Below are 103,256 nucleotides of genomic sequence, written 5' to 3'. Positions count from 1 at the left end.
GGTGTGAAGCGGGGGAAAAGCTGGAGATAACTTCAAAGGCTTACCTATCGCTATTTCCGTCCGACCTTGCCACCTACGGCGGCGAAGCGAAAAACCTTTTGCGGGATTTGCAGAGCCGGAACGAGCGAATGTTTTTGCTTACGCTGTTAGTTTTGAATGTGGCAGACACAAAGCAGAAATTGGACAACGACGTATTTCAGGCCGCAAGTATCGCACAGAAATACAACTGTATGCTCACCCGCCTTGACTACCGGCAGGAACAGGGGCTTATGTCCTCTATCCCATTGGGCGAAAACCTAATCCAAATCCAGCGGGGCTTGACGACTTCCAGCACCGCCATTTTCGTCCCCTTTACGGTACAAGAGCTGTTCCAAAGCGGCGAAGCGTTGTATTACGGCTTAAACGCATTATCGAATAACATGATTTTGTGCGACAGGAAAAGGCTGAAGAACCCTAACGGCTTGATACTCGGCACACCCGGCAGCGGCAAGAGTTTTTCGGCAAAGCGCGAGATCACCAACGCTTTTCTCATTACCGCAGACGATATTATCATTTGCGACCCGGAAGCGGAATATTACCCCCTTGTGGAACGGCTGAAAGGGCAGGTTATCAAGGTTTCGCAGAACAGCACGCAGTACATTAACCCGATGGATATAAACCTCAATTACAGCGAGGGCGACACGCCCATAGCCTTAAAGAGCGATTTTATCCTTTCCTTTTGCGAGTTGATTATGGGCGGCAAAAACGGGCTGGAAGCGGTTGAAAAGACTTTGATTGACCGCGCCGTTATCAGCGTGTACCGCAGCTACCTTGCAGACCCGAAGCCGGAGAATATGCCGATTTTGGGCGACCTCTACAATGAAATCAAGAAGCAGCCGGAAAAGGAAGCGCAGCGTATCGCGTCGGCATTGGAACTCTATGTAAATGGCAGTTTGAACGTGTTTAACCACCAAACAAACGTTGACATTCACAACCGCCTTGTCTGCTTTGATATTAAAGAACTCGGCACCCAGCTACGAAAACTCGGTATGCTCATTGTCCAAGATCAAGTTTGGAACAGAGTTACCATAAACCGCAGCGAAGGCAAGGCGACGCGGTACTATATCGACGAGTTTCATTTGCTGCTCAAAGAGGAACAGACCGCAGCGTACAGCGTTGAGATTTGGAAGCGTTTTAGAAAATGGGGCGGTATTCCGACAGGTATCACCCAAAACGTGAAAGATTTGTTATCGTCCCGCGAGGTGGAGAACATTTTTGAAAACAGCGATTTTGTGTATATGCTCAACCAAGCCCAGGGCGACAGGGAAATCCTTGCAAAGCAGCTTAACATTTCGCAGCAGCAAATGACCTATGTAACCCATTCCGACGCGGGCGAGGGGCTTATCTTCTATGGCAACGTGATTTTGCCCTTTATTGACCGTTTCCCGCAAGATACGGAACTCTATCGTGTAATGACGACCAAACCCGGCGAGGTGTCGGCATGAGGATAGAAATGGACAAAATCTATTGCGGCGACAGCTTGCAGGTGCTTCAAACCTTGCCGGAAAATGCAGTTGATTGTTGCGTAACGTCCCCACCCTACTATGCCTTGCGGGACTACGGCGCAGACGGGCAGATCGGACGGGAAGCAACGCCGGAGGAATATGTTTCCCGTATTACGGCGGTATTCCATGAGGTAAAGCGGGTGCTTACGCCGGAGGGTACTTGTTGGCTGAATATCGCGGACACTTATTGCGGCACAGGCAGCAAAGCCGACCACCAAGACCCCAAATACCCCAAAGGCAGGAACGGGCAGCAAGTGGCGTTTAACCACCGCGCCCCCGGCTGCAAGCCCAAAGATTTAATTGGTATTCCGTGGCTTGTAGCCCTCGCCTTGCGGGGCGACGGTTGGTATTTGCGCAGTTCTATCATTTGGCACAAAACAAACCCCATGCCGGAAAGCACGCGGGACAGGCCGACCCGCTGCTATGAATATGTGTTTCTGCTTACCAAGTCAAAGAAGTATTATTACGATTGGCAAGCAGTAGCCGAGCCGATAGCCCCCACAACGGCGGGGCGGCTGAAAAGCGGAGTTAGCAAAGGAAATAAGTATAACGTTACTGTTCCGGGGCAAAACCAACCGCAGAAAATCAACCGCCCCCGCGAAAAGGGCGCATACGCCGACGAGTTGATTTCTCCCGTCCGCAGCCGCCGCAACGTTTGGCAGATTAACAATGTCGGCTATCATGGCGGGCATTTCGCAGCGTTCCCGCCGAAACTTGCGGAAACGTGCATTTTGGCGGGCTGTCCCATCGGCGGGATTGTCCTTGACCCCTTTTTCGGCAGCGGCACGACGGGCATGGTAGCAAAACGGCTTAACCGCCGCTATATCGGCATTGAGTTAAACCCCGACTATTGCGAACTTGCAAAACAGCGGATTGGAGGTGATGAAGATTGAGCAAGGAACTGAAAGCCCCCGACAAGGTAACGCAAAAAATGACCCGCGACGGTGCGGTTGCGGAAAACCTCACGACGGGCGAAACGTCCAGTATCAGCGAAAGGCCGCAGGAAGAAAACTATTCAGCCCCCGCAGGGGTGGCAGCGGAAAAGGTTGTGCAGCATATCGGCGCAGAGATTGAGCGACACGCAGCAAAAGGCGCGGAGAAAAAAGCCCTTGACGCGACGCAGCCTAAAACCCATTCTTCCCGCTTGCAGTTTTCCGAAGCGGAACGGGCAACGCCGGAACTTCAAAAAGCGATCAAGAAATCGGATAAGGCGGCAGACTGTTTAGACGCAGCGCGGGCGGCTATCCCCAAGCAGACCAAAATCAAGAAAGAGCGCGTTTTTGACGAAGCGAAAGGCAAGGCAAAGACGCGCCTTTCCTTTGAAAAGACGGATAAGCCCCCAAACGGCAAGTTGCGGCATAACCCCTTATCCCGTCCGGCACAGGAGTTAAACAGTACCGTACATGGGAAAATCTACGAGGTAGAGAAAGAAAACGTCGGTGTGGAAAGCGGGCACCGGGTAGAACTTGCCGGAGAGAAAGCGGGCGGCATGGCGGCGCGGGCAGTTAAGGGCGGCATACGCCGCCATAAGCTGAAACCCTACCGGGCAGCGGCGGCAGCGGAAAAACAAGCGGTAAAGGCAAACGCAGATTTTCTCTATCAAAAGGCGTTGCACGATAACCCCGCGCTTGCGCACTCCAACCCCATTTCCCGTTTTTGGCAGAAGCAGCGCATTAAAAAGCAGTATGCAAAAACGCTGAAAGCGGGCGGCAAAGCGAAAAAAACCGCTGAAGCCACCGCAAAGGCGGCGAAGAAAACCGCGCAGGAAACCAAACGGGCGACGTTCTTTGTTGTCCGGCATTGGAAAGGCTGCTTGATTGTGGGCGGGATTGCCTTTATCGTGCTGCTGCTTTTCGGCGGGCTGTCCTCTTGCTCCCTCTTTGGCGGCAACAGCGGCAGCGGCTTGATTGCGTCGTCCTATCTCTCCGAGGACGCGGATATAACGGGCGCGGAAAGCGCGTATGCCGCTATGGAAGCCGAGTTACAAGATATGCTGGACAATATCGAAAGCGAATACCCCGGCTATGACGAATACCGGGTAAACGCGGACGAGATCGAGCATGACCCCTATGTGCTAATTTCTATCCTTTCCGCGTGGCATGAGGGCGTGTTTACACTCGATGAAGTGCAAAGCACCCTTGAAATGCTCTTTGAGAAACAGTATATCTTGACGGTCGAGGAAGAAGTACAGGTACGCTACCGCACCGAAACAAGGACGGACAGCGAGGGCAACCCCTATACGGTTGAAGTCCCCTATAACTATTACATTCTTCATGTGGATTTGGAAAACTTCAACCTCTCCCATGTCCCCGTTTACATCATGGGCGAAGAACAGCTATCCATGTACGCTATGTATATGTCGTCGCTGGGAAACAGACCCGACCTTTTCCCGCAATCCGGCTATGTGTCTAAATACTATGAAAACCCGCCCGCCGATTATGAAGTACCCGCCGCGCTGCTGGGTTCCGATGAAAAGTTTGCGCGGCTCATGGAGGAAGCAGATAAATACGTCGGTTTTCCCTATGTGTGGGGCGGCAGCACCCCGGAAACCTCTTTTGATTGCAGCGGCTTTGTGAGTTATGTGTTGACGAACAGCGGCCTATACAATACGGGCAGACTTGGGGCGCAAGGGCTTTACAACATCTCAACCCCTGTTTCTAACCCGCAGCCGGGGGATTTGGTGTTCTTTACGGGTACATACGACACCCCCGGCGTTTCCCATGTGGGGATTTATGTGGGCGAGGACGGGGACGGAAGCCCCGTCATGCTGCATTGTGGCGACCCTATCCAGTATTCAAAGCTGGACACCAGCTATTGGCAATCCCACTTTTACGCCTACGGGCGGTTAAATTACAATTAAAAGGAGTTGAAAAATGAATATTGTATCTTTTGGCGGCGGCACGAATAGTGCCGCCTTACTTATTGGCCTATACAAGCACAAAATCCCGATTGACCTTATCACCTTTGCCGATACGGGCGCGGAACACCCGCATACCTATCAATTTATCGAGATAATCAATCAATGGCTTGCGGAACACGGTATGCCGCAGATTACCGTTGTGCAGTATGTTGACCGCTACGGCAACCGCCTATCTCTTGAAACCGAGTGCTTGCGCTCTCATACGCTCCCGTCGATTGCCTACGGGCATAAGCGTTGTTCGCAGAAACACAAAATCGCACCGCAGGAAAAGTTTTGCAACCACTATGCGCCTTGCCGCGAAGTATGGCAGCGCGGCGAGAAAGTCAACCGCTATATCGGCTATGACGCGGGAGAAGTGAAACGGTATGAACATTCCCGCAAGTACAACGAAGCCGACAAAAAATATCATAACCGCTACCCCCTCATTGAAGAATGGGGCTGGAACAGGGACGATTGTATCCGGGAAATCAAAGCGGCAGGATTGCCGCAGCCGGGTAAATCGTCCTGTTTCTTTTGTCCGAGCATGAAGAAACAAGAGATTTTATATCTCAAAGAACACTATCCCGATCTATTTAACCGGGCGGCGACTTTGGAAGAAAACGCTATGCCCTATCTTAAAACCGTTAAGGGATTGGGGCGCAGCTATTCATGGAAAGAACAGTTTGGAAAGGAGTAAATGACTATGGCGAACACGAAACTTGACCGTATCGAAAGGGATATTGAGAAAACGAGGGCAAAAATCCTTGAACAGCAAAAGAAGCTGAAAGACCTTGAAGCGCAGAAAGTCGAGGAAGAAAACGCGCAGATCGTGCAAATGGTAAAGGCGGTACACCTTGACGGGACGCAGCTTGCCGCGTTCCTCTCCGCTTACGCCAGCGGCGAAATCACCTTGCCGCAGCCGGAAGCCACTTACCCCGCCGAACAGGAGGACAACGACAATGAAGAATAAAAAGATAATCCGAAAGTTTACCGTATTGCTTGCCGCACTGGTTATCATGTGCGGCTTTTCTGTTACCGCTTATGCGGGCGGTGGCGATGAAAGCGACGACACGCCTACCCCCGTAACCGAGGAAACCCCCGCGCCGGAAACCGAGCCGGAAGAAACGACGGGCGGCTATGAGCCGCAGCCCCTTACCCCGGACGGGAATATGTCCCTTGTGGACGATATAACGGGTGAAGCGTCCGGCGACAAGCAGTTTATCACCGTCGTTACCAAAAGTGGCAACTATTTTTACATCATCATTGACCGCGCCGAGGACGGGGAAAATACCGTCCATTTCCTTAACCAAGTGGACGAAGCGGATTTAACCGCCCTTATGGAGGACGGGCAGACCGAAGCCCCCGTTTGTAGCTGCACCGATAAATGCGTTGCCGGAAGCGTCAACACCGCTTGCCCGGTTTGCAGCGTCAACATGAGCGAGTGCGCGGGTGTGGAAGCCGAGCCGGAGCCGGAAGAAACCGAGCAGCCGCCGGAAGAAGAAAAAGGCGGCGGCATGGGTATTCTGCTTGTCGTGCTGCTTGTTGCCGCAGCGGGCGGCGGCGCGTTCTACTACTTTAAGATTTTGAAGCCCAAAAAGGACGCGGCGAAAGGCAGCAGCAGCCTTGACGACCTTGATTTTGACGAGGACGACGAGGAAACGGAAGTAGTCGAAACCGAACAGACCGAGCAGGAGGACGATAATCTATGAAACTTGTAATTGCAGAAAAACCGAGCGTCGGGGCGGCGATTGCCGCCGTTATGGGCGCGAATGAAAAGCGCAGCGGATATTTTGAGGGCGGCGGCTACCTTGTGTCGTGGTGTATCGGGCATTTGATTAGCCTTGCAGACGCGGCGACCTACAATGAACAATTCCGTAAATGGAAGTACGACGATCTTCCCATTGTCCCGCAGGAGTGGCAGTTTATTGTTGCCAGCGGCAAGGAGCAGCAGTTTTCCATTCTCAAAGACCTTATGCACCGCAGCGACGTTACCGAGATTATCAATGCTTGCGACAGCGGGCGCGAGGGGGAACTCATTTTCCGCTTTGTCTATGAACAGGCGAATTGCAAAAAGCCCTTTTCCCGCCTTTGGATTAGCAGCATGGAAGCAAGTGCAATCCGCGAGGGCTTTTCAAATCTCAAAGACGGGCGCGGCTATGACAACCTCTATCAATCCGCGCTTTGCAGAGCAAAGGCCGATTGGCTCATTGGCATTAACGCGACCCGCCTTTTCTCTATCCTCTACCATAAAACATTGAATGTCGGCAGAGTGCAAACGCCCACCCTTGCTATGCTGGTAAACCGCGACTATGCAATCAGCAGCTTTAAGAAAGAGAAATATCATGTCGTCCGGCTGGACGTTGGCGGCGTTGCCGCCCTTTCCGAAAGGCAGGACGACGAAGCGGCGGCGCGGCAGATGAAAGCGGCTTGCGAGAAATCGCAGGCCGTTTGTACTTCCCTTAAAAAAGAGAAAAAGACCGCAGCCCCGCCGAAACTGTTTGACCTCACCGCCTTGCAGCGGGAAGCAAACCGTTTGTATGGGTTTACGGCGAAACAGACCCTTGACTATGCGCAAGCCCTTTATGAAAAACGGCTTTTGACCTATCCCCGCACCGACAGCAAATATATCACTTCCGATATGGAGGGCAGCACAAAGGAACTTATCACCGGCCTTTGCGCTGCTCTCCCCTTTATGCAGGGCGTGAAGCTGCAAGCCGACCTTGCGAGGATTTGCGACAACAGCAAAGTAACCGACCATCACGCCATTTTGCCGACAGCGGAGTTTGTGAAAACGGGCTTTTCTTCCCTTGCCGAAAGTGAGAAAAAGCTAATGACCCTTGTGTGCGCAAAACTGCTTTGCGCCGTTGCCGCGCCCTATGAGTATGAAGCGGTTACGGCGGTTTTCACTTGCGGCGGCTATACCTTTACCGCAAAGGGCAGGACGACGCTTTGCGAGGGTTGGCGCGAGATTGAAAGACTATCCCGCGCCGCGTCCGGGGAACAGGACGAGGACGCAGAGCCGGAAGCGGTTTTACCCCCGCTTGCCGAGGGGCAGACCTTTGACAATCCGGCAGCGGAGATCTCCGAACGTTACACGCAGCCCCCAAAGGCATTTACCGAAGATACGTTACTTTCGGCTATGGAGAGTGCGGGAAAGGAGGACACGCCGGAGGACGCGGAGCGCAAAGGGTTAGGCACCACCGCGACGCGGGCGGGTATCATTGAAAAACTCATTAGCGCGGGCTTTGCCGAGCGCAAGGGCAAAAAGCTAATCCCCACAAAGGACGGGTATAACCTTGTCGCTATTCTGCCCGACAGCCTTACGTCCCCGCAGCTTACGGCAGAATGGGAAACGCGCCTTACCGGGATTGCAAAGGGCAGCGACAGCCCCGCCGACTTCATGCGCGGGATTGAGGAAATGACAGCGGGGCTTGTCAAGACCTATTCCGCGATTTCCGAGGATAAAGCGAAGCTGTTTACCCCGCAGCGGGAAGCAATCGGCACTTGCCCCCGTTGCGGCGCGGCGGTTTACGAGGGCAAGAAAAACTTTTACTGCTCCGACAGGGCTTGCAGCTTTGTGATGTGGAAGAATGACCGCTTTTTTGAGCAGCGCAAAAAGGCTTTCACAAAGGCGATTGCCGCCGCCCTTTTGAAAGACGGAAAGGTAAAAATCAAAGGTATGTACTCGACCAAGACGGGAAAGACCTTTGACGGAGTTGTGCTGCTTGCCGACACAGGCGGCAAGTATGTAAACTTCCGCGTCGAGCAGAACCGAAAATGATAAGGCTTGATGAAAAGCAATACCGCGCCGTAAAGAAAATGACCCGCGCCGCTTGTGCAAACAACGATTGCGGGAATTGTCTGCTGCTGGACGACGGGGAAACTTGCGTTTGTGTGCAGAGTATCAGCTATTCGCTGCTATGCCGCTATTTCCGCGAAGCGGTATTACCCGCCGACAGGCAGCTTTGCGAACAGATCACCCGCAGCGGGGAAACCGATTTGAAGCGTTGCGCGGTATGCGGCAGCACGTTTGCGGCGGGCAGCAACCGGGCGAAATACTGCCCCGATTGCGCGGCAAAGATACGCCGCAGACAGAAAGCCCAAAGCGAGAGAAACAGGCGTTTACGGATAAAAACAACTACATAGCAAGCACAGCAAACGAGTACCCGTTTGCGAGAAATGCCCGCGCTTCCCATAGAGAGCGCGGGCATTTTGCTTGTTGGGATAGTCCCAAACCCTTATATGACCGAGAAAGGACGTGATGAAAGAATATGCCGTATTCCTCATACGACCATGACAAATTAGAAGCCGCCGAAACCATGCGGATAGAACGCCGGATATATTTTGAAGCAAAGGACAGGGAGATTGCCCCTTATGCTTCCTTGCCGATTGCGCAGCTACTTTCCATGCGCAGCGAAAGCGCGGCGGCAGAACAGGCGATTTTTGACGACCTTAAAGAACGCGCCGCCGCATGGGAAGAACAGGCGGGAAGAACGCTTTTGCTGGATAAAACACTTGAATATGTGAGAACGCCGCACGTCCAGCACACCGCTAACGAGTGGCAGACCACCGAGCATAACCGCCATATTCGCAGCAACCGGGTATATCAGATGAATTACTACATTTACGAGAATACCCGCTACGACAAAGAAGCGCAGAAATCTATCCCGTATTCATGGACGCTTACATGGAGCGTGCGCACCAACAGCCCAAGCAGAACCCAAGCGAAGATTGCCGGACAAGATAGAAAGGTTTTCACCGACAAGGCAGCTATGGAAAAGTATCTGAATGGGCGTATCAAAGCGTATGACCGCTTGTTTACGGAAATCTCCCCGCCTATCCCGCAGGAGTACGCCGACTATTTCAAAGTAAACGGTATGCTCATGCCGGACTACACCATAGAGGGCGAAGAACCCCCGCAGCAGCAACAGGCGGCAGCTATCCCCGAAAATACCGGGCAGGAAAAGGAGCGTGAACACATGAGCGAACAGTTTTCTATTATGATAGGCAACCGCAGCCGCTTTGACGCGGGCGACCCCGGCGGCTATTGGTTGGATATGCCCGCCACAAAGGAGCAGTTGCACGAAGCTATGCGGAACGTCGGCATTACCGCCGACAACCCGCAGGATTTTTCCATTCGCGGCTATTCCGACGACCCGGAGAAACATATTGCCTTGCCTTATGAAATGGTATGCGCCGCCGACGTGGACGAACTCAATTTTCTTGCGGCGCGGCTCGAACAGCTTGACCCCGCCGAGGTTGGCAAGCTGAACGCAGCTTTGCAGCAGAAAAACGGGCTTGCAAATATTGGACAGGTAATTGACTTCACCTACAACGTGGATTTTTACGTCCATATCCCCGAAGTACATAACTACCACGATTTGGGCGACTATTACTTAAATCAATCCGGCATGGTACAAATGCCCGAAGAATGGAAAGGCGGCATTGACCTTTCTACTTTTGGCAGGAACGCTGCCGCGCAGGAAAAAGGCGCGTTTACCGAGTACGGCTATATCGTGGAAAGCGGCGACGAGTGGGAACGGCAGTTTGAGGGGCGCGAAGTGCCGGAAGAATACCGCATTATGAGTTACCCGCAGCCGGAGCGCGGCGAACAGGACAAAGCCTATATGGACGCAGCCGAAACGCAGCAAGCAGACGCACAGGCCGCAGAGCCGCAGCAGCCCCGCCCCGTCGTCCCCATTATCCTTACTTCCGAAAAGCCCGCCGAAAAGGTAAAGGAGATCACCGCGCGTTTGGAACAGGGCGTACAGGCGATTTTTGACAGCGACCGCTACAAAGAGTTTCTAACCGCTATGTCAAAGTTCCATGATTATAGTTTGAATAACACTATCCTAATTGCTATGCAGGGCGGCAATTTGGTAATGGGCTTCCGTCAATGGGAAAAGGAGTTTGACCGCCATGTAAAGAAAGGCGAGAAAGGCATTAAAATCTTTGCCCCCGCGCCCTACAAGGTGAAAAAGCTGGTTGATAAAATCGACCCCGAAACGAGAAAGCCCATGCTTGACCGCGAGGGAAAAGTGGTAAAGGAAGAAAAGGAAATCACCGTCCCCGCCTTTAAGGTTATAACCGTCTTTGATATTTCGCAGACCGAGGGCAAGGAGTTTCCCGACCTTTCCGTTAAACCGCTGCTTGCCGATGTGGAGCAGTACGAGGATTTTTTCGCCGCCCTTGAAAAAGCGTCCCCCGTCCCGATTGCATTTGAGCAGATCACAAACGGCGCAAATGGGTATTTCAGTTTGACCGACAAGCGTATTGCAATCAAAGAGGGCGTGAGTGAATTACAGGCGGTAAAGACCGCCATTCACGAAATCGCCCATGCGAAGCTGCACGACGTAGACTTAAACGCCCCGCCGGAGCAGCAAAACCGCGTTGACCGCCATACCTGCGAGGTAGAAGCGGAAAGCGTCGCTTATACGGTTTGCCAGCATTTCGGCCTTGATACTTCCGATTACTCTTTCGGCTATGTGGCTGGTTGGAGCAGCGGCAAGGAAATGACCGAGTTAAAAGCGTCCCTTGAAACAATACAGACCACCGCAAAGGAACTCATTACCGAGATTGAGGGGCATTTTACCGAGTTGCAGCAGCGGCAAGCCGAGCAGGAGCAGGGCGATACCTTTTCCATTTATCAGTTAAAGCGCGGGGACGAAACAAGGGACTTGCGCTTTGAGCCTTATGACCGTCTGCAAGCGGCTGGACTTACCATTGACCGGGTAAATTATGAACTCGTCTATACTGCACCGCTTACAAAGGATATGACGCTGGGCGACATTTGGGAAAGGTTTAATATCGACCACCCCGCCGACTTTAAGGGGCATAGCCTTTCCGTTTCCGACATTGTTGTGCTTCATCAGAACGACGAGGACACCGCCCACTATGTAGACAGTATCGGTTTTCAGCAAGTGCCGGAGTTTTTGCAGGAGCAGCAGACCCCCGTATTTGACAAGCTGCCGCCCGAACAGCAGCAAGCCTTGTCCGACACCGTACAAGACACTTTGCAAATGCTGGTTGACGCAGACAAGCGGATTTATGGCGACGTTACGGGCAAGACCCTTGAAGCAATCGCGGCGCAAGGATATTCCTACAAGGACGGGCAGCTTGAAAAGCAGCAGCTGGAAGCGACCCCCGACAGCCTTTTGACGGGTGAAACCGTTAGAACGCCGAGGGGCAATTTTCATATTACCGATATGAGCCGTGAACAGATCGAAGCGGCGGGATTTGGTTTTCACCATGCGTCGGAGGACGGGAAGTATCTCATTATGGGGAATGGCACACAGGCTTATGCCATAGCCGCCGAGCAGCCGCAGCGGGATAATCCCTTAAAGCACGTCGAGGACACCATAGAGCAGAACGACAACAATTTTGACGGGCTTATCAACAATACGCCGCAAACGCCCACCGTTGCAGATTTTGAGCAGCGGGCAAAGGCGGGGGAAGCGATTTCCGTTACCGACCTTGCAAAAGCGGTAAAAGCCGAGAAACGGGAACAGCCGCAGAAAAAACCGTCCATTTTGAAGAAGCTGGACGAATACAAGAAACAGGCGGCGCAGCAGCCGAAAGATAAACAGAAAGAGCATAAAAAGGATTTGGAGGTTTGATAGCATGAATACCCGCTTTACCATTGAGGAAGAAAACATTGTTGCGATCTACGCCGAGGACAGCCGGGAAACAACGCTTGAAAATATCCTTGCCGCCATGCCCTACATGGACGAGGATATGCGCCAGCTTGCCGCCGCAGCGGTGAACAAGCTGCAAGCCATGACGGACAGCGAGTTTTCCGAAAGGGAGTTTATCTTGACCGACGAGGAATAGCCCATAGAGAACAGGGGCGCGGTTGCCGATTTCCGGCACCGCGCCCCTGTTCTTTTTTTGTCCTTGCGTGGACAATTAGAAAGCCGTTTTTGCGGGTTTGAATATACTTTATCGTCTATGTCGTTTTCATGCGCTGGAAGCCGCAGAAACACAGGCGTTTTCAGCCCTTAACATTCCACTTGCCACCCCATGTTTTGCGCCTTATCGCTCCTGCTCCCGCGCCCTGCTTTGGGACGGGTAAAGAATACTATCGACGTTCTTTTTGACAACGCCGTATTCCTGCATTTGCTTCTTGGCTTGCCGATAATCTTCATACAATTTGGTTTTCCTGTCGTTTAAGCTTCTATACTCCTTGCGCAGCGCGGCGAGATCGGGCAGCTTCTTTATCTGCATTTCCTTTAATGCCCTTGCCGCAGCTTCAAACAGGATAATTTCGCTTTCATGCCCCCGCAGATACTTTTCCTTGTCCGGCGATTTTCGGTATTCATCGTAAATCGGTTTTAACTGTCGGTATGTGGTGGTGTGCTTGATAAGCAGCGACAAATCAGACATACGCTGTTCCACTTCCTTAACCGCCTTTGCCGCCGCGTCATGAGCGGTCATAATATCGGCTATCTTGCTTTCAAGTTCGCTATAATACTCAATCTTGTTTTCGGTTAGGAAGTTCATGCTTTTAGCAGCCTGTTTCAGATTATGGATTTTTGCCCACCGTTCATAGCCCGCCGACTGTTGGGCTTTGATACTGTTTTCAAGATCGACGACAAGCCGGATTTTCTTATCTTCCCGCAGCGTTTTTGTTTTGGCAACATACACGCCCTTGATACGCTCCTTTATCGCTTCTTCCGTATAGGCCGCGCCGAGCGTCTTTGTGCGGGTAAACCGTTCCTGTCCGGCAGCGCGAAAGGAAATGTATTTGCCCTGTTTGATTTCATACCCCATTTCCTGCAAGCGGCGCAGCAGTTCGTCAAAATCTTTCACTTGGGGAATGAGAGTATCTATCGCCGTTTTCAGCTTTGCTTTGTAGCTTGTCCCTTGCTTTTCGGCGGTGTATTCTGCATAGCTTTTTCCCTTGTCCTGTCCCGGTACGACGACGGATAGCCCATGCTCTTTACATATCCTGTCGCTGGTGCGCCGGATAAAGTGATAGCTTTGCTTGTTGGAATGGTACTTTTTGTAGTCAACGAAGCTAACCGCGTTGAAAATCAAGTGATTATGCAGATGGTCTTTATCGACGTGAGTTGTCAAAACAAACTCATACTTGCCGCCTAATACCGCCCCGGCAAGTTCCATGCCGATTTTGTGCGCTTCTTCCGGTGTGGTTTCTCCCACCGCAAAGGATTGTATCAAGTGCCGCCCTAAATGTGTGCCGCGATCTCCGGCAGCTTCCCGCGTCCATGCAAACTCAATATCGGCGGTTTCCAGCCCGCAGCCGAAAGAGGACGCAAGCAGCTTCCCGTCTGTCTTTTCGGGATTTAAGATATAGTCTATCGCAGCCTTTAAGGTTGATTTAATAGGGTGCGTCTTTGTAACCGCCATATCTCGTCCACCGCCTTTTTAATGTCCTCTATATCCTGCCTGTAAACCGTCCCCGTCGCATTGGCGCGTTTTGCAATTTGGTTGATGTTCCGGCTCACCGCTTGCAGTTCCCGGATATATGCTTTTGTGTCGCTTCGGTCAACGACAAGAATATACCCGTCTATCGCCATTTTACGGAAGTATGCCCCATACTGCTTTATGGGAAGCTGCTTCATCTTCTCGTCGATCAGCCGCTTTTCTTCTTCCGTAACGTAAAACTTCATCTGTATATTTCTCTTTCGGTTTTCCATTTCCGCACCGCCTTTCGGTATAAGGGTTTGGGATTATCCCAACAAGCATTTTCCGCAAACGGGTACTCGTTTGCTGTGCTTGCTATCTACTCCATACCCCCACCGAAAGGCGGTATTTGTTGCGCGTTCCTTTGATTTTGGACGCAAAAAAAGATTGCAGCCGCCATGCGCTGCAATCTCCCGATTTCTCATATTGTGAGGTTAATCCTCTGCTTTTTCGACTTCCGTTATCTCCCTTGCTGTTGCGGTTACAATCCGTATGCCTTTATCGCTCATACCGTCCAGCAGCGCGTCAAGCTGCCGCCGCCCGGTGGATTTCTCCGCATTGCTGTTCGGGAAGAAAAATTGATCTACCGAAATATGATACCGGGTTACAAGGTCATAGAATACCTGTAAACTCGGCTGTTGTCCCTTGTTCTCGATATTCGCAAGGTAGCGCGGGGAAATATATAACTCGTCGCTTACCTTTTTGCGGCTCTCGCCGTATTCATTTCTCGCGGCTTTTATAGCTGCCCCGAAAGCCTTAAAGTCGTACAATGGTACGGGTCTTTTTGCCATTTTCATTCACCCTGTTACATTTTACAGTTCACCTTTCTTTTTGGATATGTCCACACAATTCATATCATTAGGTTAAATACTTCCTGTTGTGTATTGACAGTAGACTGATTTTCTGATAAAATAAAATTTATGTAAAAGGAGGCGGCGTTTATGTTGCATAGCATGCGTATTAGATAAGCATTGAAAAAAAGGATTTTCCCATTTTCAACATGGGCTTTTTTGTCATGCTTATTTTGCGGATGCTATACAAAAAACTAACGACGTATAGATATAGTATAGACATAGTGCAAGCTATGCCTTAGTTTTGTTGTACTGCTCTGTGCATTTTTTTGTGTAAAAAGGACGAGTGAAATATAATGCTTAAAAAATATTGGATAAAATGTCCGATTTGTAACGGAAAGACGAGAGTTCAAGTATTTCATAATACTGTATTAAAAGATTTTCCTCTTTTCTGCCCTAAATGCAAATTGACGCATATCATTGATGTAGAAAAATTAGAGATTGTAATCAAAAATACAGAAAAACAAACTTTTATTATTTAGAAGAAAGGATATAAAAATGAAACGTTTACCTAAATATACGCCTGCGGAAGTACGGAATGATCCATACGGATTTACTTACAAAGAAATGTCGGAAGTTATTGGCGAGAATGAAGCAAAAGCCTTATATGAAGAATTATATAAGCAATTACCACGCAAAAAAAATCTATCAATGTTGGTAAAAAATATTTGCAAAAGCAGTGATACTGAAAAGTATGTTTACGAACTGAAAGACAACAAATACATTGAAACGGTTTTTATCAAGCGGCGAGATGGTGGAACTGTTTGCGTGAGCACACAAGTCGGTTGTCCTGTTGGTTGTATTTTTTGTGAGTCCGGGTGAAATGGCTTTGTTCGTAATCTAACATCGTCAGAAATCGTACAACAGATTATATTGTTGCGTCGAAAAGTAAACCGTATCGTTTTTATGGGTATGGGAGAGCCTTTATTCAATTATGACAACTTGATAAAAGCAATCCATATTCTCCGAGATAGATATGGGCTCAACTTTCCAACCGACGGCATTACCATATCAACAGTTGGTCCGGTCGATCAATTAAAAAAATTGCGCGAGGAACATCTTAAAATTCAGTTGACAATATCTTTACACGCAGCAACACAATCTGCAAGAAATCGTATTATTCCTCACATGCGCATATATGCTATTGAAGATGTTGTTAAGCAAGCCTTATCCTATTCTGAAAGGCATAATCGCAAAATTGTCTTTGCGTATTTGCTTTTACCGGGTATAAATGACCGGCCCTCAGATGTAAGACAACTTGCAAAATGGTTTCGGGGCAAAAAAGTTATGATTAACGTGTTACAATACAACCCAACAAGCAATTCAAGAATTAAAGCACCACAGAAACGGGAAATAGTTGCATTCAAACATCAATTAGAGCAAGCAGGACTTGAAGTTACTATGAGAGTTTCTCATGGCAGAGAGATTAACGCGGCTTGTGGACAGTTAGCTAACACATATAATAAATTCAAAAAAAAATGATTAAAAGTGCCAGACGCATAGACGCAGAGCCGATAACGCATTAGGTCAAAAAACCTATGTGTTATCGGCTTTTTTATTTAATATTGCGCAAAAGCCGCTGTTCCCTATTATAGAATGGATTGCGGGTAGTGTATTAAAGTCGCCCTTTTTTAAGGATACGGCGGTATCGGGGAGGTATCGCCGTGTCCATTTTTATTTACTGTAACCCGCCTAATGCTTTGCGGTCAAAAAAAGCTATGCTCCGCAAGCGGGATATTCCGGCTATGAATGTGAACTGTCAATACATTTAGCTACTGCTTACATTTCCTTTGCGCCCGTCCGCGTCTTGCGGACGGGCGCATTTTGCTTTTTTCAACTTTTTTCTGAAAAGCGCACTCAAGAGCCATCTCCCGAACGGGTACGGAGCGAAAGGGGCAGAGAGGACAAGCCCTTAACTCCCGTCCTCTACTCCACGCGGGAAGGAGGTGAACTCTATGGAGCTATCTTCTTCCGACAAGGAAAGAATACAACATCAGTACGACGCATTAGCAAAGAAAACTTTGGTCGGCGAAGCGAAAAGCCACCGCCGCACTCTTGCGAAACGCGCAGCACGCGAAGTTACTTTTTCGGATTTGAGCGAAAGCGAACTCGCGCAGCTTTTCACAACGGACGAATACGAAAGCGATTATTTCCGTTTTCAAGTGTCCGGCTTTGATGTACTCGTCAAAAATGAACTGCTTGCCGAAGCCCTTAACGCTTTGCCCGAAAGGAAACGCGACATTATCCTTTTGTCCTACTTCTTGGATATGAGCGACGCGGAAATTGGCGAACTGCTGAATGTTGTACGCACGACGGTTTTCCGGCACAGGAAATCCGCGCTTGCGAAAATCAAACAGTATTTGGAGGGAAAAGCAGATGATGAATACCGTTAGGAAGTCTGAAAATCTGTTGCCGTTCCCTGTCATTTCCGCAGCGGCAAACGGCGACACAACCGCCATGTGCGCGATCTTGAAGCACTACGAGGGTTACATAGCGAAACTTTGTACCCGCACGCTGAAAGACGACGCGGGCAATACCTATTCCTATGTGGACGAGGAAATGCGTAACAGGCTGCAAGTGCGCCTTATTACCCGCACCCTTGCTTTTCATGTAGGATAATCTTTTAGCCCATGCGGGGAGCGTGTCCCCTTTCCACGCTTCCCGTTATGGGCTATTTGTCGTTCCGCAAAAGCATATCCGCTGTTGATGTGCTTTTGCAGGCCGACAAAGCCTATTGTTCTTTGACAAAGAAAGCGGCCTTTGGTGCGCAGCATAACAGGCAAACGGGTACATTCCGTCTGTACCGAGCCAGTCGGCGGGTACGCCATGACAGCTTTTCCCCATAGGGGAAAAGCCGAGCGAGAACTACCGCGCCGTAAAACAGGTTTAGCAGCTTGTGGGCGACGACATACAAGGCGGCACAATGATACTCCCGCGTTGAACACCCTCAAAGTATTGCGCGGCGCACCCATAAGCATGGGCCGGGGTGAAACTCCCGTGAGGTTGCAGCTAACAACCGCCCGTTTTTGCCTTTTGACGAATATAGTTTATCCATACAGGAAAAGGAGGTTTTTCTAATGGATAAAAAACAGACAATTACAACCGAACGCAAAATAGGGAAAATCACCTATCTTGTTCAAGCGTTGCCGAGTGAAAAGGCAACCGATACAATCCATAAAAAGATTGAGAAACTCATTGTAAAGGATTTGCAGAAAAAGCCCGGAAATCCGGGATTTTTAGCGTCCGAGTAGTGCATTAGGCGGCGGGATATGGTATAATGATAGCAACACATTATACCTGTTTATTCGGCTGTCGGAAAGGAGGACTAATGTTACAGTCGAATAAAATCACCGCCCTTTACTGCCGTTTAAGTCAAGAGGATATGCAAGCCGGAGAAAGCGGAAGCATACAGCACCAAAAAATGATACTTCAACGCTATGCGGACGAACACCATTTTTTGAACACAAAGTTTTTTGTGGACGACGGATTTTCCGGCGTGAGTTTTGAGCGCGAGGGGCTGCAAGCGATGTTGCAGGAAGTGGAAGCCGGACGAGTGACGACGGTCATTACCAAAGACCTTTCCCGTCTTGGCAGAAACTATCTGAAAACGGGCGAACTCATAGAGATTGTATTTCCCGAAAACGGAGTACGCTATATCGCGATCAACGACGGAGTTGACACAGCGCGGGAGGATAACGAGTTTACCCCCTTGCGGAACTGGTTTAACGAGTTTTACGCCCGCGACACAAGCAAGAAAATCCGCGCAGTTAAACAGGCACAGGCGCAAAAAGGCGAGCGCGTCAACGGGGAATATCCATACGGCTATATCCCAGACCCGAACAACCGCCACCACCTTATACCCGACCCGGAAACCGCGCCGATTGTCAAACAGGTTTTCGCTATGTTTGTTAGCGGCGTGCGTATGTGCGAAATCCAAAAATGGCTTGCGGAAAACAAAGTCTTGACGATTGGAGCGTTGCGCTATCAGCGTACAGGACAGGCGCGGTATCAGCGGGCAATGATCGCCCCCTATACTTGGCCGGACAAAACGCTCTATGACATATTAGCAAGGCAGGAATATTTAGGGCATACCATAACCGCGAAAACTCACAAGGTATCCTACAAGTCGAAAAAGACCCGGAAGAACGAAGAAGAACAACGCTATTTCTTCCCAAACACCCATGAGCCGCTTGTTGACGAGGAAACCTTTGAACTTGCGCAAAAGCGGATTGCTACCCGCCACCGCCCGACAAAAGCAGCGGAGATTGATATTTTTTCCGGCTTGCTGTTTTGCGCTGGTTGCAGACATAAGATGTATTACCAACAGGGCGTAAATATCGAGCCGCGCAAGTTTTCCTATTCTTGCGGCGCATGGCGCAACAGGGCAAGGACAGGCAGCGAGTGTACCTCTCATTATATCCGCAAAAACGTACTTCTTGATTTAGTGCTGGAAGATATGCGGCGGGTTTTGCGGTATGTTAAGGAACACGAACAGGACTTTATCTGTAAAGCTACCGAGTACGGCGACATGGAAGCGAGAAAGGCATTAGCGCAGCAGCAAAAGGAACTTTTCAAAGCACAGGCGCGTATGACCGAACTTGACACGCTTTTCCGCAAGCTGTATGAGGACAACGCATTAGGCAGACTGACAGATGAACGGTTTGTGTTTCTAACTTCCGGCTATGAGGACGAAAAGAAATCCCTTGCCGCAAGGATAGACGAGTTACAACAGCAGATCGCAACCGTTACCGAGCGAAAAAGGGATATATCAAGGTTTATTCAGATTGTCGGGAAATACAGCGACATACAGGAATTGACCTATGAAAACGTCCATGAGTTTATCGACCGTATTTTGATACATGAATTAGACCGGGAAACCAACACCCGGAAAATCGAAATCCATTATAGCTTTGTCGGACAGGTTGATACCGAGCAGGAGCCGACGCAAGTTGTCAACCATGACCGCCGCAACATGGTAGATGTAAAAAGTATCGCTATCTAACCCCAGCAAAATCCAATCCTGAATTTAAGCATCTGGCAGCAATTAACACTTCGGGAATAAACGCTTTGCCCTGTGACCATTTATCAGCAACATTTTGCATAGCTACTAAAAAGGCGTCATTTAATAATACGGTGGCTGGGATTTGTTCACGCAATGCCTCTTGAACATGCTCATTAAAATCCTTGATCTTTCCTTTTTGCAATTCTGTAATAATTGCCTTTAACAATTCTTCTCTTGTCATCGTTATCTCTCCTATTCATCTGATGTGGTAGTTGCTTCTATCCCATACCATTTTTCTTTATCTGCATAAGCGGGAGATGCATGCTGTCCATTTCCCTTTTGTTCAATCTGTGATCCATAGCGATATGCTTCTTCCACAAATGCCAAATAGTTTTCCAAAGGTACATTATCCCCAATACGGTTACTGATGGTATAAATCATCTTACCTTTATGCGGCTGCCAAAAGGTATCTGCTAAGAATCGTGTTTCTGCACGAATATCTTCGACATTGCCAAATGGAAATAAACGCTGCAAATCAAATCCACACCAAAAGGCCAAATCATCTCCATATGTTTCCACGATTTCTTTTTCATCCATGCAATATTTTTGAACAGGATGCAATACATCAATTCCGGCTTCTACTAATGATGGTAATAATTCACGGATGTCTCCACAGCTATGGAACCAAACATCAATACCTAATTCATGGGCACGCTCACAAACTTTTTTATAGTAAGGTAAGTAAAATTCATCAAATAATTCTTTGGACATAAACGGCCCTGTCTGCATTCCGATATCATCTAACACCGTAATCCCGTCAATATTAGCTTCCTGTACCCCACGTTCCATCGTCCGTAAAATGTATTTCAAGCGTTTCTGATTCAGTTTATGAACACGCTCAGGTTCCAAATACATATCCAACAGCGTATTTTGTAATCCTCGGAATTTTACTTGATACCACATGAAGAAAGGCGTAATCGACATTAAGCGATATCTTCCATCTTCTTGTGGCGCTGTTTCAAATAAATCAGGATGTTCGGCATCCGGACAATTTTCGGAAATCTGTTCAATTACATCCCAATCCAAAGCATTTTCTTCATCAACAGCAACGGATTCTCCCGGCTTTCTTTTCAATGATGGATCTGCCCCTTCTACATCACAGTAGCAAAACTCCCCCTTTTTCCCAAAAATGGCCGGTTTTTTCATATAAAACGGAGCGGCATCACAAGGCATACGTTCATGCAAATCATTGATTGGTTTATGTTTATACTCACTTAATTCATCAACATGAATCCAATGACCATGGATGATAACAGCAGGGCGCAAGGCACCTTCACCCTTAATCAGACTGCGAATTTCTTCCCTGGATAATGGCGGATATTCGGCATTAGGGAATTGTTTATATAATGGCATTTACTTACCTCCTATTTTTTTAATGGTACTTAAAAATTCATCTACTGTAGGTATCCGTGAGGACCATATACAGTTTCCATTTACATAAATACAGGGCAGATGCTCTACATTCATTTTGCGACAACGCGCTATGCTTGCTTTATCTACATACATATATTCGATGTAATCAAAAGCATCACTTTGGCGATGATATGCTTCCTTAACCATATTCATCGTGTAGGTACATGCTGCGCATGTTCGTGAATCTAATGTAAATACTTCGACGATTGGCCGTTGCAAATCATCATAGTGTAAAAGCTCTATTTCGACATCATCGAATGTCTGTTCAGGATCATAATATTGTAAAGCTGTTTTAACATTCTCATAATCAGTGACTGCCTGATAACAAGCGATACCATTCTCTACCGGAACATCAAAGGGCATATCACAGCCCGGTGATATAATCAAATCATCTGTACCTTCACATTGCTCAATAATATCAATGACCGCCTTCATATTGTCCTGTGAGCTACCATGCAGCATAGTAATCGTAAGCTGGATATTTCCTCCTAAAACCACATCATATTTTCGGCATACTGCCAAAGCATCCTTCATACACACGTTTTCATCAACCGAGAGACAATCTGGTTTCATTCGACATAAGACTTCCAGATTCGCCGTAGCATCCCCACAGACAAACAAGCAGGAAGGAACATGACACGTTTTTAAATGTTGAAACAACTCCGCATATGCATCTAGCAAAAACATTTCGATATGCTCAGATGATATTTGCGATAATAAAGGATCGACATAACCGATAATATCCATACCATTTTGCAGATACATTTGTGCAACAGATGCACAAACCTCTTTACAAAAAGCGATTAATTTATGAACATAATCCGCATCATCATACATATCCATAAAGAGCATTTGTCCTCGTAAATGTGATGCCAAGGTAAATGGTCCGCAGATCAATCCATATAATGCCGTATGTTCAGAAACAAGTTCCTTCATTTTCCGCATAGCTTTAAGAACAATCGGAAACCGTCCATCTTCTTCCTCTGGTATCATGCAGCGACATGGTATCTTCTTTTCATTTTCAAAAGGATGTGTACGGACAGTGGGAGGTACTTTTCCTCCCTCGTCCCAGTACAGTTCACAACCCAAAGCTTCTGCTTCTAATTGAAGATCGAAAATAACAGGCTGTCCATCCGGATGATAATATGTGTTAACACTCATCAATGCCTCAACAAGCTTATCTGCATCATGTAAGATTTCATTGGCATCATAGCCACATAGCGAACCTGCATGTACTCCTGCAAAGGGCACCCACGGCGCTCTTGCGAATCCTTTTTGATGTTGCAATACTGACATCAACAATTGTTTATCACTCATATTGCCTCCTTTGACTTAATCTTCTAATCCTAACGCTTCACAAACCCTTGTGCGATGATCTCTTGCGGCAGGTCCATAAATCACTTGAATGTATTTGCCATTCATGGCGATTCCACTATTGCCTGTTTTATTCAGCATCTCTTTATTTACAAGAGTTTCATCCTTCACATCGACACGTAAACGTGTAAAACAATTGCTTACTGCAAGAATGTTATCCTTGCCTCCCAAACCTTCAATAATCAATCCGGTAATCATATCTTTATCAGAAATAGTCACTTCACCATCTGTGTTTAATGCCAATTGAGAATCACTAAGATCTTCTAAATTATCGGTACGACCAGGTGTCTTTAAATTGAATTTCACAATGAGGAACTTAAAGACAAAGAACCAGGTAATCGTCGCAATCGGACCTAAAATTAATGCTAAAGGCCATTTGGTCAATCCAGCTCCTAATACGAAATTCTGTAAGATGGTTTCTAATAATCCACGCCAGTATACTTGTATACCAATCAGATAAGCAACCGTCGCAAATACCCCGGTAAGAACGGCATCGACAACCCATAATAACGGCGCACAGAAGATAAAGAGGAATAGCATCGGCTCCCCAAGTCCAGCCATGACGCAAGCAATACATGCCGGAATCACCAATTTCTTAATCTTTGCTTTATTTTCGGGTTTCGCAGTCGCAATGATAGCCATTGCAATTCCAGGGAAACCAAAGATAACGGAAATATTCGTCTGGAAGAATCGCATGGATTCATGTAAAGAAGTAATACTATTAGCATTTGCTAATTCTGCTAAAGCGATTGGTTGTGCTCCTGCATATACCTGTCCTGCGATTTCAGCAACACCACCTAATTCAGTATAGAATAATGGTGTCCAGATAAAATGATGCAAACCGGTCGGAATTAATAGACGTTTCAAGAAGTCGTAGAGGAATACACCGATACCACCGGATTCTCCTAAGAATTGTGTAATGCTATAGATCACGCCGGACAATAACGGCCATACATAAACAGCAATTAGAGAAAAGGCAAAGGCTACAAAAATTAATAAGAAATAGGTAAATTTAGCACCGCCAAATGGCTCTAGCAACCCTTTAAAGGAAGTTGAACTAAACTTATTATGCATATAACCGACTAGGCAACCTAAAATGATTCCAAGGAAGACACCCATATCGGTAATTTGCATGCCAAGCTCCATTTTCTGACCTGTCCCCATCAGCATTTCAGCATCTGACAGTTTTCCAGTCACATTCAACATGGCATTGTTTAAGGACATAAAGGTTAAATACGTTAATACAACAAGAATAGCTGCTTCCATTTTGTTTCTTTTAGCGAAATGTGTTGCCAAGGCAATGGCAAACAGAATGCTCAGGTTTCCAATAATATATGTCATTGCTCCAGATATTTGTTTTGCGAAAGTGCTTACGATGTCTGGCATAAAATCAAATTGCAAAATCTGACAAATAGCCACTACAATTCCCATAAGTGCCGCAAAAAATACAGGCTGTAAAATACCACGAGCAAAGCTTTGCATGGTTCTTGATATTTTTTCTTTCATAATGCTTTTATAACGTTCAATATTTGAATGTTAATCTCCTTTCCAAGTTTATTTGATAAGATTGTTGTTGCGTTTTGTTACTTAACATTGTTAGTGTTGGTTTGTAATCATCCTTTCTTTTCTTGCATCATGTGGCCACTTCTGATTCCAAGGATCTTTATTTCAAAAAAACAAGACCCGATGATAAAGTAGCGCAACTCTTTCCTGTGCGTACTTATCACCGGGTCTGCCTTTTCAGTAACACTCCCAGTACCTATTTCTTTTTCACGTTTCGGTTAATATGGATAGCCAAATAGATACGTTCCTGTTCCGAAATCGTATACCCGAAATTTTCTTTCACATATTTGACTATTTCATCCACACATTTTTGAGCCTCCAGATATTTCCCTTGGAGTAACTCAATAACTTCCTGATCATTTTCTTCCATTTGCTTTAACACGATCCGTTTCGCAAAGAAGTTCAGATGTGTTAATAAGCGTAAATAATCTAAACTATTTTCTTCAAATTCGATTTGATAATACTCTTTTATGATGCGTACAACACCATTGACGATAACCATGACATCCAATGTCTGATTGATGTCAGATGTACAGTTGGTAGCGTTCATAATGTGCATGGCAATAAATCCTGCTTCACTGGAAGGTAAGCGAATATGCAATTTCTTCTCGCAGTAATCCAATACCTTTTTCGCAACATTGTATTCATTCTTATAGATAATCTTAATCTCTGCTAACATAGGACATGATAGATTTAAATGCTCTTTTGCTCTTTCAACAGCAAAGGAAAGATGATCCATAAGCAGTACATAGATTTGTGGATTCAGCTTAATACCCAAATCCTTTTTTACTATTTCTACCGTATAATCGACAATATCAACATATTCTACAGATACACGTGTTAATGTGTTAAAAAGTTTTTTATATAAATCTTCACTGTCCGCGGCAATGAATTTCTTTTCCATATCCTCATCTGAGATATATTCACCGCGTTTCTTTCCAAAGCCTACACCGCCACCCAGAGCTATGAGCTCTCTATCCTTTTCATCACATACAATAACAACGTTATTGTTTAAAACCTTACTTATTTTATAATTACCCATTTTTATTGCTTCTTATTGCAAATACTGGCGATGGCTGTCTTCCCCTGCGTGACTAAGTTCTCACTGTACAACTGAATACGCTCACTTTCGCAATCCATGAAAATTAAAATGGTATCTGTATTTATGTTTTTTTCTTTAAAGAATTGTCTGTCAACCTTGATTAAAGGATCACCGACCTTTACTTCTGCATTTTTTGTCGTCAGCACCTGTAGACCCTCTCCTTTATACATGCATGTATCAACACCTACATGAACAAGTATATTGACACTTTCATTTTTCACAATGACTGCATGCTTCGTATCTGCAATCATCTCAATTGTTCCTGATATTGGGGAAAAAACGTAAGCGTCATCGGTTTTGATAGCGATTCCTTCTCCCATCATCTTTGTGCTGAAAATATCATCCTTCACCTGTTCCAGCGCATATAAACACCCGGAATTCGATGAATAAACCTCAATTTTTTGATTTTTTGGCTTAAAAAAACGTAACATAATTACCTCCATTAAAAAGTATACAAGTTATTACTATAACTCATGCCTGTTTTTAACAGTAACACGTTACAAGTATATTATAAGCCATTTATGGCCATTGTCAAGCGCTTACATAAATTACCATTTAAAATTTTTATAACCTGTTCATCTTATGGGAGTAGCTTCTGTCGATCATTATGATTTTTTTAATAGTGTTTAGACATAGCTAGCTATCGATGTCCTACTTTATAACCGCCATATAAATTCATGTATATGCTCTACAGAAAAAGGACTCTTCTCAATGAAAAGTCCTTATAAGAGTGAAACTTATTTCTTTCCGTTCTTTTTTGGCAGACGTTTCTTCTCCGTCTTTTTCTGAGGTGCAGGCATTGGCTTCTGTTTTCTTTTTTGCTGCTCTGGTTTAGGTTTCTCTGTTTGTCTTGGCGTATCCTTTTTTACTTCCTCTTCTTTTAAAGCTAATACAACTTTTGTTCCCCCAATGTAATCATGCAAAGCACGATGACTCGCCGTATAGATTGCTAAAACGACCGATAGCAATGTAAAGGCAATCCCGATATACTGCCAAATAGCATCAACATATACCCATGTTACTAAAGTCACCAGCTGACGAATATACGTAGATATGATAAATAAGGTTCCTTCCATCAGGAAGATAGCAATTCCTTGACGTAAGATCAATTCCTTTACTCTGACAGCTTTCCCATCTTTGCGTACGATACGCAGACCAAGCAGATGCTTACCAAGCGTCTGTCCCCTCCAAATCTTACATGGTACGACAATATAGTACAGAATGGCTGCCAACAGGCATAAGATACCTGCTATCATGCCCCAATAACGTTCAAAACCTAATGCCTCAAACACATACAAATCAGAAAACATGTCACTTTTACCGGTAATGACACCATACAGCAAGACCGCTGGAAAACCACTGATGATACCGCCTAAAGACCAATCGATAAAATAGGCACCTAAACGTTTCCCCATAGGGATATCATTCGGTGTATGATCCAGCTTGCTGCTTAATTTACGAAAGATACCAGTTGTTTCACTCATATAGTTAACCTCACTTCTTATTTGTTTTTTGCATATAGCCAATCCATGGCTTTTTTAAATCTTTGTAATCCATCCTCTAATTTTGCTCTTGGACAACCACAGTTCAAACGCAAATATTTTTCACCGTTTGTACCATACGTTTCCCCTTTCATGATGGCTACCTTGCCTACATGTACCAAAGCCTCCTGAATCTGCTCACTGGTAAATGGCACATCCCTGCCATCAATCCAAGCTAAATAGGTAGCATCCGGTGCTTTGAAATGGAAATCCGGTAATTCCTTAGCAAGGAAGGTTTCCACATAATGCATATTATCTCTTAAGTATTCCACCATCTGATCGATATAATCATCACACTGTGTATAGCCAGCCATGGTCGCATACATCCCTAAGATACTGACAGAATTCAGGAAATCTTTCTTTCTTGTCTGAAAGAGGAAGCCATCTCTAATTTCTTCGTTAGGGATGATGACATAAGAACCAATCAATCCCGGTACATTTAAGGTCTTGGAACAGGAGGAAGCTAAATACAGCTCATCGTATTGATCCAAAAATTTCAAGATCGGGGAATGACGGCGTGCACCGATTTGAATATCCATATGAATTTCATCAGATATGATCTTTACCCCATAACGACGACACAAGGCAATGAGCTTACGTAATTCTTCCTCGCTCCACACTCTGCCGGTTGGATTATGCGGAGAGCATAATAGGAAGAGCTTCGCCTGTGCCAGCTGTGTTTCTAGCTTCTCAAAATCAATTACAAAGCTGCCATTCTCATGTATGAGATCATGCGAAATCAATACACGCTCATTATCCTCAATCACGGTGAAGAAAGAATCATACATCGGATTAAAGGTCACAACTGCATCGCCTGGCTTTGATAACAAGCGAATCAATAAGGATACAGAATACATGACACTAGGACTGTACAGCACCCAATCTTCTTCCATGGCGGTAGCAAAACGGCGTTGAAAGAAACCTGTGATAGCACCTTTGAAATCATGATGATTCCATCGGGTATATCCATAAATTTCATGCTGCGCCACAGCTAAGATTTTTTCCGTGATGGGTTTGGGGATCTTAAAGTCCGTATCGGAAATGGAAAAAGGCAATAAATCTTTTTCTCCAAAACGATCTTCAATATAATCCCATTGCGTACAATACGTGCCTAAACGATTGTTGACTTCATCAAAATTATATTTCATAGCTTATTCCTCTTTTAAGATTATCATATCTTTAGTAGTCTTGTTCATTGGTCTGCCAATACCATCAATAATGACAACATCATCCTCAATGCGAATACCACCGACATTTGGCAGATAGATGCCCGGCTCACAGGACATCATCATATGTTCATCCAGGATGACATCACCCTTCTCATTCAGAATCGGATATTCATCGCCATCACCGATTCCTAAACCATGTCCTAAGCCATGATCGAAGTAATCGCCATACCCGGCTTTGGTGATAATATCACGAGCTGCTTTATCTACATCACTCGCCAAGGCACCTGTTTTCATAGCGGCAATTCCTGCCAGCTGTGCTTTTAAAACGATATGATAGATCTTTTCAATTTCCGGCTGTGGTTTGCCAAAGAAAGCAACACGTGTCATATCAGATTGATAATTTTTATACTGAATACCAAAATCCATAAGAATCGGTTCATGTGCTTTGATCTTACGTCCGGTTGGGCGACCATGCGGCATAGCACTGCGTTCTCCTGTTCCTACGATGGTTTCAAAAGACATCTGCTGCGCTCCTGCCTTGATGGCAAAGTATTGTAACAGTGCACTGATTTCATACTCACTCATCCCAATGTATAACTCTTTTAACACACGGGCATAAATTTCATCCGTGATATCCACTGCTTCCTGCATGATGGCAATCTCTTCATCATCCTTTTGGATACGAATCTTGGCAATTTCATCACCAAGCAGACGAATGGTAACACCTAATTCTTCTACCTGACGATATTCTTTGATCAGCATTTGACTGGCTTCAACACCAAGTGAAGTACAGCCATGCTGTTTCAGTAACTCTTCAACCGTTCCTAAATAGTTACGACCAGTTTTATGGGGAGCATGAAGAATGATGGTTAGATCATGTTCACGTTGTTTTGCTTCGGTGATATAACGACCATCTACGATCAGATATGCCGCATCTTTTAAGATTAATACCTGACAGCCACTTCCGGTAAGAGTATCCATATACTTCTTCATGGTCTTGCTTTTGATAAGCAGTGCATCTAACTTTTCGTCTTCCAGAAACTTTTGTAATTTCTTTAATCGTTTTGCCATGTTGCACCTCCTTGCTTTCTTTTTAGGGTAAAGTAGAAACTGTTTTTCTGATGCTAGGTGGTACTAATACAACTTGGTAGTTCTCCTACTGCCTATAATTTTATTCTACTTAACCTTTTTTATCTCTTTAAAATACGTAAGGCAAGCGAAATGCTTGCCTTTGCTCGTAAGATTTTCGCTTTTTACGTAATTAGAAGTCCAAATCTAAATCATTTAATAATGCTTCATCTTCTGCTGAGATAGCGGATTTCTTTTCGGCATTTTCTGCTTCTTTTTCCAGCTCACGTTTTTCAAACAACTTGAAGAATGGATACCAAATCAGAATAGACAGAATCAGCTGAATACCGTTTGCCACAATTGACATGTAATCGCCATTGGTTAAGAAACCTTCCAAGAAGACACCAACATATGGAGGGGTAAAGGTAGAACAGCTTACCCAACCCAAACTCATCATCCAGTGTGGAATCGTACCAATGATACCACCACAGATTACGTAAGGAATAAAGAAGATTGGATTTAATACGATAGGTGCACCAAATAGGATTGGTTCATTGATACCAAACAATGCTGGAATCAAGGCAACACGGCCTACCTGTTTCTGCGCTTTTGATTTTGATAATAAGCACCAGAATACCAAACCGAAGGTTACACCGGTACCGGTAAAGTTACCAAATGCAGATTCTACACCAGGTGTGAAGAAGTGCATAGCTTTTCCACCGGCTTTTACCATTTCCATATTTTCAGCCAAGAACTGTGTAGAAATTGGGCTTGTAATAGGGCTTAATACAGATGGATGGATACCGAAGAAGAACAGTAAACAACGTAAGATCTGTAAGAAGGTAACAGCAAATGGGTTATCCATAGAACCAACAAGTGGGGCAAACAGATTCGTAAAGATCATTGGTGGCACAGTGTGTAAACCATTGACACAAACCACGCGGATGATCAGGAAGAAACCAATTACGATAACAGAAATAGGAATCATTTCAAAAGATCTGGATACGAAATCAGGTACTGATTCCGGCATCTTGATCGTAAAGTTTTTCTTTTTACACCAGCGGTATAATTCTACTGCGATAATAGAGGCAAACATTGCCGCAAACAAACCTTTTGGGCCAAGGTAAGTTGTCATGATACCGCCATCTTCAGTATAATCAACGGCCATCATCAAGAAGGCAATGACACCCATGCTTAAGGTACCAGGTACATCCAGCTTATAAGACTGAGCTAGATGATAAGAGATAACAGCGGCTACATATAAAGACATCAACGCCATACCGACATTGTATGGAATATAGATAATGTCAAGGTTTGCTAAGATCCACTGTGAAATAGGATTGTTTTCTCCAATCATGTTTGGAATCGCTTCTGGAATCAAACAGAAACTACCGATGATCAACAATGGTGTCATTGCTACCATCGCTTTTTTAACGGCACTTAAGTGTCTTTGTTTATCCATCTTATTGGCGATTGGAGTCAGGTATTTGTTCATAAATGCTTCAAATTTGTCAAACATACGTTCACTCTCGCTTTCTTATGTGTGTGTATTTCCCCCGATGGAAATTATTTGTTCATGTCAGCTTTTTTTCTTGCGATCAAAGCCATTTTCATGACGGTTGCCCCATCCATTTTTCCATAGGTTTCCTTGTCAACGATGACATATGGAATCTTATATGGATCAATGATTGGTTTGATGTAATCAATCTTGTGGGCAATCTGTGGACCAACAACCAGAACATCCGTGTTTTCTACTTCGGCATTCAGTAAATCTACTGGAATAGCTTTAAATTCAAAATCAGCTTCATTCAGTTTAGCACTGTCTTTTACCGTCTTTTTCATACTGTCCATCAGCATGGTTGTGGAAAATCCACCAGCGCAGCATAATACGATCTTCATCTTACTTTCCCTCCTTTGCTTCAAATACGTTTATCATTTCCTCAATCAGATCTCTTGCCAATTGAGATGTCATGTAATGGTCCTGTGCATGAACCATTAATAACCCAACTTCCGGCTTGTTTTCGCCTCCGGACATTTCCGCTGTAATCAGCTGTGTCTGGATCTTATGCGCTTCCAAGTCAATCTCTCTTGCTTCCTGTAACAGCGCTCTAGCCTCATCATACTTACTTTCTTTCACTTTCTTTAAAGCTTCAAATGCTTTTGCTTTGCTGTCCCCAGCGGCAGATATCATTCCTACGATCTGCTGTTCCATTTCATTCATACTTCTTACCTCCTTGAAAATCGATGAATGTTTCGTAACGTTTTTTATCGATTGCCAATGCAAGTTCCCTGACGAGTGCAATGGCATGTTCTAAATCTTTTTGATGCACCAATGACCATGCACCATGGCAATAGCGCAATGGAATACCAATAACGATTGCGAGTTTACCATTTCGTGTTAAATGGGCATTTCCTGCATCGGTTCCTCCACCGCTGAACATATCACATTGATAAGGAATCCCATGCTTGCTTGCCGTATCTTTCACAAATTGCAATAGTTTGGCATTCGGTGCCATCGTTTTATCATAATGGACGATCATACAGCCTTTTCCAATCTGCCGATGATTCGTATAGTTTTTCACCAGTTCCGGGTTATTGGCAACATCAATGGCAAATACGATATCCGGATCTATTTGATAGGTAGCCGTCTTTCCACCGCGTACGCCAACTTCTTCACTGCTGGTTGCGGCCATATATAAATCACAGCGATGTCCGCATGCATGTAGCTGTTTGAGTGCTTCTGCGATGACATAGCATCCACTTCGATCATCCATTGCTTTTCCTGCAATGATCGCATCACGATTTAAAATATCACAATCACTGGCAAAGCACACCATATCTCCGATAGCTACACCAAGTGCTTCGACTTCTTCTCTGGTATCGCAGCCTACATCGACATACATCTCTTTTACAGCTCCCTGTTCATTTTTCGTAACATTCAAGATACCCTGTACTTTCTTTCCCTCTGCGGTTGTGATGCGTACTTTTTGCATCTCTTTGCTTTTATCCAAAACACCGCCTAAGGCAATCAAATAAACAAACCCAATATCCGAAATATGCCGAACCAGAAAACCAACTTCATCCATATGTGCCGCAAACATCAGCTTTACGCCATCTTTTTCACTGCCCTTATCATGAAACAGCATGCTGCCAAGATGATCATAAGAAATATCATCACAAGCATCCTTTAACTCTTCATAAAGAATCTCACGTACTTCATCTTCCTTTGATGCAACAGCATCCGCATTGCTTAAGCGTCTTAGTAAGTCTTCTTTCATAGCGTTCCTCCATCCAGCTCTTTCATCACGATCAACAATTCTTCCAATGTACGATTGCGCAATACCCGTTGTAAACGTTTTTCATCATTCATCAACTGGTATAACTTTTTCGTAATATCCTTATGCACCTCATAATCCTCTTTTGTAAGAGAAACCATGAAGATGATGGAAGCTTGTTTATCCTCATAGCAAATTGGCTCTTCCAATATGCATACGGAAATCAAATTGCGGTTTGCACATATCTCAATCGGATGCGGGATACAGACACCATTCATATAAATGGTACTCATATACGATTCGCGTTCCATGACATATTGTGCATAATGCTCACCGCCATAGCCACTCTCTTCAATCTGCTGTGCCATTTCCTGCAGTAAAGCAGGGTAGTCATCACTCTTGCGAATTTGAAAGAAGTGTCGATCAAAGATAGAATACAAATAGGAATTCGCATCTGCGATGGATAGAGAATCACAGTTATCATACTGTAATACCTGTCGGATGCGCATGAGATCTAAATCATCCAGAAGCTCTTTGATATAGATGACAGGTGCCGCAAAATCACGATCCAGCGGCATAATGGTAAAGATCAAATCGGGATGATAGCGTTCCAACTCATCCATTTGCAGGAAGCTAAAGGTTTCCACATCCGCTTGTGAGAATAACGATTCGATTTGCAGCTTGATTAGATATGCACTGCCTCCACCGGAGGAACAGACAACGCCAATGCGATTAAAGCGCAATATCCGCGATTTTCGCTCGCGTTCCATATGAGCCGCAAAATGAGTGGCAATGAAACCAGCTTCATCATGGGTAACCTCCACATTGTACTTTTCCTTAAGCATATCGCTGAAGCGAATGGCAATGTTGAAGATCATTGGATAACGGATACAGATTTCTTTAATTAAAGTATTCTTATAGGAAATCTTTTGATGCAGACGCTCAATCAACAAAGATACATGGGTCAATAAGGATTCCTTAAAGTCCTGATCTTCACTGAAAGCCGTGTTGTACAATTTGTCAATATCCAGTAGGAAGAGATCAACATCTTGACGCAGCTGATCAGAGAAAGAAACCGTTGGCTGTTTTGCCCTGACATTCAAGCGGAGAACGACTTCCATTTCCTGCAAGCTTTCTGCACTGATTGCAATATCGAAGCAGGCTTCCATCATTTCCTTCATCTTCCAGGCGATGCGTTGTATCGCATTCACCGGTTTGCTTGTCATAAACATTTGTTTTTCCACATGGATACGGGCATAAAAGACCGTGATCTGCAGCCAGACTATGACATTCTTTAATTCATTGTAATTGATGTTTAGATCTTCTTTTTCAATCTGATTCACCAGTAAAGAATTCACCTGAGCAAAATCCTTTAAGATATCTTGCATGGCATTTTCTAAGAATGGATTATTTTCAAAGAAGAAGTCCGCCAACATCTGTTTGCAGTCATGAGCAGCACCAATCAGCCGTATGCCGTAATGGCTTTTTTTCTCTAGCTGTAAATGAAAGCTTTCTAATAGCTCCTCTACTTCCCGCATTTCCTTTTTAACGCTTGTTTTGGATATCTGGAAAGTTTCAGCCACCTTGTCCATGGAAACATAATCACTTTGCATAGCTAGATACACAGCAATGCTTTTGTTGCGATCTTTTGTATCTATGAGCCGATCACTTTCCAAGGATTTGATAAAATCATTTAACAGCTCTCGATTGGTCACCTCTAATAGGTAACCCCTACCGCGGCGCATATGCAGCTGATACCCTTTCCGTGAAGACATCTGCATCAGATACGATAGATCGTTTTGTATCGTTCTTTTTGAAACCTCATACGTTTTTATGAAATGATCCAGACTCAAATAATCTTTTGCTTCAAGTAAATCATTCATAATATGACAAAGCCTCATAGCAGGTCCTCCTTTCTATCGGTATCGCTTACATTGCCATTATAAAAGTTCAAAGTGTGAAAGAAAAGATTAAGAATTTCACGCTAATGTGCAAAAGCGAACTTAATATTAAAATCACTTGTTTTTATCAATGTTTTACTACCTATGCTAGTATGCTCCACATTTCAATTGTCATGATGATATAGCAATTACTCTCGATAAAAAAGCACTCAATCAAAGTGCGAATTCATGAATCCATCTATTTTTCGTGTTTATTTTACAGGGCAGTTTTTACCCTTTATGCGCTTTATTGCTGGTACCGGTTTGAAAATCAAAATCAACCATCAAATGTTCTTTTGCTTCTTGGTGCGAACAAGAAAACGCATGCACTGACATAGTTTACATTACCCGCAAGAATGCGTCAACTAGAATCAATATCGTTTATGACATTCAATGTTTTCTATCCAGAAAGTAAAGGTGTTCATGTTATGTAAGATATTAAAATCTTTGATCCTTTTCCTATTAGGCAGCAGTTATGACAGTTTTTGAAGTATATATAGAGCATGTATCATACCATGTTATGCAGTGCTTTTTCATAGTAGTAGCAAGGTTTCCCATGTTTTATAAAGGTTTGTTTACGTAAGAATCCATTAAATTCCAGAATCTGCATAGAGCCAAGATTATCTGCATAAAGATATGCGCTTATAAAGGACAGGGTACAATGCTTTTTACAATCAGCTAAAAACATTGCCACAGCATGTTTCCCAATGCCTTTTCCCCAATAGGCTTTAGCAAAGATGCAACAGCTTAACACAGCTTTTTCATCTGCCATATTATGACACCAAATATCACCTATATATTCATTCGCTATAAAAATCGTCTTGCGATATGTTTGAGAATCCTGTGCATCATAGATATCCATTGCTTCCTGTAAAGAAGTCGGCAATTGGTACATATGTTTTCGTACTTCCTGCTCTTGCGTGCGTGTAAAAAATATGCGTACATGTTCTTTGGTTTGTTCATGCAAAGAGATGGCATATGCTTTTGTTTCATAACGATTTCCATAAGCTGTACGTGCTATTGCCGTTATATGCTTCACAAAAGCCGTTTTCCCTTCGGTATAAGCATCACGATGATATGGATAAGCAAGCGCTAATTTCATCTTCAATTGTTCATACGCTTGAGCGTGCTCTTCATGCTCCTTCATATAATCACGGAAGTACAATTCATCATGATCATTGCGCTGACGTAGGTGCAAATGAAACACTTTTTCCGCAAAACCTTCTGGCGTATATCCCTTATTAAATGAAATACGTGAGGCATCTTCTGACATACACAAATAGCCCAGCTTCTTTAAGATTGCTGCAATTTCCATACGTTTTTCCCAGGGTGCTATTTCCACCAGGATATCAATGATCGCCTTTGCCTGAATTGAGCCAAATGAGGTAGAACCTATATGGGCAATACGTACCACATGTTCCATAGGAAGGCATTGTGTTAATAAGCTTTTTTCCTGTTCATACCATGTTAGCCATACCTTTTGGTAGGGTTGTAACGCAATCGGAAACAAATGCCATAGCTCTTCTAATGTCATATCTTCCAAAGCTTTCATCCATAACCGCCTCCTCATCTCTTCTTTATTTCCAAGGAAATACATAAGACATAACTTTACCTTCTTTTATGCTACTTCATCTTATAAGATGTTTCTACTTATCATAATACATATCTTGTCCCATGGGAAAAGAGCACCCCATCTGTTAACTCCACACATAAAATAATCGTATTCTCATCCTCAAAATCATTATGCCCATTGTCAATCCATTCGGCAAATACATTTTTCAATTTTTCCGCAAGATGCTGATTTTCCTTCTTTCGAAAATAGCCTAAATTCACAGCCTTTCCATGCGCATTAAACCATTCTCCAGCTATCGCAACCATCGTATGATGCTGCATTTGTCGCATTTTATTTGAAAGGGCATGGGTTATTACATAAAATGCACCATTTTCATAATAAGCATTTACATATCTTACATAAGGCAGTTCGTTTTCAACGGTTGCTAATGCAATTACCGTGTCTTGTCCAAAACGTTCTGCCATAATTTTTTCAACTTCCGCTGTGCATGGTTTCATAAAATATCCTCCTTGCTTTTTTCATTGATATTTTTACATGATCCTATCCTATACCATACTTTTAGAATACCACAGATCATCATGAAATCCTATGTAAAAAAAGAGGATCTATAGAATGCTGGATCCCCTTGATTTCAGTGTTTTATCAAAAAGTAATTTGAAAGATCAGCTTCCATTGTCCTACTCATCTTTCCATAAAGTATCGTATTTGCTGATCACATACAATCAACTTTCTGTTATCTCTACCACCGATGCTTCCACAGCTTGATAACTTTTCATAGCAACCGCGTTCAGTAAGATACATAAAATACCAAACACCAAACATGCGATAGCGATAAAGCGAATAACTTTCCACACTTTACGACTGCGTTGATTCCGCTGAGCAAGCTGTAAATTTAATTGTTCAAGCTTCTCTGCCAATAACGTATTCTCTAATGTATCTTCTTCATTAATAGATCGGTTCAATAACGTACTTACCGATACCTCAAACATCTCACTTAGTGCAATCAACATATCTGCATCAGGTACAGATAACCCCGTTTCCCTTAATTAAAGATATTATTGGGTAAAAAAGAAAGGTCAGTCGATTTTGCCGATGAAGCGGTAGTAGATTTCTACTTCCTGCTCACGGCTTCCGTCCTCGCCCTTGACAGCTTCGTGGACGGTTATTTTTTCAATTAGAGTGTTCAGAAGTTCGGCGGTCAGCTCCACAGGGTTGACATACTGTTTCATCAGGGCAATCCACTTTTCAGCATCCGCTGCGGTCTGTACGGCGGCTTCCATCATTTCGTGAAGCTGTCTTATTTTTGTTTCAAGCTCCTTTTGCTCGTTCTGGTACTTCTCGGACAGCATATTGAAATTATACTCGGTTATGCGTCCGGCAGACCAGTCCTCATACATTTTAGCAAACAGCCCGTCAACCTCGGCTTTACGCTTCTCTGCCTTTTTCAGCTCCGCAGCCTGCTTTTTCTTCGCAGAGTTTCTTTCTCTGTCGCTGGCATTGAGCAGCCGTTTCAGCAGCTTGTCCTCGTCTTTCTGTGCCAGCATAGACCAGTATTGCAGTCTTGCAAGCACATAGGCATACAGTACATCATAGCGGATATAGTGCATGGAACACTGGCGTAATCCCTGTCCGTTCTTGCTGCAATGGTAGTACCCGTATGGGTTCTTATTCTGCTTGTTTTCCCCATAGGCTAAAGACCATCCGCAGTCTGCACATTTTATCAATCCTGCGAAAATCTGTGTCGTACCGTTTCTGCGTTTCCTGCGTCTGCTTGCAATCAGCTCCTGAACTTTTTGGAACACTTCTTCAGAAATGATGGCTTCGTGGGTATTTTCCACACGATACCATTCTTCCTGCGGCTTCCGCACCTTTTTCTTGTTCTTGAATGAAATGTTGCTCTGCTTGTTGTGAATGCTGTGACCGATGTAGGTTTCCTCTTTCAAAATGCTCTTGACCTGTGCTATCGTCCACGCATAGGCTTTTTCTGCGGGCGCACCGGCGTAGATATTGGCGAAAGTCCCGTATCTTTCATAGTTCAGCCAGCCGGGGGTAGGTACTTTTTCCTCCACCAGAATCCGTGTAATGCTGGCGGCTCCACGCCCGTGTACAGCAAGGTCAAAAATCTTCTCTACAATCCAGCGTGTTTCCGGGTCGATCAGAAGATGACCTTTTTTGTCCGGGTCTTTTACATAGCCCAGCGGTGCATAGGCTCCATAGTGTGCGCCATTGGCAAATCTTGTGTGCATGGCAGCCTTGACCTTTTTGCTGGTCTGTCGGGCGTGCATTTCATTCAGGATGTTTAAGAACGGTGCAAGCTCGCTTTCTCCGTTGATGGTGTCCACATTGTCATTGATGGCAATGTAGCGTACTCCCTTGCTGGGGAAATAGATTTCCGTGTACTGACCGGTCAGGATATAGTTTCTTCCCAGACGGGATAAGTCCTTTGTGACAACGCAGTTGATTTTCCCGTCTTCGATGTCATCAATCATCCTTTGGAAACTTGGACGCTCGAAATTTGTCCCACTCCATCCGTCGTCAATGTACTCGTCTACAACGGTCAGCCCATGCTCTGCGGCATACTGTCTAAGCATCATGCGCTGGGTCTGGATACTGCCGCTTTCCCCCTGTAATTCATCGTCACGGCTCAATCTCAAATATAGTGCAGTGTTATAAATCGTTGTATTGTATGGTTGTTTCACGGTTAAAAATCCTCCTTCTAAAAGAAACAACCCACGCTTATACAATACTCGCTGGTACAAGTATATCATAAGCGTGGGCTGATTGACAGTCGTTATTCCGTATTTTTTCAGGAAGCGGCGGCAGCGTGCTGGATCACATCTTCCAGCAGGCTGTCAAGCGGCTTCCCATCCTGTGCGAAATGCTCCGATACCTTGATACGGACTTTCCCCATGACAAAATACTGGGTGCCGTCTTTTTCGGTAAGCAGGGTGCCGCTGTTTTTGTTATTGCTCTCGTTTTTGCTTTTTGCCATAGGCAGTTACCTCCATAAATGAAATATGCCCGACAAGGGAATGTCAGACAGGTGTACAGCCGCAGACTGTCTCCGTGTCAACCAAACCGTGTCAACCGGCAGAAAAGACTTTGAAAACAATCCATAGGCGCTCTATTATTACTTTTTACTTTTTCTTTGATTTCTTGGTTGACATGGTTGACAAAGGAGAGAAATGCCCCAAATATCAGGCTTTTCCCCGTCAACCGGCTGTCAACCAAAGCGTCAACCAAACTGTCAACCGGTGGCTTTTCAGAATGGAAGTTCCATTTGCCGGGCTTCTTCTTCCGTGATTTCCTGAAAACCGTCCCCCTCCGGCGGAGCTTGGTTGACACGCTCCCAGCCTTTTTGAGAACCGTATTTCTTATACCGCTTCGGGCTTTTGTAGGCTACCCAGCCCTGTATGATGCCGCCCGCAATGCCGGTATTCATAATCTCGCAGATTGCCCGTGTCTCCCAGTCTGCCGGGGAATTTAAGTTCCCCAGCGCTTCCTCATAAAGCTGCTTGGAACATACCCTGTCGCCGGTGTAGTCCTCCAAATAGGCGTAGATCATGCCGGCCTGTGTGTCTTCCTGCATAAAGTCCTGCTGGTGGGCGTTCAGGTATCGGTTCATTTCCATGCTGAATGACAGCTTATACTTCCCACTGCGATAAACCGTCATGGCTTCCGCCCACATCTGTTCGATATACGCCCTCGCCGCCGCTTCATCGTCCAGTATGTGAACCTCCGCCCGTTCCGGGTACACCGTCACGGGGAGAAAGCGCCGGTTGCCGGTGCGATCACGGGGCAAAAAGTCCTGCCGGTTGGTCGTCCCTCCAAATACACATTGCCGCAGCCGGTCTGCCGGATGTGTCTCATACGGCACTTTGTAGGTTTCTTTCTGGCGGCTTAAGAATGACTTGATTTCCTCAATACTCTTGGCGTTGGCTGTGGCAATCATCTCCGACATCTCGATAATCCAATGCCCTTGCAGCTTGCGGTACACATTTTCATCGTCCAGCTTTTTCAAATCGTCTGAAAACCATTCGTCCCTGCCTGCCAGCAGCCGGAAAAAGGTAGATTTCCCGGCTCCCTGACCACCAACCAGACAGAGCATGACCTCAAACTTGCTCCCCGGTCTGAATACCCGCCGGATGGCTCCCATCAGGAACAGTTTCAAGGCTTCATAGGTGTATTCGTCCGTATCGGCTCCCAGAAAGTGATGCAGGGCGTAACGGATGCGCTCTGTGCCGTCCCATTGCAGGCTGTTCAGGTAATCCCTGACTGGATGGTAGCGGTTTTCATTGGCAACAATCTTGATGGCGCTCTGCACCTTTTTCTCGCTGGTAAGCCCGTAATTTTCTTCCAGATACAAAAGCAGGTAGTTCATGTCCATGTCGGTCAGCGTGGTACTGGTGCGCTCCCAGCCCAGCGGCTTCACAATGTCAATCTGCTCCGTCAAAAGGTTCAGGCGCAGCGCCCCGCGAAACAGAGGGTCACGCTGGAACACCGTCAGGCAGTTTCGGATGCTGTTCTTCACGCCGCCTTTCTGCGTCCCCTCTAATGTTTCCCGGATTTCTGCCGGTGTCTGCGCCGGTTCCATTGTGTCCATCGTCCTTTTGACCGCTTCCTGCGTTTCCGGCGGCAAGCCCTGAAATTCGCTGTTCAAGCCGCAACACCTCCTTTCCCTGTGCGGCGATCAATGCCGCTTTTTCTTCTATTTCTCCGTATAACAAAATATCCAAAAGGTATTCTGTGTAGCTTATCCTCTGCAACGCTTCCACAAAAAGAGGATGCCAGATGGCATCCTGCGGCTGTGGGGCGTGTGCTGTTTTCCAATGCTCCAGCAGGCGCAGATAATCGCATAGCACCCGGAAACAATACCGTTCCGTTTCCTGAAATCTCTGCTCCGCTGATTTTTGTCGGGGCTGTGACCTGTTGTGACGCTTCCTATCTGGCGGCGCATTGCCGGATTTCTCATAGGAAACGCCGAAGTCCTCCGCAAGCCTGACCGCAGCTTCCCGTTTCCCCAATCCATGCAGCAAAGCGGCAAAGTCGATCACATCCCCGGAAGCCCCGCAGCCGAAGCAGTAAAAGCGGCTGTCCACTTTCATGCTGGGCGTGCGGTCATTGTGGAATGGACAGCAGACCATGCCGTTTCTCCCCACCCGGATTCCATAGAATGAAGCAGCCTGCCGGGTGGTAACAGACTGTTTCACCGCTTCAAATACATTCAAATGCTCCCTCCATAAAAATACTGGTAGCGGTAAAGCTGCCGGTTATATCATAGCTCCATCTCATGTTTCTTTCTCTGTACTGCCTGTGGCTGCTCCCTCCGGCGCAGTGCGGTATCTACGGCGTTCTGCACCTGCCGTAGCCGTATGACTTCCTCCCGGAGTGGCTTGTGCTGCGGAGACAGTTCGGCATACTCTGTTTTTAACTGTGCGTATTCCTGTTTCCATGCTTTCAGGGCAATGGGTTTTCCGTCCAGTTTTTCTTTCAAAATACGGCGGGCGGCATAAAACAGCCGTAACTCCGCATCGTGGGATGTTTCAAATTTCTCCCTCTGTTTCTTAAACTTGATATTGTTCAATTCCGTATGAACAGGTTTTAGCCGCTGGTAATTCTCGCCCTCCCGTATCAATTCCTGCAATTCCTTTATCCGGGCAGATTTCTTTTTCATGGAGTCGCTTAACGCTTCAAATTCTTCGTTGACAGAGGAAAGACGCTCCTGCAAATCCTCTAATGTGAGCAGCTTGTTTTCCGTCAGATAATTGACGGCTTCGGCAAACTGCTTTAAGTTTCCGGTTCTAGCTTTATTGCTCCATGCCCCTGCGTTGCGCTGGTTGTAATAAGCGATCAACAGGTCGGCAAGGCTCGGTGTCTGCGGTTTGGAAAGTTCTTCTTTTACCTCTGCCATCCAGACAAACAGGGCTTTGATCTTCTTCCTCACATCCTGCATGAGCCGGTTGGTGGCTTTAATCCAGCGGTTCAGTTCCCCTTTCTCGGTGCGGATGCCCTTTGCTTCCATCTGCCGGACATTAGCTCCCTCGTGGACAGTAGGTATCAGGTCAAGCCCCTGCCGCACATAGGAACGGTGGTCGATACGCACATCCAGCCCTTTTTCCTCAAATTTTGTATTAACGGCAGCCGCCCACTGCTCCCGCCAGTGTTCCAGCGTTTCCGGCTCATGCCAGTCTGTTGTATGGACAGCGTTAAACATATAATCGCCGTTTTTATCCCGGATTCGGTTTCCATCTTCATCAAGAAGATATTCCCGACGCTGTTTTTGTCCCCATGTGCCATCCGGGTTCAAAGGGCGCATGGTTGTCATCACATGAAAATGCGGGTTAGGGATGCCGCCGTCCTCTTTCTCCGGGCTGTGAAAAGCAAGGTCGGCAATCATGCCTTTTGTCACAAACTGCTCCTGTACGAACTTCCTCGCCAGCTCCATGTTTTCTTCCAGCGTCAATTCATTCTGCATGGCAATATCAAAGGAATAGGCAAGCTGTGCTTTTGGATGTTTCTCGCAGTTCTCCACAGCATTCCAGAGGGTCGCCCGGTCAAGATATATTTCCGGCGCATGGGGCGGCAGCATGATTTCCGAAGCGATCACGCCGCCCTTTTTGGTGTAGTCGCTGACTTCTCCATAGTAGCTGCTGTAAAGACGCTCCCCGGCTCGATAGGCTGCGCTGGCAATGGCGCTCTGACCGGCGCTGCGCTTGATCTGTGCGATTGAAAAATGATAAAGTGCTATCCTTAGTCACCGCCTTTCTCCTGCCCGGAAATACGGGCGTGGTTCTCTGTGGCAGACCGGATGAAATGCTCCGCCTGCGGCAGATTCAAAATGCTTTCCATGAGGGAATAAAATTCCGCTTCGGATAGCTCCTTTGTCTGTGGTGCAATGCTCTCAATAGCTGCCCCACGGGTAATCAGCCGGTGCGTCCTCTGTTTCCGGGAACCGCTTTCCAGATACGCCTGCCGGTTTTTCAAACGCTGCATTTTCCGTTTTTCCTGTTCCAGCAGGACAGTGGTTTTTTCATATTCCTGCTTCAACTGTTCCAAAGATTTTTCCATGTTCTCACATCCTTTGCTGATAAGATAAAGAAAGACCATCCGCAGACAGTCCGTGTGTCAGTGCTTCTATAAAACCCGATGAAAAGGGAAAACCGCAGAGCGGATTTCTCTTTGCGGCGGGTACACAGGGGATAGCCGCTTTAGCGGCGCAAGGGGGTGTAGCCACCTTGTCGGAGCGAAGCGAACGCAGACCTCGGATTGCTGATTTTATCAGCGGCAGAGGTAAGCTCCGCAGGACGCACGATACATGGTCTTTAGACTATGTATAGAAGTGCGCCCTTAGTTCCTAAGGGATTTTTGGCTTCCTGCGCTTCCCCTGCAAAAAATCAATCCTTTTCCCGGTCAGCCTTTCTCGCTGAACGCTTGGAAAGATACTTCGGGCAGTCAACCACAACCACCCGGAAGCTCTGTTTACATTGGTGCTGGCATTTCCGGCACAGTTCGTTGTAAGTGATACGGGTGCGGTCATTTAAGAAGAAAGACCATTCCAGCCGCCGCTTGTTGCTCATTCTCGCCATAACCGGCTCCTTTCTCCGTTTCTATCCGCTGTACGCAGATAGGCGGGTTTGGTGTAGCGTTTCGGTATCATTTTCAAGGTTTTTTCCCTCTGTATGCGCCTTTGGGAAAGGCGGCAGTATTGCAGATAGGAAATGATACTTTCCATTTATTTGTTGCTTTTCGGTACGGTCTCGGAGCCTTTTGCCATCCATTCAAAAAAAGCAATCTTGCTGACCTTGATAAGTCTGCCCCTGCGGAACGCTGGGAAGCCGGGGGTGTGTACCAGCTCATATGCGCTCACTCTTGAAATTCCCATAATCCGCTGGATGTCTGCCACATCCAGAACCAGCGGTAAATCGTCATAGCTGCTCAATCTTTTTTTATCGTTCATTCTGTTCCTCCCATAAATCAAATAAGTTAAAATGCTTCCTGCTGCCGTTCTCCCCAAAAGCCGTTATCCTAAAAGCTACATCTCTGTAACTGCCCCATTCCTGTGGCGTTTCCCGGCATTGGTGCGCTGGATGCGTCACTTCTCCTGCCGGTCATATCCCTTTTGGACGGTCATTCACTTGTCAAGGTACTGTTTAGTACGAAATTACCAACTGCAATCATCATAGCGAACTAACCTTGACAAAACAATACTTCTGCGATACCATGAGTGTAACGGATATGATTGAATTATATAATTACCATAAGCAAAGGCAGGGGATAAGAATGGAAAACCAGTTTGTGCGGCATGAACCGTGTTTTGAGAGGATTTTGTTTGTCCTGACGCTGGACAAAAAGAAAATGAAAGAACGGATTTTGATTGGGGAAGAACAGCAGATTCGCTTCCGGCTGGACGGGAGCAAAAGTGCAGAGGTGCTTTGTGATATGACACGCCCGCTGGGAACTTTTCTGATAAATTTTGAGCAGGACACGGACAGGGAATGGAACTTATATGGGCTTTCTCCGCTGCGTCAAGCCCTCCATTCCAACCGATGGAAACAGCCGGAGCTGGAACAGGCGGCAAGCGAATTTCTCTGGAAGAAATATCTTAGCAATGAACCTCTGAAAATGTATGTGGCGTTCCGTATCTGGAACAGTTATCTGCTTGCCAGAGAACCCCGTGACCGTAACGCTGCCTGTGACCGCTTCATGGATAAAATGAGCAGCCTGACCGGGGTATTCCATGATGGAGCCATGAGCTTTGATAAGGAGACAGGAAAACCGAAACGCTTTCAGGCTGGCAGCCTTTATTTCAAAGGCGCACCGTCCGAAGATACCCGGCTTGACCTCTGGTTCCCGGAAAACCGGCGCACAGAAGAATGTGTGTCTGCCTATGCGTCCCTCTATCCGCTTATAACCTATTACCTGAACCGACTGAATGATTGGGGGCTATGCTTCCGGCAGTGTAAGGTCTGCGGAAAATATTTTCTGGCAAAGAGCCAGCGGTATGAGCTGTGCAGCGACAAATGCCGCAAGGCGCAGGCACTTCAAAACAAGCGGGAGTTTGACGAACGAGCCAGAGAAAATAACTATGATTTACTTTATAAAAATGAGTGCCAGAACTGGCGCAACAAAATCAACCGGGCAAAGAATACCAACGGCTTTCCAGCTGACCGTCTGGAAAAAATACAAGCTACCTTTGCTGACTTCAAGAAAGAAGCATTGCAGAGAAAAAAGGCTGTAAAAACAGGAACAGCCAGCCCGAAAGAATTTACGGACTGGCTGTATCAGCAGAGTAATGTAATTGTGGAGCTGACAGATTATTAAAAAATGTTTGTCAGCTTTATGGCAGTGCAAATTTATATCCGATACCGGTAACGCTTTTGATATAATCAGGATCGCCCGGTTCTGTCTTTAACTTTTTCCGCAGATTGCATACATGGTTATTGATGGCTTTCCGGGAATAGTAGGTGTAATCTTCGTTCCAAACCAAATCCATGATAACCTCATAGGTAAATACCCGGTTCGGGTTCATAATGAGCAGAAGCAGGATGTCGAACTCTTTTATAGTCAGGGCGATTTCCTGCTCATGAACAATCACACGCCTGTATTCCAGACAGATGTATAAATCGCCCTCTTGAAATTCCGTAAGCGGACTGTCTTGCTTCCAGTTGTGCTTTAAGTGAAAACACATAGTTTCAGTTCTTGTTTTCGTTGTCCTTTCAAGAAGATACTGTGCAAGCTCCTCCTGTTGCCTTTCATCAAGCAGAAGTATCAACTTTTCTCCAATCGCTCTGCCGGATTCAGATATATCAAATACAGCTAATTTCCCATATTTTCACCTCACAATTAACTCTTTATATCTGCTGTACGACGGCTTTTTTCTTTTGCTGTCGAGTGGCAGATGCTTCATACTATGTCAATTTCAAAAAGTTCTCTTTATCCTTTATTACTTTTCTGTTTTGTCTGATGTAAAAGCAAGATAACCAAAACAGAAATAGCTATACTGCATAGAATGTATGTCCAATTAAAATATGATAGATTGATTAAATTCTGTGCTGATTGATTTTTAATGAGGTTTGTGTATGGCGCGTTACTCTTAATCGCTTCCATAACTCCTAAAACATTTATCGGGCTTAAATTGTATAAGTACGCACCAAATAAATATATCGCTACCTTTTCAACAATGGACGGTATTAAAATAGCCAATGCAGAAAGCCATAATGGACATTGCTTGTGGGATTTCTGTAAATATACTGCCCCCAAAAGATATGGCAATATCGCAAGGCAACAGCCCAAAAGGACAATATTCTGATGAAGCCCAAAGAGGGCGAAGAATACACGGATAAAAAGATATGTTCCAAATATAATCAACCAATCAATGAGCAAGCCTTTTATTGGCGTGCGCTCTTTTATTGTTTCGTTTTGTAACTGCATTTCATTACCTCCCAAATGGACGATCCACTTTCGGGAACGTCAAGGTTACGGTTGTTCCACCGTAAGAATTGTTTTTTAGCTCCACCGTGATAGACAGGTCAGTTGCCATTTTCTGAACAAGGTATAATCCCATACCCGTAGAACGACTAAGGTAACTGCCCGTATCTCCAGTAAACCCCTTGTCGAAAACAAAGGGTAAGTCAGACAACGGTATGCTTGTGCCGTTGTCTTTAATAGATAAAGAAATCTGTTCACTATCCGCACTATCAGCAATGGAAAAGAGAAGCCGGGGAGCAGGATTGTTCCCCGCATATTTCACACTATTGCTGATTATCTGTCCTAAAATAAACATCAAACCTTTTTTGTCAGAAATCACTTGATAATCGTTTTCGGTATATTCAACAGAAAATCCGGCTTCTTCAAGAAGCGTTAAATTATCTTCAACTGCTTCACGACAAGTTTCAAGAATTGAAAGCGGCTCAAAAAAGTAATCCTTATGAGTAGCTCCAAGCCTTGAAAAGTATAGAATTTGTTCTATATCCTGTCGGGTATGGTCGCGTACATACAGCATACGGGTATGAACCAAAGGGGACATTTCATCTTTTCGATTGTCCAGTAGCAAGGTCATAAGGGATAGCGGTTTTTTGATTTCATGTACCCAATTTTCAATGTAGTGTTCATAATCTGTAACTGTAATTTTCTGTTCGTTGATATATTCCTGCTGCGTCCTCAAATGCTGCCCCAATTCACAGATATAAGGGCGTAATACTGCGGGAACAGCTTCACACAGTAAGTATTCGTTGGTATCGTCCGGCTCCAATAGAAAACGCCGAAAAATAACGTCTGCCCTGTTGCGTTTTCTGATTGATATAGCAAGAGGAATAGCAAGTGCGGCAAATGATACAAAAATTATCAATGCAACATAGTTGATAAAATAATCGGGATTAGCCAGCCAAGCAAGGAATATAAAGAACAAGTCCAAACAGGCAAGTGTAATAATCCATACACGATTAGAGGAAATATATGTTAAAAGTATTTTTAGCTTCTTCATAATCGCACCTGCTCTTTCAAGCGGTAGCCTTGCCCGCGTACTGTTTCTATCCGATCTTCAAGACCAAATTCACGGAGCGTTTTCCTCAATCGCGTAAAGGTTACTTGCAGCGCATTTTCGTCAATGTATTCTTCCGTTCCCCAAAGCACGTTGCACAGCTCATGTTTGGTAACAAGATTAGGGCTTTTCTTCAAAAGCGCAAGCAATATTTTTCCCTCATTGGGTGGCATGAGGGAAGAACTCTTTCCCACATAGATTGTAAAGGTGTTTGGGTCAAGTAAAAATCCGTTCCCGTCCAGTAAACCTTGCCGTATCTGTTCCTCTTTGCGTCGTAATAAATTTTTAATGCGGGCAAGCAGGCGCTCCATATTACACGGCTTTGTTAAGTAGTCGTCAGCTCCCAATCCTAATGCGTGAAGTTCGTCCTGCAATTTATCTCTTGCTGTCAATACCAACGCTGTTCCAATCTGCTTTGCTTTTAATTCTTTGCAGATTTCAAAGCCGGAATGAAATGGAAGATTTATGTCGAGCAAAACCAAATCGGGGGAATACTCTGCAATTTCCGATATTGCGTTTTCAAAATCAAATAACGCAACTGTTTCATACCCCGACTTTCTCAATAAATCCGTCAGTTCTTCCCGCATATAAACATCATCTTCAACTACCATAATTCGTGCCAATACGACCACCTCCTTTCACGTAAGCCTGTTATGAATTAGGCTTGTAATTTATTTTTCCGATTTCCCGTGTAGCTGTCCGCGCAACAGCCACACCGTAAACTGCCATAATAAGAACGACAGTAAATGCCATAATAATCAGCAACGGATAAGATTGCCCGATCTTTGTGCTGTCAGAGTATAAATGTTGCTGCATTGCATAAAGACCAACCGTACCGCTTATACAAGCCAACATTAGGGGGAGCAGGAAATACCATAAAACTTGTTTATAAATTGACCGCTTTATCTGTTCGCGTTGCGCACCCAAAATTGAGAGTGTCAAATATCTTAATTTTGTCGATTGCATTTGTGTTAAGAATTGCAAAGCAAGCAATGCACACGCAATAATCAATAGCATAAAGCCCATATATAAAGTCGTGTAACTCCCGGAGATAAGATAAAATAGCTGTCGCCCGAAATTATCAAGATAGCTTTCGTAATACAGACCGGACGGCTTCAGCAAATCACGTGCTTCCATAACGGACAACATCAGCCCATTTGCTTCTACAAGCTCATTCGGAATACAGAAATTCCAATATACGGAACACGTGTCCGGGTCTACATAGTTATGATATATCTCGTCGGAAACAATCAACGCGGTTACAATTTTAACATTTTCATCCGCAGTAAGCCCTTTCATTGGTACAGACGGAACAAGTGTAACTGACTTTTTGTCAATGGAAATCAACGCATTACCGCTTGTCTGTGCGTTCTCTGCAATCCTGTCTAACAGAGCAATGGTATCTTCCTGTGCTTTCCCTAAAAAGTCCGGGTTGAGGTAAAAAACAGCTTCGTCATTTTCAAGATTTATTTGCTTTTCTCCTGCGGCTTCCAACAAGCGATTATATGATGAAACTGGGAGCATATAAGGAGCAACACTCCCCGTATCAATAAATCCAAGCAGATTAAGGGCTGCGGGTTGATGTGAGCCTAATTCGTAACTGGCAGCTTCTTGTGTAGCAGGGTCTATTACACCCTCTGGCAAGTTTTGAACAATCTCTTTTCTTAATACAGACCAGTCAACAAAGGATTTCATTTCCCCGGAAGCAGGACGTTTCATGTTCCCTGTTTCCATACGGTTAAGATTAGCTACATAAACTCGCATTTGCTCGTCGGAAAGGTATTGTTCAATATTCTGTTCTTCGCCCATTACTGTAAAATCATAGACAGCAGAAGTTCTTGTTAATTCATTCCCATGCGACATAATAGTTGCAGAACCATTTGCAATAAACATAATGGTAAGCATCATCAGAATAGACGCAACACTAATTGAAATATATTTATAAACAACATTTTCGTGAAGCTGTCGCAAAGTAAATACATAAAGTCCATTTGTCGCTTTACGTTTGTTAGAAGCAGCTACTATACTTAAAAGCCGAGCAATGCCACGGATAAAAAGAATTGTTCCAACAATTCCAAGCAGGACAGCAACAAGCAGCATTACACCACCGCCAGCCATGAAGTGTTCTATGGCAACCCAGTATGCAACAAGTAAAACTGCCGTACCAATTACAAGGGATAGCAAACTTCCGTGTGTGCTGCCCGTGTGTTGTTTTTTTGCCATTTCTCCATAAAGCAGTTGGTGAACTTCTTTCTTAAACAATTTTCCACATAGTATAAACAACGCCACACATTGGATAATTAAAAATCCCAATATCGTAAAGAAAACTGCGCTTAACGAAAAACTTGATTGATGTGCAATAATACCGTGTCCGACTAAACGTGCCGTTGCAAGGCTGATAACTTCGGATAGAAAACCACCGCAGATAAGTCCACCCAAAAGAGCGACAAGTGAAGTGATAAGCCCCTCCGTCATAATTTGCGTAAATAATCGGGTCTTTGTCATACCAAACATCAAATATAACCCTAATTCCCGACTGCGACATTCGAGCTGATACTTATTTGCAAATACTACAAGGAAAAATACAAATAATAATGCACAAACATAGACAGTAGGCAAAAGGTTTGTAAGTAGCCGTTCCACGGCGTCGCTTTCAAGGCTACTTAAAAAGCGTATCACGTCCTGCGCTCCGAGAGAAAGCACAATGTAAAATGCCGCTACCGCCGTTACCATTGTCAGAAAGTAAATCAGATTTTCGTTGCGGCTACGTTTGGAATTTCTCCATGCAAGGTTAAAGAACATTTGCGCTCCCTCCTCCCATTTGCGCCATTACGTGTAATATGCGCGCATAAAATTCTTCCCGTGTTTCTGTCGGAACTTTGCGACGCAATTCATGGAAAATAACGCCGTCCTGTATGAACAAAATGCGGGAACAGAAACTTGCTGCGTTAGGGTCATGCGTAACCATTAAAATTGTACGTTCTTGTGATTGATTGACTTCCCGTAACTTTTCCATGAGCAGCCGCGCGGCTTTTGTATCTAATGCACCTGTCGGCTCGTCAGCCAAAATAATATCCGGGTCAGAAATCAAACTACGGGCTGCGGCTACACGCTGCTTTTGACCGCCGGACATCTGCGCCGGAAACTTTGAAAGAACATCAGTAATTCCAAGAAATCCGGCTATATCATTTAGGCGCTTTTCGGCTATGGAAATATCTATATTGTGAATGGATAAGGGCAACAGAATATTTTCTCTGCCTGTCAAATTATCAAGCAAAGCAAAGTCTTGAAACAGATAACCAATTCTATTTCCACGGTATTCCGCTAACTTAGCACCGTCAAAAGCACTTATATTCGCTCCGGAGAGCAAAATTTGTCCAGAGGTGGGTTTAATGACCGTAGCAATACAATTCAATAATGTTGTTTTCCCGGAACCGCTGGCTCCCATAATTCCCAAATACTCGCCATTGAGAACATCAAAGGTAATTCCGTTTAGTGCTTTTGTGGGAACACCTTCTTTGGAATATGCTTTGTGCAGGTCGCGTACTTCTAAAAGTTTTTTTGTATAATCCATACTTAACACCTCTTTTTTGTTCATGTTTTTTTACAATTAAAATTTTACTACACAAAGCACAAATACACCACTTACATTTGATGTAAGGTTCCTTTGCTTGAATTTCACCGCTATTCTTTATGCTGCTTTTCGTCTGTCACCAGACATTCAATCTTCTACAAAATATTCACCATATATCATAGTCGGTTGACCGACCAATAACAACACACTATTTCTTGACAACCTTATACTCATGTTCTACAAGAGTTCTAAATCTATTTGTTTAATCCATAAATGCAAAAAGGACAGCAGTATCAAATTGCTATCCTTGCATTTTATTATGGCTGATAATGTATAAGCGTGGGTTCGTCATATTTGGTGTGGTATCTTTAACTATGGGAAACTCCTCTTTCCCATTTTGAAATTGTTTGTCTTGTCACGTGCAGCTGATCTGCCAAAAATTGCTGGGACATCCCTTTTTCTATACGTAAAGTCTTTAAGTTTTCATGAAACATAACTTAACCTCCTCATGTCTCGTATACTCTATCATAAATCGTTTTGTTTTCCTAGCAACCATAACAAACATTATGTAACGTATCGCATACATTGCGCGTATATCCTATTTTATCAACGTAAAGTATCGTATTTTTCTTAACCGTGTTCTTTCATTCAAATCCTACACTTCATCAAGAAAGTGATACGGCGCAGACATTAGTCTTCCTAATCCTTTATAAACCTTTTTAAATATGGTGCAATAACACTTTCATTTTGATGTAAGAGTGCTAATGGACTTCCTTGAGCAATCAACTGTCCACCATGAACGCCGCCTTGAGGTCCTAACTCAATAAGATAATCACAAGCTGCTAATAGTTGCTCATTATGCTCAATCACCAGAATGCTGTGTCCTTCTTCTACCAATTCCTGCAATAACTTAATAAAGTTTTCCACATCCTGCATATGCAGACCTACGGTTGGCTCATCTAAAAGATATAGATTATGTTTCCCTTTGGTTTGCAAAAGCTCTCTTGCCAGCTTCAAACGTTGCGCTTCTCCTTGGGATAACGTGGTTAAAGATTGATTCAGCTTTACATACCCTAGCCCGATGTGCTCTAACAGTCGCAAGATTTTCTGTATTTCTTTTTCCTCTTTAAAAACAGTTATCGCCTCTTCTACACTGAGCTGTAAAACCTCATGAATCGAATATCCATGATAGGTTACGCGTAATACTTGTTCCTGAAACTGTTTGCCATGACATTGCGGACAAATAACCTCCTGATCTTGAAAAAACAACATATGGCTTTTTATCGTTCCCATGCCTTCACAATGCTCACAACGTCCTTTTTTTGAATTAAAGGAAAAATAAGCATCTGTGAATCCCAATGCTTTTGCTTGCTTAGTTTTGGCATACACCTTGCGTAAAGGAGTGGCAAGATTGGTGAATGTGGCAATATTGCTGCGTTTCATACGTATCGGTGGTTGTTGGTCGATACAAATCATTTGATCAAACTGTGCTAAGCCTTCTACACGATTTACTTCTGTTTGCTTGTTCCCCTTTGCCAATACATCAAATACAAGTGTAGATTTTCCTGATCCAGAAACACCGCATATTCCACATAGCAAATGTATTGGCAATTGCACATCCATATGTTGCAGATTATGTCGGCAGGCATTTGTGATTTGGATATATGATGATGGTTTTCGATATGCATGTACTTTACTGGTAAGATGTTGCATGGCATAGGCAGTAGCACTATTCTTACATTTCAATACTTCCGCAAAACTTCCCTGCGCCACAATTTGCCCACCGTGAATCCCTGCTTTAGGACCGATATCAACAAGATGATCCACTTGTTGTAATACACCTGCATCATGTTCAATCACAAGTACGGTATTCCTTAAATCACGCATATCCTTTAAAATCTCTACGATGCCATCGGTATCTTTCGGATGCAGTCCAATCGTTGGTTCATCTAAAATATATAATAAACCAGACATTGTTGCATCTAACAGTGATGCTAAGTGTAAACGCTGTGCTTCGCCATTGGATAGACTTATCATACTGCGATTCAACGTTAAATAACTTAAGCCTAATTTTTGTATACGTCGAAGCTTTGTTTCCATATCCAAAAGATAAACATCACAAAGCGCATGTTCATTTTGTGTTAGCGATGCTCGTACAGCTTGCAGCCAACAAGCTATTTCTTCCAATGTCAGATTTACAATTTCCGGTAAACGTTTGTCAAGAACCGTAATTGCTCTGGATGCTTCCTTTAAACGTTCCCCCTGACAGCTTGGACACACAGAACGTTTATAACAAGCCTCAAGACTGGTTGGTACTCCTTCATGCTCTTTTAATTTCCTCCATAAATAAGGAAATACTCCTTCAAAATGTATAGCTGTTGTTTCCCTGTTTGCTTCATCTTTAACATATGATAAAAATTTTTCATCCTCACTGCCATATACAAGTAAACGATATGCCGCTTCTTCATATTGTGCAACCGCTGCTTTTAAATCTTGTTTGATACCATAATATGCCAATGCATTTGCATATTGACTTATCATATACGATTGATAGCGATGCTTCCAAAAAGTCACTGCACCCTGTGATAAGCTTAGATCAGCATGCAACACCTGTACAAGATCGATTTCCCAGACACTGCCCATGCCCTCACAATCCTTACAGGCGCCTTCTCTGGTATTAAAGGAAAAGTCTGTATGCATCAATTTTTGTACTTTCTCATGACAATGAGGACAATATTGATATGTCATATATTCATCCTCTATGCGTATCGTTTCTTCTGCACAGACGCTGTTTTTATAAAGCTGATGACAATTTGGACATTCTCGAACACCTAGTTTTTCATACAGCATACGCAGATCCGTGTACAGATTAGTTGCTGTTCCTACACTAGAGCGCGGATTGCGATTACCGCTTTGAGCATTTACACATACAGCAGCACATGCATGTTGAATCCTTTCCACAGCTGGTTTTTGTATGCCTTGCATACCTAAAGCTTCTAAATATTGTCGTTGACACTCGTTGAATAAAACATCAAGGGCTAATGTTGATTTTCCAGAACCGGAAACTCCGGTAACAGCAATTAATTTATTCTTAGGAAGACGTAAAGAAACATCCTTTAGATTCCCTTGATTGGCATGCTCAATGATGATCTCATCCATGATATCCACTTCCTTAACTTTACATGTGATTTCATTTTAGCTTACTTTTTGCTATCTGTATACTTTCGATAATATTTTCAATGGTATCATCCTAACATTATCTTCTTCAAGTACATAAAAAAGTAATAAAATGTTGTTAACATAAACAATATAAAAATAAAGAAATAGCCATCTTATAGAAAATATTCTCCAGTAAGAATGGCTATCTCTTTTGTATCTGGTTACATGTTTTTATAGTCTTGATAATCTGCGGTATGCAGCAATGTATTTGCTCGCTCTATCGTTTCCTTATCTGGAGGTTCAATGCCCTCTAAAGGGTACTCCATGCCAAGCTCTTTCCATTTGTAAGCACCGAGTGTATGATATGGCAATACCTCAAAACGTTTGACATTATGCAATGTCTTCACAAATGCATCCAAACATTTCAGATCTTCTTCATCATCACTGCGCTGTGGGACTAAGACATGACGAATCCAAACCGGTTTATTGATGCTTGAAAGATAACGTGCCATATCTAAGATATTATCGTTGCCCCAGCCGGTTAACTGCTGATGTTTCGCTTGATTGATATGCTTGATATCCAGCAATACAAGATCCGTATACTGCATCAGCTCTTGAAACTTAGAAAAGAAAGGTTCTTCTCTAGTAAAAGGATTGGCGCAGGTATCAATTACGGTATGTACGCCTTTTTGTTTCGCCAATTTAAAAAGTTCCAATAAGAAATCAATCTGTAACAACGGTTCTCCCCCACTCACCGTAATCCCACCTGAATGCTTCCAGTAAGGTTTATAGCGCAAAGCTTTCCGCAAGACTTCTTCTGCGGTTTCACTGCCTTCCTTGATTTTCCAGGTATCCGCATTATGACAAAACTGACAGCGCATGCGACATCCCTGCAAAAAGATTACATAACGTACTCCTGGCCCATCTACCGAACCAAAGGTTTCAATTGAGTGAATGGCGCCTTTTCCATTTTCCATATGCATATCCTCCATAAAGAAAGGTCTGCAGTCAAACGACTTAAAACAGACCTCCTTCTTTTTTATAAATGATCGTGGCAAGTTCTGGAGATTACATCCAACTGCTGTTCACGTGTTAAGTCGATAAACTTCACGGCATATCCGGATACACGAATCGTAAAGTTTGCGTACTCTTCTTTTTCTGGGTGTTCCATAGCATCCTTTAATTTTTCAATACCGAACACATTCACATTCAGATGATGTGCTCCCTGATCAAAGTAGCCATCTAAGACATTTACCAGATTGTCGATACGTTCTTTTTCATCATGACCTAAGGCATTTGGGTTGATTGTCTGGGTATTACTGATACCATCCAATGCATATTCATATGGCAGTTTTGCCACAGAGTTTAAAGATGCCAATAAGCCATTCTGTTCTGCACCATAAGCAGGGTTAGCACCTGGAGATAATGGTTCTCCGGCTTTTCTTCCATCTGGTAATGCACCGGTCGCTTTACCATATACGACATTAGAAGTAATTGTCAGGATAGAAGTTGTTGGTTCTGAATTACGATATGTGTGACGTTTTTCGATTTTTTCCATAAACGTCTTTAACAGCCATACAGCGATTTCATCTGCACGCTCATCATCATTACCATAACGAGGGAAATCTCCTTCGATCTCATAATCGACAACTAAGCCATCTTCATCACGAACCGTTTTTACTTTCGCATATTTGATAGCACTTAAAGAGTCTACAACATGCGAGAAACCGGCGATACCTGTCGCAAAGGTACGACGTACATCGGTATCGATCAATGCCATTTGGCTTGCTTCATAGTAATATTTATCATGCATATACTGAATCAGATTCAGGATGTTGACATAAAGATCTGCCAGCCATTCCATCATATTGTCATATTTATGCATAACTTCATCATAATCTAAGTATTCACTGGTAATACCGCGATATTCTGGCCCTACCTGTGTTTTTGTCTTTTCATCAACACCACCATTGATTGCATACAATAAACATTTTGCTAAGTTTGCACGCGCACCAAAGAACTGCATTTCCTTACCTGTCTGCGTAGCAGATACACAGCAGCATACAGCATAGTCATCGCCCCAAACCGGACGCATAACATCATCATTTTCATACTGCACAGAGCTTGTATCAATGGAAATCTTTGCAGAATAATCCTTGAAGCTTTGTGGCAGCTTGCTGGAATATAAAACCGTTAAGTTTGGTTCCGGTGCAGGTCCCATGTTTTCCAAGGTATGTAAGAAACGGAAATCAGATTTTGTGACCATGTGACGGCCATCCATACCCAAACCGGCTAAATCTAAGGTAGCCCATACTGGGTCACCGGAGAACAGCTGATTGTAGCTAGGAATACGCGCAAATTTTACCATACGGAATTTCATTGTCATATGATCGATTAATTCCTGTGCTTCTGTTTCTATTAAGATACCTTTGGCCATATCACGTTCAATATAAATATCTAAGAAAGTAGATACACGACCAACGCTCATCGCAGCTCCATTTTGCGTTTTAATGGCAGCCAAGTATCCAAAATACAGCCACTGTACAGCTTCTTTGGCATTTGTTGCAGGACCACTGATATCATAGCCATAGCTTGCAGCCATTTCTTTCATGCCCTTTAAAGCTTTGATCTGTTCTGCCAATTCTTCACGCTGACGAATAATATCATCGCTCATGGTTCCACAGCCACAGTTTGCTTTATCCTTTTGTTTCATGGCAATCAGATAATCAATACCATACAATGCCACACGACGATAATCACCGACGATACGACCACGTCCATAAGTATCCGGTAAGCCGGTTACAATCTTATTACGACGTGCCAAACGCATCTCTGGTGTATAGCAATCAAAGACAGCATCATTGTGTGTCTTATGATATTCATGGAAAATCTCATGTAATTTTTCACTTGGCTCATAGCCATAAGTCGTACATGCCTCTTCACTCATCTTGATTCCGCCATAAGGCATAAAGGCACGTTTTAAAGGTTTATCTGTCTGCAAACCGACAACCTTTTCTAAATCTTTTAATTCGTTTGATATATATCCTGGGCCATAGGATGTCAAGGAAGAAACAATCTCTGTTTCCATATCCAGAACGCCGCCTTTGGCACGTTCTTCTTTTTGTAATTTCTGTAATTCGCCCCATAGCTTGTTTGTAGCTTCGGTTGGTTCTGCTAAGAAAGACTCATCACCATCATAAGGTTTATAGTTGTTCTGGATGAAATCTCTGACATTGACTTCTTCTTTCCAGATACGTCCTTCAAAGCCTTCCCATTCTTTGCGTTCTATGCTCATTTCACATACCTCCTTATTACCGTTTCATTATACGGATTTTTACGTGGATTTGCAATTGAAACGATAGGCTTTTATCGCTTTTGTTGCTATCCCAAAAATAAGAAAAAGAGCCTATACACATCCTGGACTCTTTCGCCCAGACGGTCGGCCCTGCTTTACCATTATACTCCATGTGGTCAATTCCACTTCCGTCAGTCATATAACTGTCTACACTTTATCATGTTCTTTTTGTGCCGTCAAGATATTACATATGTTTTTTTATCATAGAAAGGATGTTTGTTTGCGTTAAACATCATGTGACACCTTTCAACATGTTTTTGCTTCTACTACCAGCCTGTCAGACAACCCATGCTGAATCATTCATATTTGATTCTTTCATAAGAAATTTAATCTTTTCTCGTTAAGTTATCTTTACAAAAAGATTACTATTTTAATGAATTTTTCCCTTTCTGCTAAAATGAAAAAAGATCAGAAAACCATAGGTAATGTCGTCTGATCTCTTCATGATTTGGTAACGGAAACACTGTTTATTAATGAATATAAATAAATTGTCGTGCAATATCATCTGTACGTAATGCATCCATTGTTTTGCATAATTCATAATAAGGTTCATTATCCAAGGATATCATTACACAATCACTGCCACAAGCATAAACCTTTTCAGCTAATCGTAAGGCAGGATCAAACTTCTGATACAATAAGATCATTTCGGCACCATGTCTTGCCAGAATGCGTGTCATGCGCTGTCCCAATGTACTATCCGCATGCGATATGACAACCGTCAATCCTTGTTTCTTCATGAATGCCACCTCCTTCATCAGCAATTCGCCATCATGATGGTTTTCTGCTTCACAGTTTACCTTTTTCTAAAAGAAAAAAGCAAGCGGCTTCACGAAAAATTAAGAAATTCATGACAATTCTCATGGATATCCGTCAATACTATACAACAATGTCAACCGTACCATCTTCATTGTATGTAAACCCTAAAGAAATTATGTTGGTTATAGGATAGCGCAGATAATTATACACTGCTATGTTTTATCCATACCCTTATCCTATCCCTTATTGAAACAACCTATAACACAACATAGCGCATATGAGAATAGTAATCGGCAACTGTTCATGAAAGCAAAGCGTAGTTTTGTTTTCACCTTTGCGCCTTCATCGTCTTTTGTTGTATCCTATTTGTAAGCTTTTGATATACAAAAAGGCATGTACATAGAAACAAGAAGAAGGCAAACACCGCCATGATATAGTTTTTTCTTTCATAAAACAAATAGCTAAAACCACCAAGGGCAAAGGGCGCAAAGATATAAAACAGGAATAGATCCACATAATAAAATGCATAAGCCAACAAGCATATTAACGTAGGATACTGATTAGAATGTGCTATTTGATATAGTTTTTCTGCTATATTTCCTGTAACAAGATCTTTGATTCGACTTTTTTTCATGCTCCTGCCTCCTTATCATTTTCTTCTATACGTCGTTTTAATGCGGTTAGGAATGGTTGATAATCAACTTTCGTAAAATCGCTGACATCAAATTCATGCAGCTCACCTAGCGCAAAAGCATTGTACTGACGTTCTTCGATTATGGCTTTAAACGCTTCTTTGGTGATCAGATCATCAGCCAAACGATGATCCTGTAATGTATCCTGATATCGATAATGCGTCATGATATGACACAAATGAATATCAGAATGCAAATCGCGGTCTCTTCGTCGCTGCCACAATATTTCAAAATCAGCGATTAACCGTATTGTGATTACTTGATAACCATATAATTCACTCAAGGCCTGTAAGCATGGTTTTTGTTTATCACTGAATGGATATTCACTTACGATTATTTGTTTGCCAGCTTCCATATACGTATCTAAGACACGATAATAAAATCGCCATACTCTTTTTTCTAAAGCTTTTTTTTCTTCCTTTGAATGAAACCCTATCGCATCAGCCAGCATTTCCTTACCTTCGTCCGGTGTAATCGTAAATACCGTAGGAAACATGGTTTTTATTTCCCGAATAAGATAGCTTTTCCCTGTTGCCGGACAGCCGGCAATCAAAATCAAATACTTTTTCATATCATTTGCTTTGCAATGGACGATATAGATTCATGAATAATCCCGCCTTATGCTTCACTATTTCCTTGACTGCCATGTTTGCCGGTATGATGTTATGACGCAAAGATTTGTTTACTTCCGTTTCTTGAAATTTTTCCTTAGCAACACGTGTCCAATTCACAAGCAATTCAGTTCCGACATTAAACTTACGGATTCCATTATCAATCAATTCCTGATAATCTTCTTCTTTCACACCGGTTCCCCCATGAAGAACAAGCGGAATATCGACTGCCGCATGAATCTTCTTCAATAAAGGTATATTCACTTCTGTTTTTGATTGATATTGCCCATGATTGGTACCGATGGCTATCGCCAAAGCATCAACATTTGTTTCCTTAACAAAGATAGCTGCATCTTGTGGCCGTGTATACTTTTTATCATCCTCACTGACACAAATGCCCTCTTCTGTACCGCCAATGGTTCCAAGTTCACCTTCCACAGATGCACCATGGGCATGAGCATACGCAACGACCATTTTCGTTTTCGCAATATTTTCTTTAAATGGCAGTGCCGAACCATCAAACATTACACTGGAGAAGCCTGCATCAATCGCCGCTTTAATTTCATCAAAATCCTTGGCATGATCCAGATGCAAACATACATCTACCATTTCATCCTCGGCCATTTCTTTCGCTACCGTTACCATCACTTTATATCCGATATATTTTGCCGTAGCAATGCTTGTTTGAATGATAATGGGAACGCCTAATTCTTTCGCTGCGCGGATCATCTCCGGCATCATTTCCAGATTATGTGTATTAAAAGCACCAATGGTCATATTTAACTGTGTTGCTGTCTGTGTTACTTCTTTTAACGTTTTATACATAATGCTCCTTCCTTTTCCCCTCGTATGAATTGGCGCTTGTTTTACCCCTTACAATAACAAGCGCCAAAGTTATTTTATAAGGGAGAAATGATCTGTTCGATTGTTTCGGCAATGCTGTGTATATAAAACAGATGCAAAGCCTCAGCAAGCATTAATTCATCTGTGTTCACAGGAATCCATACATCAGCTAGCTCCTTTAATTTCCCACCGTTTTTACCTGTAAAAACGACTGTTTTCATCTGTTTCTCTTTTGCTTTATTGACAGCAAGCAGAATATTTTGTGAATTACCGCTGCCACTAAAAGCCCATAACACATCCTTTGGTTTTCCTAAAGCAACTACCTGTTTCGCAAATACTTGATCATAACCAAAATCATTTGATAATGCCGTTAGCACGGAAATATCAGCGGTTAATGCAATTGCCGGATATCCATCACGCTCCCAGTTTTTCATATGTCCTATAAAATCGTTGGTAATATGAGATGCTGTAGAAGCACTGCCGCCATTTCCACATAGTAATAGCTTATTCCCTTGCAAGAAAGCCTCAGCTGTCAGACGTGCACATTGTTCTGCTGGTTCATAATATTCTCTTCCTGCTGTATTCACACTTTCTTTTAATCGTTCAAAATTGGTTGCAAATATTGTTTTTTCCATAATCTTATCCTTTCCTTACACTATGGTTATGCTAATCCAAACATTTTACCAATTGAGTAAATCAATAAGCCGATGATGGAGAAGTCTGTATCTGCGAAGGTCGTACCTGAGAATCCCAAAGATCCGAAAACCGGGAAGAGCATAGAACAAAGAATGTTATTCAAGATACCGGCAATTAAGGCACCAAAGAAAGCTCCGCGTTTTCCACCAGTCGCATTACCGAATACAGCTGCTGTACCACCCATAAAGAAGCTATGTAATAAAGTAGGAACAATGACGGTCATGCCCAATTGCAAGAAGATAAAGAAAGCAATCAGCTGACCAATTGTATAAGCGAAGAAACCAACTAAGACCGCATTTGGTGCAAAGGTAAAGACGGTTGGACAATCCAAAGCAGGAATAGCATCCGGAACAATTTTTTCGGCAATCCCTTTAAAAGCCGGAACAAGTTCCGCTAAGATCATACGCACACCGGTAAGAATAACCGTAACCCCGGCACTGAAGGTGAAGCCTTGAATAAAGGCCCAAACGACCATGTTGGTATCCCCGGCATACTTCGCTACAAATGGGGCGCCGGCAAAAATACAAGAGATAACAGTTACTAAGAATACACCAATGCCCATTAACAAGACAGGTTCACGGAAGAAACTCATCCATTTTGGGAACTCTAGTTTTTCTGTTGAAGTTGTTTCAGGGTCCCCACCGAGAAGTTTACCTGCAAATCCTGCTACGACATAGCTGGTTGTTGCCCAATGTCCCATAGCAATCGTATCTCCCCCGGTAACCTTACGCATAAATGGCATAGAAATGGCTGGCGTTATGACACTTAAGACACCGACGATAATGGTACCGATTACGACAACAACAACCGGCTCTAATCCTAAGGCGCTCAACATAACGGAAGTCAATGCACCCATGAAAATCGTATGATGGCCACTTAAGAAAATATATTTAAAGCGAGTAATGCGGGCTAATATCATATTCAAGATCAAACCGAAGAAGGCGATTAATGCCATTTGGGTACCAAATTGTTCTGCCGCAATCGCGCTGATTGCCTCATTGACAGGAATGACCCCTTGAATGTGAAAGGCTTCCATCATAATTTCATTTAATGGATTTAACATACCAGTAATAATCGTGCCACCCTGTGACATTACCAGAAAGCCCAGAAATGTTTTAAGTGTACCGGTCATGACACGTTCAAATGGTGCTTTTTGCGCAATCAAACCGATAAAGCTCATTAATGCTACCAAAACCGCCGCTTGTGAAATCAGCGAAGTCAGAATATTCATCATTAAGTCCATACAAATCCTCCTCATCCCTTATTTTCGGGTTTTTGACTTATCTGAAAACAACTACGCACAATGGTAATTGTTTTGTTGAAGATAATGCAATCATCATCTTACTATTTTGATGATACCATTTGTTTTATACTCTTATACGAGTTACAACACTCCCCCATGATTACGAATGTATATGCATATACGTTGCTTTTTTTGTTATTGTGCAGACAATATCTTTTGCAGCTGTTCCTTGATATAATTCGCATCCGTATAATTGACAACTTCAATCATGGCTACTCCCATATCACTCAGCTGTTCACAGAAGCTGTGCGAAGATACGATAATGTCGGCCTGTGATCCTCTGGCAGTCGAGGTATCTACCACCTCAACCTCGACATCTTTCATATGTAATTGTTTTAATGCGGTTTCCACCGTCATTCTCAGAATAAGACTGCTGCCTAATCCCATGGCACAAACACATGCTATTTTCATTCTTCATCCTTCTTTCCTTATCATGAATTAAATATCGTCAGTACTTCTTCTACCGTCTTGGCATGTTTTACCCTTTGTACACATGTCTCATCTGACAATATTTGCGAAACCTTTTTTAATAATTCAATATGCGAATTATTATCTGTCGCTGCCAGACAGATAACCAGCTTGACCGGATTATTTAAAGAATCCATAAATGCCACTTCATTGGCTAGCGTCACCACACTGATATCTACCTGATGGACACCGGAAGAACAGCTTGCATGGGGCATGGCAACACCTGGTGCTAATACAAAATAAGGTCCATATTCCTGCATATTTTCGATAATGGCATCAATATAACAGGATTCTATCGATCCTACATCAACCAGCAACTGGCCACTAACTCTAACTGCCTCCTTCCAATCCTTTACCCTGACCTGCAATGCTACTCTTTCTTTATTCAATAAACGCAAATCTAACACCCCGTTTCTTTCCCTGTTATGTTTTTGTTCACCCATCTGTATCAACATTCAACTGCATATCCGCAATAAACTGTTCATAATTTTGATGCTTAATCAGTTTATTCACACCGGCGTTTAAGATCAGATTGTGATATAACGTTTTAAATACACGCTCCCATATCTGATACTTCTTCTTTGGAATATTTAACAGAAAGATTACTTGTACCTTCTGCTTATCCCAAAGAATTGGTTTCTTTAAGACCATGATGGATACCGCAAAGCGTTCAATATCATTCAGCATGGCATGTGGTATAGCAATCAATCCCCCCATTTCCGTTGTGAAGATCTCTTCCCGCTTAAAAATGGAAGCTTTTACTGCTTCATCGATATACCCCTTCTTCATCAAGGCATTTGCCATAAACTCAATGACTTCATACTTGTCATGCAGTTGCTGTTTGGTAAAGAATAGTTCTTTTCTAAAGATGGTCGTATAATCGATTGCTTCCGCCTCGCTATCCTTTTGAATGACTTGTGAGATCATCTTAAAATCATCTTCATCCGGAAATAAACCGATCTTAATGATTTTATTGCTGTGCAGATTGCTTAGATCAACCGTCGTCAAAATGAGATCAACGGCATTTAATAAGGCTTCATCTACCTGTTGTGCAGGACTGGTTCTGACGATTTCCAACACATCACCAAATTTACGGATTAATTTTTCCTTAAGCAGCAACGCCATCGCAACACCGGCAATACAGACAAGAGCCACTTTGATGCGTGGATGAGATTGCTGAGGTTGTACATCGTTATGAAATCCTTTGCGCTCTAAAGATGCCCCAAAATGAATGGTCAGAAAGCCGATTTCTGCTTCTCTTAGTAACAATGCATAACTTTTTTCAATCGTTCTGCCTGCGATAGTGGCAAGCTCAAATGCTAACGGATAAGAATTTTTCAAAATATCGATGAATTCATTGCGAATATTCATATCAAAATGAACTCTTTGCATCGCCGTATTCAAATGCATTGCCAATCCATTAATCAGCTGTAAATCATCTGCCAAATCAATGTGCATGGTTTCTTTAATTTCTTCCAGAATATGAATGACGATATCCTTATACTGATAATCATCATCGACATTCTCAATAAAGAACTTCTGACTGGCGATGAGATGCTGGCTCAGATAGAAAATTTCATTCATTAGGGAGATACCTAATTCTTTACTGATGTTTGTGATGATCGCATAAGCACATTGATATTCCTTTGAACTTTTCAGCATCTGTATATCCTCATGGTTGTACATGACATGCTGTTTTCCCTTACTGCGTTTCAGCATAATCAATGTATGGATATTTAAATTTTTAAAAGCAATATCCGTTAACTTTAAATCATATTGAATGATGGCATTGGTTAAAATATTTTTAATAATTTCAATATCGCGATGATCAAAGATATCCTCATAAAAAGCTTGGGAATATTGAATGACATTGCTCTTTGCATTAAAGACATATTGTGAAATGCAAAAGCGTATCTTGGCTTCATCTCCAACGATATGTAAACCATCCTGTTTCGTATTACTGATCTTTAATCCATATTCCTTTAAGATTGTTTTGATTATCTGTAAATCTTTATGCAAGGTAGAATCACTGATAAAAAGCTGTTCTTCCAACATGTCTGTGGTAAGCAGATCTTTTTCCTTCAAAGAATGAATCAACAGCTGTGATGTAATGTACCAGATACGTTCATCCGCATTGGAAGGTACAATGTTTTTTAATGGACGAAAGCGTTCCGCAGCTTTTATTTCTTCTAGGAAGTTTTGAAACTTTTGGTTATCATTGATTTTAAGAAAATAGCCGATGCCTATTTCTGATACGATTTCTGCATCATATTGAACAAGCAGAGTGTTAAGTTCTTTAATATCATTGCAGATCGTTCGGCTGGATACACCAACGCTCAAGGCAATCTTATCGCCATTGGCAATATCTTTATGATCAAGAAAATAATACAGAATCGCAATCCATCGTTTGTTATAATTTTCCATTCGTACCTCCTTCGATGTTAGTATATAAAAATACCAAAGAATATAATAGGTATCCTTTTTCCACTTAAAAAGGAAAAACAGAAAACAGATGTTGAAGCAGATGCCGAAGTTTGGTATAAACTGGAAGTTAAACCATCCACCTGTTCCATATCCATTATTTCTGTATTGTTTTATCATAGCATTTTCTTTATTATCATAAAACGAGGTTTATCATTCTAAAAACTGATAAACTTTACATTATAAATATCATTATTCAAGCCGCGTACATCCAGTACACAAGCATATCGATGCAACTTATGTATAAAACCATTCGATAATGAATTCCAGTATGCAAATAGTCCAAATATCTTTTTAAACCTATAAAAAAACATTATGTAATTTATTAAAGCAGCAAATAGTCAATTAAGTTTCTTACATACAACCATCATTCAGTCTATGCAATAACGATCATGACATTTCCTCTTTACCATGATAAAACCATAAAAAAAGCAATACACAGGACGTTTGCTGTTTCTGATACGCATCATAAAAGGAAGAATACCAAAGCAGTATCCTTCCTTTTGATGCTATTTGAAAAAACAAGTGCTTGATCCGTTCATTGCATATGGTTATAAAAGGATGACATTATGAAGAAAGATTACAATCCGCCAATTCATCAGAAGCCGTCTGCAATTTCATTTGCAACAGCAGTTCATAACGGGTAATGGCATCCATGAGAGAAGTGATGCGACAATTTAGGCGGAAAAGTTGTGAGGCAGTAGCATCTTCCATCTGTATAATTTTCTGCATCTTACTGCCTTCTGCCTGGATGAGATTTGCTAATGCGGCTTCCTGTAAGGCAATGGAATCCATAATATCAATCCAAGCCTGACAGCGTGGTGTTGCAATCGGTGTCGTGATCGTTGCTGTATTATTTTCAAGATTGGGATCCGGTGTCTGGGCACTTACGCGTGCCGTGTTGGTTAGTGGTGCAGTTACATCATTCGCAACTGTTGCCCGTAACAGAAGTGTTCTTGTCTCATTCACATTTAGATTTCCTAAAGATAAACTTCCACCCCATGGCTGAAAACTATTACCGCCATCCAACGAAACTTGTGCATTGTTAAGACCTGCAGCCAATTCATCACTCACCACCACATCCTCTGCGATCGATGGGCCTGCATTCGCAATGGTTAGCGTATAGGTGAGTGGTTCATTGGGCTGGGCATTCGTTGGTGAAACGCGTTTTGTAATGGATACATCTGCTAACGTTCCCACAACCGTTACCGCTACTTCATTGGAAGTTACTTCAAATTCCTGTGGAATTCCACCTTCTACCGGTGTATAAGAATATCGCATATCGGCATGATTTAAGGTAGGATTTGTTGCAGGTATGGCATCTGCACGTACCGTAAAGGTCACTACTACACTGCTGTGAGGAGCCACATTCGGTAAAGCAAAGCCTGTATTCGGCTGCAACGTAGGTTGCGAAATACCATTCACAATGACACTACCAGGCACAAAGCTGAGCCCTTGTGGAATCAGATCTTGGAAGAAGACATCGGTTAAGGGATTATCACAAGTATTTTCTAATGTTACCGTATATTCAAAAGTCTCTTGTAAATATACGGTCGAGGTACTAGCGGTTTTTACCGGAATAAATTCACGAATGAGTATTTCATGCAAAGCAATATCATCTATAGCATAGTCATTACCGATAACTTCAGGCCCTTCACTGAGAAATTCGACAGTTAACGTTGTATTGTTTTGGGAATTGATCACACTGCCGATTTCCTTCCACTCCGGTGCATTTGTATTTACCGGAATTAAAGCGCCAAGGGTAGCACTATATAGGACAGCACCATTTTGATCAAGTATTTCCACACCTAATTCTGGATTAGGATATCCCGTAACACGAAACAGATTTAAGATCCAAGAACTAAAAAGATAATTCGTATTTGGTGTGACATTTACGGTTTCGCGAAAGAAAATAGCCCCCGGATTAAACCCATTTACGATCATCATTCGTCCAGTTTCATTGCCAGAGGTATGATCCGCAATTCTCCACCAAGCGCCGATTTCTGCACTCCTTGAATTATTCATAATATTTTGTACGGTATATTCCCCATCTAGCGGTGTAAAGGTTTCAGGATTTGGCAATACATAGGTGAAATCAGGTGACACCCCGGGATATGGCTCTGTTGGAGCACCTGTATTCGCAGGTGTACCCGCTGGGAAAGTCCCAAAGGTTCCTTCATCTGCAGCATGAATTAAGTTTTCCCCGGAAATAATGGCACATTGATCTAGAATTGCTTCAATTGGTGTATAAATAACCGGACCATTGAAGAAATTCTGATTTCCGATATCTGCTTGATTCACCGTAATGAAAAGAGTATCCGGCGTTAAAGAATCAATATTGGTCGCTCCTGTAGGCGGATTGAGTACGGCACTTATCGGTGGATTCGCACCTGTTGGAATACTCCCTACACTGGCATTGGTAAAATCGGCAGGTGATGTTACCCCACCATTTGTTCCATAAGACTCGACGATACGATAACTGCCATTTGGCACATTGATAAAGCTATAATTTCCATTGGCATCTGTTAAGACGGTTAGTCTTGCCCCTGTCGCAACATTTTGTAAAACGATAGGGATATTGGCTATACCACTGTCTCCAGTATTAACACTGAGACTGCGATCACGATCAAAGATGACTCTTCCTGAAACTGTTGCCACTAGCTATCCACCTCTTCTTCTTCGTTAATGTTACATTCCTGGTTGCTTAGCTCTAATTTGGCCTGTAAGACGGTTTCTAAACGTGCTGCGGCATTGATCATATGCTCAACGGATTGATTCAGCTGTAAAAGCTGTTGTGTACTCACAGTATCCATATTGATGATTGCCTGCATTTTTTCCGATTCGGCATTTACGATGTGCGAAAGAGCTCGTTCCTGCATCGCAATGGATTCGATAAGATCCGTCATCACCTGTTCCTGTGTACGGTTTCCCGGGGTGATCGTCGGCATTCCCATATGCATTCCTCCCTCTTTTTATTTGCATTTACTTACATAGTTTATTCTATGTATGAACAAGCGGAAATGTGCACATGAATACGCATGTTTTAAAAATCATCATCATACACTACAAAAAGAACTACCATGGAGGTGATGAATATGGAATATACACTGCAGCTTACGGATGAAATCGCATTACAAAAAGATGACCTTGCCACTTATGAAGGAGCCGCCTTTACCGGTGAAGAGTATTATCTGACAGTTCCTTTAGAACACAGCATCCATATTTATGGGGCAGATTTTACATTTTTTACGTCATGCACATGTCCACATGCTTATGCGGCGATTTGCTATGATTCCATAAATTATTGTTTTTGGGTGAGTGATGCCCAACAGCATAATGTAGTATACTGCTTGGACAGCGATTTAAATGAGCTTCAATGCTTTTACGTGCAGATGAACCTAACCGGCGATATTCAGCAAATCGCATATCAGGAAGAACGTGATACCTTGCTATTGTCGTATACAGATGGAATTGCAGAAATCACAAAAAACGGAGAGTTTCTGCATAAATGCCCGCTTCCCCTACCAGCCTGTCACACTGCGTTACCCTTTGCGGATGCCTTTGCACTTATTCGAATCAGCCAAAACATGTCTTTTTTTGATATCGTCTCATCGCAAGGCGATATGTTAGAAAGCTATGATCTGCCCGTAGAAGGTGTCATAAAAGATATGCTGTGGGATCATGATAAGATGGCTACAGGCTCATCCTTATGTTTCTTATTGTTGCTGCAAAAACCGGATGGCTGTGGTTTTTGTCGTTGTATCTTAAAGCCCTGCACCTGTAAGCAACCGTGCTGTTGCGAAATGGATTGTAAAACCGATTGCATATGTAAACTATTATCATCCATTGCCTGTATGGAGGCAGCCCTTTCTCATATTCTCAATGCAGAGGGTGAAAAACTACAGCGAGCCATAGCATTATCCGATTCTATTTGTGAGTTACTGGAAGTAAATCGCTCTATCATCCAGACCATTACCAATGTTACGATGTTGGAACAGGTACTATATGCCAAATTAACAGCGATACAAGAACGACAAAATGATGTATCGTGTGAATAGAAAAGGAAGGGATGCTTTTTCAGAATCTGTTTCAGAACCCCCTTCCTTTGTAATGAACAGGTTCTTCCTTAATCCAACAAATCAATCAAGGAAAAAACCATTGTATAATAAAGGAAAAGGGTTCACGTTAAGAAAGCTTCTTTCTACAGTACTATAATACTGTAAAAGAAGCTTTTTTAGGATATTTTACTAACATGATTACTAAAAGATATGGCTTATGCACTATTCACTGCGCAAAGCTTCCACCGGATCTTTACGAGCTGCTGCTGATGCCGGGAACAAGCCTGCAATATAAGTCAATACCATACTGATAATGACTAAAATGATAGCACCAGAAATCGGCAATTGGGCAATATTTTCAATTGCAAATTCCTTTTCTACAATGATATTCGCCGGAATACATAATAAGGCTGTTACGAAAACGCCCAACATTCCTGCGGCAAAACCGACAATCAAAGTTTCCGCATTAAAGACACTGCGGATATTGTGCTTGCTGGCACCAAGTGCACGCAAAATACCAATTTCTTTCTTACGTTCAATAACCGAAATGTACGTAATGACTCCAATCATAATACTTGATACAATTAAGGAAATAGCTACAAAGGCAATTAATGCTGCACTAATCGTATTCACGATATCGGTCACGGAAGTCATCATCGTCCCTACCAGATCCGTATAATGAATCGGATCTTTTCCTTGTTTCTTTAAATCGGCATTATAACGATCAAGAAAATTCAGAATATTTTGTTTGGATTGAAAGTTCAAAGGATAAATATTTACCTGCTGTGGTGTATTCACATCCGCATAACCTAATGCCGTCATATTACGTTCATATGTCGTTACCACCGGATTCATCAGCGTATTTAAGAAATTCATCAATTCCTCTTCACTCATATTCATCTGGAAAGCATCTTGAAACGCTGTTGTATCTATCTGAATGCTGTTTTTCAGCTGTGCCGGCAACTGTGCCATAAGCTGTTGCATAACTTGCTGCGATTGTCGCTGTATTTGTTTTTCAACGAGTGTGCTCATTTGTTTGACATACGTCTGCATAACACCTTCCATCTGTGTCTGCAAAGCTTTGCTTAGCTGTTTCGATAATTTCGTCGTATCAATGGCACTTCCCAATTGCTGCCCAATCTGTGCCTGCACTTCTGGTTTTGCCAGATACGTGTTGAGATCTTGTGACATCTGGGTAGGATCACTTACACCATTTTTTAATTCTTCCGAAATGAAATTCATCATAAGGGAAGAAAAGATTGTCGAGAGCTGATCGGTTGGTATCTGGACCTGACTGGCAACAGAAGCAAACACCTCTTCCATATTGGCGTTCACTTTAGGAAGCTCATCGTTCGGTATTTCAAATTTATCGACCTTAACTTTTATTTTACTCATATCAAAGGCAGAAGTATCCATTTTGAAAGCATTCTGAATCTTTTGTTCATCAATGGAAACAACATCCGCAAATTCCAACTTCGGCTGCTGATCATTGTTTTCTTGTTGAAAAGATTTCCCTGTAAACACATTAATCGTCGGATTTTTTAATTGTTCCTGGACAATTTTTTGCTTTTCGGCTTCCTTCATTAAATAGCTTGTCAGCTTTGGTGAATAATTAATGCCTGAGGATAAAGAGGAGATAGCCGCATCCGATTCAGGTTTGACAATGCCGACAATTTTCAATTCCACGCCATTCGCTATGATTTTTTTCATATACTTCTTATTTTTTGATTCATCATTCCATATCTTATGTTTTTCATCATAACGATATTTATCCGCAGGCAGAATGACCTTGAATTTAGGAGACAATAACGTCTCATAAGAATGTTTCGTTACTGTCTTTTCCTTTTCCACTTTTACTTTCTTACCATTTTGTGAATCTTCCAATAAATTACGTAATTCTTCACGGTCGTTGATTCCCATGGAATATAAAACAAAATCCGATACTTTGCCACTGGAGGACAAGACTAGCACCATTTCATCATATTCCTTCGCCCAACGCCCTGCTACTACCTCATATTGATTTTCATACATCTTGGTTTCTTGTGGTAATTCATGAAAGGCATTCATGCTGGTGAAATTTCCCATTCCCATCATGGCACTCATATTTTGTGCCGGATCATTTGTGGTGTTAAATAACGAATCCGGATTCACTTGTTCAATCGTTTTATCCGTATCCTTTAAATAAATCTGTGGTGTGATATTGTAGGTATATTGTATCGTATTAACATAAGGTGAGATTGCTGTTTCATGTGTTTCCAGATATGTTTTTAATGCTGTCATATCGTTTTGTTTTTGATAAGAAAACATATCTTTGATCATGCTGATTTCACTAACGCCTTGCTCATCCTTCTTATCTTTTACTTGCGTACTCTGTCCATGTTCACTCATCATACTGGTAAGATCAATACCACTTTGCTGAATCGTCAATGGATACAGGCTTAACGTTTCCCGCTCTACATCTTCTATATACAAATTGATACCATTCGCTAACGATAAGATTGCCGCGATACCGATGATACCGATGGAACCGGCCAAAGCGGTAATAAACGTACGTGCTTTCTTGGTCATCAGATTACTGAAAGACAACGATATGGCGGTACGTAAAGACATCTTAGCTTTTCTTATCGTGCGTTGCACTACCCCTTCTTGCTCATCCAACGCAAATGGATGACTGTCCGCGGTAATTTTCCCATCCTGCAGCTGTACGATACGGTTTGCATACTGATGTGCAAGTTCTGGATTATGTGTTACCATAATGACCAATCGATCTTTGGCAATATTCGTCAATAGATCCATGACCTGAATACTTGTTTTGGTATCCAGTGCCCCGGTTGGTTCATCCGCTAACAAGATTTCCGGATTATTGATCAAAGCTCTGGCAATCGCAACACGCTGCATCTGACCGCCGCTTAATTGATTTGGCTTTTTGTGTATATGCTCTTTTAATCCAACTTCTGTTAAAGCCGCAATTGCTCTTTCTTTGCGCTGAGCCGCCGGTATACCACTTAATGTCAAGGCTAGCTCTACATTGGAGAGAATCGTTTGGTGAGGTATTAAATTATAACTTTGAAAAACAAAACCGATACGATTATTACGATACGTATCCCAATCTCGTGAGGTGTATTTTTTGGTGGAAATCCCTTCAATGACAAGATCACCACTGTCATAATGATCTAAACCACCGATAATATTCAGCATCGTTGTCTTACCTGAGCCCGATGGTCCAAGAATTGCCGCAAACTCATTGCTGCGGAAATTAATGGATACCCCATCCAATGCTTTTTGTTCAAAGTTACCAGTCTTATAAGTTTTACGTATTGTATCCAGTCTTAACACTTGCATACCTCCTTGTCTTATTGTAAGCATGGTTTTCATGCCTTATGCATCTATTCTTAAGATAATCATAAAAGATGCTGTTATCAAATGGAGAAGATTATTTGAAAAACAGATAATAATTGATATGCTGTATACAAGAATACAGAGGAATCCTTTTTTATGAGCAACCATTTCTTATATCATTTCATGATGCATAGGTTACAAGATAGATTATACCATATTTTATAACCTAACAAAAAGTAATTCCCCTCAAGATATGTAGTCGGCAACAAGCGAAACCGATTTGGAGCAACACTGTATCAATACTTTACAGAAATTAAGAACTGCGTGTTTCATTAAGCTTTGGATATAAGAAATGGTAATATCCAAAGTGCTTTTTAATAAAAGAAGCGGAAATAACTTAAAAAAGCATCTTATAATGGGTATTACAAGATGCCAGTGCGAATCTTACTATCGTCAGGGTTTCATAGATTCTTATGTTATGCTATGACTACATATAAAAAATCTGATCCTTATATTTTTCGATGAGCGCTTTATTGAACGCATCTCCGCCATCAACATTCGCCGAATGAAAAATCGGCGGTTCTATCTGTTGCTTTAATAACTTTTCTACAACTTGAATGACCAAACTGTTAATGATGGCAGCTCCCGTTATTGTAGAAGTAGGCGCTACTTTCTGCTTCATACCATCCATCAACATGCAGGAATCTTCAAAATCCCCGCAATTATCAATTACGATATCGGCGATTTGATATAAGTTTTTTCCACATGCATGACGACTTTTGACCTGTTTGGAATATGTGACATTGGTGATGGCGATTACCGCAATTCCTTTTTTCTTCGCTTCCAATGCCATATCAATGGCGATTGTATTTCTACCTGAGACAGAATGAATGATCAATACATCATGCGCTTTCATCTTACTATTATCTGCTAAGATCTTACCATATCCAGCCAAGCGTTCCATTTGCGATGTCTGAATGATCGGCCGTACATCTAGCATGACTTCTCTTGGTAAAATAGGATTTACCACTACCAGACCGCCTGTACGATAAAACATTTCCTGTGCCAAAATACCGGCATGAGATGCCCCAAAAATAAAAATGCTATGTTGTTGTTTTATCGTTTCCACAAGCAAATCACTTGCCTGCTGTACATAAACATCTTGCTCATTGGCAATTGCATGCAAAAGTTCTATCACATGCTCAATATACAATTTGCTATTTTCCATAAACAGCTCCTATAAATTACGAATGCGATAAAAATACTTATCGACTAATTGATCATTATGATCTGCACATTCCGGTTTCATAAATGCCATATGCCCATTGTAATACACATCCGGTTCCATGCCTTCTTCAACCAATAATTCAACCATCTGCACCAAAACAGCATTTTGCAAATATACTGAAGGTATCGTACTGGTAGCGCCAACCTTCATATCAAAGCCTTCAATCGCAACTGCGGCATCCCCAATCAAAGAGCAATTATCCAATACAACATCGGCAATGTCCTTTAATTTTACTCCGTCTTTATGCTTCGTTTTTAAATAATCACTATATGCACATGCTGTAATGCCAATCACCGGTATCCCCTTTTCCTTTGCTCGCAGTGCCGCATCTACCGGCGCAATATTGTTTCCGGAATTAGAAATGATGATCATACAGTCTTTAGGGGTAATACGATGGTAATCTACCATTAACTTCCCGATACCATATGTATTTTCAATGTGATAACTTTTGGTTATTTCGAAGCTGCCGGTTGCACTTTGTTCCAATAAAGCACAATAATTAGCCGGTGTAGCGGCTCTCCAAAACGCATCATCCGTAACTAAATGTGAATGACCTGTACCAAAACCATAAATAATACCGCCGTTCTTTGTTGTATTGGCAAGTATTTTCGCCGCCTGCATAATATTTTCTTCCTGTGTATCCAATACCTTTTGTACTACATCTTGCATTGTCAAAAAATAATTTTTCCAAGCCTTCATGATATCCTCCTTTTGTTCTCATGTTTTTCTCTGCATGGTTTTATGCTGCATGCAGTAAGTAACTTATAGACGACTGTTATCTAAACTTTCGATTAATTCTTGATAATCCTGATTTTTCGCATAATATGTAATGCGTGTCTTTACATCAGCCCAGTTTGATATTAAATGATACATATGATGTACCATTTCTTTATCACTTTCTGCATTCATATTCATAAAAAAGATATAACGCACATGCTGCTTTTCCCATAGCATATGATTTTTAAGACTTAAAAACGCAATAAATGGCGTATGGTAATCATAGCGGGAATGCAAACAGATGATGTCATTTCCAACTTCATTTCCTAAATGATAAATACCGTTTACCAATTTCGTAGCTTCCGCTTCCCCCCACATAGCTGCCAAGAGCTTTTCTAGCTCCTTGTACACATCTTGTTTATTTTTACACAACAACCCTTCTTGATATAAAGAAGGCAGCAAATATTTGCGGATAGAACAATTGATATCATATTCACTCTTTAATAACGATAAAATCTCATGGTAATAAAATTCTACCTTTCCCTGTATATATACAACCGGTACTTTACTGCTTGGCATAATAGGGATAGTCGTTATTACAATATCATTGTGTTGAAAAGAGAAATTTTCCAATTCTATGACATCACAAGTAACAATATCATCAATAAAGCCTTTAAAATTTTCATTCAGCGTATTCAGCGTCATGATCATTTCCGGTCTGCCATAACCACTTACTAATATTAAACGTTTCTTGATTCGGCTCTGATAACGATTTAAGGCTAGATTGAAATATAGTACCAGATACCCAAATTCATTATGGTCTATTTCAATCTGTAATTCCTCTTCAATCACATCAACAGCTTCCAACGTTAGCTCCACTGCAAATTGATAACGCCGATTATTTTCCAATAATAATGGATTCCGTAAAGTCAATTGCAGGCGAATACGCTCTGCCATGGATGGAATATGCAGCTTTAAGAATTCATATATCTCCGTATCCTTTTTGAAAGATATGGCGAAGCGCTGCTCAATACGTTTGAATACCTTTTGTAATAAAGCATCCATATAGGATAAATCAAATTTGCGGATATCTTCATTTCCCATCACTGTCTTAGATAAGATATGCATCGTTAGATAAATCGTTTCATGTTCAGGCAAAATGATATTCATCTGCTCTTCCAACATTTGCTTCAATTCTATGGCAGCTTTGTACGCTTTATGTTCTTTCATCTGCTGCATTACAGCGTCATCAAAACGAACATATTGATAAAATTTACAACGACGAAGCTCTATAACGATATGTATGACCATATTTTGAATAGAAACATCTGAGAAATGAATGTTATGTTTATTTAAAACATGCAATAGTGCCTCTCGTATATAACGTATCTCATTTTGATTATATTCACTGGAAAACATCACATTGTTTTGAACAAAGAAATCTTGCATCTTATCTTGAAAGAAAAAATCATTGATACAAATACGTTTCTGAATTTCACTTCCTTCTACGATGATTCCATTGTTGTTTGATTGAACGATGATAAGGTGATAATTATGTAATAAACGTTTCACTTCTTTAATATCCAAAGAAATCGTATTGCGGCTTACGTATAGTTCATCCGCTAGATCATCTAATTTTATCGGATAATCTAAAGATAAAAGCTTTCGGATGATATATATGGAACGTTCTTTTTGCGTATGCGGAAACTGCCGAGGCGATTCACTCTGGATACGATTCTTGATAGGTAAAAAAGCTTCTTCATTCAAGATATGCAACCGATAGCCTACACCACGTTTAATTTCTAATTCAGCACCATAGGCTGTTAATTCCATCTTTAAACCTTTTAATGTACTCTTAATGGTTCGTACACTGATATCCATTTGATCCGCCAGTTGTTTACTGGTGATATAATCTTGGGTATCCTTGAGAATACGGATGATACCTTTTAATCGCTCATTTAACAATATCATATTTCTCCTCCTGCTTTTTCCATAAATATCCTGCTGTTTGGATATTCAAAATTAAGAGTACATTATAGATACCTGTTCTTTTTCAACCAGGCATAAATGCGCAACATACCCTCTTTTAGCGTTTCTCTTGGGCAGGCAACATTCACACGCTGATATGCTCCATATGCTTTTCCAAAACCAATTCCCGGCTGTAATTCTACATGCGCTTCAAATTTCAGGCGTTCAGCAAAGTCTGCCGGTACCTGCAATGCAGAAAAATCAAGCCAAGCTAAATAGGTAGCCTGAGGAATTTCATATCTTACCAATGGCATAGTATTGGCAAGAAATTCCTTTAAGAACAGAAAGTTATCATAAATGTATGCACAGCACTCCTCCCTCCATTGATCCCCCTTTGTATATGCTGCAATCAAAGCCTCAATACCAAAAATATTGATGCTAGATAAACCGCTTGCTTTCGCTACGGATGCAAATGTTTCTTGTAACACCGCATTTTTAACAATTGCATACGATATTTTTAATCCGGCTAAATTAAACGTTTTGGTTGGTGCACCTAACAGAATCAAATTGTCATGATATGCACATCGGCATTTTAACGCACTCACATGATGTTGATTCGGCATGATGATATCCGCATGAATTTCGTCAGATACTACCCATACATTATAGCGCTTACACAGTTTCATTACATTGTTAATTTCTTCCAATGTATAACACTGCCCCGTTGGATTGTGTGGGTTGCATAAAATAAACATACGAATGGATGCATCTTTTTTCAAACATTCTTCAAAATGCTGCAAATCCATGTGCCATCCGCCTTGTCCATGTTGTAAAGGATTATAAACGACTTCTCGTTGTAAACTTTTTGGTATATTAAAGAAAGGCGGATATACCGGAGGTTGTACGATTACCTTTTCATCATGTTTTACTAACATATCAATCAACGTATAAAAACCATATACAACGCCTGTATTGAAGATGATTTCTTCTTTTCTCACCTCCACATCATGCTGTCGTTTTTCCCATTGTATGATAGCGTCATACAATTCCTTTGGAGGATCTGTATAACCATATATCGGATGCGCTGCCCGTTTTCTTATTGCTTCACTCACTTCAGGCAGACATTCAAAATCCATATCCGCAACCCATAAAGGAATCACATCTTCTTCTATTTGATAACGGCTCTTATAACGATCCCACTTGGTACAACTGCTGTTCAAACGTGATTGGGCTTTATCGAATTGATACATTTCATCACTCTCCTTTTCTTACATCCGGTTTACGATGCTTTATTTGGTATTATGCAGAATAGGATAGAAAACATCACAGAAGCTGTGATGTTTTCATACTCATAATTTATTAATCAGCTCCATTAGATCATCATCTGCATTATCTGGTACCTGTTTGCCGGTAAGTTTTACACCACGTCGTGACAATTCTTGAAAATCTTTAATTTCTTCATCTGTTACATTGATACTTTTTTTCACATTTCGCGTTCCATCACGCGCTGGAAGATTTCCAACATTGATTTCTTGAACCTCTACGCCATGATCCATCATACGCAAGATATCTTTAGGTCTGCGTACGACCAAAATGACACGCTGACCTTCATATTTACCACTTACTAAATTTTTTGTAGCTTTTTCGATATTCAATAACGATGATTTTAAACCTGCCGGAACAACTAAACGTAACGCTGCTTTTTGAACATCATTTTCATACATGACATCATTCGCCACCATGATTCTTGTCGCGTTTACAGCATTACACCAATATACCGCTACCTGACCGTGAATCAAACGATCATCAATACGAACATGTACCAAACCTTTTGTCATAACACTACCTCCATCAGCCTAAAATGCCGGCTACACTACAGACAATTCCCAAAATCATCACAAAGATAATAGCTTTAAAAGATGTCATTCCCTTTCTATTTAATAATGTATACACCAATGCTACTAATAAAACCGGAATCAATGAAGGCATAATTTGATTTAAGATGTTTTGTAGTTCCATTTTAACTTCGCCGCTTTTAAAGACAAATGGTACATTGGCATTTACAACACTAGGTATCAAAGCTCCTACGACCGTAAGTCCTAAGATACTCGCAGCTTCTGTTACTCGATTCATCTTATCCCCAAGATTTTGAATTAATTTTGTCCCTTCACGATAACCGATACGAATAAATTGACCTCGCAAAGCAACACGGATACAACCCCAAATCAAATACATGATAATCCCGATAGGATTTCCTTCTAATGCCATATAAGAACCAATAGAGAAGAAGATCGTATTGGCAATCACACCGAATAAAGTATCCCCGATACCGGCAAGTGGTCCCATCAAACCAGTTTTGATGGCAGATACAGCTTCTAAAGCTTCAATTCCTTCTTTTTCTTCCATTGCGATATCTATACCGAGTATGATTTCCGCAAATTCCTGATGAGTATTAAAGAATTGTAAATGTGTATTCAGTGCTTTTTTCATATCCTCCTGCTCAGGATACAATTTTTTTAATACAGGTATCATAGAGAAACAATATCCCAAACCTTGCATCTTTTCATAATTCCATGCTGCCTCACCTAATAACAACCAGCGATATCTAACTTTTTTAATATCTTGTTTTGTAATTGGCTCATTCATCTTCATCAGCTCCTTCCATAACGGATGTTAATTCTTTTTCGCCACTTCTGCGATATGCCAATAATGCCAGAGCAGCACCGACTAAAGCAACTCCCAACATAGGAATACTCATGTATGCAGATAGAACAAAACCGATTATCAAATATGCTGTATATTTTTTGGTAGGAAGATATTTCAACAAGATAGCAATACCAACAACTGGTAATAATCCTCCGGCAACTTTTAAGCCATCACCTAACCAATCCGGGAAGTAAGCAACAAAATTTTGTACTAATTCACTGCCTAGCAATAAACATAAGAATACTGGTATTGCTCTTGAGAATCCCCAACAGAAGATACCAAGGACATTCATCCGTTCAATGCCTTTTATATTACCGCTTTCCATATAACGATCCGCACGGTGTTGAAAGAACGTATTCGCAAAACGAGCAAATACATCAAGCTGAACCAATAACATTCCAACCGGTACAGCCAAACCGATACCGAACTCCACACCTTTGCCACTGATCGTACCCAATGCCGTACCAATTAAAGCAGCAGACATGAAATCCGGAAGTGATGATCCCCCAAAATTAGAAACACCTAAAACCATCAATTGTAAGGTTGCCCCTACAGTGAGTCCAAAGCTCAGATTCCCCATGACCACACCGGCAAAACAGCCGGCAATTAAAGGTCTGTTTAAACCAAAATCCATATGAATCGCATCGTTTATAGCAATAAATGCATAAAGCGATAGCAATATAATTTGTAGAAAATTAATTTCCATTTCCTTTTTCTCCTTTACTCGTCTTCCATATTTTGTTTTGTTTTCAGTAATAACTCATTCACATTAATCACATTTTCTTTTGCAACGGAAATGAGATTGTCCACAATTTGTGATAATTCCCCATTTCTTTGTAAATACGCTTCCATAACAAGAGGCAGGCTGATGCCGGCTATTAAATAACTCTTTTTTGAACTGGAAAATAACTGCGTAATAACACTGCGGCAAGGTGAACCGCTGTAGATATCTGCTAATACGAGCAATGGCATAGAATTTTGCCAATGGATACAGGTGTGAATTTTCTTTTCCAAATCTTCACTTGAATCATCCTCTTCAAGTGCGCAGTATGTTATATCCGGTTCCTCACCTAAAATCATTTTCATCGTCTGATGATACCCCTCTGCTAAAGCACCATGCGATAGTATCAGCATCTCGTACAAGTGCCTCTCTCCTTCCTGTTTATTCTTCATCATCTATTCGTTTGCGAACATTTACGATATCTTCTACAGCTGTTTTTTTCACGACAGCAGCCAATGTCTTTACATCATAATTTAAGCTTTCACGAATGGCACTAATCAACATTACCAGATTCATACCCGTAATAACCTCTACCTGTGGATATTGCAAGGATAATGCAGCTATGCGTGTTGTCGCCCCGGACAGCAAATCGGTTAAAATTAAGACAGCGGCGTGATGCGATATAAAGTTTTCTACTTTTTTGTGAACATCGTTTATATCATCATCCGCATAAAGTCCGATAACATGGACTTGCTGCTCAATTTTTATAAACATGGAGGCACTATCCAATAACTCTTTGCCGATGTTTCCATGTGTTACGATCAAGATCGTATTATCCTGTTCCATGTCTGACCTCACTTAGATCTATCAATTGTTCCTTTTCTGCAGGTATTTGACGAATTTCCAACTTAACACCTTTGTTCATGAGCCGCTGACAAATTTCAATATCTTCCTTGCGCAAAATCACAAAACGATTCAATACTATGGCTTCTTTATCTGATTTATTGCGGTAACCACCCACATTAATAGAGTGAATCGTAGGTAATATCTCATGAAGCTGCCAAGCATCACTGAAATTTTCAACGATGACCATCACGCGATCATCATTTTCTAAGGCATCTAATAAAGCATCTCGGCATGCAGCAAGTTCATAAAACAGCAGTTCAACATTTTTAGGCTTCGCTAAATTCAATGTGACTTTAGAAAATTCATCATTCTCCACTTCATCATTGATGATAAAAATTTTGTCAATATGATAAAAGGATGTCCAGCTTTGTGCAACCTGTCCATGCAACAGGCGATCATCTACACGCAATACTTTGATCATGTGCTACCTCCTTCGCTTTTCATATCACTACTTCGGAAAAGATCGTTTTCTCCATTTAAAATATAACGTTTCCACTATTATTTTAAGATAGATTAGGTTACAGCGATATGTAAATCGTTGCACCTATATTCGTGCAAATTTTATTATGACGCATGCTATGTTAGTAAAGACGTGTATACTTTTGATAAAGGTCATCGTTAATGTTTTGCTTTGCTAATCCGTTTAGACTGATAAAGACAGGTGGAGTTCCTCCTTTTTCAGCAATATATTGTGCTGTTAACACACTGATTGCCTGAACGATGAACGTATTCGCAATCGAGGAGGTTGGCATCATAGCAACATTACATCCTTCTACCGCTAAACAGGCATCACCTAATTCTCCGCAGTTATCAATCACAATATCCGCGATATCCATCAGCTTCTTACCGCTTTTTGCTCGTGATGTCGTTGCCGAAGAATGCTTGATGCTAGTAATCGCAATGACACGAGCACCTTTTTCTTTTGCACATTGTGCCAATTCAACCGGATATGCATTACGCCCCGAATTTGAAGCAATGACAAGAACATCATCTTTTGTAATATGGTAAAGTTCACAAAGAATCGCTGCATAGCCGGATAATTTTTCGATATAAGAACTTTTGGTAGGATGTTCCGTCATGGTCAATTCATTGGTAAGGATGGGTACCGTAAACGCTAACCCTCCGGCACGGCCATAAAATTCTTCACAAACCGTATGAGAATGCCCACTGCCACTGACAAAAAAGGTATGTCCATTTAGGAAGGCTTCTGCAATCCATTGCGCGCTTTGCTCAATGGCAGTTTGCTGCGTGGATTGAATTTTTTTGACGACCTGTATACCGGTTTCAAAAATTTTCTGATACATTCATTCATCTCCTTTCTGCCCTTATTGTAAGAAGAGAGCAATATTTTTCACATATAAAAAAATGCACGTTTTATGGTGCAGGAAAAAATGACAAAAAAATGCACCATGCATAGGTGCAGAATTATTTTGGATAAATGCGCATATAGCTTAAAATTATCTACTAATATGCCTTCGATATGAAAATTATGTAGGATCATCAACGTTTTTTCACTTATGGTGGGTGCAAATTCTCTCCTACTATGGCGCACTAACCTTTTTATGAATCAATTCGATTTACATAAAAAGGCCCTTGTTTTTCAAAATATAAACTTACAATTTTGATTATCAATATATGCCTTTAGAAGAATCAGGCAAATTCTCATAGTCTATTACGCAGATACCTACTATCTATTTTTATTTATTTACGTCTTTCTTTTCGTCTTAATAACGTTACTGTTTCCACATGAGGAGTATGTGGGAACATATCAATCGGTACTACTTTTTCCACATGATAACAACTCTGCAATACTGCCAAATTTTTCCCAAGCGTTGCTGCATTACAAGACACGTAGACGATTTCTTTAATTTTGCTGCGCAAGATGCATTCCAACATCGCATCATCCAATCCACTGCGCGGCGGATCGACAACCAATACGTCAATTGTACGCTTTTTCGATAAATAGACAAGCTTATTGGCCGCATCATCACACACAAAAGACACATGTGCACAGCCATTCTTTTTCGCATTGCGATTCGCATTTACAACAGCATCCTTAATGCTTTCAATGCCGATGATTTCTTTTGCTTTATCCTTAAGGTATAAAGAAATGGCACCGATTCCACTATAAGCTTCAACGATGAATTCATGATTGCCTGAAATCATGGACGCAATGGTGCGATATAGCTGAATTGCCTGTTTGGTGTTTAACTGAAAGAATGAACGAGGTGAAATTTCCAAATCCAAACCATCCAGATGCAAGGGCAATAATTTCTCCCCTGCCAGAAAAATCATTTTCGGACCAAAAATTTCCGGTGTTTTCTTAATCGTATGTATGCTTTGCCACAAGCTGTACATGCCCGGTAAGCGCATCAGCTTATCAATTGTCTGAGGCAACAATTCATCTTCTCCGGTAATGATCGTACATTGATAGCGATTGTCAAATCCTCGTACGACTAGATTACGAATCCCACTTTTCTGATGGTGATCATAGCCAAGATAGCCATCAGCGTTTAATATATCCATAATACGTGCGCGCATTTTTTCTAATTCATCTTCATGTACAAAACAACGGCGGATATCAATAAAATAATTTGAATTGGGCATAAACAATCCGCTTCCCAAACGCTTCTCTTCCATCGCGCAAGGCATCTTAAATTGATTGCGATAGCCAAATATATCTGCACTCGGTAAGACATTCTGTATTTTTCTTGGATTTACCTGTGCATATTTGATCAAAGACTGTTTCAACACATCTTTTTTATATTCCAATTGCCGTGGATAGCGAGCGATCATCAAAGGACAGCCTCCACAGATATGCTGCATACGACATTTCGGTTGTATACGGTCCTTACTTTTCTTTATAATGCGGTTTACTTCTCCAATGGCATAACGCTTTTTACGCTCTACCACACGAATATCAACCTCTTCATCAACCAATGCCCCTGCTACAAATACCGGCAATCGATCAATGTAGCCGATACCTTCCCCATTGATTCCCGTTTTTTTAATTACTACTTTCATATGTTTACCTCTATTTCTTATAGCTTTTCTTTTATTTTATCACTGATGGTTCGTGCCCAGTGAAAGATGCGTTCATTTTTCATTGGCAATTCTGCTTCACGACCATATGTTTCTTCCATCACCAAATTCAAACAGAATCCGAAGTATATGATACAGGAAATCAGATAAATTGCCAACAACAATGTGACAAGGGATGCCAATGGTCCGTACACGTCTTGATAAGATGTAAAATATTTTACAATTGTTACAAATAACGTGGCCAATCCCATAATACAAATCGTCGAAAACATTGCCCCCAATAACCCAAAGCTCCAATCATGACGGCGAAAACTCAATGCCCGATACATCATATAGAAGAACATCAGCATGATCAAAGAAGAAATCAGTGGGAGAAATTCTAAAAAGTTTGTCGCAATAAAAATGGCAGCTACAATAATAATTGCCAGATTGACAAAGAGTACGACTGATTTAATACGAATCGACCATTTTGGAACATCGACTTCTTCATGAGATGCGCTAATCAAAAGAAAAGAAAAAATACTGCGACTTGCCAGATAAAAGGAAACACACATCGTAACGATAAAGGATAAGATACTATAATCCTTACTCGTAAAAAACTGAAACAGCTGATTGATCGTTTCCAAGTTGCCATCCGGTATAAAATTCATGATAAAGTTGAGAATGATCGTATCATCAAGATAAGCGAATTTAAACATCAATGCAAATATCAGCAAAGATGGAGCCAGTGCTAATAAAAGAGAAAAAGAGAGCGAGTATTTAAAAAGGCTCCCTTCAAAGGAAGTGAATTCACGATACAAACATTTTATTTTGTACATAGCTCACACCTACTTTATCTCCTGCATATAGTGTACCACCTTTTTTGCGTCTTCACCAAGAACAAAATAATAATATTGCCCAATGCGCCCTTGCAATGCCGAATCTATTAGCGTATTCCCATCCATGAGTATCCCCGCATAGCGCTGCTTCAAATCTTCTTTATGTTCTTGAATAGCTTTTTTCAGCATGGTATCTGCCTGGGGTTTGGCTAAAAACAGGGCTACCTCACTCAATTGTGCCGGAATAAGTGCCTGTTGAACACGGCAATCCTTGATTTGTGTCATATCCATATGATATTGCTTCTCTACTTCCTGTAAGCTTAGCGCTTCATCCTGTAACAATCCCATCTTCCAATGACCATCCGCAATCTCTTCATTTATTTCCTCTATGACTTTTTCCATATCTATATTCCCATCTTCAAAACTTCCTGGTTTTGTACACGCGCATAGAACAAAAAGACAAAGCCATAAACAAATGATCTTTTTCATATGCATCCCTCCTGCTTCAGTATATGAAATCAGGTTTTTATCCATACCTTTCAAGGGATGACGCTTTCTTATTGCGCTTTCGTTTTTAACAAAAAAAGAAGCTGAACATGTCAGCTTAATCGTTAACGGCCCATTCTGGAACATCGTTTCCTCTGCGAATCAATACCGCTTTTTGGAACTCTGTCTGATTCAGGAACTCTAAAATATCATGTTCCTCTTCTTCATTACAGCCAATCAATAATTTTACTTCACAATCCTTTTTCAGGATATCGGCACTGATAACAACCGCCTGTACCAGATTGCTTTTTTCACTGCCCTTAAATACATCAATCGGTGCTTGATCAGAACCTGTTGTATCATTTAAATATCCATAATCAACAGGGTAAATCATATTGCTATACTTGTAATGACAAGTGTTGCGTGGGCGGTCAATGACCAGTTTGCTTGATAGATACAAGGTATCTAATTTTTGCCAGAAAAAGGCATTATTCTCAAATGAACTCATAGTCGTCCTCCTATTTAAAATGTAACTATAACTTTATCTCTGGTAATATCCTGAATGCTCTTGCAACCGGACATTGCCATTGCTTCTTTTAATTCAAGCTGAATCTTTTCCATATAAATGCGGATACCTTCTGCCATGCCGCCGATCACTGCTTGTGATGCAGGGCGGCCAATCAGAACACCGTCAGCTCCTAATGCCAATGCTTTAAAGACATCATTACCGCTACGGAATGCACCATCCACAAAGACTTTCATACGTCCATCCACAACGTTTACGATTTCTTCCAACATTTCAATACCACTTGGACTATCGTCTAAAACACGTCCACCATGATTTGAAACGATGATTCCATCTGCCCCAGCTGCCAAAGCTTTGCGCGCTCCCGCTACGCTGAGAATGCCTTTTAAAATAAAGGGCACCTTGCACATGGCTTTTATTTCCTTTAAATCCTCTACGCTTTTAAAACCAACGGGCGTCACACTGTTTCGCAAGTTAGAAAGACCACTGGCATCAATATCGGAAGCAATGGCCAATGCATTTCCTTCATTTGCCAGTTCAATGCGCCATTTCATATGCTCATATTGCCATGGTTTGATGGTCGGGATACCATATCCATTGTGTTGTTTTACAATTTCCATTGGTCCTTTAAACATTTCATCATGCATACCATCACCGGTGAATGCTAATGTATTTGCCTGCAGACAACCCTCAACCAGTTCTCTGGTATAATCATCATCACGCATCTTAGCGCCATAATTTTGTTCAATACCGCTGATTGGTGCTGCATACACCGGTAAAGCTACCGGATGTCCGAAAAAATCGGAAGCTGTATCAATTTCTTCATTGGAAGTAATTGTATCCATCTGAATCAAAATCTTTTTCAACATTTCACTATTTCGCACAAAGGCGCTGCCACTGCCCTTTCCGCCGGGACCCGGAGTTTCACCGCGACAGGCTCTGCCATCACAAACAGGACAGCATCGACATTTGGCACACTGTGATTTTGCGTTTGCATAAACCTCATTCCATGTCTTCATCTTCACACATCACTTTCTAAAATCAAAAAGGATCTCATTACGTATTCTTATATATTATACTGGTGATGAAAGAAATTATCAATAGTTTTAGAAAATTTTCACAGTTTCTTTCATTTCATATCATCTAAAATGCGTATCTTTCTTATTGCACACTATTTCATACCCTCTAAATCGTTCTTAGCGACCCACTCCCAAAATCGATCCGGTTGAAATTGGGTGTAGCCTTTTTGCGCATCCGCAACTTCGCCATTCTTGATGTAATAATAATGCGGTGTCTGATCCGGACGATCCAGATATGCCTTTAACTTATCCACATCCTCATTTAGATGCTCCACTGTATCATCTCGCATGATCGTATCATAAATGACCAAGTTATGATCGTTTATGGTATCCTTAAGCATTTCTAGCATAGCTTCACAATATTCACATTGCTTACGGGTTACCAACAAGACAAAGCTTTGCTTTTTCTGTATTTTTGCGATGGCATCATCCACACCAATTTCTATAACCTTGCTTTCAGAATTGGTTTTTTTCGATGTTGTGCTGACACATCCTGTCATCACCAAGGCGAAGGTAAACAAACATATGATAACTTTTTTCATATCATCACCTCAATTACATATAAATGGAAACCCCATTATAACAAAAATCAATTCCCTCTTGCAATCTTTTCCATAATTTCACATAGAATATTACAAATAGTTACATCATCTTCCAAGGAATAACATTTTTCCTTTAATCTTTTGCATCCTGCTGCTTTGGATAAAGGAAAAAGATGCAATCTGTTTTTTTGATTACATCTTTCATATTGCTTTCTTATTTCTTTTTCATACGTAATATCCGCATCGAATTTAAGACAGCAAGCAAGGTGACACCAACATCCGCAAAAACGCCCATCCACATATTGGCAATACCAAGAGCTGCCAGTACTAATACAATTCCTTTAACACCCAAAGAGAAAACGATATTTTGCCATAGTACATACATCGTTTTACGGGCAATCCGAATTGCTTCACTTAAAGCAAGTGGATCATCTTTCATTAACACGATATCCGCTGCTTCTATGGCTGCATCACTTCCGATACCACCCATAGCAACACCGACATCCGCACGGGCCAACACAGGCGCATCATTCATACCATCACCGACAAATGCCAGTTTATGTTTGGCATCCTCTTGTTGCAGCAATTCCTCAACTCGTGCTACTTTATCCGCTGGCAACAATTGCATATGCACTTCATCCAATGCTAATTCTTTTGCCACATGTTCGCCAACTTCTTTGCGATCTCCACTTAACATGATACAGCGTTTGACCCCATTTCGTTTTAGTTCCTGAATTGCTTGTTTACTTGTTTCTTTCATTTCATCATTGATCAGCACATAGCCAAGATACACATTTTCTTTCGCTATGTGAATGATGGTGCCCGGTGTCGGACATGGAACGGTCGATATGCCATGTGTCCGCATCAGTTTCTCATTACCTAACAATACCTTCTCTCCATGAATGGTAACCTGTATGCCGTTACCGGCAACTTCTTCATAATGTTCTAGACAAGATGCATCTATCGTTTTTCCATAAGCTTCTTTGATAGACAGGGCAATAGGATGAGAAGAATGATATTCACCATATGCCGCCAGTTGCAGCAATGCTTCTTTACTGCCTTGCTGTGCATCGACCTTTACAACGCGAAAAACACCTTTGGTCAGCGTTCCCGTCTTATCAAATACCACAGTATCAATATTCTGCAATGCTTCTAAATAATTACCACCTTTTATCAAGATTCCCTGTTTACTGGCAGCACCGATTCCAGCAAATAAGCCTAATGGAATGGATACTACTAATGCGCAAGGACAAGAGACAACCAGAAATGTCAAAGCACTTTCCAGCATATCCATAACATGAATTTGATTGCTAAACAAAGGAGGCAATATCGCCAAAGCAACTGCTAAAGCAACAACACTTGGTGTATAGACTCTGGCAAATTTGGTGATGAATTTCTCCATTGGTGCTTTTTTACTGCTGGCATTTTCCACTAGCTCTAAAATACGAGATACCGTTGATTCCCCATATGGTTTGGTAACCTTCATGGTCAATACACCACTTAAATTGACAACCCCAGCCAACACTTCATCATCTATATGGACATCGCGAGGCATACTTTCTCCGGTTAATGCTGACGTGTCCAACGCACTGCTTCCTTTTATAATTATCCCATCCAATGGTACGCGTTCTCCCGGTTTCACAAGGATGAGCTCACCGATTTTGACATCTTCCGGTGTTTTTTTGATTTCCTGCTCTCCATCAAGCACATTTGCATAATCGGCGCGAATATTCATTAAGGAAGATATGGATTTTCGAGAACGATTTACGGCATAGGATTGAAACATCTCACCGATTTCATAAAAAATCATAACCGCAACAGCTTCTTCATAATCCTGTATCGCAAAGGCGCCAATGGTTGCTATACTCATCAAAAAATTTTCATCAAACACTTCACCTTTTAACACATTACGCATAGCTGTGATAACAACTTTACCACCGGCAAACACAAAGGCTGCCAGAAAAATCCATACGCTATAAGCTGTTTCATGAAAGAAAAGTCCTACAAGAAAAAGGAAAATTCCACTATACAGTTGAGCATTGTTGCGAAAAGAAAACATACTATATTGGGGTTCCATTTCTTGCACCTTTTTTTCTTTTTCCACAAGAACGCCATCTTCTAAGGTTGGTATTACCTCCATGATTTTCATCAGCGTTTCTTCTTTTTTCATCTTATCTTTCATCTGAACAAATAAGATCCCATTTGAAAAGTTCAAGCTGGCATCAGCTACATTTTCCATGCCCGCTACATGGCGTTCTATTTTGGCCGCACAGTTTGCACAATCTAACCCTGTAAGATACAACTTGTCTGCCCCTTGCAGTTCCCGTACTTCTTCTACATGTGCATGTGTACAAGAACAACCATCATGATCATGATGATGTTCATGTTCCTCGTCATGAGAATGTGCATGTTCGCAACAGCTGTCTTCCTGTGCATGTACATGTTTCTGCGATTTATTTTCCATCGATTTCTTTTGCTTAACTTCACGTGGTACAACCTCAGGTTCAATGCTTGTCACTGTAGAAAGGATTGCTTCCTCTATTGTCGCATCTTCATACTCTACATATAACTTCTTTGTGACAAAATCCACATTGGTCTCTTGTACCCCCTTAACTTTTGCTACTTGTCGCTCTATTTTCATTGCGCAATTTGCACAATCCAAGCCTTCTAAGACATAAATCTTCTGCATTCTCTCTACCTCCTTTATTTACGACGCGCGATTAGACAATACCCCTTGTCTTTCCCCATTGTTAATAGGGATTCCTTTGTAAAACCATTACTTTCCATGCTCTGTAGGATCGTTTCTTTTTCATAACAATGAAACATGGGAAACAGCCTTCGTTTGCGTTTCAGCCAGGATGCTGAATAAAAAGCAATCACACAAATGCTGTCAGGTTTTCCACAGCGATATAGTTCCTGAAACCCTTGATCCAGACTTTCCCAAAAATATATCGTATTGATACTATATTGATACGCAAACATTTCATCTTGAAACGGCAGTTCTTCGACCTTTCCATATACTAGTTCCGTGCCTTGCAAAGCTTTATCCTGCCGGGCTTTTTTAATCATTGTTTCACTGATCTCTACTCCATAGTATGTGCCAGAATGAAGACGCAATGCTTTTTTAAGTACTTGCGCATTGCCAAAGCCAACATCTAAAATCGTTCTTGCTTCTGTAGTTTGCAGATGCATGAGTACCATATCATACATCTTATGATTCATAAGATTCATTACTTTAGTTGCTAACCTGCCACATATGCCATTGGGATGGGCGAATTGTTTTCCAATTGTATTTAGCATTAATGTTCTAAGATATGCGCTAAACCTGCATCATAGATTTGTTGGATATGTGCATCATCTAAAGAATAGAAAACATTTTTCCCGCTTCTGCGATATTTAATTAAACGATTCTGCCGTAAGACCGATAGCTGATGTGATACTGCGGAATGTGTCATATCTAAAAGAAAAGCAATATCACAAACACAAAGCTCTTCTTTAAATAACATACCTAATATCTTTAATCTGGTGGGATCCGCAAACATTTTAAACAAGGCAGATAATTCATTCCCCGTTTCCACACTCAGCATGTCCGCTTTGATTCTGGCAATGGCATCTTCATGGATTTGCCGTTCTTCACATTCTAGTTTTTCTTTTGCCATCACATGCATCCTCAACTTTCTAACATATGAACAATTGTTCATATGTTTTGCAAACCTATTATATGTCATTTTTCTATGCTTGTAAACACTTTTTATGAAAATTGAAGGAGTTCGATGAATCGAAAAGACTTCTTTCTCATCCTTCCATTGCTTCGTGATGGATAAAAAAAGAAGTAGAACATCACAAGCAGAGCGTGAATGATTATCCTACTTCCTGTTTTTTACCATAATATTATATAACGTTTTTTCTGCATTCAACCAGTTTACTTTAAGGTTGCCAGTTCGTTCGCATACGCTTTGGCTTTCTTTTGATCGTTTAATCTTTCATACACCTGCTGTTTCAGTTCTAATAGAAAACATAATGTATTTTCATTCGTCGATTGTTCTGTATATGCTTGGCGTATGATAGGCTCCATCGAGTCTAATTTCTGCAAGATCCAACGCTTGGTTTGGGTACTGTTAATATCATCATAATACTTTACGCTATTTGCGTATTGTTCATCCGTGATCAAAGCCAACTGCAAGAGGCGCAAACAATCTTCTTCGCGCTCTTTTTGATAGCGGGGAAAGATCACATCCAATTCTTTTTGATAGGTTGGAAATGATGAATAAAACAATCCTATCAAATACTTATACATATCTGTATATTCATTATCCCAAACAGTATCGCCTTTTAATAATTTCTCTTTGTTTTGAAAATAGCTGATTTGCAATGGTTGTCCGTTTTCTATCTTTCGCTTTACAAGCTGCTTTATTGCTATGTGTGGTGCTTCCAGCATAAATTGTTCTTTACCATCACGATATGCAATTACTACCTTGATACGATTACTCATGTGTCGATTAGCGACATCAAACAGGCTTCTGCCCTTCATCTTCCAGACATGTGGTGTTTGCATAATATCCTGCATGAGATCATCTTGAAATACTTGATTTAAAGGATAACGACCCATCACTTTGATAGTTTCTTTGTCTTGCTGATAAGCAAAGACAGAAATTGTCAGATCATGGATAGTTCCATCCACTTTTTTCAACAATGTTATTTGATAATCATCATATGTATAAAAATAATCGTATGCAATATCAAACAATTCCCCTTTGACGATATGATCATTCGCATAAAAAGTCTTAAGCAATCGCTGTTCCTTTTTACTTAGATCTGTTATCTCATAGGAAGATAGATGATCATGAAAGAAGTATTGTACTCCCCATATAAGAAGCAATAGACTACATAGTAAGCTGCCAATGACCATCAGCCATTTCCGTATTTTCATAAGAATCCTTTCATTATTTGCTTATACCTTCTCTATTCAAGAATGATTTTTAAAATACCAAATTGTCCGCATAATGCCATATGCAGCTAATTCTAATTTTTCGGGTGCATTTTCTAAAGCTTGTTGAAACGTCATGGCACGATCGGCAATGCTATAAATACCAACAAAGCCTAACTCATATAGATCCATATAACCAATGCCTAAGGCTCCACTGATACAAATAATTGGCTTATCATGTTTTTTGGCCACTTTCAAAATACCAGCCGGCACTTTGCCATACATCGTCTGACGATCACTTTGTCCTTCTCCGGTGATGACCAGATCACAATCTTGTATCTGATCTTCAATGTCACTATAACTCATTAACAACTCAATACCGGGCATCATCTTCGCCTGCAAAATGCCTATCAATACAGCACCAATTCCTCCGGCAGCTCCACCGCCTTCAAAAGTATCAATATCCACATGGGTATAACGATAAAGCTGATCGCGATAATTCTGCATCGCCATATCCACCTTTTTGATTTGATTAGGAAAAAAGCCCTTTTGTTTCCCAAAAACATAAGTTGCCCCATTTTCCCCCAACAAATGATTTTTCACATCACAAGCCGCAATCAATTCAATACCTTCTAATTTATTTAAACGATTCAAATCAATATAACGAATCTTTTCCAGATTCATCGCTTGCGGAGATAAATATTTATGATTCATATCATAGAAACGCGCGCCTAAGCTTTGTAACAGCCCCATACCGCCATCATTGGTAGCACTGCCTCCCAAGCCGATGATGATTTTTTTACAGCCTTTTGCTACAGCATCCAAAATAACCGTGCCGACACCGAAACTACTGCCAAAAAATGGTGCTCTGCGCTCTCTTTCATGCATATTCAAGCCGATAATATTCGCCACTTCAATCACCGCACAACGGCCATCTTCAATGATGGTATACTCGCTCATGATTTTTTTACCATACGCATCACTGGTCTGTACCGGCTGTTTTATGCCATGACAGGTTTCATGAAAAGCCGCAACCGTGCCTTCTCCCCCATCACCAATCACGTAGGATACCGTTTCAATAGAGGTATCCAGACGGTGGATACCTTTTTCAATTTGTGTGGCTACCTGTCGTGAAGTCATACATCCTTTGTAGGAATCACAGGCAATTACTATCTTCATCTAATCACTCCTATGAACGCGCAAGTATTCTTTCGTTAATTTTACCACAGTTTTATATAAAAGCACTAGTGAAATCAGATTTGGTATGGCCATAAGACCATTTAAGGTATCTGCGACTTCCCAAACAAAGCCCAGTTCCATACCACAGCCATATATTAGCAAAACAAGAAAGAGCAGTGAATAGCAAACAATCATAATACGTGTTTTGAATAAATAATGAAGACAGGTGATTGCATAGTAGTACCATCCTAAGATCGAAGGTAAAGCAAAGGATATGATGGCAATGGCAAACAGCATACCACCAAAAGAACCAAACCCTTCTTCAAAGCAAGCTACGGTCAAGGCAACACCTTCCAGACTTTGGCCCCATGCATCACTGGATAAAACGACAAGACCTGTCAATGTACAGACGATAATCGTATCAAAGAATACTTCAAATATGCCCCAAAAGCCCTGTTCCACTGCATTCACATTTACAACAGCGGCATGTGATAAGGGAGAGCTTCCCATACCGGCCTCATTAGAAAATACGCCGCGCGATATGCCATAATGCATTGCCCGGGAAATGGCAAAGCCACTGATACCTCCGGCCGCGCTCATGAAATCAAAGGCATCATCAAAGATGAGCGTGAAGACATGTGGTAATTCATCCATATGCAGAAGCAGTAAATAGATACAAGCCAGCACATAGCCAATCGAAATGATGGGAATGATTATTTCATTAAAACGCATAATTCCTTTCGCCTTGCCTAGCATGATGATGCCGATGATCAATGCCAATACAATACCGATAAGCATAGGGGAAAGAGGCAGATACGTTTGCAAGGTGTGGGCAATCGTATTAGCCGGTGTCAGATTACCTATCCCAAAAGAGGCAAACACACAAAATACAGCAAATAAAACACCAAAAAATCGCAGATGCAAGCCATGTTCCAGCGTCGTCATCGGACCTCCGATATAACTGCCGTCTTCACTTCTTTCACGATAGTGAATTGCCAAGACAATCTCTGCATACTTGCTCATCATACCGGGGATGGCACTGATGAGCATCCAAAATAAGGCACCTGGTCCTCCCATGGTCAAAGCAGTGGTAACCCCTACGACACTGCCAACACCCAATGTACCGGCTAAAGCTGTCGATACTGCTTGAAAAGGTGTAATACCTTCTTGGGCATTGGTTTTCTTTAAAGCCCCAAGGGTCTTATGAAATATCAGTTTGATCTTACGAAAAGGTAAAAAATTTGTCACGATCATCAGCCATATACCTGTAAACAATAAAAAGAAAATCATATATTTGCCCCAGACAAAGCCATTCAGCACTTGATTGATGTACATAAGCTTGTTCATAGCCACACCTCACCTATGCTATAGTGTATTCCTTTGTGAAACGAAAAATGATGACGTGATGGCAGCTTACGACCTTTTTATGCTATGCATATCCCTGTTTCTTTCTTGAAAATGATTTGCTTATCCTGCATCAGATAGATAGTACTCTGTGCTTCTTTGATAAAAGATGCATTTACTGCCCACTTGATGAAAAATAGGCGTATAATGATGTTGAAAAAAGGAGGCATTTTTATGAGAGTGTTATGTATTTTAACGGATGGTTATGAAGAATTAGAAGCTGTAGGAACCATTGCTTTATTAAGAAGAGCAGGAATTGACATGGATATCAGTGCCGTATCCGCAAAAGAAGCATGCGGACGTTTCCATATCACGATGAGCAATCTGTTAGATCTGGATACGATCGATCCGAATGCATATGACGTTTTGTTCTTCCCTGGAGGACCACATTATCAGAAATTAGAAGCCAATGATAACGTCATGGCTATTTTAAAAGCCTTCATGGATGCAGATAAAGTTGTTGCCGCTATTTGTGCAGCACCGACCATATTAGGCCGTCAAGGGTATTTAAAAGGTAAAAACTACACCTGCTTTACTAGCATGAATGAAGATTTCAATGGCACGTATGTAGATCAATATACCGTAACGGATGGCAATCTGATCACCGGAAGAAGTGCAGCAGCTGTAATTGACTTTGCGTTTGCTATCATTGAAAAGCTAGCAGGTAAAGAAAAGGCCGAAGCAGTAAAAAACGAAATCTATTATTATTAAAAGACTTTCATTATCCTAAATAAAAAGCATATGTGATTGCTGTCAAATGACGCTAGCCATATGCTTTTTTCCTATTTACAAGTAACTTCTTCCGTTTTACAAATCATCATTTGACAGGGATTCCATTCATCCCATAATGGTAATACCTCTACATCCACAAAATTAAGCGAACGATAAAAGGCATAGGTTTTTAAATAATATTCATCTTTCGCCTCAGGTGCCAATGTTTTCACCTGAAGATAATAATAACCATGCGTCTTTGCATAGGCCACTACCGCTTGCATCATGGTGTTGCCAATTCCCTGACGATGATAGGTCGGCAAAATCCCGAGCACATACAGTTCTAAAGTTTTCTCGCTCGTTGGCTTTAAGGTGATAAAACCAATCAGCTTTGTTTCCTCAAAACAACCAAGGACAGTAAGCTTTTGACTTTCTACTACATAACTTTCTAAAGAATTCGGAAGACCAAACCAATCAGGTAACGCTAATAAGATAGTTTTGATATCCGCCTTTTCATCCATGTTTAATAAACGTATTTCTCGCATTTTTTTCATTCCTTTCAATAAACATAAAAAAACAGCACTCCTTGTGCCGCAAGCATAAAAATCCTAACGGCAAGGACAAAATTAGGTAACATAAAAATGGATGATTCATCCTTATGCCCTATTCTCGTTATCCATTTACCGTTGCCGACAGCAGAAATATCCACCATCGAAAATATCGCCTCCAAATTAGCTTATCGCTTTGTTTTATTAAGTTTACCATATAGAAAAAGAAAACACAAATTACGAAATCAGCTGGGTTATCATGGTTATCCTTTAAAATAGGATATAAATTATAAAAAAAGTTATGTAGGACACTCACAAGTGAAACGAACTGTGCTATAATAAACAAGCTAAGAAGAAAGAAGGTGTTGTATATGTCTCCAGAGCCGGAAAGCCCATGTCAAAATAAGATAAGAAAACACATAACAGGAGGCAGTATACAAACCAGCCTCCTGTAAAAAGGAGGTACGTATGATTGAATTTTACAAAACTTTTGGCACGATGACCAAAAAAATCGACAAACCAGAAAAAGGATGCTGGATCAGCGCTATTGCGCCTACCCAAGAAGAATGTGATTATTTAATTCAAGAAATTGGTGTTCTCCCTGAATTCGTCAAAGCGAGTTTGGATGAAGAAGAAAGTTCTCATATCGATCATGATGAAGACGAAGGACAAACGCTTGTCATTGTCGATTATCCTAATGCTGATGAAGATGAAAATACAGATGAAAATACATTGCTTTATACAACCTTACCACTTGGTGTTATCATTATGAAGGGTTGTATCGTAACAATCTCTTTATATGATAATCTCAATATCGAAGATATGGCAAAAGGTCGTATTAAAGGGATGAATACAGATCTTAAAACGCGTTTCTTATTATTGCTGCTGTTGAAGATTTCACAGCGTTTCCTAATCTATCTGCGTCAGATTGATCGCGTATCTTCAAGAACAGAACGTAATCTTCACCAATCTATGAAAAATAAAGAATTGATTCAAATGTTGGGCTTAGAAAAATCTCTTGTTTACTTCTCGACTTCTTTAAAATCAGATGAAGTTACGCTCAATAAGATCATGCGTGGAAAGCTGATCAAACTATATGAAGAAGATCAGGACATCCTAGAAGATGTGATGATTGAAATCCATCAGGCAATCGAGATGTGTAATATTTATTCCGGTATTCTATCAGGAACGATGGATGCCTTCGCTTCCGTCATCTCTAATAACCTAAATATTGTTATGAAAGTATTAACCGTTATTACCATCGTCATGGCGATACCAAACATTATCTTCAGTTTTTATGGTATGAATGTAGAAGGTTTGCCAATTCCACAATGGTGGTTCCCTACCTTAGTCGCCATTATTGCCTGTGTAATTGCCACCTTTATCTTTAAGAAAAAAGATATGTTCCATTAAACATACGCCCATAGTCAGCTATGGGATTTTTTATGCGACATCTTAAGATATCTTAAGCCATCTATGGATATAAAATCATATATGCTACAATAAAGCGCAAGGGGGAATCAAATTATGGAAAATCAACAACATACGACACACATTCTGCGACGCATTGTTGTAGGCTTATGCTTAACGATGTTTACGGTGCAATTTGCTTATCTGGATGTTTTTTTACCATTGATCGGTATAGGCCTTATGACCTACCATCTATGGACATTACATAGACACAATGCATACTTTCAGCATGCCTTTTTCAGCGAGATTGGATTGGCCATTCTCTTTCTAATACAAACAAGCTTAGCTGCTACTCCTTATATGGATGGTATCTTACTGCTATCCATCGTATCCATCGCGTTACAAGTATATTTTATCCAACAGTTTTCAAAGGCGATAGAATCACTTTATATCGATGCGCAGCTAACACAACGCTACCCTATGAAGAACGTACGGATTGCTTTTCTGCTCTATATCCTTTTCGTATTACTAAGTTATTTCTTTCTTCTATTTGGAATTATTGCCATCATCATAGGATTGGGATTGCTTATTTATATAGCATATCAGCTGTTTCACTCCATTCATCAATTATTGAACGCCGATATCCAAATAGAAACAGAACAACCTCATGTATCCTTTTTCGCCATCGCTCTTATTTACACAAGCGTTCTCGCCATTGGGGTGTATGGAATGACCAAAATGTTTATGACCTATGAAACCGTGTCCTATGAAGAAGTAACACCAGCTTCTACCCAAGTACAAAAAGCGCTAATCAAGAAAGGCATGCCACAAGCTATTGCTGCAGAATTATGCAATGAAGATGCCCTTGTTCTGAATACGGCAACGAACTTCAAAGTAAAAACCACAAAAATCCATTATGATGAGCTGCCTGCATTTCCTTTCACCAGTGTGACTGCTAGAAGTACGGATGGTGCGATCATGATCTTAGGATTCATCGATTGGAAACAATTGCCAACGACACATACTGCCATGATGAAAGCACAATTGACGATGCAAAAACTGGAAGAAGATAACACCATGGTTAAGTATGTACAGCTCTATCAAGAGAACAAACACCATTATGCCAGTGAAATTTATGATGATGAATCCTTCTCTTTCAAAAAAGGAAACAAACGTAAGAGTTATTTTATCATGCAATACGACTCGCCCTATCAGGAAAAGTGCCTATTGCATATAGACATCCTATATCGCAATGATGCATTCGTTTATCCTTACCGTGAGTTCACTACGTATCAAGCAGGAAACAGTTTCCCAGATGCTTTGGTACAAACCTATCCCTCCTACGGAGTTTCCCACATCACGTTTGATACAGAAATTAACGTTGATGGAAAAACCTATTCAAAAGATACGCATGAACAAAACGATGATTTATAAATAACTTTAGATAAAAAATACCTACTGCCATATTGGTTACACAGTAGGTATTTTTCTTATCTTTTTATTTAGCCGCATCCAGCATCGTACTGTCTTCTCCACACAATGCTTCAAAGTCTTTTGTAAAGACATCAACAGCAATTCTTGCGGCATCTACTTTAATCAAGCCTTCAATAACATCCGGAGCAATCGTACTAGCTCCTAACCCATACTTCGCCAATTCCAGCACCTGTTGGGAATTTTTAAAGCTTGCGGCTAGTAATTCTGTTTTTAAACCGGCCTTCTTCAGCATATCATGAATATCTTTAGCAACCTGAATACCATTGCTGCCAAGATTATCAATACGATTGACATATGGTGCTACATAGGCAGCACCGGCTTTCCCTGCCAAATATCCCTGCATTTGATTATAAATAGCTGTTCCTGTTACATTTGCACCTTCTTTGGCCAACAGACGAATTGCCTTTAAGCCTTCCGGTATCACCGGCACTTTAATAAAGGTATTTTCCCCAAGCACTTCCTGAATCTTATGCGCCTCTACCACCATATCCTCTGCTTTGGCGGAAATGACTTGTACATGTAAATCCGCATCTTTCCCAATGAAAGCACGAATTTCTTTCAATACCTCAAATGGATTGCGTCCAGTCTTTTTCAAAATGGTAGGATTGCAAGTGACCCCATCTACTGGATATACCTCATAAATCTTTTTAATCTCCTTAAGATCTGCGTTATCTACTAAAATTTTCATGTTATTTTCTCTCCTTATTCCTTAATAAATTGTTGGATGCCATGGGTTTGGGCAATGGCATAAAATTGTTCCATTTGTTCATTTGTATACAGCTTAGGATTTTCATTAAAACAATATTCCATATCCAGATAGCTATATTTGGCTTTTGCTAATGGATTGTAATTTAACAGTTCATAGCGCACCTTGGAATAGCAATTGCTGATAAAGGTGGAAATAGCCGCAATGTTGTCTGGTCTAGCGGTAAGTTTAGGAATCAATGGTGTACGTATGGTTACAACATCTTTTTTCTCACTCTGTAACAGAAAGGCGATGTTTTCTTTAATTTGCTTATTGTCAACACCAGTATAGCTTTTGTGCAAAGCACTGTCAAATACTTTCAAATCCACGTAAATCTGATCAAGATATGGCAATGCCTGTTGGATGATTTCCCAATTTGTATAAAAGGAAGATTCAATTGCCGTATGCAGCTGCTTTTTCTTACATTCTTTTAAAATCTCAATCAAAAATTCGTGCTGTAAGAAAGGTTCTCCACCGGAAATTGTAATACCGCCTTCCCTTTGAAAAAAGACTTCATCTTTTAATAGCTCTTCCATCACTTCTTCTACCGTATAACTGCGACTATCAAACTGCATCGCACGGGTAGGGCAGGCATCAACAATGCGTTCCCAATCTTCTTGCGCTTCTCGCTGTAGGCACACATGCTGCTGCTTTATGGTGACACCGCCATGCTTGGCGCATTGTACACAACTGCCGCAATGCAAACATTTGTTTTCCATATATAAGACTTGCGGCTCTTTTTTTAAGCCTTCTGGATTTTGGCACCAGACACAGCGTAAGGGACATCCCTTTAAAAACAGCGTTGTCCGAATGCCCTTCCCATCATGTGTCGCAAAGCGTTTGATATCAAACACATTGCCTCGACATTCAGACGTTGTCATAGCTTGTTCGCGCAATGATTTCATTTTGCAGCTCACCTGCCAATTCGGTAAAATATGCCGTATAGCCAGCCACACGCACGGTCAAAGAACTATATTGTTCCGGATGTTTCTGCGCGGCCAGTAAATCTTCTTTTCGCACCACATTGAATTGTACATGTGGGATTTCTAACGCTACAAAGGAGCGCAAGAAATTCGCAAATTTTTGAATACCGGTGTCTGTCTTAAAGAAGTCCGGTAAGAATTTCATATTTAATAAGCCGCCATTGCTTGTTAAATTGTTATCGATACGAGATACAGATTTCAGCACAGCAGTAGGGCCTTTCAAATCTCTGCCATAGACCGCAGACATTCCACCATCGGCTAAAGGTGTCATAGATAAGCGTCCATCCGCACTGGCACCGACATTTTCTCCCATCGGCACATGCGCACTGACCGTATACATTCCGCTATGATAAGGTCCTTTACGATAATTCGTATAAGAGCGCAGGCGCTCACGAAACTTTCTGGCCCATTTGATACCGAGTTCATCAACCCAAGCAACATCATTGCCATATTTCGGTACACGATTCAATAACATCTGACGCATGACTTCCTGTCCTTCAAAGTTGTTATATAGTGCATTTTCCAAATCCTTAGCCAAAAGGCGTTTTTCTTCAAAGACTAGCTGTTTGATAGCTGCTAAAGAATCTGCCAAATTCGCTATCTGAATCATCTGAATACCGGATAAATTATAATGTGCTCCACCGGCGGTAACATCCATGCCTTGCTTCATGCAATCATCAATAACACTGGACAAAAAAGGTGTTGGAAGAATATCGATATGTCCTTTTTCCACCTGTTCACAACAAGGAATCATGCGATCTTCAAAATGATACAGCATCTTTTCAAAAGCCGCTTCTAATTCTTCAAAGCTTTGATAAGTGCTTAGCGAACCATAATCAGGACCCATCTGTTTACCGGTTAATACATCAATGCCATGATGCAAGGTCAATTCCAATACTTTATTCATATTGAACATTGCCGCATCGCTCCACCCCAGATTATTGCCCTGTGTCGTTAATTCCACACAGCCGACTATGGCATAATCCATAGCATCCTCATGAGAAATACCAAGTTTCTCCATTTCTTGTATAATTGCCTGATCATTAAAGAATTGCGGCATGCCACTGCCTTTTGCCACAACGCGAATGGCATGATGCAAGAGTTCATCTGAAGTATGGGTATGCAAGCGTACCGATAGATTAGGCTGAGGTAAGCCTAAATCTTCTTGTGCATCTAAGAATAGATGAGAAAGATCATTTACATAATCCTTTCCCTGGGCATCTACACCACCAATCGCAATATTGAAGCCAATCGGAAAACCGGCAAAATATTTTGCGCTGTGTTGATTGCGCAAATACACAATCTCATTAAATTTCAGCCATAAACATTCAATAATTTCCAAAGCTTTCTCTTTATCTAATCGTCCTTGTTTTATATCTTTTTCATAGTATGGATACAGCGTTTTATCCAAACGTCCCGGAGAAAAGCTACTAGCATTGCTTTCCATATGCAAAACCACAAACAGCATCCAAACAGATTGAACGGCCTCATGGAAAGATTCAGCAGGTTTTTCACTCAATTTCTTACAAATCCGCGCAACTTCAAGCATATGTGAGCGATATATTTCATCAGCAGTTGATGCACTTGATACTAATAGATCATGATAGCGCATATAGAACTTCTTTACGCCTTCCATGACTAAGATCACTGCCTCATAAAAAACTTTTTGTTCTTCCTTGCAAACAGCCAATTGCTGTTTTGCCTCCTCTAATAAACCGCTCGGCCCCTTTTCCAACCACTCTTTGACATTGGGACAAATATGCCCCTGGGCATGGTCTGTCTGATTGATTTTTACGACCTTGCCAATTGCAGATATTTCATCTCCACAGCGTTGTTTGACTACATCCTCTAAACTTTTTCCTCGCCAATAGGGAACGATAACCTCACGAAATGTTTTGATATCCTCAGGGCGTACATGAAACTTATCCTGTGGTCTGGTGGATATCGTTTCTAATTCTCGATCTACCCAGGAAATCCCGCTTTCCGGAAAAACAACCCCGTATCGTACACCCTTGGTACGATTCCCGACTATTAATTCTTCCTGTTCTACGCCGATTTCCAATTGACATAACGCATTGTACAAAGCATGTGCACGTTTCATGATGATAGGTTCTTGCTCATGTTCCTTATATGTCTGCGTAATGATCAGTGCCTGTTCAATGCTGACATAACGAGGCTGATGAAGCATTTTTTCATTTAACGTCGTAATTCTGTTGTTTTCCTTCAGATTCATTCACACATCCTCCTTATGCCTTCATTATAGTATAATTTTTCTTATTGTCAATCATTTCTTTATTACTTTTTATTACTTTTTATTGTTTTTCTACAATCGAGTAGGGTGAAATAAATCACCCTCTCACACCACCGTACGTACGGTTCCGT

The 103,256-nt window shown here is 41.9% G+C and carries 98 protein-coding genes, 1 pseudogene and 1 riboswitch; of the genes and pseudogenes, 21 read left to right on the top strand and 78 right to left on the bottom strand.

Annotated features, from left to right (window positions below; all coding sequences use genetic code 11):
- The 10 genes from LI241_RS05740 to LI241_RS05695 all read left to right on the top strand — a co-directional run.
- The coding region (locus LI241_RS05740) for a VirB4-like conjugal transfer ATPase, CD1110 family (protein WP_227151057.1) at window positions 1-1,484 on the top strand (1,484 nt) is incomplete at its 5' end.
- Window positions 1,481-2,437 (top strand): site-specific DNA-methyltransferase, encoded by a 957-nt coding sequence (locus LI241_RS05735; RefSeq protein WP_002604477.1) that lies wholly within the window; start codon window positions 1,481-1,483, stop codon window positions 2,435-2,437. The genes LI241_RS05740 and LI241_RS05735, both read left to right, overlap by 4 nt.
- The gene (locus tag LI241_RS05730) at window positions 2,434-4,404 is read left to right on the top strand and encodes a C40 family peptidase (RefSeq protein ID WP_002604476.1); all 1,971 of its coding nucleotides are present in this window, start codon (window positions 2,434-2,436) and stop codon (window positions 4,402-4,404) included. Before LI241_RS05735 ends, LI241_RS05730 begins: the two co-directional genes overlap by 4 nt.
- A gap of 13 nt (window positions 4,405-4,417) precedes the next feature.
- A complete protein-coding gene (locus LI241_RS05725; RefSeq protein WP_002604475.1) occupies window positions 4,418-5,140 on the top strand; it encodes a phosphoadenosine phosphosulfate reductase family protein in 723 nt (240 codons plus the stop codon).
- 6 nt (window positions 5,141-5,146) lie between these two features.
- Window positions 5,147-5,413, top strand: coding sequence for a DUF4315 family protein (locus LI241_RS05720; RefSeq protein ID WP_002584965.1), 267 nt, complete (start codon window positions 5,147-5,149; stop codon window positions 5,411-5,413).
- Window positions 5,403-6,152, top strand: coding sequence for a DUF4366 domain-containing protein (locus LI241_RS05715; RefSeq protein WP_002584964.1), 750 nt, complete (start codon window positions 5,403-5,405; stop codon window positions 6,150-6,152). The genes LI241_RS05720 and LI241_RS05715 overlap by 11 nt, the downstream gene beginning before the upstream one ends.
- Window positions 6,149-8,224 (top strand): type IA DNA topoisomerase, encoded by a 2,076-nt coding sequence (locus tag LI241_RS05710; protein WP_002584963.1) that lies wholly within the window; start codon window positions 6,149-6,151, stop codon window positions 8,222-8,224. The genes LI241_RS05715 and LI241_RS05710 overlap by 4 nt, the downstream gene beginning before the upstream one ends.
- Window positions 8,221-8,589, top strand: a complete 369-nt coding sequence (locus LI241_RS05705; RefSeq protein WP_002584962.1) for a cysteine-rich VLP domain-containing protein — start codon at window positions 8,221-8,223, stop codon at window positions 8,587-8,589. Before LI241_RS05710 ends, LI241_RS05705 begins: the two co-directional genes overlap by 4 nt.
- A 125-nt stretch (window positions 8,590-8,714) precedes the next feature.
- On the top strand, window positions 8,715-12,059 hold the full coding sequence (locus tag LI241_RS05700) for a YodL domain-containing protein (protein WP_227151059.1): 3,345 nt from the start codon (window positions 8,715-8,717) through the stop codon (window positions 12,057-12,059).
- Window positions 12,060-12,063: 4 nt separating this feature from the next.
- A complete protein-coding gene (locus LI241_RS05695; protein ID WP_002584960.1) occupies window positions 12,064-12,273 on the top strand; it encodes a transposon-transfer assisting family protein in 210 nt (69 codons plus the stop codon).
- A 201-nt stretch (window positions 12,274-12,474) separates the two neighbouring features.
- Here LI241_RS05695 and LI241_RS05690 read toward each other — a convergent pair whose 3' ends face one another.
- From LI241_RS05690 to LI241_RS05680, 3 genes are all read right to left on the bottom strand, one after another.
- Entirely contained in the window at window positions 12,475-13,809 is a 1,335-nt protein-coding gene (locus LI241_RS05690; protein ID WP_002584959.1) for a relaxase/mobilization nuclease domain-containing protein, read from the bottom strand.
- Window positions 13,770-14,099 (bottom strand): plasmid mobilization relaxosome protein MobC, encoded by a 330-nt coding sequence (gene mobC, locus LI241_RS05685; protein ID WP_002584958.1) that lies wholly within the window; start codon window positions 14,097-14,099, stop codon window positions 13,770-13,772. The genes LI241_RS05690 and mobC overlap by 40 nt, the downstream gene beginning before the upstream one ends.
- 201 nt (window positions 14,100-14,300) lie before the next feature.
- The gene (locus tag LI241_RS05680) at window positions 14,301-14,657 is read right to left on the bottom strand and encodes a helix-turn-helix transcriptional regulator (RefSeq protein ID WP_002584957.1); all 357 of its coding nucleotides are present in this window, start codon (window positions 14,655-14,657) and stop codon (window positions 14,301-14,303) included.
- A 356-nt stretch (window positions 14,658-15,013) separates the two neighbouring features.
- Between LI241_RS05680 and LI241_RS05675 the strand changes: the two genes are divergently transcribed.
- The 4 genes and pseudogenes from LI241_RS05675 (at window position 15,014) to LI241_RS05660 (ending at window position 17,336) form a co-directional block, all read left to right on the top strand.
- Window positions 15,014-15,199, top strand: a complete 186-nt coding sequence (locus LI241_RS05675; protein ID WP_003431289.1) for a cysteine-rich KTR domain-containing protein — start codon at window positions 15,014-15,016, stop codon at window positions 15,197-15,199.
- 16 nt (window positions 15,200-15,215) lie between these two features.
- A pseudogene (gene rlmN, locus LI241_RS05670) lies at window positions 15,216-16,199 on the top strand (23S rRNA (adenine(2503)-C(2))-methyltransferase RlmN).
- Window positions 16,200-16,672: 473 nt separating this feature from the next.
- Entirely contained in the window at window positions 16,673-17,110 is a 438-nt protein-coding gene (locus tag LI241_RS05665) for a sigma-70 family RNA polymerase sigma factor (protein ID WP_002604474.1), read from the top strand.
- Window positions 17,094-17,336, top strand: a complete 243-nt coding sequence (locus tag LI241_RS05660; RefSeq protein WP_002604473.1) for a helix-turn-helix domain-containing protein — start codon at window positions 17,094-17,096, stop codon at window positions 17,334-17,336. The genes LI241_RS05665 and LI241_RS05660 overlap by 17 nt, the downstream gene beginning before the upstream one ends.
- Here the strand turns inward: LI241_RS05660 and LI241_RS05655 are convergent.
- A complete protein-coding gene (locus tag LI241_RS05655; protein ID WP_015522615.1) occupies window positions 17,324-17,545 on the bottom strand; it encodes a hypothetical protein in 222 nt (73 codons plus the stop codon). The two genes, LI241_RS05660 and LI241_RS05655, sit on opposite strands and share 13 nt — an antisense overlap.
- Window positions 17,546-17,794: 249 nt before the next feature.
- On the opposite strand from LI241_RS05655, the gene LI241_RS05650 reads away from it, so the two are divergent.
- Window positions 17,795-17,968 carry a transposon-encoded TnpW family protein gene (locus LI241_RS05650; RefSeq protein WP_002604472.1) on the top strand — a complete coding sequence of 58 codons (174 nt, stop codon included), beginning with the start codon at window positions 17,795-17,797 and terminating at the stop codon, window positions 17,966-17,968.
- 77 nt (window positions 17,969-18,045) lie between these two features.
- The gene (locus LI241_RS05645) at window positions 18,046-19,719 is read left to right on the top strand and encodes a recombinase family protein (protein WP_227151061.1); all 1,674 of its coding nucleotides are present in this window, start codon (window positions 18,046-18,048) and stop codon (window positions 19,717-19,719) included.
- On the opposite strand, the gene LI241_RS05640 is transcribed toward LI241_RS05645, so the two are convergent.
- The 25 genes from LI241_RS05640 to LI241_RS05520 form a co-directional block, all read right to left on the bottom strand.
- Window positions 19,712-19,960, bottom strand: a complete 249-nt coding sequence (locus LI241_RS05640) for a B12-binding domain-containing protein (RefSeq protein WP_227151063.1) — start codon at window positions 19,958-19,960, stop codon at window positions 19,712-19,714. The two genes, LI241_RS05645 and LI241_RS05640, sit on opposite strands and share 8 nt — an antisense overlap.
- 11 nt (window positions 19,961-19,971) lie before the next feature.
- A complete protein-coding gene (locus tag LI241_RS05635) occupies window positions 19,972-21,132 on the bottom strand; it encodes a uroporphyrinogen decarboxylase family protein (RefSeq protein ID WP_008689459.1) in 1,161 nt (386 codons plus the stop codon).
- Window positions 21,133-22,509, bottom strand: a complete 1,377-nt coding sequence (locus LI241_RS05630) for a uroporphyrinogen decarboxylase family protein (protein ID WP_008689460.1) — start codon at window positions 22,507-22,509, stop codon at window positions 21,133-21,135.
- Window positions 22,510-22,524: 15 nt separating this feature from the next.
- Window positions 22,525-24,072, bottom strand: a complete 1,548-nt coding sequence (locus tag LI241_RS05625; protein ID WP_017144588.1) for a PTS transporter subunit EIIC — start codon at window positions 24,070-24,072, stop codon at window positions 22,525-22,527.
- A 253-nt stretch (window positions 24,073-24,325) separates the two neighbouring features.
- Window positions 24,326-25,171 carry a PRD domain-containing protein gene (locus tag LI241_RS05620; protein ID WP_008689462.1) on the bottom strand — a complete coding sequence of 282 codons (846 nt, stop codon included), beginning with the start codon at window positions 25,169-25,171 and terminating at the stop codon, window positions 24,326-24,328.
- A 2-nt stretch (window positions 25,172-25,173) separates the two neighbouring features.
- A complete protein-coding gene (locus LI241_RS05615; protein WP_008689463.1) occupies window positions 25,174-25,662 on the bottom strand; it encodes a PTS glucose transporter subunit IIA in 489 nt (162 codons plus the stop codon).
- Between the two features lie 306 nt (window positions 25,663-25,968).
- Window positions 25,969-26,715 (bottom strand): RDD family protein, encoded by a 747-nt coding sequence (locus tag LI241_RS05610; RefSeq protein WP_008689465.1) that lies wholly within the window; start codon window positions 26,713-26,715, stop codon window positions 25,969-25,971.
- A gap of 17 nt (window positions 26,716-26,732) precedes the next feature.
- A complete protein-coding gene (locus LI241_RS05605) occupies window positions 26,733-27,920 on the bottom strand; it encodes a MalY/PatB family protein (protein ID WP_008689466.1) in 1,188 nt (395 codons plus the stop codon).
- A gap of 3 nt (window positions 27,921-27,923) precedes the next feature.
- Complete coding sequence (locus LI241_RS05600; RefSeq protein WP_008689467.1) at window positions 27,924-29,012, bottom strand: Xaa-Pro peptidase family protein; 1,089 nt, start codon at window positions 29,010-29,012, stop codon at window positions 27,924-27,926.
- Between the two features lie 190 nt (window positions 29,013-29,202).
- Window positions 29,203-30,528: a PTS sugar transporter subunit IIC gene (locus LI241_RS05595; RefSeq protein ID WP_008689468.1), complete on the bottom strand. Its 1,326-nt coding sequence runs from the start codon at window positions 30,526-30,528 to the stop codon at window positions 29,203-29,205.
- Between the two features lie 47 nt (window positions 30,529-30,575).
- Window positions 30,576-30,908 carry a PTS sugar transporter subunit IIB gene (locus LI241_RS05590; protein WP_008689469.1) on the bottom strand — a complete coding sequence of 111 codons (333 nt, stop codon included), beginning with the start codon at window positions 30,906-30,908 and terminating at the stop codon, window positions 30,576-30,578.
- Window position 30,909: 1 nt separating this feature from the next.
- Window positions 30,910-31,230 carry a PTS lactose/cellobiose transporter subunit IIA gene (locus LI241_RS05585; RefSeq protein ID WP_008689470.1) on the bottom strand — a complete coding sequence of 107 codons (321 nt, stop codon included), beginning with the start codon at window positions 31,228-31,230 and terminating at the stop codon, window positions 30,910-30,912.
- Window positions 31,223-32,287: an aminopeptidase gene (gene ypdE / locus LI241_RS05580; protein ID WP_008689472.1), complete on the bottom strand. Its 1,065-nt coding sequence runs from the start codon at window positions 32,285-32,287 to the stop codon at window positions 31,223-31,225. Before ypdE ends, LI241_RS05585 begins: the two co-directional genes overlap by 8 nt.
- Window positions 32,284-34,185: a PTS sugar transporter subunit IIA gene (locus tag LI241_RS05575; RefSeq protein ID WP_008689474.1), complete on the bottom strand. Its 1,902-nt coding sequence runs from the start codon at window positions 34,183-34,185 to the stop codon at window positions 32,284-32,286. Before LI241_RS05575 ends, ypdE begins: the two co-directional genes overlap by 4 nt.
- Before the next feature lie 547 nt (window positions 34,186-34,732).
- Entirely contained in the window at window positions 34,733-35,776 is a 1,044-nt protein-coding gene (locus tag LI241_RS05570) for a bifunctional GrpB family protein/GNAT family N-acetyltransferase (RefSeq protein ID WP_008689477.1), read from the bottom strand.
- 101 nt (window positions 35,777-35,877) lie between these two features.
- Window positions 35,878-36,294 (bottom strand): pyridoxamine 5'-phosphate oxidase family protein, encoded by a 417-nt coding sequence (locus tag LI241_RS05565; RefSeq protein ID WP_008689478.1) that lies wholly within the window; start codon window positions 36,292-36,294, stop codon window positions 35,878-35,880.
- Window positions 36,295-36,519: 225 nt separating this feature from the next.
- Window positions 36,520-36,807 carry a hypothetical protein gene (locus LI241_RS05560; protein ID WP_226897009.1) on the bottom strand — a complete coding sequence of 96 codons (288 nt, stop codon included), beginning with the start codon at window positions 36,805-36,807 and terminating at the stop codon, window positions 36,520-36,522.
- 66 nt (window positions 36,808-36,873) lie between these two features.
- Window positions 36,874-38,496, bottom strand: coding sequence for a recombinase family protein (locus LI241_RS05555; RefSeq protein WP_138309772.1), 1,623 nt, complete (start codon window positions 38,494-38,496; stop codon window positions 36,874-36,876).
- A gap of 107 nt (window positions 38,497-38,603) precedes the next feature.
- Window positions 38,604-38,789 (bottom strand): hypothetical protein, encoded by a 186-nt coding sequence (locus LI241_RS05550; protein ID WP_004849804.1) that lies wholly within the window; start codon window positions 38,787-38,789, stop codon window positions 38,604-38,606.
- A 270-nt stretch (window positions 38,790-39,059) separates the two neighbouring features.
- A complete protein-coding gene (locus LI241_RS05545; protein WP_009321442.1) occupies window positions 39,060-40,400 on the bottom strand; it encodes a virulence-associated E family protein in 1,341 nt (446 codons plus the stop codon).
- Window positions 40,285-41,025 carry a CHC2 zinc finger domain-containing protein gene (locus LI241_RS05540; protein ID WP_255616326.1) on the bottom strand — a complete coding sequence of 247 codons (741 nt, stop codon included), beginning with the start codon at window positions 41,023-41,025 and terminating at the stop codon, window positions 40,285-40,287. The genes LI241_RS05545 and LI241_RS05540 overlap by 116 nt, the downstream gene beginning before the upstream one ends.
- A 47-nt stretch (window positions 41,026-41,072) precedes the next feature.
- Window positions 41,073-42,488 (bottom strand): MobQ family relaxase, encoded by a 1,416-nt coding sequence (gene mobQ / locus LI241_RS05535; protein ID WP_085953783.1) that lies wholly within the window; start codon window positions 42,486-42,488, stop codon window positions 41,073-41,075.
- A gap of 59 nt (window positions 42,489-42,547) precedes the next feature.
- On the bottom strand, window positions 42,548-42,865 hold the full coding sequence (locus LI241_RS05530) for a DUF3847 domain-containing protein (protein ID WP_008816380.1): 318 nt from the start codon (window positions 42,863-42,865) through the stop codon (window positions 42,548-42,550).
- Between the two features lie 326 nt (window positions 42,866-43,191).
- Window positions 43,192-43,383, bottom strand: coding sequence for a hypothetical protein (locus LI241_RS05525; RefSeq protein WP_081021298.1), 192 nt, complete (start codon window positions 43,381-43,383; stop codon window positions 43,192-43,194).
- 146 nt (window positions 43,384-43,529) lie between these two features.
- A complete protein-coding gene (locus LI241_RS05520; protein ID WP_055171323.1) occupies window positions 43,530-43,754 on the bottom strand; it encodes a helix-turn-helix domain-containing protein in 225 nt (74 codons plus the stop codon).
- Between the two features lie 323 nt (window positions 43,755-44,077).
- Here LI241_RS05520 and LI241_RS05515 point away from each other — a divergent pair, with 323 nt between their 5' ends.
- Window positions 44,078-45,118, top strand: a complete 1,041-nt coding sequence (locus tag LI241_RS05515) for a DUF6076 domain-containing protein (RefSeq protein ID WP_055171321.1) — start codon at window positions 44,078-44,080, stop codon at window positions 45,116-45,118.
- A 16-nt stretch (window positions 45,119-45,134) separates the two neighbouring features.
- On the opposite strand, the gene LI241_RS05510 is transcribed toward LI241_RS05515, so the two are convergent.
- From LI241_RS05510 to LI241_RS05410, 21 genes are all read right to left on the bottom strand, one after another.
- Window positions 45,135-45,569, bottom strand: coding sequence for a response regulator transcription factor (locus LI241_RS05510; RefSeq protein ID WP_227151067.1), 435 nt, complete (start codon window positions 45,567-45,569; stop codon window positions 45,135-45,137).
- A gap of 161 nt (window positions 45,570-45,730) precedes the next feature.
- Window positions 45,731-46,228, bottom strand: a complete 498-nt coding sequence (locus LI241_RS05505; protein WP_055171319.1) for a hypothetical protein — start codon at window positions 46,226-46,228, stop codon at window positions 45,731-45,733.
- Window positions 46,229-46,232: 4 nt separating this feature from the next.
- On the bottom strand, window positions 46,233-47,279 hold the full coding sequence (locus LI241_RS05500; RefSeq protein WP_055171317.1) for a HAMP domain-containing sensor histidine kinase: 1,047 nt from the start codon (window positions 47,277-47,279) through the stop codon (window positions 46,233-46,235).
- On the bottom strand, window positions 47,276-47,968 hold the full coding sequence (locus tag LI241_RS05495) for a response regulator transcription factor (RefSeq protein WP_227151069.1): 693 nt from the start codon (window positions 47,966-47,968) through the stop codon (window positions 47,276-47,278). Before LI241_RS05495 ends, LI241_RS05500 begins: the two co-directional genes overlap by 4 nt.
- A 19-nt stretch (window positions 47,969-47,987) precedes the next feature.
- Window positions 47,988-50,138 carry an ABC transporter permease gene (locus LI241_RS05490; protein ID WP_055171315.1) on the bottom strand — a complete coding sequence of 717 codons (2,151 nt, stop codon included), beginning with the start codon at window positions 50,136-50,138 and terminating at the stop codon, window positions 47,988-47,990.
- Window positions 50,128-50,910 (bottom strand): ABC transporter ATP-binding protein, encoded by a 783-nt coding sequence (locus LI241_RS05485; RefSeq protein ID WP_055171313.1) that lies wholly within the window; start codon window positions 50,908-50,910, stop codon window positions 50,128-50,130. The genes LI241_RS05490 and LI241_RS05485 overlap by 11 nt, the downstream gene beginning before the upstream one ends.
- 368 nt (window positions 50,911-51,278) lie before the next feature.
- Complete coding sequence (locus LI241_RS05480) at window positions 51,279-51,404, bottom strand: helix-turn-helix transcriptional regulator (RefSeq protein WP_226897025.1); 126 nt, start codon at window positions 51,402-51,404, stop codon at window positions 51,279-51,281.
- A 205-nt stretch (window positions 51,405-51,609) separates the two neighbouring features.
- The gene (locus LI241_RS05475; protein ID WP_008689518.1) at window positions 51,610-54,069 is read right to left on the bottom strand and encodes an excinuclease ABC subunit UvrA; all 2,460 of its coding nucleotides are present in this window, start codon (window positions 54,067-54,069) and stop codon (window positions 51,610-51,612) included.
- A 221-nt stretch (window positions 54,070-54,290) separates the two neighbouring features.
- The gene (gene pflA, locus LI241_RS05470) at window positions 54,291-55,046 is read right to left on the bottom strand and encodes a pyruvate formate-lyase-activating protein (RefSeq protein ID WP_008689520.1); all 756 of its coding nucleotides are present in this window, start codon (window positions 55,044-55,046) and stop codon (window positions 54,291-54,293) included.
- A 62-nt stretch (window positions 55,047-55,108) separates the two neighbouring features.
- On the bottom strand, window positions 55,109-57,364 hold the full coding sequence (gene pflB, locus LI241_RS05465) for a formate C-acetyltransferase (protein ID WP_008689521.1): 2,256 nt from the start codon (window positions 57,362-57,364) through the stop codon (window positions 55,109-55,111).
- Between the two features lie 127 nt (window positions 57,365-57,491).
- A riboswitch (ZMP/ZTP riboswitch) is annotated at window positions 57,492-57,573 on the bottom strand.
- A gap of 321 nt (window positions 57,574-57,894) precedes the next feature.
- On the bottom strand, window positions 57,895-58,164 hold the full coding sequence (locus LI241_RS05460) for a short-chain dehydrogenase (RefSeq protein WP_008689523.1): 270 nt from the start codon (window positions 58,162-58,164) through the stop codon (window positions 57,895-57,897).
- Window positions 58,165-58,511: 347 nt separating this feature from the next.
- Window positions 58,512-58,817 (bottom strand): hypothetical protein, encoded by a 306-nt coding sequence (locus tag LI241_RS05455; protein ID WP_008689526.1) that lies wholly within the window; start codon window positions 58,815-58,817, stop codon window positions 58,512-58,514.
- Window positions 58,814-59,446 carry a zeta toxin family protein gene (locus tag LI241_RS05450; RefSeq protein ID WP_008689528.1) on the bottom strand — a complete coding sequence of 211 codons (633 nt, stop codon included), beginning with the start codon at window positions 59,444-59,446 and terminating at the stop codon, window positions 58,814-58,816. Before LI241_RS05450 ends, LI241_RS05455 begins: the two co-directional genes overlap by 4 nt.
- A gap of 1 nt (window position 59,447) precedes the next feature.
- The gene (locus LI241_RS05445; RefSeq protein ID WP_008689530.1) at window positions 59,448-60,311 is read right to left on the bottom strand and encodes a class II fructose-bisphosphate aldolase; all 864 of its coding nucleotides are present in this window, start codon (window positions 60,309-60,311) and stop codon (window positions 59,448-59,450) included.
- A 74-nt stretch (window positions 60,312-60,385) separates the two neighbouring features.
- Window positions 60,386-60,964: an SIS domain-containing protein gene (locus LI241_RS05440; protein ID WP_008689532.1), complete on the bottom strand. Its 579-nt coding sequence runs from the start codon at window positions 60,962-60,964 to the stop codon at window positions 60,386-60,388.
- 26 nt (window positions 60,965-60,990) lie between these two features.
- Window positions 60,991-62,268, bottom strand: coding sequence for a PTS ascorbate transporter subunit IIC (locus LI241_RS05435; protein ID WP_008689534.1), 1,278 nt, complete (start codon window positions 62,266-62,268; stop codon window positions 60,991-60,993).
- A 195-nt stretch (window positions 62,269-62,463) separates the two neighbouring features.
- Window positions 62,464-62,739, bottom strand: a complete 276-nt coding sequence (locus tag LI241_RS05430; RefSeq protein WP_008689536.1) for a PTS sugar transporter subunit IIB — start codon at window positions 62,737-62,739, stop codon at window positions 62,464-62,466.
- A 20-nt stretch (window positions 62,740-62,759) separates the two neighbouring features.
- Complete coding sequence (locus tag LI241_RS05425; RefSeq protein ID WP_008978698.1) at window positions 62,760-63,239, bottom strand: PTS sugar transporter subunit IIA; 480 nt, start codon at window positions 63,237-63,239, stop codon at window positions 62,760-62,762.
- Entirely contained in the window at window positions 63,232-65,220 is a 1,989-nt protein-coding gene (locus LI241_RS05420) for a BglG family transcription antiterminator (protein WP_227151071.1), read from the bottom strand. The genes LI241_RS05425 and LI241_RS05420 overlap by 8 nt, the downstream gene beginning before the upstream one ends.
- 624 nt (window positions 65,221-65,844) lie before the next feature.
- Window positions 65,845-67,935, bottom strand: a complete 2,091-nt coding sequence (locus LI241_RS15970) for a DUF11 domain-containing protein (protein ID WP_008689542.1) — start codon at window positions 67,933-67,935, stop codon at window positions 65,845-65,847.
- Entirely contained in the window at window positions 67,935-68,231 is a 297-nt protein-coding gene (locus LI241_RS05410) for a hypothetical protein (RefSeq protein WP_008689543.1), read from the bottom strand. Before LI241_RS05410 ends, LI241_RS15970 begins: the two co-directional genes overlap by 1 nt.
- Window positions 68,232-68,372: 141 nt before the next feature.
- Between LI241_RS05410 and LI241_RS05405 the strand changes: the two genes are divergently transcribed.
- On the top strand, window positions 68,373-69,335 hold the full coding sequence (locus LI241_RS05405) for a hypothetical protein (protein ID WP_008689546.1): 963 nt from the start codon (window positions 68,373-68,375) through the stop codon (window positions 69,333-69,335).
- 222 nt (window positions 69,336-69,557) lie between these two features.
- Here LI241_RS05405 and LI241_RS05400 read toward each other — a convergent pair whose 3' ends face one another.
- The 24 genes from LI241_RS05400 to LI241_RS05285 form a co-directional block, all read right to left on the bottom strand.
- A complete protein-coding gene (locus tag LI241_RS05400) occupies window positions 69,558-72,671 on the bottom strand; it encodes an ABC transporter ATP-binding protein/permease (RefSeq protein WP_008689549.1) in 3,114 nt (1,037 codons plus the stop codon).
- 490 nt (window positions 72,672-73,161) lie between these two features.
- On the bottom strand, window positions 73,162-73,902 hold the full coding sequence (locus LI241_RS05395) for a sugar isomerase domain-containing protein (protein ID WP_008689551.1): 741 nt from the start codon (window positions 73,900-73,902) through the stop codon (window positions 73,162-73,164).
- Window positions 73,903-73,911: 9 nt separating this feature from the next.
- Entirely contained in the window at window positions 73,912-74,661 is a 750-nt protein-coding gene (locus tag LI241_RS05390) for a sugar isomerase domain-containing protein (RefSeq protein WP_008689553.1), read from the bottom strand.
- A 63-nt stretch (window positions 74,662-74,724) separates the two neighbouring features.
- Complete coding sequence (locus tag LI241_RS05385; RefSeq protein WP_120136572.1) at window positions 74,725-76,650, bottom strand: transcription antiterminator; 1,926 nt, start codon at window positions 76,648-76,650, stop codon at window positions 74,725-74,727.
- A gap of 62 nt (window positions 76,651-76,712) precedes the next feature.
- Window positions 76,713-77,897 (bottom strand): MalY/PatB family protein, encoded by a 1,185-nt coding sequence (locus LI241_RS05380; RefSeq protein ID WP_008689557.1) that lies wholly within the window; start codon window positions 77,895-77,897, stop codon window positions 76,713-76,715.
- A 99-nt stretch (window positions 77,898-77,996) separates the two neighbouring features.
- The gene (locus LI241_RS05375) at window positions 77,997-78,485 is read right to left on the bottom strand and encodes a PTS sugar transporter subunit IIB (protein ID WP_008689558.1); all 489 of its coding nucleotides are present in this window, start codon (window positions 78,483-78,485) and stop codon (window positions 77,997-77,999) included.
- Between the two features lie 13 nt (window positions 78,486-78,498).
- Window positions 78,499-79,293 carry a PTS system mannose/fructose/sorbose family transporter subunit IID gene (locus tag LI241_RS05370; RefSeq protein WP_008689560.1) on the bottom strand — a complete coding sequence of 265 codons (795 nt, stop codon included), beginning with the start codon at window positions 79,291-79,293 and terminating at the stop codon, window positions 78,499-78,501.
- A complete protein-coding gene (locus tag LI241_RS05365; protein WP_008689562.1) occupies window positions 79,286-80,059 on the bottom strand; it encodes a PTS sugar transporter subunit IIC in 774 nt (257 codons plus the stop codon). Before LI241_RS05365 ends, LI241_RS05370 begins: the two co-directional genes overlap by 8 nt.
- Before the next feature lie 14 nt (window positions 80,060-80,073).
- Window positions 80,074-80,487 (bottom strand): PTS sugar transporter subunit IIA, encoded by a 414-nt coding sequence (locus LI241_RS05360; RefSeq protein WP_227151074.1) that lies wholly within the window; start codon window positions 80,485-80,487, stop codon window positions 80,074-80,076.
- 28 nt (window positions 80,488-80,515) lie between these two features.
- Window positions 80,516-80,920 carry a PTS sugar transporter subunit IIA gene (locus LI241_RS05355; protein WP_008689567.1) on the bottom strand — a complete coding sequence of 135 codons (405 nt, stop codon included), beginning with the start codon at window positions 80,918-80,920 and terminating at the stop codon, window positions 80,516-80,518.
- Complete coding sequence (locus tag LI241_RS05350) at window positions 80,907-81,401, bottom strand: PTS sugar transporter subunit IIB (protein WP_008689568.1); 495 nt, start codon at window positions 81,399-81,401, stop codon at window positions 80,907-80,909. The genes LI241_RS05355 and LI241_RS05350 overlap by 14 nt, the downstream gene beginning before the upstream one ends.
- 160 nt (window positions 81,402-81,561) lie before the next feature.
- Window positions 81,562-82,284, bottom strand: coding sequence for a sugar isomerase domain-containing protein (locus tag LI241_RS05345; protein ID WP_008689570.1), 723 nt, complete (start codon window positions 82,282-82,284; stop codon window positions 81,562-81,564).
- 397 nt (window positions 82,285-82,681) lie between these two features.
- Window positions 82,682-84,004, bottom strand: a complete 1,323-nt coding sequence (gene rlmD / locus LI241_RS05340) for a 23S rRNA (uracil(1939)-C(5))-methyltransferase RlmD (protein ID WP_008689573.1) — start codon at window positions 84,002-84,004, stop codon at window positions 82,682-82,684.
- A 17-nt stretch (window positions 84,005-84,021) separates the two neighbouring features.
- On the bottom strand, window positions 84,022-84,840 hold the full coding sequence (locus tag LI241_RS05335) for a YihY/virulence factor BrkB family protein (RefSeq protein WP_008689575.1): 819 nt from the start codon (window positions 84,838-84,840) through the stop codon (window positions 84,022-84,024).
- Window positions 84,841-84,849: 9 nt separating this feature from the next.
- On the bottom strand, window positions 84,850-85,329 hold the full coding sequence (locus LI241_RS05330) for a DUF4358 domain-containing protein (RefSeq protein ID WP_026006697.1): 480 nt from the start codon (window positions 85,327-85,329) through the stop codon (window positions 84,850-84,852).
- A gap of 115 nt (window positions 85,330-85,444) precedes the next feature.
- Entirely contained in the window at window positions 85,445-85,834 is a 390-nt protein-coding gene (locus tag LI241_RS05325) for an inorganic diphosphatase (RefSeq protein ID WP_008689579.1), read from the bottom strand.
- A 14-nt stretch (window positions 85,835-85,848) separates the two neighbouring features.
- Window positions 85,849-86,871, bottom strand: coding sequence for an alpha-hydroxy-acid oxidizing protein (locus tag LI241_RS05320; protein ID WP_008689580.1), 1,023 nt, complete (start codon window positions 86,869-86,871; stop codon window positions 85,849-85,851).
- Window positions 86,872-87,023: 152 nt separating this feature from the next.
- Window positions 87,024-87,473 carry a hypothetical protein gene (locus tag LI241_RS05315; RefSeq protein WP_008689582.1) on the bottom strand — a complete coding sequence of 150 codons (450 nt, stop codon included), beginning with the start codon at window positions 87,471-87,473 and terminating at the stop codon, window positions 87,024-87,026.
- Between the two features lie 214 nt (window positions 87,474-87,687).
- Window positions 87,688-90,162, bottom strand: coding sequence for a heavy metal translocating P-type ATPase (locus LI241_RS05310; RefSeq protein WP_008689584.1), 2,475 nt, complete (start codon window positions 90,160-90,162; stop codon window positions 87,688-87,690).
- Between the two features lie 14 nt (window positions 90,163-90,176).
- Entirely contained in the window at window positions 90,177-90,773 is a 597-nt protein-coding gene (locus tag LI241_RS05305) for a class I SAM-dependent methyltransferase (RefSeq protein ID WP_008689586.1), read from the bottom strand.
- Window positions 90,773-91,132: a helix-turn-helix transcriptional regulator gene (locus LI241_RS05300; protein WP_008689587.1), complete on the bottom strand. Its 360-nt coding sequence runs from the start codon at window positions 91,130-91,132 to the stop codon at window positions 90,773-90,775. The genes LI241_RS05305 and LI241_RS05300 overlap by 1 nt, the downstream gene beginning before the upstream one ends.
- Before the next feature lie 263 nt (window positions 91,133-91,395).
- Window positions 91,396-92,403: a hypothetical protein gene (locus LI241_RS05295; protein WP_008689589.1), complete on the bottom strand. Its 1,008-nt coding sequence runs from the start codon at window positions 92,401-92,403 to the stop codon at window positions 91,396-91,398.
- 36 nt (window positions 92,404-92,439) lie between these two features.
- Window positions 92,440-93,579: a glycerate kinase gene (locus LI241_RS05290; RefSeq protein WP_008689591.1), complete on the bottom strand. Its 1,140-nt coding sequence runs from the start codon at window positions 93,577-93,579 to the stop codon at window positions 92,440-92,442.
- A complete protein-coding gene (locus LI241_RS05285; RefSeq protein ID WP_008689593.1) occupies window positions 93,580-94,926 on the bottom strand; it encodes a sodium:alanine symporter family protein in 1,347 nt (448 codons plus the stop codon). It abuts the gene before it with no gap.
- Between the two features lie 231 nt (window positions 94,927-95,157).
- On the opposite strand from LI241_RS05285, the gene LI241_RS05280 reads away from it, so the two are divergent.
- On the top strand, window positions 95,158-95,694 hold the full coding sequence (locus LI241_RS05280) for a DJ-1/PfpI family protein (protein ID WP_008689595.1): 537 nt from the start codon (window positions 95,158-95,160) through the stop codon (window positions 95,692-95,694).
- A gap of 71 nt (window positions 95,695-95,765) precedes the next feature.
- On the opposite strand, the gene LI241_RS05275 is transcribed toward LI241_RS05280, so the two are convergent.
- A complete protein-coding gene (locus LI241_RS05275) occupies window positions 95,766-96,239 on the bottom strand; it encodes a GNAT family N-acetyltransferase (protein ID WP_008689597.1) in 474 nt (157 codons plus the stop codon).
- Between the two features lie 471 nt (window positions 96,240-96,710).
- Here LI241_RS05275 and LI241_RS05270 point away from each other — a divergent pair, with 471 nt between their 5' ends.
- Together LI241_RS05270 and LI241_RS05265 are read left to right on the top strand one after the other, a co-directional pair.
- Window positions 96,711-97,655, top strand: a complete 945-nt coding sequence (locus LI241_RS05270) for a magnesium transporter CorA family protein (protein WP_008689599.1) — start codon at window positions 96,711-96,713, stop codon at window positions 97,653-97,655.
- A 114-nt stretch (window positions 97,656-97,769) separates the two neighbouring features.
- On the top strand, window positions 97,770-99,086 hold the full coding sequence (locus LI241_RS05265) for a hypothetical protein (protein WP_008689600.1): 1,317 nt from the start codon (window positions 97,770-97,772) through the stop codon (window positions 99,084-99,086).
- Between the two features lie 64 nt (window positions 99,087-99,150).
- Here LI241_RS05265 and LI241_RS05260 read toward each other — a convergent pair whose 3' ends face one another.
- The 3 genes from LI241_RS05260 to LI241_RS05250 are packed head-to-tail and all read right to left on the bottom strand — an operon-like array spanning window position 99,151 to window position 103,107.
- On the bottom strand, window positions 99,151-99,834 hold the full coding sequence (locus LI241_RS05260; RefSeq protein ID WP_008689601.1) for a transaldolase family protein: 684 nt from the start codon (window positions 99,832-99,834) through the stop codon (window positions 99,151-99,153).
- A 14-nt stretch (window positions 99,835-99,848) separates the two neighbouring features.
- Window positions 99,849-100,796: a glycyl-radical enzyme activating protein gene (locus LI241_RS05255; RefSeq protein WP_008689602.1), complete on the bottom strand. Its 948-nt coding sequence runs from the start codon at window positions 100,794-100,796 to the stop codon at window positions 99,849-99,851.
- On the bottom strand, window positions 100,759-103,107 hold the full coding sequence (locus LI241_RS05250) for a formate C-acetyltransferase/glycerol dehydratase family glycyl radical enzyme (RefSeq protein WP_008689603.1): 2,349 nt from the start codon (window positions 103,105-103,107) through the stop codon (window positions 100,759-100,761). Before LI241_RS05250 ends, LI241_RS05255 begins: the two co-directional genes overlap by 38 nt.
- Window positions 103,108-103,256: the final 149 nt, after the last annotated feature.

The organism is Longicatena sp. 210702-DFI.1.196 (genome assembly GCF_020563125.1).
Lineage (GTDB): Bacteria > Bacillota_I > Bacilli_A > Erysipelotrichales > Erysipelotrichaceae > Longicatena > Longicatena caecimuris.
This window is presented reverse-complemented; position numbering and strand designations above follow the sequence as displayed.

Excerpts from the sequence above, each read along its gene's own strand:
- LI241_RS05440 (WP_008689532.1), bottom strand. The coding sequence starts at position 60,964 with ATGGAAAAAACAATATTTGCAACCAATTTTGAACGATTAAAAGAAAGT.
- LI241_RS05585 (WP_008689470.1), bottom strand. The coding sequence starts at position 31,230 with ATGAATGAAATGGAACAGCAGATCGTAGGAATGATATCTGCCGCTGGG.
- LI241_RS05620 (WP_008689462.1), bottom strand. The coding sequence starts at position 25,171 with ATGGGTAATTATAAAATAAGTAAGGTTTTAAACAATAACGTTGTTATT.
- LI241_RS05575 (WP_008689474.1), bottom strand. The coding sequence starts at position 34,185 with ATGAGGCTTTGTCATATTATGAATGATTTACTTGAAGCAAAAGATTAT.
- LI241_RS05500 (WP_055171317.1), bottom strand. The coding sequence starts at position 47,279 with ATGAAGAAGCTAAAAATACTTTTAACATATATTTCCTCTAATCGTGTA.
- LI241_RS05735 (WP_002604477.1), top strand. The coding sequence starts at position 1,481 with ATGAGGATAGAAATGGACAAAATCTATTGCGGCGACAGCTTGCAGGTG.
- pflB (WP_008689521.1), bottom strand. The coding sequence starts at position 57,364 with ATGAGCATAGAACGCAAAGAATGGGAAGGCTTTGAAGGACGTATCTGG.
- LI241_RS05570 (WP_008689477.1), bottom strand. The coding sequence starts at position 35,776 with ATGAAAGCTTTGGAAGATATGACATTAGAAGAGCTATGGCATTTGTTT.
- LI241_RS05375 (WP_008689558.1), bottom strand. The coding sequence starts at position 78,485 with ATGACAAAAGGTTTGGTACATGTTCGTATTGATGATCGTTTGATTCAC.
- LI241_RS05320 (WP_008689580.1), bottom strand. The coding sequence starts at position 86,871 with ATGAAGACATGGAATGAGGTTTATGCAAACGCAAAATCACAGTGTGCC.
- LI241_RS05270 (WP_008689599.1), top strand. The coding sequence starts at position 96,711 with ATGATTGAATTTTACAAAACTTTTGGCACGATGACCAAAAAAATCGAC.
- LI241_RS05395 (WP_008689551.1), bottom strand. The coding sequence starts at position 73,902 with ATGGAAAATAGCAAATTGTATATTGAGCATGTGATAGAACTTTTGCAT.
- LI241_RS05370 (WP_008689560.1), bottom strand. The coding sequence starts at position 79,293 with ATGAATGAGCCAATTACAAAACAAGATATTAAAAAAGTTAGATATCGC.
- LI241_RS05485 (WP_055171313.1), bottom strand. The coding sequence starts at position 50,910 with ATGGATTATACAAAAAAACTTTTAGAAGTACGCGACCTGCACAAAGCA.
- LI241_RS05365 (WP_008689562.1), bottom strand. The coding sequence starts at position 80,059 with ATGGAAATTAATTTTCTACAAATTATATTGCTATCGCTTTATGCATTT.
- LI241_RS05695 (WP_002584960.1), top strand. The coding sequence starts at position 12,064 with ATGAATACCCGCTTTACCATTGAGGAAGAAAACATTGTTGCGATCTAC.
- LI241_RS05515 (WP_055171321.1), top strand. The coding sequence starts at position 44,078 with ATGGAAAACCAGTTTGTGCGGCATGAACCGTGTTTTGAGAGGATTTTG.
- LI241_RS05640 (WP_227151063.1), bottom strand. The coding sequence starts at position 19,960 with ATGACAAGAGAAGAATTGTTAAAGGCAATTATTACAGAATTGCAAAAA.
- LI241_RS05260 (WP_008689601.1), bottom strand. The coding sequence starts at position 99,834 with ATGAAAATTTTAGTAGATAACGCAGATCTTAAGGAGATTAAAAAGATT.
- LI241_RS05630 (WP_008689460.1), bottom strand. The coding sequence starts at position 22,509 with ATGAGTGATAAACAATTGTTGATGTCAGTATTGCAACATCAAAAAGGA.
- LI241_RS05330 (WP_026006697.1), bottom strand. The coding sequence starts at position 85,329 with ATGAAAAAGATCATTTGTTTATGGCTTTGTCTTTTTGTTCTATGCGCG.
- LI241_RS05530 (WP_008816380.1), bottom strand. The coding sequence starts at position 42,865 with ATGGAAAAATCTTTGGAACAGTTGAAGCAGGAATATGAAAAAACCACT.
- LI241_RS05645 (WP_227151061.1), top strand. The coding sequence starts at position 18,046 with ATGTTACAGTCGAATAAAATCACCGCCCTTTACTGCCGTTTAAGTCAA.
- LI241_RS05420 (WP_227151071.1), bottom strand. The coding sequence starts at position 65,220 with ATGGAAAATTATAACAAACGATGGATTGCGATTCTGTATTATTTTCTT.
- LI241_RS05305 (WP_008689586.1), bottom strand. The coding sequence starts at position 90,773 with ATGCTAAATACAATTGGAAAACAATTCGCCCATCCCAATGGCATATGT.
- LI241_RS05650 (WP_002604472.1), top strand. The coding sequence starts at position 17,795 with ATGGATAAAAAACAGACAATTACAACCGAACGCAAAATAGGGAAAATC.
- LI241_RS05360 (WP_227151074.1), bottom strand. The coding sequence starts at position 80,487 with ATGCTGATACTATCGCATGGTGCTTTAGCAGAGGGGTATCATCAGACG.
- LI241_RS05255 (WP_008689602.1), bottom strand. The coding sequence starts at position 100,796 with ATGAAATCATTGCGCGAACAAGCTATGACAACGTCTGAATGTCGAGGC.
- LI241_RS05275 (WP_008689597.1), bottom strand. The coding sequence starts at position 96,239 with ATGCGAGAAATACGTTTATTAAACATGGATGAAAAGGCGGATATCAAA.
- LI241_RS05265 (WP_008689600.1), top strand. The coding sequence starts at position 97,770 with ATGGAAAATCAACAACATACGACACACATTCTGCGACGCATTGTTGTA.
- LI241_RS05310 (WP_008689584.1), bottom strand. The coding sequence starts at position 90,162 with ATGCAGAAGATTTATGTCTTAGAAGGCTTGGATTGTGCAAATTGCGCA.
- LI241_RS05300 (WP_008689587.1), bottom strand. The coding sequence starts at position 91,132 with ATGGCAAAAGAAAAACTAGAATGTGAAGAACGGCAAATCCATGAAGAT.
- LI241_RS05250 (WP_008689603.1), bottom strand. The coding sequence starts at position 103,107 with ATGAATCTGAAGGAAAACAACAGAATTACGACGTTAAATGAAAAAATG.
- LI241_RS05655 (WP_015522615.1), bottom strand. The coding sequence starts at position 17,545 with ATGGCGTACCCGCCGACTGGCTCGGTACAGACGGAATGTACCCGTTTG.
- LI241_RS05700 (WP_227151059.1), top strand. The coding sequence starts at position 8,715 with ATGCCGTATTCCTCATACGACCATGACAAATTAGAAGCCGCCGAAACC.
- LI241_RS05505 (WP_055171319.1), bottom strand. The coding sequence starts at position 46,228 with ATGCAGTTACAAAACGAAACAATAAAAGAGCGCACGCCAATAAAAGGC.
- LI241_RS05430 (WP_008689536.1), bottom strand. The coding sequence starts at position 62,739 with ATGAAAATAGCATGTGTTTGTGCCATGGGATTAGGCAGCAGTCTTATT.
- LI241_RS05460 (WP_008689523.1), bottom strand. The coding sequence starts at position 58,164 with ATGAAGAAACAAGGATTGACGGTTGTCATATCGCATGCGGATAGTACA.
- LI241_RS05600 (WP_008689467.1), bottom strand. The coding sequence starts at position 29,012 with ATGGCAAAACGATTAAAGAAATTACAAAAGTTTCTGGAAGACGAAAAG.
- LI241_RS05715 (WP_002584964.1), top strand. The coding sequence starts at position 5,403 with ATGAAGAATAAAAAGATAATCCGAAAGTTTACCGTATTGCTTGCCGCA.
- LI241_RS05710 (WP_002584963.1), top strand. The coding sequence starts at position 6,149 with ATGAAACTTGTAATTGCAGAAAAACCGAGCGTCGGGGCGGCGATTGCC.
- LI241_RS05475 (WP_008689518.1), bottom strand. The coding sequence starts at position 54,069 with ATGGATGAGATCATCATTGAGCATGCCAATCAAGGGAATCTAAAGGAT.
- rlmD (WP_008689573.1), bottom strand. The coding sequence starts at position 84,004 with ATGAAAGTAGTAATTAAAAAAACGGGAATCAATGGGGAAGGTATCGGC.
- LI241_RS05410 (WP_008689543.1), bottom strand. The coding sequence starts at position 68,231 with ATGGGAATGCCGACGATCACCCCGGGAAACCGTACACAGGAACAGGTG.
- LI241_RS05390 (WP_008689553.1), bottom strand. The coding sequence starts at position 74,661 with ATGAAGGCTTGGAAAAATTATTTTTTGACAATGCAAGATGTAGTACAA.
- mobC (WP_002584958.1), bottom strand. The coding sequence starts at position 14,099 with ATGGAAAACCGAAAGAGAAATATACAGATGAAGTTTTACGTTACGGAA.
- LI241_RS05335 (WP_008689575.1), bottom strand. The coding sequence starts at position 84,840 with ATGTACAAAATAAAATGTTTGTATCGTGAATTCACTTCCTTTGAAGGG.
- LI241_RS05450 (WP_008689528.1), bottom strand. The coding sequence starts at position 59,446 with ATGAAAAAGTATTTGATTTTGATTGCCGGCTGTCCGGCAACAGGGAAA.
- LI241_RS05295 (WP_008689589.1), bottom strand. The coding sequence starts at position 92,403 with ATGAAAATACGGAAATGGCTGATGGTCATTGGCAGCTTACTATGTAGT.
- LI241_RS05350 (WP_008689568.1), bottom strand. The coding sequence starts at position 81,401 with ATGATCAAAGTATTGCGTGTAGATGATCGCCTGTTGCATGGACAGGTT.
- LI241_RS05325 (WP_008689579.1), bottom strand. The coding sequence starts at position 85,834 with ATGAGTTCATTTGAGAATAATGCCTTTTTCTGGCAAAAATTAGATACC.
- LI241_RS05615 (WP_008689463.1), bottom strand. The coding sequence starts at position 25,662 with ATGTTACGTTTTTTTAAGCCAAAAAATCAAAAAATTGAGGTTTATTCA.
- LI241_RS05625 (WP_017144588.1), bottom strand. The coding sequence starts at position 24,072 with ATGAAAGAAAAAATATCAAGAACCATGCAAAGCTTTGCTCGTGGTATT.
- LI241_RS05610 (WP_008689465.1), bottom strand. The coding sequence starts at position 26,715 with ATGAGTGAAACAACTGGTATCTTTCGTAAATTAAGCAGCAAGCTGGAT.
- LI241_RS05525 (WP_081021298.1), bottom strand. The coding sequence starts at position 43,383 with ATGGCGAGAATGAGCAACAAGCGGCGGCTGGAATGGTCTTTCTTCTTA.
- LI241_RS05425 (WP_008978698.1), bottom strand. The coding sequence starts at position 63,239 with ATGGGTGAACAAAAACATAACAGGGAAAGAAACGGGGTGTTAGATTTG.
- LI241_RS05680 (WP_002584957.1), bottom strand. The coding sequence starts at position 14,657 with ATGGCAAAAAGACCCGTACCATTGTACGACTTTAAGGCTTTCGGGGCA.
- LI241_RS05560 (WP_226897009.1), bottom strand. The coding sequence starts at position 36,807 with ATGTTGATTGCACTAAGTGAGATGTTTGAGGTATCGGTAAGTACGTTA.
- LI241_RS05690 (WP_002584959.1), bottom strand. The coding sequence starts at position 13,809 with ATGGCGGTTACAAAGACGCACCCTATTAAATCAACCTTAAAGGCTGCG.
- LI241_RS05520 (WP_055171323.1), bottom strand. The coding sequence starts at position 43,754 with ATGAACGATAAAAAAAGATTGAGCAGCTATGACGATTTACCGCTGGTT.
- LI241_RS05660 (WP_002604473.1), top strand. The coding sequence starts at position 17,094 with ATGATGAATACCGTTAGGAAGTCTGAAAATCTGTTGCCGTTCCCTGTC.
- pflA (WP_008689520.1), bottom strand. The coding sequence starts at position 55,046 with ATGGAAAATGGAAAAGGCGCCATTCACTCAATTGAAACCTTTGGTTCG.
- LI241_RS05565 (WP_008689478.1), bottom strand. The coding sequence starts at position 36,294 with ATGAAACCATGCACAGCGGAAGTTGAAAAAATTATGGCAGAACGTTTT.
- LI241_RS05405 (WP_008689546.1), top strand. The coding sequence starts at position 68,373 with ATGGAATATACACTGCAGCTTACGGATGAAATCGCATTACAAAAAGAT.
- ypdE (WP_008689472.1), bottom strand. The coding sequence starts at position 32,287 with ATGAAAGAAGACTTACTAAGACGCTTAAGCAATGCGGATGCTGTTGCA.
- LI241_RS05605 (WP_008689466.1), bottom strand. The coding sequence starts at position 27,920 with ATGAAATATAATTTTGATGAAGTCAACAATCGTTTAGGCACGTATTGT.
- LI241_RS05435 (WP_008689534.1), bottom strand. The coding sequence starts at position 62,268 with ATGGACTTAATGATGAATATTCTGACTTCGCTGATTTCACAAGCGGCG.
- LI241_RS05665 (WP_002604474.1), top strand. The coding sequence starts at position 16,673 with ATGGAGCTATCTTCTTCCGACAAGGAAAGAATACAACATCAGTACGAC.
- LI241_RS05635 (WP_008689459.1), bottom strand. The coding sequence starts at position 21,132 with ATGCCATTATATAAACAATTCCCTAATGCCGAATATCCGCCATTATCC.
- LI241_RS05445 (WP_008689530.1), bottom strand. The coding sequence starts at position 60,311 with ATGTATAAAACGTTAAAAGAAGTAACACAGACAGCAACACAGTTAAAT.
- LI241_RS05550 (WP_004849804.1), bottom strand. The coding sequence starts at position 38,789 with ATGGCAAAAAGCAAAAACGAGAGCAATAACAAAAACAGCGGCACCCTG.
- LI241_RS05290 (WP_008689591.1), bottom strand. The coding sequence starts at position 93,579 with ATGAAGATAGTAATTGCCTGTGATTCCTACAAAGGATGTATGACTTCA.
- LI241_RS05480 (WP_226897025.1), bottom strand. The coding sequence starts at position 51,404 with ATGTTTCATGAAAACTTAAAGACTTTACGTATAGAAAAAGGGATGTCC.
- LI241_RS05705 (WP_002584962.1), top strand. The coding sequence starts at position 8,221 with ATGATAAGGCTTGATGAAAAGCAATACCGCGCCGTAAAGAAAATGACC.
- LI241_RS05595 (WP_008689468.1), bottom strand. The coding sequence starts at position 30,528 with ATGTTTGACAAATTTGAAGCATTTATGAACAAATACCTGACTCCAATC.
- LI241_RS05380 (WP_008689557.1), bottom strand. The coding sequence starts at position 77,897 with ATGTATCAATTCGATAAAGCCCAATCACGTTTGAACAGCAGTTGTACC.
- LI241_RS05355 (WP_008689567.1), bottom strand. The coding sequence starts at position 80,920 with ATGGAACAGGATAATACGATCTTGATCGTAACACATGGAAACATCGGC.
- LI241_RS05385 (WP_120136572.1), bottom strand. The coding sequence starts at position 76,650 with ATGATATTGTTAAATGAGCGATTAAAAGGTATCATCCGTATTCTCAAG.
- LI241_RS05675 (WP_003431289.1), top strand. The coding sequence starts at position 15,014 with ATGCTTAAAAAATATTGGATAAAATGTCCGATTTGTAACGGAAAGACG.
- LI241_RS05490 (WP_055171315.1), bottom strand. The coding sequence starts at position 50,138 with ATGTTCTTTAACCTTGCATGGAGAAATTCCAAACGTAGCCGCAACGAA.
- LI241_RS05315 (WP_008689582.1), bottom strand. The coding sequence starts at position 87,473 with ATGAAAAAAGTTATCATATGTTTGTTTACCTTCGCCTTGGTGATGACA.
- LI241_RS05725 (WP_002604475.1), top strand. The coding sequence starts at position 4,418 with ATGAATATTGTATCTTTTGGCGGCGGCACGAATAGTGCCGCCTTACTT.
- LI241_RS05455 (WP_008689526.1), bottom strand. The coding sequence starts at position 58,817 with ATGAAAAAAAGTCGAATCAAAGATCTTGTTACAGGAAATATAGCAGAA.
- LI241_RS05345 (WP_008689570.1), bottom strand. The coding sequence starts at position 82,284 with ATGTATCAGAAAATTTTTGAAACCGGTATACAGGTCGTCAAAAAAATT.
- LI241_RS05590 (WP_008689469.1), bottom strand. The coding sequence starts at position 30,908 with ATGAAGATCGTATTATGCTGCGCTGGTGGATTTTCCACAACCATGCTG.
- LI241_RS05285 (WP_008689593.1), bottom strand. The coding sequence starts at position 94,926 with ATGAACAAGCTTATGTACATCAATCAAGTGCTGAATGGCTTTGTCTGG.
- LI241_RS05720 (WP_002584965.1), top strand. The coding sequence starts at position 5,147 with ATGGCGAACACGAAACTTGACCGTATCGAAAGGGATATTGAGAAAACG.
- LI241_RS05280 (WP_008689595.1), top strand. The coding sequence starts at position 95,158 with ATGAGAGTGTTATGTATTTTAACGGATGGTTATGAAGAATTAGAAGCT.
- LI241_RS05545 (WP_009321442.1), bottom strand. The coding sequence starts at position 40,400 with ATGGACACAATGGAACCGGCGCAGACACCGGCAGAAATCCGGGAAACA.